The 111174-nt window shown below is 65.2% G+C and carries 110 protein-coding genes (2 of these 110 cut by a window edge); 63 read left to right on the plus strand and 47 right to left on the minus strand.

The features are described 5' to 3' along the window. On the plus strand, positions 1-2986 hold the 3' portion of the coding sequence (locus tag I6N89_RS03880) for a vitamin B12-dependent ribonucleotide reductase (protein WP_207016907.1). It extends 662 nt beyond the left edge of the window; 2986 of the gene's 3648 nt are visible here — the last part of the coding sequence; its start codon lies beyond the left edge, outside the window; the stop codon is at positions 2984-2986. Between the two features lie 189 nt (positions 2987-3175). Here the strand turns inward: I6N89_RS03880 and I6N89_RS03885 are convergent, their stop codons facing one another. Next, positions 3176-4687: a class I adenylate-forming enzyme family protein gene (locus I6N89_RS03885; RefSeq protein WP_207016908.1), complete on the minus strand. Its 1512-nt coding sequence runs from the start codon at positions 4685-4687 to the stop codon at positions 3176-3178. A gap of 65 nt (positions 4688-4752) precedes the next feature. Between I6N89_RS03885 and I6N89_RS03890 the strand changes: the two genes are divergently transcribed. Then, positions 4753-5373: a helix-turn-helix domain-containing protein gene (locus tag I6N89_RS03890; protein WP_207016909.1), complete on the plus strand. Its 621-nt coding sequence runs from the start codon at positions 4753-4755 to the stop codon at positions 5371-5373. A gap of 11 nt (positions 5374-5384) precedes the next feature. Here the strand turns inward: I6N89_RS03890 and I6N89_RS03895 are convergent, their stop codons facing one another. From I6N89_RS03895 to I6N89_RS03935, 9 genes are all read right to left on the minus strand, one after another. Next, entirely contained in the window at positions 5385-5618 is a 234-nt protein-coding gene (locus I6N89_RS03895; protein WP_207016910.1) for a hypothetical protein, read from the minus strand. Positions 5619-5686: 68 nt separating this feature from the next. Then, the gene (locus tag I6N89_RS03900) at positions 5687-6976 is read right to left on the minus strand and encodes a branched-chain amino acid ABC transporter permease (protein ID WP_207016911.1); all 1290 of its coding nucleotides are present in this window, start codon (positions 6974-6976) and stop codon (positions 5687-5689) included. Then, positions 6973-7983, minus strand: a complete 1011-nt coding sequence (locus I6N89_RS03905; protein ID WP_207016912.1) for a branched-chain amino acid ABC transporter permease — start codon at positions 7981-7983, stop codon at positions 6973-6975. The genes I6N89_RS03900 and I6N89_RS03905 overlap by 4 nt, the downstream gene beginning before the upstream one ends. After that, positions 7983-8417, minus strand: a complete 435-nt coding sequence (locus I6N89_RS03910) for a hypothetical protein (protein ID WP_207016913.1) — start codon at positions 8415-8417, stop codon at positions 7983-7985. Before I6N89_RS03910 ends, I6N89_RS03905 begins: the two co-directional genes overlap by 1 nt. Further along, complete coding sequence (locus tag I6N89_RS03915) at positions 8417-8779, minus strand: hypothetical protein (RefSeq protein ID WP_207016914.1); 363 nt, start codon at positions 8777-8779, stop codon at positions 8417-8419. Before I6N89_RS03915 ends, I6N89_RS03910 begins: the two co-directional genes overlap by 1 nt. 19 nt (positions 8780-8798) lie before the next feature. Next, a complete protein-coding gene (locus I6N89_RS03920) occupies positions 8799-9620 on the minus strand; it encodes an ABC transporter ATP-binding protein (RefSeq protein ID WP_207016915.1) in 822 nt (273 codons plus the stop codon). Continuing rightward, a complete protein-coding gene (locus tag I6N89_RS03925; RefSeq protein ID WP_207016916.1) occupies positions 9617-10015 on the minus strand; it encodes a hypothetical protein in 399 nt (132 codons plus the stop codon). Before I6N89_RS03925 ends, I6N89_RS03920 begins: the two co-directional genes overlap by 4 nt. Then, positions 10012-10791, minus strand: coding sequence for an ABC transporter ATP-binding protein (locus I6N89_RS03930; protein WP_207016917.1), 780 nt, complete (start codon positions 10789-10791; stop codon positions 10012-10014). The genes I6N89_RS03925 and I6N89_RS03930 overlap by 4 nt, the downstream gene beginning before the upstream one ends. A 93-nt stretch (positions 10792-10884) precedes the next feature. After that, positions 10885-12072 (minus strand): ABC transporter substrate-binding protein, encoded by a 1188-nt coding sequence (locus I6N89_RS03935; RefSeq protein ID WP_207016918.1) that lies wholly within the window; start codon positions 12070-12072, stop codon positions 10885-10887. A 172-nt stretch (positions 12073-12244) separates the two neighbouring features. Here I6N89_RS03935 and I6N89_RS03940 point away from each other — a divergent pair, with 172 nt between their 5' ends. Then, complete coding sequence (locus I6N89_RS03940) at positions 12245-13333, plus strand: PQQ-dependent sugar dehydrogenase (RefSeq protein WP_207016919.1); 1089 nt, start codon at positions 12245-12247, stop codon at positions 13331-13333. Positions 13334-13438: 105 nt separating this feature from the next. Here I6N89_RS03940 and I6N89_RS03945 read toward each other — a convergent pair whose 3' ends face one another. Next, a complete protein-coding gene (locus I6N89_RS03945) occupies positions 13439-14449 on the minus strand; it encodes a GlxA family transcriptional regulator (RefSeq protein WP_207016920.1) in 1011 nt (336 codons plus the stop codon). Between the two features lie 196 nt (positions 14450-14645). Between I6N89_RS03945 and I6N89_RS03950 the strand changes: the two genes are divergently transcribed. After that, on the plus strand, positions 14646-16019 hold the full coding sequence (locus I6N89_RS03950) for a class II 3-deoxy-7-phosphoheptulonate synthase (protein WP_207016921.1): 1374 nt from the start codon (positions 14646-14648) through the stop codon (positions 16017-16019). Positions 16020-16079: 60 nt separating this feature from the next. Here I6N89_RS03950 and I6N89_RS03955 read toward each other — a convergent pair whose 3' ends face one another. From I6N89_RS03955 to I6N89_RS03970, 4 genes are all read right to left on the minus strand, one after another. Beyond that, complete coding sequence (locus I6N89_RS03955) at positions 16080-16559, minus strand: GNAT family N-acetyltransferase (RefSeq protein WP_207016922.1); 480 nt, start codon at positions 16557-16559, stop codon at positions 16080-16082. A 119-nt stretch (positions 16560-16678) separates the two neighbouring features. Next, entirely contained in the window at positions 16679-18196 is a 1518-nt protein-coding gene (gene ggpS, locus I6N89_RS03960; RefSeq protein WP_207016923.1) for a glucosylglycerol-phosphate synthase, read from the minus strand. Positions 18197-18199: 3 nt separating this feature from the next. Then, the gene (locus I6N89_RS03965; protein WP_207016924.1) at positions 18200-18976 is read right to left on the minus strand and encodes an HAD-IIB family hydrolase; all 777 of its coding nucleotides are present in this window, start codon (positions 18974-18976) and stop codon (positions 18200-18202) included. Beyond that, complete coding sequence (locus tag I6N89_RS03970; RefSeq protein WP_207016925.1) at positions 18973-20106, minus strand: NAD(P)H-dependent glycerol-3-phosphate dehydrogenase; 1134 nt, start codon at positions 20104-20106, stop codon at positions 18973-18975. The genes I6N89_RS03965 and I6N89_RS03970 overlap by 4 nt, the downstream gene beginning before the upstream one ends. A gap of 449 nt (positions 20107-20555) precedes the next feature. Here I6N89_RS03970 and I6N89_RS03975 point away from each other — a divergent pair, with 449 nt between their 5' ends. Continuing rightward, entirely contained in the window at positions 20556-21467 is a 912-nt protein-coding gene (locus I6N89_RS03975) for a UTP--glucose-1-phosphate uridylyltransferase (protein WP_328805839.1), read from the plus strand. Positions 21468-21586: 119 nt separating this feature from the next. Here I6N89_RS03975 and I6N89_RS03980 read toward each other — a convergent pair whose 3' ends face one another. Beyond that, the gene (locus I6N89_RS03980; RefSeq protein WP_236016440.1) at positions 21587-22243 is read right to left on the minus strand and encodes a PAS domain-containing protein; all 657 of its coding nucleotides are present in this window, start codon (positions 22241-22243) and stop codon (positions 21587-21589) included. A 296-nt stretch (positions 22244-22539) separates the two neighbouring features. Between I6N89_RS03980 and I6N89_RS03985 the strand changes: the two genes are divergently transcribed. From I6N89_RS03985 to I6N89_RS03995, 3 genes are read left to right on the plus strand one after another with little or no spacing between them, the layout of a single operon-like run. Then, entirely contained in the window at positions 22540-23418 is an 879-nt protein-coding gene (locus tag I6N89_RS03985) for a YicC/YloC family endoribonuclease (RefSeq protein WP_236016422.1), read from the plus strand. A 6-nt stretch (positions 23419-23424) separates the two neighbouring features. After that, positions 23425-24066, plus strand: coding sequence for a guanylate kinase (gene gmk, locus I6N89_RS03990; RefSeq protein ID WP_207016929.1), 642 nt, complete (start codon positions 23425-23427; stop codon positions 24064-24066). Next, positions 24063-24584 carry a gamma carbonic anhydrase family protein gene (locus I6N89_RS03995; RefSeq protein ID WP_207016930.1) on the plus strand — a complete coding sequence of 174 codons (522 nt, stop codon included), beginning with the start codon at positions 24063-24065 and terminating at the stop codon, positions 24582-24584. The genes gmk and I6N89_RS03995 overlap by 4 nt, the downstream gene beginning before the upstream one ends. Before the next feature lie 28 nt (positions 24585-24612). Here the strand turns inward: I6N89_RS03995 and I6N89_RS04000 are convergent, their stop codons facing one another. Continuing rightward, positions 24613-25122, minus strand: a complete 510-nt coding sequence (locus I6N89_RS04000) for a hypothetical protein (RefSeq protein WP_236016423.1) — start codon at positions 25120-25122, stop codon at positions 24613-24615. Between the two features lie 409 nt (positions 25123-25531). On the opposite strand from I6N89_RS04000, the gene I6N89_RS04005 reads away from it, so the two are divergent. After that, on the plus strand, positions 25532-26572 hold the full coding sequence (locus tag I6N89_RS04005) for a sensor histidine kinase (RefSeq protein WP_207016931.1): 1041 nt from the start codon (positions 25532-25534) through the stop codon (positions 26570-26572). A 9-nt stretch (positions 26573-26581) separates the two neighbouring features. On the opposite strand, the gene I6N89_RS04010 is transcribed toward I6N89_RS04005, so the two are convergent. Beyond that, on the minus strand, positions 26582-27304 hold the full coding sequence (locus I6N89_RS04010) for a hypothetical protein (protein ID WP_207016932.1): 723 nt from the start codon (positions 27302-27304) through the stop codon (positions 26582-26584). A gap of 214 nt (positions 27305-27518) precedes the next feature. Here I6N89_RS04010 and I6N89_RS04015 point away from each other — a divergent pair, with 214 nt between their 5' ends. The 6 genes from I6N89_RS04015 (at position 27519) to phoB (ending at position 33712) form a co-directional block, all read left to right on the plus strand. Next, positions 27519-28553 carry a substrate-binding domain-containing protein gene (locus I6N89_RS04015; protein ID WP_207016933.1) on the plus strand — a complete coding sequence of 345 codons (1035 nt, stop codon included), beginning with the start codon at positions 27519-27521 and terminating at the stop codon, positions 28551-28553. Positions 28554-28644: 91 nt separating this feature from the next. After that, positions 28645-30117 carry a phosphate ABC transporter permease subunit PstC gene (gene pstC, locus I6N89_RS04020; RefSeq protein ID WP_207016934.1) on the plus strand — a complete coding sequence of 491 codons (1473 nt, stop codon included), beginning with the start codon at positions 28645-28647 and terminating at the stop codon, positions 30115-30117. After that, positions 30114-31445: a phosphate ABC transporter permease PstA gene (gene pstA, locus I6N89_RS04025; RefSeq protein WP_207016935.1), complete on the plus strand. Its 1332-nt coding sequence runs from the start codon at positions 30114-30116 to the stop codon at positions 31443-31445. The genes pstC and pstA overlap by 4 nt, the downstream gene beginning before the upstream one ends. A 35-nt stretch (positions 31446-31480) precedes the next feature. Continuing rightward, positions 31481-32278 (plus strand): phosphate ABC transporter ATP-binding protein PstB, encoded by a 798-nt coding sequence (gene pstB / locus I6N89_RS04030; RefSeq protein ID WP_207016936.1) that lies wholly within the window; start codon positions 31481-31483, stop codon positions 32276-32278. 5 nt (positions 32279-32283) lie between these two features. After that, the gene (gene phoU / locus I6N89_RS04035; RefSeq protein ID WP_207016937.1) at positions 32284-33018 is read left to right on the plus strand and encodes a phosphate signaling complex protein PhoU; all 735 of its coding nucleotides are present in this window, start codon (positions 32284-32286) and stop codon (positions 33016-33018) included. Positions 33019-33022: 4 nt separating this feature from the next. After that, positions 33023-33712 (plus strand): phosphate regulon transcriptional regulator PhoB, encoded by a 690-nt coding sequence (gene phoB, locus I6N89_RS04040; protein ID WP_207016938.1) that lies wholly within the window; start codon positions 33023-33025, stop codon positions 33710-33712. A gap of 192 nt (positions 33713-33904) precedes the next feature. Here the strand turns inward: phoB and I6N89_RS04045 are convergent, their stop codons facing one another. Beyond that, positions 33905-34567, minus strand: coding sequence for a helix-hairpin-helix domain-containing protein (locus I6N89_RS04045; protein ID WP_236016441.1), 663 nt, complete (start codon positions 34565-34567; stop codon positions 33905-33907). 48 nt (positions 34568-34615) lie between these two features. On the opposite strand from I6N89_RS04045, the gene rpsB reads away from it, so the two are divergent. Both rpsB and tsf read left to right on the plus strand, forming a co-directional pair. After that, a complete protein-coding gene (gene rpsB / locus I6N89_RS04050; protein ID WP_207016940.1) occupies positions 34616-35383 on the plus strand; it encodes a 30S ribosomal protein S2 in 768 nt (255 codons plus the stop codon). A gap of 98 nt (positions 35384-35481) precedes the next feature. Continuing rightward, on the plus strand, positions 35482-36357 hold the full coding sequence (gene tsf / locus I6N89_RS04055) for a translation elongation factor Ts (protein ID WP_207016941.1): 876 nt from the start codon (positions 35482-35484) through the stop codon (positions 36355-36357). Positions 36358-36826: 469 nt separating this feature from the next. On the opposite strand, the gene I6N89_RS04060 is transcribed toward tsf, so the two are convergent. The 4 genes from I6N89_RS04060 to I6N89_RS04075 form a co-directional block, all read right to left on the minus strand. Then, on the minus strand, positions 36827-37555 hold the full coding sequence (locus I6N89_RS04060) for a LuxR family transcriptional regulator (protein ID WP_207017127.1): 729 nt from the start codon (positions 37553-37555) through the stop codon (positions 36827-36829). A 35-nt stretch (positions 37556-37590) separates the two neighbouring features. Further along, entirely contained in the window at positions 37591-38034 is a 444-nt protein-coding gene (gene aroQ / locus I6N89_RS04065) for a type II 3-dehydroquinate dehydratase (protein WP_207016942.1), read from the minus strand. Positions 38035-38106: 72 nt separating this feature from the next. Further along, positions 38107-38676, minus strand: coding sequence for a DedA family protein (locus I6N89_RS04070; RefSeq protein WP_207016943.1), 570 nt, complete (start codon positions 38674-38676; stop codon positions 38107-38109). Then, on the minus strand, positions 38673-38999 hold the full coding sequence (locus I6N89_RS04075; RefSeq protein ID WP_207016944.1) for a hypothetical protein: 327 nt from the start codon (positions 38997-38999) through the stop codon (positions 38673-38675). Before I6N89_RS04075 ends, I6N89_RS04070 begins: the two co-directional genes overlap by 4 nt. 581 nt (positions 39000-39580) lie before the next feature. On the opposite strand from I6N89_RS04075, the gene I6N89_RS04080 reads away from it, so the two are divergent. From I6N89_RS04080 to I6N89_RS04105, 6 genes are all read left to right on the plus strand, one after another. Next, on the plus strand, positions 39581-40474 hold the full coding sequence (locus tag I6N89_RS04080; protein ID WP_207016945.1) for a PfkB family carbohydrate kinase: 894 nt from the start codon (positions 39581-39583) through the stop codon (positions 40472-40474). Then, positions 40471-41388 (plus strand): pseudouridine-5'-phosphate glycosidase, encoded by a 918-nt coding sequence (locus tag I6N89_RS04085; protein WP_207016946.1) that lies wholly within the window; start codon positions 40471-40473, stop codon positions 41386-41388. The genes I6N89_RS04080 and I6N89_RS04085 overlap by 4 nt, the downstream gene beginning before the upstream one ends. A gap of 80 nt (positions 41389-41468) precedes the next feature. After that, complete coding sequence (locus I6N89_RS04090; RefSeq protein ID WP_207016947.1) at positions 41469-42164, plus strand: DUF502 domain-containing protein; 696 nt, start codon at positions 41469-41471, stop codon at positions 42162-42164. 207 nt (positions 42165-42371) lie between these two features. Beyond that, the gene (locus I6N89_RS04095; RefSeq protein WP_207016948.1) at positions 42372-43988 is read left to right on the plus strand and encodes a tetrathionate reductase family octaheme c-type cytochrome; all 1617 of its coding nucleotides are present in this window, start codon (positions 42372-42374) and stop codon (positions 43986-43988) included. Continuing rightward, positions 43988-44644: a cytochrome b/b6 domain-containing protein gene (locus I6N89_RS04100; RefSeq protein WP_207016949.1), complete on the plus strand. Its 657-nt coding sequence runs from the start codon at positions 43988-43990 to the stop codon at positions 44642-44644. Before I6N89_RS04095 ends, I6N89_RS04100 begins: the two co-directional genes overlap by 1 nt. 538 nt (positions 44645-45182) lie before the next feature. Beyond that, on the plus strand, positions 45183-46220 hold the full coding sequence (locus I6N89_RS04105; protein WP_207016950.1) for an alpha/beta hydrolase family esterase: 1038 nt from the start codon (positions 45183-45185) through the stop codon (positions 46218-46220). Positions 46221-46236: 16 nt separating this feature from the next. Here I6N89_RS04105 and I6N89_RS04110 read toward each other — a convergent pair whose 3' ends face one another. The 3 genes from I6N89_RS04110 to I6N89_RS04120 form a co-directional block, all read right to left on the minus strand. Continuing rightward, complete coding sequence (locus I6N89_RS04110; RefSeq protein WP_207016951.1) at positions 46237-46494, minus strand: YjhX family toxin; 258 nt, start codon at positions 46492-46494, stop codon at positions 46237-46239. Positions 46495-46729: 235 nt separating this feature from the next. Beyond that, positions 46730-47764, minus strand: coding sequence for a patatin-like phospholipase family protein (locus I6N89_RS04115; RefSeq protein WP_207016952.1), 1035 nt, complete (start codon positions 47762-47764; stop codon positions 46730-46732). A gap of 83 nt (positions 47765-47847) precedes the next feature. Beyond that, a complete protein-coding gene (locus I6N89_RS04120) occupies positions 47848-48621 on the minus strand; it encodes a 3-hydroxybutyrate dehydrogenase (RefSeq protein ID WP_207016953.1) in 774 nt (257 codons plus the stop codon). Between the two features lie 410 nt (positions 48622-49031). On the opposite strand from I6N89_RS04120, the gene I6N89_RS04125 reads away from it, so the two are divergent. From I6N89_RS04125 to I6N89_RS04145, 5 genes are all read left to right on the plus strand, one after another. Further along, positions 49032-50864, plus strand: coding sequence for an extracellular solute-binding protein (locus I6N89_RS04125; RefSeq protein WP_207016954.1), 1833 nt, complete (start codon positions 49032-49034; stop codon positions 50862-50864). A 31-nt stretch (positions 50865-50895) separates the two neighbouring features. Beyond that, positions 50896-51009, plus strand: coding sequence for an entericidin EcnA/B family protein (locus tag I6N89_RS04130; protein ID WP_076704660.1), 114 nt, complete (start codon positions 50896-50898; stop codon positions 51007-51009). An 84-nt stretch (positions 51010-51093) separates the two neighbouring features. Further along, positions 51094-51795, plus strand: a complete 702-nt coding sequence (locus I6N89_RS04135; protein WP_076706099.1) for a response regulator — start codon at positions 51094-51096, stop codon at positions 51793-51795. Positions 51796-51828: 33 nt separating this feature from the next. Then, a complete protein-coding gene (locus I6N89_RS04140) occupies positions 51829-53016 on the plus strand; it encodes an FIST N-terminal domain-containing protein (RefSeq protein ID WP_207016955.1) in 1188 nt (395 codons plus the stop codon). Then, positions 53007-55223, plus strand: a complete 2217-nt coding sequence (locus I6N89_RS04145; protein WP_207016956.1) for a PAS-domain containing protein — start codon at positions 53007-53009, stop codon at positions 55221-55223. The genes I6N89_RS04140 and I6N89_RS04145 overlap by 10 nt, the downstream gene beginning before the upstream one ends. Before the next feature lie 494 nt (positions 55224-55717). Here the strand turns inward: I6N89_RS04145 and I6N89_RS04150 are convergent, their stop codons facing one another. After that, positions 55718-57304 carry a helicase HerA-like domain-containing protein gene (locus I6N89_RS04150; RefSeq protein ID WP_207016957.1) on the minus strand — a complete coding sequence of 529 codons (1587 nt, stop codon included), beginning with the start codon at positions 57302-57304 and terminating at the stop codon, positions 55718-55720. Positions 57305-57708: 404 nt separating this feature from the next. On the opposite strand from I6N89_RS04150, the gene I6N89_RS04155 reads away from it, so the two are divergent. Beyond that, positions 57709-58350, plus strand: coding sequence for an invasion associated locus B family protein (locus I6N89_RS04155; protein WP_207016958.1), 642 nt, complete (start codon positions 57709-57711; stop codon positions 58348-58350). Positions 58351-58420: 70 nt separating this feature from the next. Here I6N89_RS04155 and I6N89_RS04160 read toward each other — a convergent pair whose 3' ends face one another. Genes I6N89_RS04160 through I6N89_RS04170 form a run of 3 tightly spaced genes read right to left on the minus strand, consistent with a single transcriptional unit; the run spans position 58421 to position 63371 of the window. After that, a complete protein-coding gene (locus I6N89_RS04160) occupies positions 58421-59314 on the minus strand; it encodes an endonuclease/exonuclease/phosphatase family protein (protein WP_207016959.1) in 894 nt (297 codons plus the stop codon). Between the two features lie 19 nt (positions 59315-59333). Beyond that, positions 59334-62810 (minus strand): transcription-repair coupling factor, encoded by a 3477-nt coding sequence (gene mfd, locus I6N89_RS04165; protein WP_207016960.1) that lies wholly within the window; start codon positions 62808-62810, stop codon positions 59334-59336. Between the two features lie 33 nt (positions 62811-62843). Further along, the gene (locus I6N89_RS04170) at positions 62844-63371 is read right to left on the minus strand and encodes a component of SufBCD complex (RefSeq protein WP_207016961.1); all 528 of its coding nucleotides are present in this window, start codon (positions 63369-63371) and stop codon (positions 62844-62846) included. 102 nt (positions 63372-63473) lie between these two features. Between I6N89_RS04170 and hemB the strand changes: the two genes are divergently transcribed. After that, entirely contained in the window at positions 63474-64472 is a 999-nt protein-coding gene (gene hemB / locus I6N89_RS04175) for a porphobilinogen synthase (RefSeq protein WP_207016962.1), read from the plus strand. A 134-nt stretch (positions 64473-64606) separates the two neighbouring features. Beyond that, on the plus strand, positions 64607-65161 hold the full coding sequence (locus I6N89_RS04180; protein WP_207016963.1) for a YSC84-related protein: 555 nt from the start codon (positions 64607-64609) through the stop codon (positions 65159-65161). Positions 65162-65328: 167 nt separating this feature from the next. On the opposite strand, the gene I6N89_RS04185 is transcribed toward I6N89_RS04180, so the two are convergent. Further along, complete coding sequence (locus tag I6N89_RS04185; protein WP_207016964.1) at positions 65329-65598, minus strand: usg protein; 270 nt, start codon at positions 65596-65598, stop codon at positions 65329-65331. A gap of 231 nt (positions 65599-65829) precedes the next feature. On the opposite strand from I6N89_RS04185, the gene gyrA reads away from it, so the two are divergent. The 3 genes from gyrA (at position 65830) to I6N89_RS04200 (ending at position 70546) form a co-directional block, all read left to right on the plus strand. Continuing rightward, positions 65830-68541, plus strand: coding sequence for a DNA gyrase subunit A (gene gyrA / locus I6N89_RS04190; protein ID WP_236016424.1), 2712 nt, complete (start codon positions 65830-65832; stop codon positions 68539-68541). A 203-nt stretch (positions 68542-68744) separates the two neighbouring features. Next, complete coding sequence (locus tag I6N89_RS04195; RefSeq protein ID WP_207016966.1) at positions 68745-69440, plus strand: M48 family metalloprotease; 696 nt, start codon at positions 68745-68747, stop codon at positions 69438-69440. A gap of 203 nt (positions 69441-69643) precedes the next feature. After that, positions 69644-70546, plus strand: coding sequence for a hypothetical protein (locus I6N89_RS04200; protein WP_207016967.1), 903 nt, complete (start codon positions 69644-69646; stop codon positions 70544-70546). A 114-nt stretch (positions 70547-70660) separates the two neighbouring features. Here the strand turns inward: I6N89_RS04200 and I6N89_RS04205 are convergent, their stop codons facing one another. After that, on the minus strand, positions 70661-70966 hold the full coding sequence (locus I6N89_RS04205; protein WP_207016968.1) for a hypothetical protein: 306 nt from the start codon (positions 70964-70966) through the stop codon (positions 70661-70663). Positions 70967-71165: 199 nt separating this feature from the next. Between I6N89_RS04205 and thrS the strand changes: the two genes are divergently transcribed. The 5 genes from thrS (at position 71166) to I6N89_RS04230 (ending at position 75928) form a co-directional block, all read left to right on the plus strand. Next, positions 71166-73115, plus strand: coding sequence for a threonine--tRNA ligase (gene thrS / locus I6N89_RS04210; protein ID WP_207016969.1), 1950 nt, complete (start codon positions 71166-71168; stop codon positions 73113-73115). A 303-nt stretch (positions 73116-73418) separates the two neighbouring features. Beyond that, positions 73419-73724, plus strand: coding sequence for a DUF2282 domain-containing protein (locus I6N89_RS04215; RefSeq protein ID WP_076704705.1), 306 nt, complete (start codon positions 73419-73421; stop codon positions 73722-73724). Between the two features lie 55 nt (positions 73725-73779). Further along, positions 73780-74628, plus strand: a complete 849-nt coding sequence (locus I6N89_RS04220; RefSeq protein ID WP_207016970.1) for a DUF692 domain-containing protein — start codon at positions 73780-73782, stop codon at positions 74626-74628. Beyond that, positions 74625-75371 (plus strand): DNA-binding domain-containing protein, encoded by a 747-nt coding sequence (locus tag I6N89_RS04225; RefSeq protein ID WP_207016971.1) that lies wholly within the window; start codon positions 74625-74627, stop codon positions 75369-75371. Before I6N89_RS04220 ends, I6N89_RS04225 begins: the two co-directional genes overlap by 4 nt. Then, positions 75368-75928, plus strand: coding sequence for a DoxX family membrane protein (locus tag I6N89_RS04230; protein WP_207016972.1), 561 nt, complete (start codon positions 75368-75370; stop codon positions 75926-75928). The genes I6N89_RS04225 and I6N89_RS04230 overlap by 4 nt, the downstream gene beginning before the upstream one ends. On the opposite strand, the gene I6N89_RS04235 is transcribed toward I6N89_RS04230, so the two are convergent. Further along, complete coding sequence (locus tag I6N89_RS04235) at positions 75925-76245, minus strand: ArsC/Spx/MgsR family protein (RefSeq protein ID WP_207016973.1); 321 nt, start codon at positions 76243-76245, stop codon at positions 75925-75927. The genes I6N89_RS04230 and I6N89_RS04235 overlap by 4 nt on opposite strands. A 224-nt stretch (positions 76246-76469) precedes the next feature. Here I6N89_RS04235 and I6N89_RS04240 point away from each other — a divergent pair, with 224 nt between their 5' ends. Beyond that, positions 76470-76676 (plus strand): cold-shock protein, encoded by a 207-nt coding sequence (locus I6N89_RS04240; protein WP_076704715.1) that lies wholly within the window; start codon positions 76470-76472, stop codon positions 76674-76676. Between the two features lie 113 nt (positions 76677-76789). Here I6N89_RS04240 and I6N89_RS04245 read toward each other — a convergent pair whose 3' ends face one another. Beyond that, positions 76790-77695 (minus strand): LysR family transcriptional regulator, encoded by a 906-nt coding sequence (locus tag I6N89_RS04245; protein ID WP_207016974.1) that lies wholly within the window; start codon positions 77693-77695, stop codon positions 76790-76792. Positions 77696-77825: 130 nt separating this feature from the next. Between I6N89_RS04245 and metF the strand changes: the two genes are divergently transcribed. The 4 genes from metF (at position 77826) to eda (ending at position 81818) form a co-directional block, all read left to right on the plus strand. Then, complete coding sequence (gene metF, locus I6N89_RS04250) at positions 77826-78692, plus strand: methylenetetrahydrofolate reductase [NAD(P)H] (RefSeq protein WP_207016975.1); 867 nt, start codon at positions 77826-77828, stop codon at positions 78690-78692. 384 nt (positions 78693-79076) lie between these two features. Then, positions 79077-79859: an HAD-IIB family hydrolase gene (locus I6N89_RS04255; RefSeq protein ID WP_207016976.1), complete on the plus strand. Its 783-nt coding sequence runs from the start codon at positions 79077-79079 to the stop codon at positions 79857-79859. Then, positions 79860-81080, plus strand: a complete 1221-nt coding sequence (locus I6N89_RS04260; RefSeq protein ID WP_207016977.1) for a glycosyl transferase — start codon at positions 79860-79862, stop codon at positions 81078-81080. A 90-nt stretch (positions 81081-81170) separates the two neighbouring features. Beyond that, positions 81171-81818, plus strand: coding sequence for a bifunctional 4-hydroxy-2-oxoglutarate aldolase/2-dehydro-3-deoxy-phosphogluconate aldolase (gene eda, locus I6N89_RS04265; RefSeq protein WP_207016978.1), 648 nt, complete (start codon positions 81171-81173; stop codon positions 81816-81818). A gap of 51 nt (positions 81819-81869) precedes the next feature. On the opposite strand, the gene I6N89_RS04270 is transcribed toward eda, so the two are convergent. The 3 genes from I6N89_RS04270 to I6N89_RS04280 all read right to left on the minus strand — a co-directional run bounded on the left by I6N89_RS04270 (position 81870) and on the right by I6N89_RS04280 (position 83774). Beyond that, positions 81870-82073: a helix-turn-helix transcriptional regulator gene (locus I6N89_RS04270; RefSeq protein ID WP_207016979.1), complete on the minus strand. Its 204-nt coding sequence runs from the start codon at positions 82071-82073 to the stop codon at positions 81870-81872. Beyond that, positions 82070-82438, minus strand: coding sequence for a hypothetical protein (locus I6N89_RS04275; protein ID WP_207016980.1), 369 nt, complete (start codon positions 82436-82438; stop codon positions 82070-82072). The genes I6N89_RS04270 and I6N89_RS04275 overlap by 4 nt, the downstream gene beginning before the upstream one ends. 220 nt (positions 82439-82658) lie before the next feature. Beyond that, entirely contained in the window at positions 82659-83774 is a 1116-nt protein-coding gene (locus tag I6N89_RS04280) for a DUF6456 domain-containing protein (protein WP_207016981.1), read from the minus strand. Positions 83775-84000: 226 nt separating this feature from the next. Here I6N89_RS04280 and I6N89_RS04285 point away from each other — a divergent pair, with 226 nt between their 5' ends. Next, positions 84001-84285, plus strand: a complete 285-nt coding sequence (locus I6N89_RS04285; RefSeq protein WP_207016982.1) for a DUF6477 family protein — start codon at positions 84001-84003, stop codon at positions 84283-84285. 42 nt (positions 84286-84327) lie between these two features. Here I6N89_RS04285 and I6N89_RS04290 read toward each other — a convergent pair whose 3' ends face one another. Further along, positions 84328-85872 carry a trimethylamine methyltransferase family protein gene (locus I6N89_RS04290; protein ID WP_207016983.1) on the minus strand — a complete coding sequence of 515 codons (1545 nt, stop codon included), beginning with the start codon at positions 85870-85872 and terminating at the stop codon, positions 84328-84330. Positions 85873-86183: 311 nt separating this feature from the next. Between I6N89_RS04290 and I6N89_RS04295 the strand changes: the two genes are divergently transcribed. The 8 genes from I6N89_RS04295 (at position 86184) to I6N89_RS04330 (ending at position 94296) form a co-directional block, all read left to right on the plus strand. Further along, a complete protein-coding gene (locus I6N89_RS04295) occupies positions 86184-87443 on the plus strand; it encodes an OmpP1/FadL family transporter (protein WP_207016984.1) in 1260 nt (419 codons plus the stop codon). A gap of 107 nt (positions 87444-87550) precedes the next feature. Next, positions 87551-88408, plus strand: coding sequence for a delta-class carbonic anhydrase (locus I6N89_RS04300; protein WP_236016425.1), 858 nt, complete (start codon positions 87551-87553; stop codon positions 88406-88408). 156 nt (positions 88409-88564) lie between these two features. Further along, on the plus strand, positions 88565-89200 hold the full coding sequence (locus I6N89_RS04305) for a DUF2270 domain-containing protein (RefSeq protein WP_207016986.1): 636 nt from the start codon (positions 88565-88567) through the stop codon (positions 89198-89200). A 55-nt stretch (positions 89201-89255) separates the two neighbouring features. After that, entirely contained in the window at positions 89256-90827 is a 1572-nt protein-coding gene (gene guaA, locus I6N89_RS04310) for a glutamine-hydrolyzing GMP synthase (protein ID WP_207016987.1), read from the plus strand. Between the two features lie 128 nt (positions 90828-90955). Beyond that, positions 90956-91228, plus strand: a complete 273-nt coding sequence (locus I6N89_RS04315; protein WP_076704761.1) for a putative quinol monooxygenase — start codon at positions 90956-90958, stop codon at positions 91226-91228. Then, a complete protein-coding gene (locus I6N89_RS04320) occupies positions 91225-92103 on the plus strand; it encodes a DMT family transporter (protein WP_207016988.1) in 879 nt (292 codons plus the stop codon). The genes I6N89_RS04315 and I6N89_RS04320 overlap by 4 nt, the downstream gene beginning before the upstream one ends. Positions 92104-92209: 106 nt before the next feature. Further along, complete coding sequence (locus I6N89_RS04325) at positions 92210-93358, plus strand: OmpP1/FadL family transporter (protein ID WP_207016989.1); 1149 nt, start codon at positions 92210-92212, stop codon at positions 93356-93358. Between the two features lie 80 nt (positions 93359-93438). Beyond that, positions 93439-94296: an ATPase gene (locus I6N89_RS04330; RefSeq protein WP_207016990.1), complete on the plus strand. Its 858-nt coding sequence runs from the start codon at positions 93439-93441 to the stop codon at positions 94294-94296. A gap of 7 nt (positions 94297-94303) precedes the next feature. On the opposite strand, the gene I6N89_RS04335 is transcribed toward I6N89_RS04330, so the two are convergent. Next, positions 94304-94864 carry a hypothetical protein gene (locus I6N89_RS04335; RefSeq protein ID WP_207016991.1) on the minus strand — a complete coding sequence of 187 codons (561 nt, stop codon included), beginning with the start codon at positions 94862-94864 and terminating at the stop codon, positions 94304-94306. 135 nt (positions 94865-94999) lie between these two features. Here I6N89_RS04335 and I6N89_RS04340 point away from each other — a divergent pair, with 135 nt between their 5' ends. The 5 genes from I6N89_RS04340 (at position 95000) to I6N89_RS04360 (ending at position 99419) form a co-directional block, all read left to right on the plus strand. Beyond that, complete coding sequence (locus tag I6N89_RS04340; protein WP_207016992.1) at positions 95000-95953, plus strand: homoserine O-succinyltransferase; 954 nt, start codon at positions 95000-95002, stop codon at positions 95951-95953. Positions 95954-95956: 3 nt separating this feature from the next. Beyond that, positions 95957-96907 (plus strand): alpha/beta hydrolase, encoded by a 951-nt coding sequence (locus I6N89_RS04345; protein ID WP_328805841.1) that lies wholly within the window; start codon positions 95957-95959, stop codon positions 96905-96907. Between the two features lie 51 nt (positions 96908-96958). Next, a complete protein-coding gene (gene ppk2, locus I6N89_RS04350) occupies positions 96959-97828 on the plus strand; it encodes a polyphosphate kinase 2 (RefSeq protein WP_207016993.1) in 870 nt (289 codons plus the stop codon). Next, positions 97828-98445, plus strand: coding sequence for a TetR/AcrR family transcriptional regulator (locus tag I6N89_RS04355; RefSeq protein ID WP_207016994.1), 618 nt, complete (start codon positions 97828-97830; stop codon positions 98443-98445). The genes ppk2 and I6N89_RS04355 overlap by 1 nt, the downstream gene beginning before the upstream one ends. A gap of 122 nt (positions 98446-98567) precedes the next feature. Beyond that, a complete protein-coding gene (locus I6N89_RS04360) occupies positions 98568-99419 on the plus strand; it encodes a sulfotransferase family protein (RefSeq protein ID WP_207016995.1) in 852 nt (283 codons plus the stop codon). A gap of 106 nt (positions 99420-99525) precedes the next feature. Here I6N89_RS04360 and rpsI read toward each other — a convergent pair whose 3' ends face one another. The 3 genes from rpsI to I6N89_RS04375 form a co-directional block, all read right to left on the minus strand. Continuing rightward, positions 99526-100014, minus strand: a complete 489-nt coding sequence (gene rpsI / locus I6N89_RS04365) for a 30S ribosomal protein S9 (protein WP_207016996.1) — start codon at positions 100012-100014, stop codon at positions 99526-99528. Between the two features lie 2 nt (positions 100015-100016). Continuing rightward, positions 100017-100475 carry a 50S ribosomal protein L13 gene (gene rplM / locus I6N89_RS04370; RefSeq protein WP_076704788.1) on the minus strand — a complete coding sequence of 153 codons (459 nt, stop codon included), beginning with the start codon at positions 100473-100475 and terminating at the stop codon, positions 100017-100019. A gap of 170 nt (positions 100476-100645) precedes the next feature. Next, on the minus strand, positions 100646-102070 hold the full coding sequence (locus I6N89_RS04375) for a PLP-dependent aminotransferase family protein (protein WP_207016997.1): 1425 nt from the start codon (positions 102068-102070) through the stop codon (positions 100646-100648). 68 nt (positions 102071-102138) lie between these two features. On the opposite strand from I6N89_RS04375, the gene I6N89_RS04380 reads away from it, so the two are divergent. Continuing rightward, on the plus strand, positions 102139-102366 hold the full coding sequence (locus tag I6N89_RS04380) for a DUF1127 domain-containing protein (protein WP_207016998.1): 228 nt from the start codon (positions 102139-102141) through the stop codon (positions 102364-102366). A gap of 67 nt (positions 102367-102433) precedes the next feature. Here I6N89_RS04380 and I6N89_RS04385 read toward each other — a convergent pair whose 3' ends face one another. Beyond that, a complete protein-coding gene (locus tag I6N89_RS04385) occupies positions 102434-102862 on the minus strand; it encodes a PaaI family thioesterase (protein ID WP_207016999.1) in 429 nt (142 codons plus the stop codon). A gap of 57 nt (positions 102863-102919) precedes the next feature. Between I6N89_RS04385 and I6N89_RS04390 the strand changes: the two genes are divergently transcribed. The 3 genes from I6N89_RS04390 (at position 102920) to I6N89_RS04400 (ending at position 104474) form a co-directional block, all read left to right on the plus strand. Next, positions 102920-103705 carry an enoyl-CoA hydratase gene (locus I6N89_RS04390; protein WP_207017000.1) on the plus strand — a complete coding sequence of 262 codons (786 nt, stop codon included), beginning with the start codon at positions 102920-102922 and terminating at the stop codon, positions 103703-103705. A 96-nt stretch (positions 103706-103801) separates the two neighbouring features. Beyond that, positions 103802-103999: a YgaP family membrane protein gene (locus tag I6N89_RS04395; RefSeq protein WP_207017001.1), complete on the plus strand. Its 198-nt coding sequence runs from the start codon at positions 103802-103804 to the stop codon at positions 103997-103999. A 118-nt stretch (positions 104000-104117) separates the two neighbouring features. Continuing rightward, complete coding sequence (locus I6N89_RS04400; protein WP_207017002.1) at positions 104118-104474, plus strand: excinuclease ABC subunit A; 357 nt, start codon at positions 104118-104120, stop codon at positions 104472-104474. A 64-nt stretch (positions 104475-104538) separates the two neighbouring features. Here the strand turns inward: I6N89_RS04400 and uvrA are convergent, their stop codons facing one another. Next, on the minus strand, positions 104539-107409 hold the full coding sequence (gene uvrA / locus I6N89_RS04405) for an excinuclease ABC subunit UvrA (RefSeq protein WP_207017003.1): 2871 nt from the start codon (positions 107407-107409) through the stop codon (positions 104539-104541). Between the two features lie 152 nt (positions 107410-107561). Here uvrA and I6N89_RS04410 point away from each other — a divergent pair, with 152 nt between their 5' ends. Beyond that, positions 107562-107921 carry a rhodanese-like domain-containing protein gene (locus I6N89_RS04410; RefSeq protein ID WP_207017004.1) on the plus strand — a complete coding sequence of 120 codons (360 nt, stop codon included), beginning with the start codon at positions 107562-107564 and terminating at the stop codon, positions 107919-107921. A gap of 61 nt (positions 107922-107982) precedes the next feature. Here the strand turns inward: I6N89_RS04410 and I6N89_RS04415 are convergent, their stop codons facing one another. The 3 genes in view from I6N89_RS04415 to I6N89_RS04425 are tightly spaced (at most 18 nt apart) and all read right to left on the minus strand, a layout consistent with a single transcriptional unit that may run on beyond the window. Next, positions 107983-109074 carry an ABC transporter ATP-binding protein gene (locus tag I6N89_RS04415; RefSeq protein ID WP_207017005.1) on the minus strand — a complete coding sequence of 364 codons (1092 nt, stop codon included), beginning with the start codon at positions 109072-109074 and terminating at the stop codon, positions 107983-107985. Between the two features lie 16 nt (positions 109075-109090). Continuing rightward, positions 109091-110749, minus strand: a complete 1659-nt coding sequence (locus I6N89_RS04420; protein WP_207017006.1) for an alpha-amylase family glycosyl hydrolase — start codon at positions 110747-110749, stop codon at positions 109091-109093. Positions 110750-110767: 18 nt separating this feature from the next. Further along, positions 110768-111174 carry the 3' portion of a carbohydrate ABC transporter permease gene (locus tag I6N89_RS04425; RefSeq protein ID WP_207017007.1) on the minus strand. Its footprint extends 847 nt past the window's final position, so 407 of the gene's 1254 nt are visible here — the last part of the coding sequence; its start codon lies off the right edge, out of view; its stop codon occupies positions 110768-110770.

The following is a 111174-nucleotide window of genomic DNA, read 5'->3' on the forward strand; positions in this document are numbered from 1 at the left end:
CTCTGGCACCGGCACCAACTTCTCTTCGCTGCGCGCCGAGGGCGAGCGCCTGTCCGGCGGCGGCAAATCCTCCGGCCTGATGGGCTTTCTCAAGATCGGCGACCGCGCCGCCGGCGCCATCAAGTCCGGCGGCACCACCCGCCGCGCCGCCAAGATGGTGATCGTCGATGCCGACCACCCGGATATCGAGGATTTCATCAACTGGAAGGTCAAGGAAGAGCAGAAGGTCGCCAGCATCGTCGCCGGCTCCAAGATGCACGAAAAGATGCTCAACGGCATCTTCGAAGCGATCCGCAACTGGGACGGTTTGGAGAGCGACGCCTATGAGGCCAATGCCAACGCGGGCCTGAAAAAGGCGATCCGCGAGGCGAAAAAGGTCGCGATCCCTGAAACTTACATCAAGCGCGTGCTGGATTACGCGAAGCAGGGCTATGCCAGCATCGAGTTCCCGACCTATGACACCGATTGGGACAGCGAGGCCTATGCCTCGGTCTCGGGCCAGAACTCCAACAACTCGATCCGCGTCACCGATGCCTTCCTTGAGGCCGTCCGCGAAGGCAAGCCCTGGGAGCTGATCCGCCGCACCGACGGCTCGGTCGCCAAGACCGTCGACGCCAAGGAGCTCTGGGAACAGATCGGCCACGCCGCCTGGGCCTGCGCCGATCCGGGCATCCAGTTCCACGACACCGTCAACGCCTGGCACACCTGCCCGGCGGATGGCGAGATCCGCGGCTCCAACCCGTGCTCGGAATACATGTTCCTGGACGACACCGCCTGCAACCTGGCCTCGATGAACCTGCTGACCTTCCTGCATGACGGCAAGTTCGACGCGGACAGCTATGTGCACGCCACCCGTCTGTGGACGCTGACGCTGGAAATCTCGGTGCTGATGGCGCAGTTCCCCTCCAAGGAGATCGCGCAGCTTTCTTATGATTTCCGCACCCTTGGCCTCGGCTACGCCAATATCGGCGGGCTGCTGATGAACATGGGGTACAGCTATGACAGCGACGAGGGCCGGGCGCTCTGCGGCGCGCTGACCGCGATCCTGACCGGCGTGTCCTACGCCACCTCCGCCGAGATCGCCGGCGAGCTCGGCGCCTTCCCGGGCCACGAGCGCAATGCCGAGCATATGCTGCGCGTCATCCGCAACCACCGCAGCGCAGCCTATGGCAAGACCGAGGGCTATGAGGGCCTCGCGGTCAAGCCGGTGGCGCTCGACCATGCCAACTGCCCCGACCGCACGCTGGTCGAGCTGGCGAAATCGAGCTGGGACGAGGCGCTGCGCCTCGGCGAACGGCACGGCTACCGCAATGCGCAGGTTTCGGTCATCGCGCCCACCGGGACCATCGGTCTGGTGATGGATTGCGACACCACCGGCATCGAGCCCGATTTCGCCCTGGTGAAATTCAAGAAGCTCGCCGGCGGTGGCTATTTCAAGATCATCAACCGCTCCGTGCCCGGCGCGCTGGTCAAGCTGGGCTACAGCTCCAGCCAGATCGAAGAGATCATCAGCTATGCTGTGGGTCACGGCAGCCTCGGCAACGCGCCGGGCATCAACCACACCGCGCTGATCGGCCATGGCTTCGGCCCGGCGCAGATCGAGAAGGTCGAGCGCGCGCTCGCCACCGCCTTCGACATCCGATTTGTCTTCAACCAGTGGACGCTGGGCGAGGAGTTCTGCCGCGAAACCCTTGGTATCCCTGCGGAAAAGCTCAACGATCCGAGCTTTGACCTGCTCCGCCACCTGGGCTTTACCCGCGCCGAGATCGAGGCCGCCAACGACCATGTCTGCGGCACCATGACCCTCGAAGGCGCACCGCATCTCAAGGACGAGCACCTGTCGATCTTCGACTGTGCCAACCCCTGCGGCAAGAAGGGCAAGCGCTTCCTCTCGGTGGAAAGCCACATCCACATGATGGCCGCCGCGCAGAGCTTTATCTCGGGCGCGATCTCCAAGACCATCAACATGCCCAATGCCGCGACGGTCGAGGATTGCCAGAAGGCCTATGAGCTGAGCTGGTCGCTGGGGGTGAAGGCCAACGCGCTTTACCGCGACGGCTCCAAGCTCAGCCAGCCGCTGGCCGCCGCGCTGGTCGAGGACGATGACGACGCGATGGAGGTGCTGGAAAGCGGCTCGTTGCAGGAAAAGGCTCAGGTCATCGCCGAGAAGATCGTCGAGAAGGTGGTGGTCAAGGAAGTGATCCGCGCCGGCCGCACCAAGATGCCCGAGCGCCGCAAGGGCTATACCCAGAAGGCCATCGTCGGCGGTCACAAGGTCTATCTGCGCACCGGCGAATACGAGGACGGCAATCTCGGCGAGATCTTCATCGACATGCACAAGGAAGGCGCCGGCTTCCGCGCGATGATGAACAACTTCGCCATCGCGGTCTCGGTCGGCCTGCAATACGGTGTGCCGCTGGAGGAGTTCGTCGATGCCTTCACCTTCACCAAGTTCGAGCCGGCGGGGATGGTGCAGGGCAATGACAGCATCAAAAACGCCACCTCGATCCTCGATTACATCTTCCGCGAACTGGCGGTGAGCTATCTCGACCGCACCGATCTGGCGCATGTGGCCCCGCAGGGCGCCACCTTCGACGATCTCGGCCGCGGCGAGGAAGAGGGCGTGTCGAACGTGCAGGAGCTGTCGGAAACCGCCGCGTCGCGCTCGCTGGAGGTGCTCAAGCAGATCTCCTCCACCGGCTATCTCCGCAAGCGTCTGCCGCAGGAGCTGGTGGTGCTGCAAGGCGGCCAGACCGGCGGCGCGCTGAGCGGGCTGATGCCCGAGACTGCCGGTGTGGCCACCGCCGAGACCACCGTCGCGACGCTGAGCACGTCGAGCTCCTCGCTGGCCATGGATGCCCGCGCCAAGGCGCGCATGCAGGGCTATGAGGGCGAGGCCTGCGGCGAATGCGGCAACTACACGCTGGTGCGCAACGGCACCTGCATGAAGTGCAACACCTGCGGCTCGACGAGCGGGTGTAGCTGAGGAAATACAGTGGGGCGCGTGGTGTCGCGCCCCGCTATGAACACGGGATGGGTGCGCTCATCCCGCGCAGACAAGGCCGCAGGCAGAGACAACGGGCGGTATCATAAGTGAGCCTTGTCGGCGAAACTAAGGGCCTCCAGTGCGGAGGCCCTTTTTTCTTGCGCAAAGCTATTTCGGGTTTTCCCGAAATTACGAAAGGACGTGATCTTTCAGCGCCTTGCGGATGAGCTTTCCGTTCGGATTGCGCGGCAGCGCATCGACGCGGACAAAGGCGCGGGGCTGCTTGTAGCGCGCCAGACGCTCGACGGCGCGGGTCTTGAGCAGGTCTTCGTCCAGCTCTGTCTCGGCCACGTAGAAGGCGGCGATGACAGAGACGCCTTCCTTCACCGCCACATCGGTCACGCCAATCTCCGTCACGCCGGGCAGATCGGCCAGCGCGGCCTCGACCTCCAGCGGCGAGACGCGGTAGCCGCCGGCATTCATCATGTCGTCGTCGCGGCCCAGATAGGCGATCTGCGCGTCCTCATCCATGATCCCCTGATCGCCGGTCAGGAACCACTCGCCGGCAAAGCGCGCCGCCGTCTCTTCGGGCGCGCCGACATAGCCCAGCATCAGCCCCGGATCGGTACGGTGCACGGCGATCATGCCCGGCATGCCGCGCGGCACCGGCTTGTGATCCTCGCCCAGCAGGGCAATGCGCCGCCCGGTCTGAGGCCGCCCCAGCGCGCCCGGCGCCGCCGGATGCGCGGGCGAGGCGGAGATGAAGGTGGAGCATTCCGACATGCCATAGGCCTCGTAAATCGCGGTGCCGGTGACCTCGGTCCAGGCCTCGCGGATCGGGGCAGAGAGCTTTTCGCCCGCTGCCAGCCCGTGGCGCAGCTTGGGCATCGGCGGTAACGGATATTTCAGGATCTGCCGGTAAACCCCGGGGGCGGCGGCGAACACCGTCGCATCGTTGCGCTTGAGCAGCAGCGCGAGCTGCGCCGGATCGGTGCCCGCCGCCGGGATCAGCGCCGTGGCGCCCATGGTCCAGGGATCCATGAGCCCGGTGCCCAGCGTATAGGTCCAGTTGAAGGCGCCCGCATGCAGCAGCCGGTCGGAGGGCGTGAGCCCGTACCAGCCGTCCATCATCATCTGCCGCGCCCAGATCGCGCGATGCGCGTGGCCCACGGCGCGCGGCACGCCGGATGTGCCCGAGGTATAGATGATATAGGCCAGCCGCTCCGGATCGCCCATGGCGTAATCGGCGGGCGGCAATCTGTGCCAGCCCTCATAGGTCGCGCGGTCGAAAACCGGCAGCGCGGTCTCGGGGCAGGCGATGCCGTCGCCGCGCAGGATCGCCGCCGGGCGCAGATGCTCGATCATCGGTGCCACCTCGCGCGCGGTGAGCTGAGAGGAGGTCGGCACCGGCACGATCCCGGCGGCGATGGCACCGAGATAGGCGATGGGGAAATCCACCGTGTTGCCCAGCCGCATGAGCAGGATGTCCCCCGGAGTCAGCCCCGCCTGCAAGAGCCCGCTCGCGGTGCCGCACACCGCCGCTGTCAGCCGCGCGTAAGACCAGCGTTCGGCGCCCGTCGGTTTGACGATGGCGAGCGCGATCTTGTCGGGCGTGGCCGCGCCCGCTGCCAGCACATGGGCCGCGAGGTTGAAGGGCGCGGGGCAGGGCGCAAAGGCGCCATCGTCGAATTCCGAAAGCATGCTCCGGGCTTAGGGCCGCACCGGCGCCATTGCAAGGGCCGGGCACCGGCCCTATAGCATTGCCCATGTCGCGCGACCCGAAAACCCTGATCCGCCTGGCGCGGGAAAACGGCGAAGAGGCCTTTGCCGAACCGCTCGATCTCGGCGCGCGGGTGCGCGAGCTGCGCAAGGAACGCGACTGGACGCTGGAAGAGGCTGCGCGCCATGCGGGGCTCGCCCGCTCGACGCTCTCGAAGATCGAGAACGGCCAGATGTCGCCCACCTATGACGCGCTGAAAAAGCTCGCCGTGGGGCTGGGGATCGGCGTGCCGCAGCTCTTCACCCCGCCGAAGCGCGAACAGATCTCGGGCCGGATGATCCACACCCGCGAGGGCGCCGGGCTGCACCAGGCCACGGTAACCTATGAGCATGAGCTGCTCGCCGAGAGCCTCACCAAGAAGAAGATGCTGCCTTATCGCGCCCGCGTGCGCGCCCGCAGCATGGAAGAGTTCGACGGCTGGGTGCGCCATGACGGCGAGGAATTCCTCTACGTCCTGACCGGCATCGTGCGGCTCTATACCGAGTTCTACGAACCCATCGAGATGAAGCGCGGCGATAGCGCCTATTACGACGCCACCATGGGTCATAACGTCGTCTCGGTGAGCCCCGAGGATGCGACGATCCTCTGGGTCACCTCGCTGGGCTAACCCGGGTCGGGCTAACCGGCAGCCATGCGGCCGAGCTGGTAGGACGGGATATCGGCGAACAGCAGCATCTCCACCTCGTCGCGCGCCTCGCACAGCGTCAACTCGTGGCGTTCCGCCACCTGGCGCGCCAGCAACTCGATCCGCGCCGGCGGGCGCCGCAGCGCCGCCGCCGACAGATGCGGAAACCGTTTCAACAGGCGATCCGAGGCCGCCTCCCAGTTGCGGGTGATTTTCGACCAATCCATCCGTTCCGTCCCTGACTCTTCGCCCCGATCACCCGCATCATGCGGCGTCAGACTTTAAGAAACGGTTATCAGCGTTCCGGCAGCAGCCCGCGCGGCGCAAAGCGCAGCACCAGCAGCAGGATCACCCCCATGGTCAGCAGCCGCATATGCTGCACGCTGTCCAGAAGATGCGCCTTGAGCCAGGAGCCCTCCGCCATGCCCGACGTTACCGCATTCATCAGCCATTGCCCGATGGGCTCCACCTGCACCCAGAGGAACCAGATCAGGAACCCGCCCAGCACCGCGCCGAGATTGTTGCCCGAGCCGCCGACGATCACCATCACCCAGATCAGGAAGGTGTAGCGCAGCGGCTGGTAGCTCGACGGTGTGAGCTGGCCGTCCAGAGTCGTCATCATCGCCCCCGCCATGCCGCAAAGCACCGAGCCGAGGATGAAGATCTGCAAATGCCGCGCGGTCACGTCCTTGCCCATGGCCTCGGCGGCCTCCTCATTGTCTCGGATCGCCCGCATCATCCGTCCCCAGGGCGAGTTCAGCGCGAGTTGCGCCAGCACCAGCACGAGCACCAGCACGGCGGTGAACATCAGCGAATAGCCCAGCTTGACGTAAAGCGTCGAGGCGGTGGTCGGGTCGAGCCCGAGCCCGGCGGCGCGGTCGACAAAGCCCGGATCGTTCTGGAGGTCGATCTCATAGGGCAGGGGCCGGGGCAGGCCGATGACGTTCTTGACGCCGCGCGCCATCCAGTCCTCGTTCTTCATCACCGCGATGATGATCTCGGCAATGCCCAGCGTGGCAATGGCGAGGTAATCCGAGCGCAGCCCCAGTGCGGTCTTGCCGATCACCCAGGCGACACCGGCGGCAAGCAGCCCGCCCACCGGCCAGGCCAGCACCACCGGGAGGCCGAGCCCGCCGAGAAAGCCGGTGGCGGCGGGATTCACCGCCTCCACCGCCTCGACGCCCGGGTCGAGCACCGCGCGGTAGAGGAAGAAGCCGCCGATGCTCAGCACCGCCACGGCCCAGCCGCGCCGCCCGCGCGGCAGGCGCTTCCAGGCCAGCACACAGGCCGCGATGGAGACAAAGCCCAGGACCAGCGCGCCGAGGATGCGGGTGCCGCCCGCCGCCCAGGCTTCGGGCACCGGCGCGACCGAGGTCAGCACCACCGCCAGCCCGCCAAGCGCGACAAAGCCCATGACGCCCACGTTGAAGAGCCCCGCGAGCCCCCATTGCAGGTTGACCCCCAGCGCCATGATCGCGCTCACCAGCCCCATATTGAGGATGATCAGCGCCGAGTTCCAGCTTTGCAGAAAACCGGTGCCGAGGATCAGCACCGCCACAAGTGCAAACAGCCCGAGCGTCCTCATACGGATTTCCCCCTGAACAGTCCGGTCGGCCGGAACAGCAGCACGATGATCAGGATCACGAAGCTGACGGCGAATTTGTAATCGGTGGAAAGAAGCTGCACGAGCCCCGACGGCTCGAGGCTCTCGGGCATCACATAGCCCAGCACCTTCTTCCAGGCATAGGTGATGCCGACCTCGGAAAAGGCGATGATAAAGCCGCCGGCAATGGCGCCCAGCGGCGAGCCCAGACCGCCGACGATGGCGGAGGCGAAGATCGGCAGCAGAAGCTGGAAATAGGTGAAGGGCTTGAAGCTCTTGTCGAGCCCGTAAAGCGTGCCGGCCACCACCGCCAATGCGGCGACGATGATCCAGGTCACCATCACCACACGTTCGGGGTTGATGCCCGAAAGCAGCGCCAGATCCTCGTTGTCGGAATAGGCGCGCATGCTCTTGCCGGTGCGGGTGTGGTTGAGGAACCAGAAGAGCAGCGCCACCACGATCACCGCTGTGATCACCGTGAGGCCCTGCGTCGATTTTAGCGCCAGCCCCTCGTCGAGCCCGGTCATCTCTTTGAACTCGCGCGCGGTGATCAGGAACCGCTCGCCATCGGCGAAATTCTGGTCGTCGGGCCCGATGATGAAACGGGTGACACCGTTATAGACAAACATCACCCCCATGGAGACGATGACGAGGATCACCGGCTTGGCCTTCTGCTCGCGATAGAAGCGATAGACCAGCCGATCGGTGAGCAGCACCAGCACCGCCGCCCCGGCGATGCCCGCCGGGATCGCCAGCAGCGCGGTGGGCAGCGGCCCGAGGCTGACGCCCAATGCCTGCAAGCCCCAGGTGGCGAGGATGGTGACCATGGTGCCGATCGCCATGGTGTCGCCATGGGCGAAATTGGAAAACCGCAGGATGCCATAGATCAGCGTTACCCCCAGCGCGCCAAGCGCCAGTTGGCTGCCATAGGCGATGGCAGGGATCAGCACGAAGTTGGACAGCGCAACGAGCGCGTTGAGAATCTCCATCAGAACATCACCTGCTGGCATGTGTAGTCGGCGCGCACCCAGTCGCTGCGATGCAGCCCCGGAACCTCTCGGCCGGGTCGATAGACATGGGCAGTCCAGTGGCCCTGTTCGTCACTGCTAAGCATCTGTGCCCGCCCGATCTCCGCCGAAGGCGCCGGCAGGCCACCAAGGCTCCAACGCCAATCCTGTTCGAAAAACAATCCGCCACGCGCTTCAGGCACGAGCGGACCGATGCTGAAATACGGTCCGGCCGCCATACCGTCGAGCTGTGCGACGAACACACGGGTCCGGGCCGTCACGCAGCTTCCCGCCCCATCGCATGATTGCCTCTCGCGGCACTCGTGGATGGACAGGCTGGCCGGCGGGGCCGCGAAGGCGACCCCGGCAGAGCAGAACACCAGCGCAGCCATCGTGGAAAAGAGCGCGCGCGCCATCACAGCGCCCCCTCACAGGTTCCGGAAAACCGCTTGCCCCGGTTGCCGCGATAAAGAAATGCGCCGTCTGCCTGCACCTGCATGCCGTGGCCACCGCCAAACCCCTCGACCGCCAGCTCAAGCCCGTCCGCGCCGCGCGTCACAGAGGCCGGGTACGGCCCCTGACGGTCGATCCAGAGACGCGCGCCGCCGCCCGCACGCTCGGCCTCGATGCTGAGGGTGGAGGGCGCGCACATCGCCTCCGCGTCGCCCCGGCATTGCAGCTCCGCCACGCAGGTCAGCCCCTGCGCCACGACCGGCCCGGCAAGACCGCAGGCCGTCAGCGCGGCGCAAAGCCCTTTCATCTTTCCAGAAATACTCAAACCGGATCTCTCCATCCGCTCAGCCGCCCAGGAAACTGCGCCGGACCTCGTCATCGGCCAGCAGCTCGCGTCCGGTGCCGGTATGGGCGTTGCGCCCCTGCACCAGCACATAGCCCTTGTCGGCGATCTCCAGCGCCTGACGCGCGTTCTGTTCCACCATCAGCACCGGCAGACCGGTGCGCGCCACCTCGATGATGCGGTCGAAAAGCTCGTCCATCACGATGGGCGACACGCCCGCCGTCGGCTCGTCGAGCATCAGCACCTTGGGCCGCGTCATCAGCGCCCTGCCCACGGCAACCTGCTGGCGCTGCCCGCCCGAGAGCTCGCCCGCCGCCTGCCTGCGCTTTTCCTTGAGGATCGGGAACAGATCGTAGACCTGCGCCATCGTGTCCCGGAAATCGTCGCGCCGGATGAAGGCGCCCATCTCGAGGTTCTCCTCCACGCTCATCGAGGTGAAGATATTGTGGGTCTGCGGCACAAAGCCCATGCCCCGGCGCACCCGCGCCTGCGGGCTGAGCTCGGTGATGTCCTCGCCATCGAGCCGCACCGCGCCCTCGCGCAGATTGAGCATGCCGAAGACCGCCTTCATCGCCGTCGACTTGCCGGCGCCGTTCGGCCCGACGATCACCGCGATCTCGCCGCGCTCCACCGCGATGGTGCAGGCATGCAGGATATCCGCGCCGCGCCCGTAGCCGCCGGTCATCGCCTCGCCGATCAGAAACGGCCCGCCGGGCGCTGCATGCGCATGACCGCCCTCATGCACCGGCTGCGCCTCGCCCATGCCCTGCGGGTTGGCGATGCTCGCATCCCGGTTGCCCCGGTCGTCATAACCGCCGCTCATCGGTCGCTACTCTGTATGTCGGAGAGTCTCTCCAGCTCCACGTGGGTCAGCATTTCGGCACAGGTCTCCCAGATGGTGTGGGAAAAGCTCTCGGCAGGTTTCCAGGCACCATAGTATTCAGTATGGAAAACAACACGTTCCCCCGTGACACCGCAGCTTGTCGGAAACTCGCATAACAGGCTGACCGTCTCGCCTGCATCAATAACCCTTCCAGGCACAACGTGGGGAGGGAAGTGAACGGTATCCCAAATGCTGCAATCGGTTTCTTCGAAGAGCGCCCTTCGATCCGGGGGAACGATATCCCTAGCCATGGACTGGATCAGATGTTCAGCGGCATTTTCCTTCTGAAAGCCCAGCGGTTGCCAGAAGGAAAGGTGGAGAAGGAAGAGTATCATCCCGCCGCCTCCTTGTTCTTGAGGCCGGTGCCGAGATAGGCCTCGATCACCGCGTCATTCGCCTTGATCTCGTCCAGCGTGCCCTCGGCCAGCTTCTTGCCCTCGGCCATGACGATCACCGGGTCGCAGATTCGGCCGATGAAATCCATGTCGTGCTCGATCACGCAGAAGGTATAGCCGCGCTCCTTGTTCAGCCGGACGATGGTGTCGGCGATGGTGTTCAGCAGGGTGCGGTTCACGCCCGCGCCGACCTCGTCCAGAAACACGATCTTGGCATCCACCATCATCGTGCGCCCGAGTTCCAGCAGCTTTTTCTGTCCGCCGGAGAGGTTCCCGGCCTTCTCGTTCTTGAGATGCGAAATCGTCAGGAAATCAAGCACCTCGTCGGCCTTTTTCAGAATCGCCGCCTCTTCCTGCGCAATCCGTCCGCGCCCGAACCAGGCATTCCACAGCGTCTCGCCCGCCTGATCGCCGGGCACCATCATCAGGTTTTCGCGGCAGCTCATCGAGGAAAACTCATGCGCGATCTGAAAGGTGCGCAGCAAGCCCTTGTGAAACAAAGCATGCGGCGGCAGGCCGGTGATGTCCTCGCCATCCATTGTCACGGTGCCGCTGGTCGGCGGCAACGCGCCCGCGATCACGTTGAAGAGCGTCGTCTTGCCGGCGCCGTTCGGTCCCACCAGCCCGGTGATCGAGCCGGTAGCGATCTCAAGCGAGGCGCCGTCAACGGCACGAAACCCGCCGAAATGGCGGTGAAGGTTGTTCACCCGGATCAAGCTGTCTATCCCCTCGGCGTCTTTGGCGACGCCTTTTATCTCTTTGAAGCAGCCCGGGAAGATCCCGGGCTGCCTGTTCTCATGCTTCTTCGATTACTTGACCGAGACGGTCTCGAACTGGCCGTCGGTGATCTCGTAATAGCGGTAGGTGCCCGAGGCCTCGCCGGGGCCCACCAGTTCCACATTAGTGGCGCCGACATAGTCCACGTCACCGCCCTCGGCGAGGATTTCCAGCGCCTTGCCAAGCTCGCCCGGCATGATGGGCTCGCCCGGCGCATTGGCCACGTCGAGGATGTTCGCCGCAACGGAGGCCGAGGAGACCTCGCCGCCCTTCATCATCGCCAGCGCGATCAGCGCCGCCGCGTCATAGCTTTCGCGGGTATAGGCGCCCTCGCTGTTGATGCCGGCCTCTTCGGCCATCGTCATGAAGGTCTCGGCGCCTTCGCCCTCGGCCCAGGGCACCGAGCCGAAGCTACCGTTCAGTGCCGACCCCAGATCCTCCAGCAGCGCGTCGGCATACATGCCGTCACCCAGAGCGAAGATGTCGAAGGCACCGGTGTCGAGCGCCGACTGGATCATGCCTTTGCCGCCTTGATCGGAATAGCCCAGCACCACCAACGCATCGCCGCCGGCCGAGGCCAGTGCGCCGATCTCGGCCGAGTAGTCGCCCTTGCCGTCCTCATGTGGCGCGGTGAGGGTGATCTCGCCGCCCGCCGCCTCGAAGGCCGCGGCAAAGCTGTCGGCAAAGCCCTTGCCATAGTCGTTGTTGGTGTAAGTCACGGCGACGGAGCTGATCCCACGTTCGCCCAGGATGCCGGCCAGAACCTCGCCCTGACGCGCATCCGACGGCGAGGTGCGGAAGAACAGCCCGTTATCCTCGACGGTCGACAGCGCCGGGGAGGTGGCCGAGGGCGACACCATCGGCACGCCGTTCGGCACCGCGACATTCGACAAGATCGCGCCGGTCACGCCGGAACAGTCGGCGCCCATGATCGCGACAATGCCGTCGGTGGTGATCAGGCGCTCGGCGGCGGCGGTGGCGGCGGCGGCATCGACACAGGTGCTGTCAGCGCGCATTGGGGTCAGCGTGACGCCGTCGAGAAAGTTGCCGCTGTCATTGACCTCTTTCATCGCCAGTTCGGCGCTGTCGGCCATGGCCGGGGTCAGCGATTCGATGGGGCCGGTATAGCCGAGGATGACGCCGATCTTTGCCTCCTGTGCCTGCACGGCCCCGGTTGCAAGCAGCGTTGTGGCGGCGGATGCCAGAAGCCACTTTTTCATAACAGGTTCTCCCTTGCTGGAACGCGTTGTCCTGCGCGGAGCCTATGATCGGCATCGCAAAAAGAAAAGAGTGCAGACGCGTGGTTGCCGCTGCGGCGTGCGGGCCTCTTTGGCTTGTCCCACAGGGCTTAGGCCCCATATCTGCGGGACAAACGTGAGACAGGAGACGACGATGCGCCAGAGCCTTTTCGCCACCCTCATCGCGCTTGCGCCCGCGGCACCGGCGCTGGCCCAGGATATCGACAGCAGCCTCGGTGCGCTTCAGGTGGCCCCCGTGATGCAGGGGCTGAACGCGCCATGGAGCTTCGGTTTCCTGCCCGGCGGCGCCGTTTTGATCACCGAGCGCGGCGGACGGCTGCTTGCGGCGACACCCGAAGGGGTGAGCGCAGTGTCAGGCCTGCCTGAGGTCTATACGCGCGGTCAGGGCGGGTTGCTCGACGTCCTCGTCCCGCGCGATTTTGCGCAGAACCGGGAGATCTTTCTGAGCTATTCGAAACGCCAGCGCGGCGGCGCCGGTACGGCGGTGCTCAAGGCGCGGCTTTCCGAGGACGGAACGCGGCTGGAAGACACCGAGACGATCTTCGAGATGGCGCCGGGCTCCAGCGGCGGACGGCATTTCGGCTCGCGGCTGGTGGAGGCGCGCGACGGCACGCTCTTTGTCACCATCGGTGAGCGCGGCGACCGGCCGGCCGCGCAGGATCTGTCGCGGCACAACGGCTCGGTGATCCGCATCGCACGGGACGGCACGGTTCCCTCCGACAACCCCTTTGCAGGCCAGTCCGGGGCGCAGCCGGAAATCTGGTCCTACGGTCACCGCAACCCGCAGGGCGCGGCGCTCGACGCGCAGGGGCAGCTCTGGGTGGCCGAGCACGGCGCCAAGGGCGGCGACGAGGTGAACCGGATCGAGAAGGGCGCCAATTACGGCTGGCCGGTGATCTCTTACGGGCGGCACTACTCGGGCGCTAAGATCGGCGAGGGCACGGAAAAACCCGGGATGGAGCAGCCGGTCTTTTACTGGGATCCCTCGATCGCACCCTCGGACATCAGCTTCCTTGCGGGCGGCGCCTGGGACGGCGACCTGCTCGTGGGCTCGCTCAAGTTCGACTACATCTCGCGGCTCTCGGGCACGCCTCTGCGCGAGGTCGAGAGGCTGGAGTCCGAGGCAACGCTGCGGGTGCGCGACGTGGATCAGGGGCCGGACGGGCAGATCTGGTTTCTCAGCGAGGTCAACGGCACGCTGTATCGCGCAACGATTCCGTGATATTTTATTGCAATATTATCAGCCTATTGTATCAGAGAGCTCACATACGACACAAAGTGTAAAGCGAGGATCAAAGACGCTTCGATAAAACATTCAAATACCTTACTAAGTATCTGATTTAATATCTTTTCCCGCCTGGGAGCCGCGCTCCCGATAGGGCGTCGTCTGATAATGCGCGCGATAGCATTTCGAGAAATGCGAGGGGCTGGCGAAGCCACAGGCCAGCGCCACGTTGATCACGCTCATATCGGTCTGCATCAGCAGGTTGCGCGCCTTTTGCAGCCGCAGCTCCATGTAATAGCGCTTGGGCGAGCGGGTGAGATAGCGGCGGAACAGCCGCTCTAGCTGCCGGGTCGACATGCCGACCTCCTTGGCCAGCAGCGCCGGCGAGATCGGCTCCTCGATATTGGCCTCCATCATCTTGATGACCTGCGCCAGCTTGGGGTGGCGCACGCCGATGCGGGTGGGGGTCGAAAGCCGCTGCGTGTCCTGGTCGGTACGGATCGCTGAATAGATCAGCTGGTCCGCCACCGCATTGGCAACCTCTTCGCCGTGATCGTCGGCGATGAGTTTCAGCATCAGGTCGATGGAGGCGGTGCCGCCGGCGGTCGACAGCCGGTTGCCATCGACCACAAAGACCGACTTTGTCAGCGTGACCTCGGTGAACTCCTCCTCGAAACTGTCCTGGTTTTCCCAGTGGATGGTGGCGCGCTTGCCGTCGAGCAGCCCGGCCTGAGCCAGTGTCCAGCTTGCGGTACAGAGCCCGCCCATCATCAGCCCGCGCCGCGCCTCGCGCCGCAGCCAGTTCATCAGCCGCTTGGTGGTGGCGCCCGCCACGTTGATGCCGCCGCAGACCAATACCACGTCGTCACGAGTCAGCTCTGGCAGATCGCCGTCGAGTTTGAACTCAGTGCCGGCGGAACAGCGCATCATACCGCCGCCATCGCCGGTCAGCATCCAGTCATAGACCTGCGCCCCGGCCATGCGGTTGGCGATGCGCAGTGCCTCCAGCGCGGCGGCGAAACTCAACAGGGTAAAGTCCGGCAGCAGGACAAAGACAAAACGGCGGGGGCCGGCTTGCGGGCCCCCATCGACGGCATTGCGCGGCACCGGCATTCCAGACCTCATAAGACACGAGTTTCGTCAATTGTTCCAAGGCTCTCGCCCATGTTTCGCTATGGACGATCCTACCAGAAGGGCAGAGATGGCGGAAAGCGTCAAGAGAGGTCGTTTATTTCCTATGGCCATGCGCGCGCGTGTTCTGTATACGCGCAAGACGTTTTCGCTAACGGACAATGTCTGGGAGAGAGCCATGAGCGAGTGGAGCAAATCGAGCTGGAGAACCCTGCCGCGGATCCAGATGCCTGATTACGAGGATCAGGCCGAGCTGGCATCTGTCGAGGCGCAGCTTTCGAAATATCCGCCGCTGGTGTTTGCAGGCGAGGTGCGGCGCCTCCGCGACGAGCTTGGCAAGGCATCGCGCGGCGAAGCCTTTCTGTTGCAGGGCGGCGACTGTGCCGAAGCCTTCGAACAGTTTTCCGCCAACGGGATCCGCGACACCTTCAAGGTGATGCTGCAAATGGCAATGGTGCTGACATATGGCGCCAAGGTGCCGGTGGTGAAGGTGGGTCGCATGGCCGGCCAGTTCGCCAAGCCGCGCTCCGCCCCCACCGAGACGGTGGACGGCGTCGAGCTGCCGAGCTTTCGCGGCGACATCATCAACGAGCTGGCCTTCACCCCCGAAGGTCGCCAGCCGAACCCTCAGAAGATGTTGCAGGCCTACACTCAGGCGGCGGCAACCCTGAACCTGATCCGCGCCTTCTCGACCGGCGGCTATGCGGATGTACATCAGGTGCACCAGTGGACGCTGGGCTTTACCGAGGGCGAAAAGGCCGCGCGCTACCGCGACATGGCCAACCGGATCTCGGACACGCTGGACTTCATGAAAGCGGCGGGTGTCGATTCCAACCGCTCGGCGGCGCTGCATCAGGTGAATTTCTACACCTCGCACGAGGCGCTGCTGCTGGAATACGAAGAGGCGCTGACCCGCGTCGACTCGACCTCGGGCAAGTGGCTGGCAGGCTCCGGACACATGATCTGGATCGGCGACCGCACGCGGCAGCCGGACGGCGCCCATGTCGATTATGCGCGCGGCGTGATGAACCCGATCGGCCTGAAATGCGGCCCTTCGATGACTGCCGAAGACCTCAAGGTGCTGATGGCCAAGCTGAACCCGCTGAACGATCCGGGCCGGCTGACGCTGATCGCCCGCTTCGGCGCTGGCAAGGCCGGCGAGCATCTGCCGCGTCTCATCGAGACGGTGCGCAGCGAGGGTGCCAATGTGCTCTGGGTTTGCGATCCGATGCATGGCAATACGATCAAATCGGCCTCGGGTTACAAGACCCGGCCCTTTGACGCGGTGCTGCGCGAGGTGCGCGAGTTCTTTGCCGTTCACAAGGAATACGGCACGATCCCCGGCGGTGTGCATTTCGAGATGACCGGCGACGACGTCACCGAATGCACCGGCGGCATGCGCGCGGTGACCGACGAAAACCTGTCGGACCGCTATCACACCGCCTGCGACCCGCGCCTGAACGCGTCGCAATCGCTGGAGCTGGCCTTCCTCGTCGCCGAAGAGCTGACCGCGCTGCGCGAGCGGCACCCGGCGGCAGTGGCTGCGGTCTGATTTGCGAAGACACGAACAGAAAACGGCCGCCGGAGGTCGGGCGGCCGTTTTCTTTTGCGCTCAGGCGGTGTCGAGACGAAATTTCAGGAAGGTCTCGCCGTCATAGGCGATCTCGCCCAGACGCATCGCGCCCAACCGTGCCAGTCCGCCGAGATGGCGCCGCGACGGCGGCAGCAGGAAGGTGACATAGGGAATACGCGGATCGGCGCGGGCGAAATCGAGCGCCTGGCGGGTGACCCGCGCGCCGAGGCCAAAACGCTCCGGTGCCAGCACCAGACCGTAGTCCCATTCGGTGCCCTCTTTCTGGAATCCGCCCCAGCCGACATATTTGCCGCCGTGCAGGATGGCCCAGTGACCGAGACCGTCGCGCGCCCAATACGCCTCCTTGGCCCGCACAAATCCGGCGCAGCTGTCGTCGGTCCATGGCGTGCGTCCCAGAAGCGGCATGTGCTCGGCGAGCCGCGGGTCGGACATATGCGCGTTGATGCGCTCGGGCGCGATGTCGGTGAGCCGGGCAAAGGCGATTTCGGGGCAGGACATGGGCAACCTGTCGGAAAGGGTATCTGCCCCTGCTTATAGGCTGTCGCAAAGAAGGGTCAGCGGCGAAAATCGCCGACTGACAGAGGTTTGATCGCTCGGTGAGAGACGCCGTTGCGTTCTCAGGCCGTCTCGACCTGAGGTGCTTCCTCAGAGGCGGCCCCGAAATCCTTGGGCGAGAGCAGGGCGAGCTGATCCTCGGCCCAGTGCCGCGTGTCGCGCTTGGCCACCGAGGCGTTCAGAAGCTCCATGCGGGCGCGGCGCTCGTCCTCGGGCATGTCCAGCGCCATGTCGATAGCAAAATCCATCGCGCGGGAGGAGAACGGATTGGTCAGCACGGCGGCACCGAGCTCGACCGCGGCACCGGCGAATTCCGACAGCACCAGTACGCCATCGCCATCCTTGCGCGCGGCAACATATTCCTTGCAGACCAGGTTCATGCCGTCGGCCAGCGGCGTGATCCAGGCGACATCGGCCACCTGATACCAAGCGACCAACTCTTCGAAGGGGATGGCGCGGGAAATCAGCGCGACGGGCTGGAAGGTGAAGCTGCCGAAGCGGCCATTGATGCGACCCGCAATCTCTTCCAGCTCTTTCTGGATCGGCTCATAGACCGTCATATTCCGGTTGGCGGGCACCGAGACATGCAGCAGCCGGACCTGACCGCGCAGCTCGGGCCGGCGTTCCAGCAGCCGCTCGAAGGCCAGGAGCTGGTGGGCACCGCCTTTGGTGTAATCGGTGCGCCCCACAGAGAGCAGCACGCGGGTGTGGCCGATCTCCGAGCGGAAGCGCGCGGCCAGCTTGTCGGTCTCCTCCGAAGCGGCAAGGCTTTTGATATAGTCCACATCCACGCCCACCGGGGTTACCCCGAGCTGCACCACATGATCCTCTACATGGATCTCCGTCGGGGTGGTGCGGTCGGAAAGCGCCGAGCCTTCGGACATCATGTCGTCCTCGACCTTGATGCGGGGCACATTGCCCACATCCCGCAACGAGCGCACGCAGGAGATGAAATTCGACGCATAGCGCGGAATGTGGAAGCCCACCACATCTGCGGCCAGCAGCGATTCGATGATCTCGCCGCGCCAGGGCAGCACATTGAACATGTCGGCAGCCGGGAAGGGCGTATGATGATAGAAGGAGATGCGCAGATCCGGGCGCATCTGGCGCAGATAACCCGGCACCAGCCACAGATTGTAATCATGCACCCAGACGCTGGCGCCCTGCGCGGCCTCGGCGGCGGCGGCCTCGGCAAAGGCCCAGTTGACCTCCTTGAAGGTCGGCCAGTCGACCGGATCGTAGTTATATTTTTCCTTGAACCCGTGCAGGATCGGCCAGAACGCCTCTTTCGAGGTGACGTGGTAGAAGCTCTTTACCTGCGATGCGGTCAGCGGCAGACGCGAGACGGTGTATTTCCCAAAGGGATCCTCGATCTCGATCACCCGCTCGAAGCCGGGATCGGAGGGATCTTCGGCCTCTTTCCAGGCCACCCAGGCGGCATTCTCGACCTTGCCGAAAAAGCTCTTCAGCGTCGGAACGATGCCGTTCGGGCTCTTGTTGGCGACATATTCGATTTTACCGTCAACCTCGACCTCGTCGTAAGGCTGACGGTGGTAGACGATCACCAGATCGCTGGACATGGCTCACACTCCTTTCGGGAGGGGATGCAGGTTGAAGGCCTCGACCGCCTCCAGAATGCCCGCCGCGCCGATGGCCTCGGCAGTGTGGACATGAGGCAGGTTCGACACCTGATCGAGAAGCTCCTGCTCGGCGCCGCCGACGGCGACAGCCTGGAGCCCGCATTGCAGCATCGACAGATCGTTGAGCGTGTCGCCCGCCGCCAGCACGCGGCCTTCCTCGATGCCGAGATGTTTGACGAGCCGACGCAGCGACGGCCCTTTAGAGATCCCGCGCGGCAGCACGTCGAAATAGCGGTTGTCCGAGACCAGCGGGTCATGACCCATCTCGCGCACGATATCATGCGCGCTGTCGTCGAATGCCGCATGATCGAGATCGTAGCTCACCCGATAGCGGAAATCCGTCGGTTGCAGCGTCAGGCCGGGGTGACCGTGCAGCGTTTCGCGCACCTTGTCACCGGCATCGCCCCAGGTCTCGGCGATCTCTACCTCCAGAGGTTCGATGGGGTGGATCTTGCCGTCTTCGACACGGGCGATGGTGGTGCCCACATCGCCCACCACATATTCCGGCCAGGGCACACCCCCGTCACAGAGCTCGCCGATGAATTTCGGATCGCGGCCGGTGACGAAGATCAGCCCGATCGTATCGCGGTTGGCTTCGATCCAGTCATAGAGACGCGCGCGATCCTCTTCGGAACCGCCCAGAAAGGTGCCGTCGAGATCGGTGGCCAGCACGAAACGGCAGCCGGCGATGTCGCGGTTATGGGGATGATCGAAGCTCATGCGGGGTCTCCCTGATGCGGGTGAAGCGTGATGTCGAGCGCGCGCGGTTCGCCCTCGATGGGGCGCATCCACAGTTTCTGGAAGGTCTCGGTGAGCGGCGCACCTTCGTGCAGGATCGCGTGCACCGCCTCGCAGATCGGCATCTCGACGCCGACGCGGCGCGCCAGATCGACCACCGAGACCGCGTTGACCTCGCCCTCGACCACAGTGGGCTTGCCGTCGAAACAGGACTCGCGCGGGATGCCCTGGCCGAGCTGTGTGCCCAGCGACATGTTGCGCGAGGTGGTGGAGGAGCAGGTCAGCGTCAGATCGCCGGCACCGGCGAGGCCGGTAACGGTCTCGCGCTTGCCGCCGAGCGCCTCGGCCAATGCCTTCATCTCGTCCATGCCGCGGGTGATCAGCGCCGCGCGGGTGTTCTCGGCAAAGCCGGCGCCGGTCATCATGCCGCAGGCGATGGCGATCACGTTCTTAACCGCGCCGCCGACCTCGACCCCGATCAGATCGTCGGAGACATAGGGGCGGAAGGCCTGGGTCTGCATGGTCAGCGCCAACCGCGCCGCCGGTGCGCTTTCAGGCGCGATGCGGTCGTGATGGCGGAAGGGGAAGGCCACGGTGGCGGCGGTCGGGTGCCCCAGCGCGGTCTCGCGCGCAAAGGTCGGACCGGAGAGCGCGCCGACCGGATGGCCGGGCAATTCTTCCTCGACAACATGGCTGAGCAGGAACCCGGTGCCGCGCTCGATCCCCTTGCAACAAAGCGCAATCGGAATGCCCTCGGGCAGGTGCGGTTTCATCGCCCGTGTCATCTCGCGCAGTGTGTGCGACGGCGTCACCAAAAGCACGGCTTCGGCGCCGTTTAGCGCGGCTGCGAGATCGGAGGTCGGATGCAAACCAGCGGGAAGGTCGATGCCGGGCAGATGTTCAGGGTTCTGCCGGGTTTCGGCCATCGCGTCGGCAAGGCTCTGCCTTCGCCCCCAGAGCCAGGTTTCGCAACCGGCCGAGGCCGCGACTGCGGCCAGGGCGGTGCCCCAGCTCCCCATGCCGATCACGGCAATCCGAGTATAAGGTTCAGCGCGGCGGGGCGTTTGCCCGTCGTTGCGCGTGGGCGGGATGTCGACTCTCTGTCCGTCCATAACAATGTGCCAATCTGCCCTTCCTAAGGGCTGCCGGCCAATGTGGCTCACTCCGTGTTGTGTTAAGCTAGTAACACTTACACTAGGCGTTGAGTTCCATGGAACCAAGATCCTGCGGCAATTTTTCTGCGCCAGCGAGGGCTGGACAAGGTTCGCTTAAATTTTCAACTTAATTTTCGGCGATCTGCCCTCAATTCAACCGAAATGGATGCAATTTTTACACGAAGTCACGATTTTTTCCGATCATTACCTGCCTACGGAACAAGCTATTGAAATAACGCATTTTTGTGAATGGGGTAAAGAGAGCGTACTTGACGCCTATTTGGTCAGATTTTGCAGTCTGCGGCGGACCCTAATTTTGAAATTCGCGAGAAACGGCATAGTCTCTTACGCATATGCCGCACTGCGGCGCTAGCGATCACCGACGATCATGCAAAGGAGAGCCCACCGTGACGACCCCTCGAAAGAAGACTAGCCAGCCCGTGCGCACTGCGATCTTCCCCGTGGCCGGTCTCGGCACGCGCTTTCTTCCGGCGACCAAAGCCACGCCCAAGGAGCTGCTGCCGGTGCTCGACCGTCCGCTGCTGCAATTCGCCATCGACGAGGCGCGCGCGGCGGGCATCGAGCGTATGATCTTTGTCTCACACCCGTCGAAATCCGCCATTGAACGCTATGTGCATGCGGATGAAGAGCTTTCCGCCACCTTGCGCGAGAAGGGCAAGCATCAAATCGCCGATCACCTGGACGACGCGGCCATTGACCCGGAGGCCGAGCAGGCGCATTTCGTCATGCAGCCCGAACCGCTGGGGCTGGGCCATGCGGTGCTCTGTGCGGCGGACGAGGTTCTGCCCGGGCCGGTGGCGGTGATCCTGCCGGACGATCTGATCATGGGGGAACCGGGCTGTCTCAGCGAAATGCTCGAGGCCTATGCAGAGGGCGGTGCCGGCCACATGGTCGCGACGATGGAGGTCGCGCGGGACGAGGTTTCCGCCTATGGCGTGCTCGACCCGCTGGGCGATGCCGAGGGCCAGATGGTGCGTGCCTCGGGCATGGTCGAAAAGCCGGAAGCCGAGAAAGCGCCGTCTCTTCAGGCGGTTGTCGGGCGATATGTGCTCGATGCCTCGATCTTCGACGACCTGCGCAATCAGGAACCGGGGCTGGGTGGCGAGATCCAGCTTACCGATGCCATCGCCAAGGGTGTGGAACGGGTCGGGCTCTGCGGCTTCCGCTTCAGCGGGCAGCGCTTCGATTGCGGCTCGAAAGCGGGCATGCTGCGCGCAACACTGGCCTATGCCGGCATGCATGAAGAATTCCATCCGGTTTTGCAGACCGAAACGTCGCTTGCGATGGCGGCTGAATAACGGACTGCAAACGATTGATTTAATGTAAGAAGGCCCCGGCAGGAAATGTCGGGGCCTTCTTGCGTCAGGTTTAAAAATCTTTGCAACCACTTGGTTTTATTCTCAAAAGGGCGAACCTCTCAATCGTTCGAGACGATCAACCGAAGATACGGGTGCTTGCGCCCCTCCGGTTTCGGGGCCGGTGTGAACTCCGCGCGCGGCTCGGACAGCTCTGTCTCGCGCGGCGGCAGCGGTTCGGGCATGCTCGGCACCGGTGCCACGGCGCCGCGCAGCGCCGGTTTCAGATCGACCGTGTCGATGGTGAAACGGCGCGGTGTGCGACCGATGCGCCCGGAGGTGGTGAGAACCCCGATCATCCGGCTCATATCGCCCATATCCGAGCGCAGAGGCAGCAGCAGCAGATGCCCCGCCATGGCGCCCTTGCCAAAGCCTTCCTCGGCGCGCAGCTCGATCCGCGCCGCCGCGCCCTCGGAAAACACTTGGGCGACCGCATCGGCCAGCGTTTCGCGTGCGGAGGGGGCAAAGAGCGCCGAAAGCGGCATGCCGGCGGTCTCCATCCCCATGAGATCGTTGAGATGTGTGCCGGCGACGCGCAGCTTGGCGAGGGTCGGCGCGATGCGTTCGGCCAGAAAGGCGTATTCCAGAGCGCTTTCGATGCCGCGCGGGTCGATCTGGCTGCGTAGCGGCACCGCGCCGGTCTCGCCCACCAGCCCGTGCCAGTAGCTTTCCAGCAGCCGTACCGGCGCCAGCCGCTTCTGCTTTTCCCGATCGGTCATCGACACGATACCCCGTCCGTTTCCACCCGTTCCCAACATCTCGCGCGCTCCTTTACCCGTGCTGCGCGGCGCGGTCGGAGCCCCCGTTCCAACTTGCCTGCCATTCTCATCATGTTGAGTCTCAAGTTACCTCAAATGCGGTCGAATTTCGCCCTAATTGTGACCCAAAGGTTAACGCCCGGCGCGCTGCCGCCGATGCTTGCCATGCGGCAATCCAGCCTGTAGGCCCTTGAAAACCGTGGGCTTCGGGGCATCCCGCCCGGCCTTAAGACAAGGAGGCGGAAATGCGGCAATCCATGACCGGATTTGCATCGCGCAGCGGCGAAACCGAGGGGCTCCGCTGGGCGTGGGAGCTGCGCGGCGTCAATGGCAAGGGGCTGGAGCTGCGGCTGCGGCTGCCCGAATGGATCGAGGGGCTGGAGCCACTGGTGCGCAAGGCGGCGCAGGCGCGGCTGGCGCGCGGCAATGTGCAGATCTCGCTGCGCGTCACCGGCGACAGCGACGAGGCCGCGGCGGAGCTCGACGAGGCGGCGCTGGCCCGCGTGCTCGACGCCATGGCGCGGATCGAAGGCGCCGCCGGAGGCCGGGGGCTGGTGCTGTCGCCCTCCAGCGCGGCGGAGATCGTGGCGCTGCGCGGGGTGATGGCGACGGGGCAATCCACGCGCGATATCGCCGCGCTGCGCACGGCGCTGCTGGCGGAATTCGAGGTCGCGCTGAGCGAGTTCGCGGAGATGCGCGGGCGCGAGGGCGCGGCGCTGGCGCAGGTTCTCTCCGGGCAGCTCGACGAGATCGCGGCGCTGGTGGCGCAGGCTACCGAGATCGTCGAGGCGCGGCGCGACGAGCAGGCCGACAAGCTGCGCGCGGCGCTCGCCCGCGTGATGGAGAACACCGACGGCGCCGACGAGGCGCGAGTCGCACAGGAACTGGCGCTGATCGCGGTGAAATCCGACATCACTGAAGAGCTCGACCGGCTGACCGCTCATATCGCCGCCGCGCGGGCGCTGCTGGCCGACAAGGGCGCCGTGGGGCGCAAGCTCGACTTCCTGATGCAGGAATTCAACCGCGAGGCGAACACACTCTGTTCGAAATCCGGCTCTTCGGCATTGACGCAGGCCGGGCTGGCACTCAAGACGGTGATCGACCAGATGCGCGAACAGGTACAGAATGTGGAGTGAGCGAGCATGAACCGCCGGGGCCTGCTGATCATCCTGTCCTCGCCCTCGGGCGCGGGCAAATCGACGCTGGCGCGGCGCCTGCGGGATTGGGATCCGTCGATCATTTTTTCGGTCTCGGCCACGACCCGCGCGCCGCGTCCGGGCGAGGTCGATGGCGAGGATTACCATTTCATGACCGAGACCGCCTTCAAGAAGGCGGTGAACAATGGCGAGATGCTCGAGCACGCGCATGTCTTCGGCAATTTCTACGGCTCGCCCAAGGGGCCGGTGCGCGACGCCATCATCAGCGGCAAGGACGTGCTCTTCGATGTCGACTGGCAGGGCGCGCAGCAGATGACCAACTCGGAGCTGGCGCTGCACACGCTGTCGATCTTCCTGCTGCCGCCCTCCATCGCCGAGCTGAAACGCCGGTTGGAATCGCGCGGCCAGGACGGCGCGGATGTGATCGACCGGCGGATGCAGAAGAGCTGGGACGAGATTTCGCACTGGGGCTCCTACGATTTCGTGCTGGTCAACGAGGATCTGGACGCCACCGAGCGGCGGCTGAAGAGCATCGTGACCGCCTCGCGGCTGCGGCGCACGCAGCAGCCCAGCCTGCTCGACCATGTGCGCGGGCTGCAAACGGAATTCGAGGAGGGCGAGGAATGACGATCTATGCGCTGGACGGGGTGGCCCCCGAGATCGCGGCGGATGCCTGGGTGGCCCCGGATGCCAACCTGATCGGCAAGGTGGTGCTGGAGGAGGCGGCTTCGGTCTGGTTCGGCTGCACGCTGCGCGGCGACAACGAGGAAATCCGCGTCGGCGCTGGCAGCAACGTTCAGGAGAACGTGGTCTGCCATACCGACATGGGCTATCCGCTGGTGATCGGCGCGGGCTGCACCATCGGTCACAAGGTCATGCTGCATGGCTGCGTGATCGGAGAGAATACGCTGATCGGCATGGGCGCGACGATCCTCAACGGCGCAAAGATCGGCCGCAACTGCCTGATCGGGGCAGGGGCGCTGATCACCGAGGGCAAAGAGATCCCCGATGGCAGCCTTGTCATGGGCATGCCCGGCAAGGTGGTTCGTCAGCTTGACGAGGCCGCCATTGCCGGGCTGCGCAAGTCGGCGCGGCATTATCAGGACAATGCGCGCCGGTATGCGGCGGGCCTGACCGCGCTGTGACGCGCGGCCGGCCCGCTCGGGCCGGTCATCAGGCCTGTTCCAGAGCGCGTTCGACGCGGTTCTGCACCACCGGTGCTAGCTGTTTGGTCAGCATGGCGGTCGGGATGTGGCGCAGTGCCGGCTTGCGGTTCGGCGCGCGCTTGCGCTCGCGCAGATAGGCCAGGATCATCTGGGCGTGTTCGCGATTGCGCGCAACGAGTTCATAGCCGTCGATATTCCACTGCCAGTAGGCGTCTTCCGGCCAGGAAATCGTTGCCTTTTCAAGCGTGCCGCAGCTGTCGCACTCGGCCATGCCGCAGTGGTTCAGCCGATAGCCCGGCCCCGGTTCCTTGCCTTGATGGAAGGTCGGTTTCGGCGTGTCGGGCTGCTGCCAGCTAAAGTGTTCCGGGAACAGTTCTTCAACAACAACGCGTCCCCAGAGATGCGAATTCTGCGGCAACTCTGAGTGACGGATCACACAGGTAAAACGGAACGGCTCGTGAAAATGCGCAACGTGCCCACATTTCGGACAACGAATGTCGATAGGGTCGTTCTGCATCGGAGTGATGCTCCTGTGGTTGTAGGCGCCCCCACCTAACAACCCTATGAAGCGATAAATTTCCCTTAAAAGCAATGCGAGATGCGGCTGTCTAAGCCACTTGAGCCGAAAAGCGCAAATACAACCTCAGGTTCATCCCCATAAATGGTGAGGAGCGAAATTGCACATTTTTGACGCAGGAAACGGATTTTACGAAAAATCAATACGTTAGACTTTTGCCTCATTTCCGCACCATTTCGGCAAAAATCCGCCGATTGGGGCGCAATCCGGGCGCGGCCGAGCAGTTTCACTTGCAATCGATTCGGTTTTTGCTCTCTGCAGCGCCTGTCGCAGCAGCATGAGGGGCCGCCATGAACCCGTCTGAGTCGTTCCTTTTTGTGGTCCGAATTGAACCAGCCAGGACATTGTAATGCAGGCGGACTCGCGCCAGTTCGTTGCGGCGATACCGCTACCGGCCGTGTTGATCCGGTGGGATGAGCGCATCGCTGCCGCCAATGCCGAAGCGCAGTCTTTTCTGGGCGGCGGGCTGGAAGGGCGACATTTTATCACTGCACTGCGCCAGCCGGCGCTGCTCGACGCAATCGAAGGCACGTTTCGCGACGGCGCGCCGCGGCTCACCCGGTTTCTGACGACAGATGGGCGTCAGAATACAACCTATGAGGTATCGTGCCGCCGGCTGGATCTGGAAGGCGGGCGAGGTGTGATGCTCACGTTTCAGGATGTGACACATCTCGAACAGGCCGGGCAGATGCGCCGCGATTTCGTCGCAAATGTCAGCCACGAGCTGCGCACGCCGCTCACCGCGCTGCTGGGCTTCATAGAAACCCTGAAGGGCCCGGCGCGTGACGATCCCGGGGCACGCGAGCGCTTTTTGAACATCATGGAGGCCGAGGCCGGTCGCATGGAGCGGTTGGTGGGCGATCTGCTTTCTCTGAGCCGGGTCGAGGCCGAGGAGCGCGTGCGCCCGACCGAACCGGTGGACCTGCCGGGGCTGCTGCGCTCGGTACTGAGCGGGCTGGCACCGCTGGGCGAGGAGGCCGGCGTGCGGCTAGAGGCGGATCTGCCCGAGGGCGCGCTCGAGGTGCCGGGCGATGCCGATCAGCTCCGGCAGGTGATGGTGAACCTGATCGAGAACGGGGTGAAATATTCCGGGCGCGGCGCCGAAGTGCGGGTGAGCCTGTCGGCGCCCGCCTATCAGCCAAGGCTGCGCGGCGAGGGCGTGGTGATCTCGGTCAGCGACAGCGGCCCGGGCTTTGATCCGCTGCACATCCCGCGCCTGACCGAACGCTTCTACCGCGTCGACAGCCACCGCTCGCGCGAGAAGGGCGGCACCGGGCTGGGGCTCGCCATCGTCAAGCATATCGTGAACCGTCATCGCGGCCGGCTGCGGATCGAGAGCAAGCCGGGCGAGGGCGCAAGTTTCCAGGTGGTGCTGCCGACCACCGCCTGAGCGACGGAATTAGACCCCAGCGACGACCGGCTCAGGCGCCCGGTGGCGCGCCTCGATCTCTGGAAGCGCAGCCAGCACCGCGCCGGGGGTCGGTCGCGCACCGATGCGGTCGCGCACCCAGTGCTCATGCGCGCCGACAATGCGCAGCGGAAAGCGCGGCAGGCCCAGCAGGCTGGCGATGCAGAAGCGGTGATTGCCCGAACCGGTCTTGCACAGCGTGCCCTCGGCAGTAATGACAGCCGTGGACTCGAAGCCAGTGGCGCCAGCGTCGAACCCGTTGCGGCGCAGGCTGTCGATCAGCCCCAGCACGTAGTCGCGCAGAAAGCCCGCGATCTCGGTCTCGCTGCGCAGCGGGCGCGTCTTGTAAAACGCCGCGCCGCGCTCCGAAAGCTCGCGCGTCAGGTCTTCGTACCAGCGGCTGGCGCGCACGTCGTCTTCATGCGCCATGAGATCCGCGAGGCGCTGGTAGCGCTCGGTCTCGCTGATCCGTGCGGTCTTTGCGAAATGCTCCGCCGGGATGGTAAATGGCTCGGCGCGCTTTATCGGCGCGCGCAGCAATCCCACAACCGGATTCGGCAGTAGCCGACGCAGTCGCCGCAGCCGGGCACGTCCGACCGGCCATTTCGAGCCGAGCTGACGGTCGATCCGCGCCGGGCTCACCCAGATCACCGCGCGATCCCCCGCCGAATCTATGAAGTCCCGTTGTCGCAAGCGTTTATCCCATACAATCATGCCGGGAATATCCTTGCCGCATCGCAGCGCGGACGGTGCCGCGCGGCGCGCTGACCCGGGCTGATTCCGGCGTTCGCCGGCAGATTTGCACATCTCCGGCACGCTGTCATGAAACTGTTACACAGCTGTCACAAAAGCATCGCGGGCGGGGCCTAGGGCTGCCCGCGAGGTCCCCGAGGGGAAGGGGATCGTAACCAATGACAGGAGCATTCATATGCAATCCGTGAAACTCGCCGCTTCGGCTCTGGCCATCGCCGCCGTCTCGGCCTCCGCTGCCGCCGCCCGCGACAACGTGCAGGTCGCCGGTTCGTCGACCGTGCTGCCCTATGCCTCGATCGTTGCCGAAGCCTTCGGCGAAAACACCGACTTCCCGACCCCGGTCGTGGAATCGGGCGGCTCCTCGGCCGGCCTCAAGCGCTTCTGCGAAGGTGTGGGCGAAAACACCATCGACGTCGCCAACGCATCGCGCGCCATCCGTCAGAAAGAGATCGACGCCTGTGCCGCCAACGGCGTGACCGACATCATCCAGGTCCGCATCGGCTATGACGGCATCGTCTTCGCCTCGCAGCAGGACGGCCCGGCCTTCACCGCCTTCGAGCCCACCGACATCTTCAACGCCATCGGCGCCAAGGTGCTGGTCGACGGCGAAGTGGTCGACAACCCCTACAACACCTGGTCCGAGTTCAACTCCGAGCTGCCGGATGCCGAGATCGCGATGTTCATCCCGGGCACCAAGCACGGCACCCGCGAAGTCTTCGAGGAAAAAGTCCTGCTGATCGGCTGCGAAGAAACCGGCGCCTATGAGGCCATGGTGTCCGGCGGCATGTCGGAAGACGACGCCGAAGACGCCTGCCTCGACGTGCGTCAGGACGGCGGCAAGTCGGTCGATATCGACGGCGACTACACCGAGACCCTGGCCCGCATCGACGCCAACCCGAACGGCGTGGGCGTGTTCGGCCTGGCGTTCTACGAGAACAACCAGGACAAGCTGAAGGTCGCCACCATGTCCGGCATCGCGCCGTCGACCGAGACCATCGCGTCGGGCGAATACCCGGTGTCGCGCCCGCTGTTCTTCTACGTGAAGAAAGCCCATATCGGCGTGATCCCCGGCCTGAAGGAATACGCTCAGTTCTTCGTCGCCGACGAGATCGCAGGCCCGACCGGCCCGCTCGCCAACTATGGCCTCGTCGCCGACCCCGAGCTGGCCGCGACCCAGTCCATGGTCGCCAACGAAGAGACCATGCAGTAATCGGCGCCTGCCGCGACTGCATTAGGGGGCGGCAGCAAGCGCTGCCCCCTTTTCCTTTTAGGTTCTTTTCCTGAAGACGAACGGGGGGCACATGCCTTTACTCTGGCTCTTTCTGATCGTGCTGGCGATTGCCGCGGTCGGCTTTGTGCTGGGGCGCGCCCGCGCGCTGGCCAGCGCCGGCGGCGACGTCCGCAATCTGCATTCGCTGCCGAGCTATTACGGCAACAATGTCGCCATCAAGACCGTCGTGCCCGCCATTCTGGTCATGCTGATCTGGCTGATCGTGCAGCCGATGATCGTGAATTCCACGATCTCCGGCATGATCCCGGAAAGCTCGGTCGCCGAGAATTCCTCGCTGGGTCTGGTGATGTCCGAGGTGCGCCGCACCGCCGAGGGGCTCGACAACGCCGTCGCCAACGGGGACATGACCGAGGAATTCGCCCGCGACGCGCGCGCCGATTTCACCGATGTCACCCAGCGTCTGAAGGATGCCGGCCAGATCGTCACCTCCGACGTCACCCAGCCGATCCTGCGCGCCGCGCAAAGCTACCGCATCATGAATGCCACGGGCAATCTCATCATGTCGGGCATCGTGCTGGCGCTGGCGCTGTCCGGGCTGTTCTGGGGGCTGCGCGACTCGCATGCCGCCTTCCGCGCCCGCAACACCGTCGAGGCCGCCGTCCGCGCGCTGCTCATCGGTGCCGCCTCCATCGCCATCCTGACCACCATCGGCATCATCCTGTCGCTGGTCTTCAACACCGTCGAGTTCTTCCGGCTTTATCCGGCGACCGACTTCTTCTTCGGCACGAGCTGGGCACCGAGCTTCTCGGGCCGGGGCGGCTCCTCGGATCTGGGCGTTCTGCCGCTGCTCTGGGGCACGTTCTACATCTCCATCGTGGCGCTGGTCGTGGCCGTGCCCATCGGGCTCTTCGCCGCCGTCTACCTGTCGGAATACGCAACCCCGCGCGTCCGCGCCGTCGCCAAGCCGATGCTGGAAGTGCTCGCCGGGATCCCGACCATCGTTTACGGCCTTTTCGCGCTGCTGACCGTCGGACCGCTGCTGCTGGGCATCTTCGGCGATGACGGGCTGGGCTGGATGCAGGCGGGCACCGCGGTGATGACCGCCGGTCTGGTCATGGGCATCATGCTCATTCCCTTCGTCTCCTCGCTCAGCGACGACATCATCAACGCCGTGCCGCAGGCGATGCGCGACGGCTCTTACGGGCTGGGCGCCACCCAGTCCGAGACCATCAAGCAGGTGATCCTGCCGGCGGCACTGCCGGGCATCGTCGGCGCCATCCTTCTGGCCGCCTCGCGCGCCATCGGCGAGACGATGATCGTCGTGCTGGGGGCAGGGGCCGCGGCCAAGCTCAGCCTCAACCCGTTCGAGGCGATGACCACGGTGACCGCCAAGATCGTCAGCCAGCTGACCGGCGACGCCGATTTCTCCTCGCCCGAGGCGCTGGTCGCCTTTGCCCTGGGCATGACCCTCTTCGTCCTGACGCTGGGGCTGAACGTTCTCGCCCTCTACATCGTGCGCAAATACCGGGAGCAGTACGAATGACCGACGCGAGCATCGGAGGCGCGGCCGCACCGCGCAAGAAATCTTCGATCCACGAGCTCGACGCCCGCACCCGGAAGCGCAACGCCTCCGAGGCGCGCTTCAAAGCCTTCGGGCTGGGCGCCATCCTGATCGGGCTGTTCTTTCTGGTGACGCTAGCGGTCTCGATCGTCCGCTCGGGCCTGCCGGCCTTCACCGAGACGGTGGTGGATGTGGAATTCACCCTGAGCCAGGCGCAGTTCGACGAGGCGGAATCGACGCTCTTCAAGACGGCGGCCTATTCCGATCTCTTCATCGCCGACCTGCGCGGCACGCTCGAAGAGCGCGGCATGCAGGTGGCCTTCGACGAGGCGGCCATCGAGCGGCTTCTCGGCAAGGTCGGCGGCACATTGCGCGAATTCTACCGCGCCAACCCCGAGCAGCTCGGCCAGCCGGTGGCATTCCAGCTTCCCGCATCGTCGCGCGTCGACGGCTATTTCAACGGTCGGGTGACCCGCGAGACACTGGAAGACACGCGCTTCCTCCAGGGCTCCGACCTCGATCTGGTCGATGCGCTGCACGAGGCCGGCGTGATCCGCCAGGATTTCAACTGGACCTTCCTCACCGGCGCCGATTCCGGCGTGGACAACCCAGGCGGGGCAGGGATCGGCGCCTCGGTCGTCGGCTCGTTCTTCATGATGCTGGTGGTTCTGGTGCTGGCGCTGCCCATCGGTGTGGCCGCGTCGATCTATCTCGAAGAATTCGCGCCGCAGAACAAGTTCACCGATCTGATCGAGGTGAATATCTCCAACCTCGCGGCGGTGCCCTCCATCGTGTTCGGTATCCTCGGCCTCGCGGTGTTCATCCAGTTCATGCACCTGCCGCAATCGGCGCCGCTGGTGGGCGGTCTGGTGCTGACGCTGATGACGCTGCCGACGATCATCATCTCGACCCGCGCCGCGCTCAAGGCGGTGCCGCCCTCGATCCGCGACGCCGCACTCGGCGTCGGCGCCTCCAAGATGCAGGCGGTGTTCCACCACGTCCTGCCGCTGGCCATGCCCGGCATCCTGACCGGCACGATCATCGGTCTGGCGCAGGCGTTGGGCGAGACCGCGCCGCTGCTGCTGATCGGCATGGTGGGCTTTGTCGCCCGCGGCTATCCCGAGGGCTTCCTCGGGGGCTTTACCGAGCCCAACTCGGCGATGCCGGCACAGATCTACACCTGGGCGGCACGCGCCGATGCGAGCTTCTATGAAAAGGCCTGGGGCGGGATCATCGTTCTGCTGGTGTTCCTGCTGCTGATGAACGTGATCGCAATCATCCTGCGCCGCAAGTTTGAACGGAGATGGTGACGATGGATGCCAATTTCGCTAAGGAAAACGAACCCATGTATGACGCACCGCTAGGGAAAAACGACGTGGACGCGAAAGACACCAAGATCGCCGCCAAGGACGTTCAGGTCTATTACGGCGACACCCACGCCATCAAGGACGTCTCGGTCGATCTGCTCGACAAGACGGTGACCGCCTTCATCGGCCCCTCGGGCTGCGGCAAGTCGACCTTCCTGCGCTGCCTCAACCGGATGAACGACACGATCGACATCTGCCGGGTCGAGGGGCTGATCGAGCTCGACGGCGAGGATATCTACGACAAGCGCGTCGACCCGGTGCAGCTGCGCGCCAAGGTGGGCATGGTGTTCCAGAAACCGAACCCGTTCCCCAAGTCGATCTACGACAATGTCGCCTACGGCCCCAAGATCCACGGGTTGGCCAAGAACAAGGCCGAGCTCGACGAGATCGTCGAGAAGGCGCTGCGCCGCGGCGCCATCTGGGACGAGGTCAAAGACCGGCTCGACGCGCCGGGCACCGGGCTCTCGGGCGGCCAGCAGCAGCGTCTTTGCATCGCCCGCGCCGTGGCCACCGAGCCTGAGGTGCTGCTGATGGACGAGCCCTGCTCGGCACTCGACCCCATCGCCACCGCTCAGGTCGAAGAGCTGATCGACGAGCTGCGCGCCAGCTATTCGGTGGTCATCGTGACCCACTCGATGCAGCAGGCCGCGCGCGTCAGCCAGAAGACCGCCTTCTTCCATCTCGGCAATCTCGTCGAATACGGCGAGACCAGCCAGATCTTCACCAACCCCGTGGACCCGCGCACAGAGTCCTACATCACCGGACGGATCGGATAAGTCTCATGAGTGATCTGAAGCAGCATATCGCCTCCGCTTTCGACCGCGATCTGGAAGGCATCCAGGCGCAGATTCTCAAGATGGGCGGGCTGGTCGAGGTGGCCATCCACGACGCCGCCAAATCGCTGGAAACCCGCGACGAGGAGCTCGCTGGCCAGGTCGTCAAGGGCGACGAGGCCATCGACGCAATGGACGAGGCGCTGAACGAAGAGGCGGCGCGGGTGATCGCGCTGCGCGCGCCCACCGCCACCGACCTGCGCGTGGTGCTCTCGGTGATGCGGATGTCGGCCAACCTGGAGCGCATCGGCGATCTGTCAAAGAACCTCGCCAAGCGCACCACGGTGCTGGCGCAGATGACGCAGATCAACGGCTCGACCACGGCACTGCGCCGCATGGCCCGCGACGTCGAGCTGATGCTCAAGGATGCGCTGGATGCCTATATCAAGCGCGACGACGCGCTGGCGCTCGACGTGATCGACCGCGACCGCGATGTCGACCAGATGTACAACACGCTGTTCCGCGAGTTCCTGACCTTCATGCTGGAAGATCCGCGCAACATCACCTCGTGCATGCATCTGCATTTCATCGCCAAGAACATCGAGCGCATGGGCGACCATGTGACCTCGATCGCCGAGCAGGTGGTGTTCCTGACGACCGGCTCGACGCCGGATGAGGCACGCGTCAAGGAGGACCGGACGTCCTCCGACCCTTCGCTGAGCGCGGATATCGAACTGGAGTAAGCCCATGCCGGCGGATCAGCCCACCGTTCTGGTCGTCGAGGACGAAGCCGCGCAGCGTGAAGTGCTGCGCTACAATCTGGAAGCCGAGGGCTTTCGCGTCGCCGCCGCTGGCAATGGCGAGGAAGCCCTCGTGATGATGGATGAGGAGGCGCCCGATGTCGTCGTCCTCGACTGGATGCTGCCCAATCTCTCGGGCATCGAGGTCTGCCGCCAGATCAAGACGCGGCCCGGCACCCGCGGCGTGCCGGTCATCATGCTCTCGGCCCGGTCCGAGGAAGTGGACCGGGTGCGCGGGCTGGAGACCGGCGCCGACGATTATGTCGTGAAACCCTATTCCCTGCGTGAGCTGATGGCGCGGGTCCGCGCGCAGCTGCGCCGGGCGCGTCCGGCGGCGGCGGGGCTGCGGTTGGAATACGAGGATATCATCCTCGATGCCGAGACCCACCGCGTGACCCGCGACGGGCAGGAGCTGAAGCTTGGCCCGACCGAGTTCCGGCTGCTCTCGACTTTTATGGAGAAACCGGGCCGGGTCTGGTCGCGCGAGCAGTTGCTCGACCGGGTCTGGGGCCGCGACATCTATGTCGACACCCGCACGGTCGATGTGCATATCGGGCGGCTGCGCAAGGCGCTCGGCGTGCATGGCGGCGGCGACCCGCTGCGCACCGTGCGCGGGGCAGGGTACGCGCTGGGGTGAAATCCCGCACCGGAGCTCTGGCCCGGCAAACGCTCCGGGGGAGCGTTTGGGGATTTCACGGGCGGAGCCCCGGGGGCGTCGGTTTCTTGCCCGGCGCGGTGGGCAAATTGCCCACCCTACGACCCGCCCCGGACTTGCTCCGGGGCCTCGGCGGGGATGACCAGGAGGCCCCGGCTCAAGTCCGGAGCGGGGTCATTTCCCGGATTTTTTCTTCTTTTTCCCGCCCTTGGACGTCTTGCCCTTCACGGATTTTTTCTCCGCCTTTGCCGCTTTCTTCGCAGCCTTGGCGGAGGTCTTCTTGTCCTTGCCCTTCTTCTTCGGCTTGTCGCTCTTGGCCTTTTTCTTTTTGGCCGTCTTGCCCTTGGACTTGGCTTTTTTCCTTTGGGGCGCCGCTGCCTCCGGCGCCGCGGGCTCGGGCGCATCCGCCAGCGTCTGCGCGACCGTCTCCTCCGCTGGCTGCGCCTCGGTCTCCGACGCCTCTTCCATCCCGCGCAGGATTTCCGCCGCCGCCGAGATCAGCATGCGCGCGCGCAACAGCTGCACGCGGGGCAGGGAGGTCAGGCTCTCCGGTGCCGCATTCGCCAAATCTGCGGGGCTTTCGATGCCCATCTCGCGCATCTTCATCGCCAGAACGGGGCCAACGCCCCGGATGGAGGTCAGGTCGGTCAATACGCTCTCCCTACTTGTGTTATGCGTGGCGCGCAGAATGCGGTGAAACGCGCGGCCCTGTCCAGCAAAACCGCAGCAGGGGTTGCGCCCGGCCCGCTTTGCCCTTATAGGCGCGCCACACGAACCCCGCAGGCGGGGTCGGGCCGTTGGGGGAGACATCCCCTTCGTGTCCACCGGTTGCCCCATCAGGGTCAAGCCCCCGCCGAGGATATGAAACCGGAAAGGATATAGGACATGGCTCTTCCCGAGTTCACCATGCGCCAGCTGCTCGAGGCAGGCGTGCACTTCGGCCACCAGACGCAGCGCTGGAACCCCCGTATGGGCGAGTTCATCTACGGCGCGCGCAACGGCATCCACATCATGGATCTGACGCAAACCGTCCCGATGCTGGACGCGGCGCTGAACGCGATCCGCGAGACCGTCGCAAAGGGTGGCCGCGTGCTCTTTGTCGGCACCAAGCGCCAGGCCGCGCAGCCGATCGCCGAAGCCGCCGAGAAATGCGCGCAGTATTACATGAACCACCGCTGGCTGGGCGGCACGCTGACCAACTGGCAGACCGTTTCCCAGTCGATCAACCGTCTGAAATCCATCGACGAGCAGATGGAAGCCGGCGCCGAGGGCCTCACCAAGAAAGAGCGCCTGCACATGGAACGCGACCAGGCGAAGCTTCAGGCGTCGCTGGGCGGCATCCGTGACATGGGCGGCGTGCCGGATCTTCTTTTCGTCATCGACGTCAAGAAAGAGCAGCTCGCCATCGCCGAAGCCAAGAAGCTGGGCATCCCGGTCGTGGCCGTGGTCGACACCAATTGCTCGCCCGACGGCATCGATTACATCATCCCCGGCAACGACGATGCCGCCCGCGCCATCGCGCTCTACTGCGATCTGGTGAGCCGCGCCGCTCTGGACGGCATGACCGGTCAGATGGAAGCCGCCGGCGTCGACCTTGGCGCGCTGGAAGAGGCCCCCGCCGAGGAACTGCTGGCGGGCGCCAAAGACGCCTGAGGCGCGCTGTCGCGAAAGCGCGTCACGCAGACATGACATGAGCGGTCTGGCCCGGGGCAGGGCCGGCCGCAAACACCATTCGAGAGGAGAGCCGAGAGATGGCGATCACTGCTGCACAGGTGAAAGAACTGCGCGAGATGACCGGCGCGGGCATGATGGATGCCAAGAAGGCGCTGACCGAGACCGACGGCGACATGGAAGCCGCCATCGACTGGCTGCGCACCAAGGGCCTGGCCAAGGCCGCCAAAAAATCCGGCCGTACCGCCGCCGAGGGCCTGGTGGCCGTCGAGGTGAACGGCGGCACCGGTGTCGCCGTCGAGGTGAACGCCGAGACCGACTTCGTCGCCAAGAACGCCGAGTTCCAGGACATGGTTGCCGGCATCGCCAAGACCGCGACCGGTGTCGACAGCGTCGAGGCGCTGGCAGAGGCCGACATGGACGGCAAGAAAGTCTCCGAAGTCCTGACCGACAAGATCGCCAAGATCGGCGAGAACATGACCCTGCGCCGCATGGCGAAGGTCGAAGGCGACGTCGTGGCAAGCTATGTCCACAACGCTGCCGCGCCGGGCATGGGCCAGATCGGCGTTCTGGTCGCGCTGAAAGGCGGCGACGAGGCGTTCGGCAAGCAGGTCGCGATGCACATCGCCGCCGCAAACCCGGCCTCGCTGTCCGAAGCCGATCTCGACCCGGCCGTGGTCGAGAAAGAGCGTCAGGTGCAGATCGACATCGCCAAGGAATCCGGCAAGCCGGACGCCGTCATCGAAAAGATGATCGTCGGTCGCATGAAGAAATTTCTCGCCGAGGTGACGCTGCTGGGTCAGCAATTCGTCATCAACCCCGACCTGACCGTCGAGAAGGCCGCGGAAGAGGCCGGCGCGACCATCGTGGGCTTTGTCCGCATGCAGGTCGGCGAAGGCATCGAGAAGAAGGAAGAGGATTTCGCCGCCGAAGTGGCCAAGGCCGCTCAGGGCTGATCCTTTTTCAAAGGTTCGAACGCGACGGAGCCGCCCCGAAGGGCGGCTCCGTTTCCTTTCCTGGCCCCGAACCGATGTTGGGGATGAGGCTGGGATCCAGGGCAGGGGCACCGAACCGGACCGCGCGAAAATTGCACGGGCCCGGCCCGGTTCCGGTTTGCACCGGGAGGTTCCCAGAGCCCCCGAAATCGCGGAGGATGAGCCCCTCGTGTTCCAATGGCCAAAGCCACCACTCACGGAACGTCAACACACTGACAATTTACGCATGGTCATGAAAGTGGGGTATACCAGACCCGCTATTTTTTCATGATCAACCGCGCTCGCGAGGGCACAGTTTTGCGGTTTTGAAATCCGCACAGAAGTATTTTGGAAATTCAGGCGCGAAATGGCGGAATAAAACGTCATCCTTGCGGGGTCGCAGACGACTCGACCGTCCGGTTCAGATTGCCGTGCGGAACCGCTGGCCGGGTCAGATGTCGATGACGAACATCTGGTTCTGGAACGCCGCCTTGGCCACCGCCTGCGCGGTGGTCTCGACGTTCAGCGCCTCGCGCGCCAGCCGCAGGTGTTTTTCGATGGTGGCCTGGGTCAGCCCCATAATTGCGGCGATATCCTGCATGGTCTTGCCGTCGCCGACCCATTCCAGCGCCTCGCGCTGGCGCTTGGTCAGCGTCTGGTTCGGCGGCACATAGGGCAGGGTGAGGATCTTGAGGTGCAGGAGGTTGTTCATCAGCACGATATCGCCGCCATGCTCTTCCCACATCACATCGACCGCCTCCTGGCTCATACCGGGCTTTGCGGTCAGCGCGATGGCACCCTTGGCGCGGCTCGACACCGAGCGAAAGCTGATAGAATAGCCCGCGCAGACGCCCTTGCCGAGATTGAACTCGATAACCCGGCGCTCTGCCTCGGTGAGGTTGCCCTGCGCCATCATCTCGCCCAGCACGCGCCAGGAGCAGGCGCCTTCATGCTCCAGCGCCCAGCGGACCATGGGCGCGTGGTGATAGAGACCTTCACCGACGAACACGTCGGTATAGTCGGCGCTGTGATTGGTCAGGAGCACGAAATCGTTGGGATCGCCCAGCGAATTCGGCGTGCGGTAACGGGTAAAGCCATAGAGCAGCCGGTCGAACCCGTAGCCCGTCATGCGCTCCGCATGCATCGCCCAGAGATCCTCGACGATCGCGGCATTGGTCATCTCTGTGAGATAGGCGCGGATATCCTGCGACAGCGTCACGACCGCCCCTCCAGATGGCTCTGGAGCGCATCCATGGCCAGCGTGTAGCCGCGCGCGCCGAAACCGCAGATCACACCCACCGCGACCCGGGCGATATAGCTCACATGACGGAACTCCTCGCGGGCATGCACATTCGACAGGTGCAGCTCGATGGCGGGGATCTCGGCGGAGCTGATCGCATCCATCAACGCGACAGACGTATGGGTATAGGCGCCTGCGTTGAGGACAAGCCCGTCGAGCCGCCCGCGTGCACCATGGATGGCGTCGATCAGCGCGCCTTCATGGTTGCTCTGTTCGAACTCGACGCTGACACCGATGCGCTCGCCATGGGCGCGGCACATGGCCTCGATATCGGCGAGCGTGGTGCGGCCGTAGACCTCGGGCTGACGCGTTCCCAGCAGGTTGAGGTTCGGACCGTTCAGGATCAGGAACCCGGGCATGTGAAATCCTCCGAAACAATGGCATCACTTACCGCCGGAACGCGCCGTTTGTCCAGAAACGAACGCGGGTTTTCACCGCTGGCGCCGCCGCAGCATCCGCCAGGAGAGCCACGCAACCGCCAGACAGGCGAAGAGCCAGGTGAGCGTGCCCGCCATGTCGGAGATCTGCGGAACGAAGGGGGCAAAGCCCGCGCCGAGCGTCATATAGGACGACACCCAGACGATTTCGCCGGCGAAGTCCCAGAGTAGAAAGCGCCGCCAGCGCATCCCGGCGGCGCCGGCGATGAGGTTCATCGGCGGGCCCAGCGGCGCAAACAGCCAGCGGCTGAGAAACACCGCCACGGCGCCGCGCCGGTGCAGCAGTGTCTGCGCCTGCACCAGCGCCGCGCTGCGTCGGTCGAGCACACTGCCACGGGCGCCGCGCCCGAGCGCGTAGCCGAGGTTGTCGCTCAGAAACGCCGCGCTGAGCGCCGTTGCAGCGGTGGGCAGCAACGGCAGATCTCCGGCGGCCACAAGCGTGCCCGCGACCAGCAGCATCAGCGAGGCCGGCATCATCGGCACGCCGAGCGCGCCGAGCCCGATCACCAGCGCCAGCACCGGAAGGCCCAGCGACGGCAAGGCAGCGAGCAGCGTCTCGCTCATTGGGCGCGCTCCAGAGCGGCGTCGATCGCGGCGAGGAAGCTATCCAGGCTCTGGCCGCGCATCTCGGCGATCTCCGCGAGGCTGCGATGTCCGGCACCGGAACCGGGCGCGATGCCCAGCAACGGCCCGAGGCTGCGCGGCGCCATCCGGTGCGAGCGTTCCACATAGCCCAGCGTCATCCAGCCTTCGGGCGCTTGCTCGTGATGCTGCGGATCGGCCCAGTAGAGCGCGCGCCGCACAGCCTTCATCATAAAGAAGCCGGCGCCGAGCAGCGCTAGCACGAGAACAGTCAGAAGCAGCTTGCGTGAGATGTGGCGGGGCATGGTCTAAGGTTGCCTGTAGAATTTCGGCTGGTCAAAGGCTTGGTGGAGGGTTTGCGGCGGGTCTACCATGCTATTTATTTACATAATACTGATTATAAGACATATCTGCGCCGGTTGGCATATTCTCAATTGGGTTGCGATCCAGCCCTCTTGCGGCGAGCCAGCAGACCGGAGCATGGCAGACACACGAGATATACCGCTTGTCGTTGTGATCTGGGCACGAATCCGCATCGTACCCGCTGCGACATTGAGGCGTAGCCCTGTCCCTGCACAAATGCTGATGTCGCGCATCGTTTGTGGAGCGCGGATGAGCCGTGAACGAATCTGAGGCGGATAACCCCATAATGACAGCGGCTTGTGAGACATAGCTCGCTCATCGCATTTGCGGCGGCGATAGCTCTCGACCCACTCTCGTCTCTTGCCTTACGATTCCCCCGAGAGCTTTTGAAATCACGAGAAAATATGTCTGGATCATCGCCCGACAGGCGTCAATGCGCGGCATTCCAGACGATTGTCTGCCGGGCGCAACGGAATGCGCGCCGGGCCTTGCCCGTTCCGCGCCGCTCGGTCAAAAATCCGGCATGAACGAGACACCGGATATTCTCTGCATCGGCTCCGTGCTCTGGGACGTCATCGGCCGCTCGAACGGTCATATGCGCCAGGGGTCCGACATGCCCGGGCGGATCACGCGGCTACCCGGCGGCGTGGCGCTGAACATCGCGATGACCTTTGCGCGCTTCGGTCTGCGTCCGGCGCTGCTTAGCGCCGTGGGTCAGGATCCCGAGGGCGACGAGCTGACTGCCGCCTGCGCGCAGCTCGGTTGCGACACGCGCCATCTCTACCGCTCCGAGGATCTGCCGACCGACCGCTACATGGCCGTCGAGGGCGCCAACGGGCTGATCGCCGCCATTGCCGATGCGCATTCGCTGGAACGCGCCGGGTCGCGCATTCTGCACCCGCTCTCCGACGGCACGCTGGGCAGCGCCGAGACACCCTACCCCGGTCCGGTCGCGCTCGACGGCAACCTGACCGAAACGCTGCTCGACGAGATTGCCCGTGACCCGTGTTTCGCCGCCGCCGATCTGCGCATCGCGCCGGCAAGCCCGGGCAAGGCCGAGCGGCTGCTGCCGTTCCTGCGGGCACAACGCGGCGTGCTTTACGTCAATCTTGAAGAGGCCAGCATCCTCTGTCAGGCGCCGTTCGACAGCGCGCCGCAGGCGGCGGCCAAGCTGGTCGAACGTGGTGCGGCGCGCGCGGTGGTGACCAATGGCGGCGAAGCGGCCTGCGATGCCAGTGCGGACGGGCTGATCGCCGAACGTCCGCCCGAGGTGCTGGTGACCCGCGTGACCGGTGCCGGAGACACTTTCATGGCCGCACATATCGTGGCAGAGCTGCGCGGCGCGGGCCGCGCCGAGGCGCTGAGCCTCGCGCTCGATGCCGCCGCCGCTTACGTATCCGGAGATATCGCCTCATGAGCCTCTTCACCCTCTCCGCCCCGGTCGCCGATGCGCTGGCCAACGGCACGCCCGTCGTGGCGCTGGAATCGACCATCATCACCCATGGCATGCCCTGGCCGCAGAATCTCGAAATGGCGCGCCGGGTCGAGGACGCGGTACGCGCCGAGGGCGCCGTGCCGGCAACCATCGCGGTGCTCGACGGCAGGCTCTGCGTCGGGCTCGACGATGCGCAGCTCGAAGCGCTGGCGCAGGCGCGCAACGTCGCCAAGCTCAGCCGCGCCGATCTGGCGGTCTGCGTGGCCGAAGGCGGCACCGGTGCCACCACCGTGGCCGCGACGATGATCGCCGCCGCCCGCGCCGGCATCGCCACCTTTGCCACCGGCGGTATCGGCGGCGTGCATCGCGGCGCCGAGAGCAATTTCGACATCTCCGCCGACCTTCAGGAACTGGCACAGACACCGGTCACCGTGGTCTGCGCCGGCGCCAAGGCGATCCTCGATCTGCCGAAGACGCTGGAGGTGCTGGAAACGCTCGGCGTGCCGGTCATCGCCTATGGGCAGGACCAGTTGCCGGCCTTCTGGTCGCGCGACGCGGGTCTGCGCGCGCCGCTGCGCATGGACACGCCCGGCCAGATCGCCCGCGCCCAGGCCATGCGCGTGGCGCTTGAGCTGCCCGGCGGCCAGCTCGTCGCCAATCCGATCCCGGCCGAGGCCGAGATCCCGCGCGAGGTTCTGGCGCCGGTGGTGGCGCGCGCGACGGCGGATGCAGAGAGCCACGGCATCCGCGGCAAGCAGCTCACCCCCTATCTGTTGCAGCGGATCTTCGAGCTGACCGAGGGCCGTTCGCTCGACGCCAATATCGCGCTGGTGCTGAACAATGCGCGGCTCGGGGCCCGGATCGCGACGGAAATGAGCGCCCTGCCCGGCAATTGAGCTTGCGGCGGCGCAGCGCCATTGTAGACATGTCGGCGAATGCCTAGGTTTACAGGCAGTCAACGCGCTCCGGGATCCAGATGAACACGCCCTTCGACGACAAACCGCGCAGGCCCGGCCTGCTGGCCTCCCTGCGCGCGAGCTTTCTCACCGGGCTTGTGGTGATCATGCCCGTGGGCCTGACCATCTGGCTGATCTGGACGCTGTTCGGCTGGGTCGACGGGTTCGTGCTGCCGCTGATCCCGGCGCGGTTCAACCCCGAGGAATATATCGGCATCAACCTGCGCGGCGTCGGCGTGATCTTTTTCCTGGTCTTTACCATCATGGTGGGCTGGGTCGCCAAGGGGCTGATAGGGCGTTCGCTGATCCGCTTCGGCGAAAGCCTGGTGGAGCGCACGCCGGTGGTGCGTTCGATCTATTCCGGCATCAAGCAGATCGCCGAGACGGTCTTTGCCCAGACCGAGCGCAGCTTCGACAAGGCCTGTCTGGTGCAGTATCCGCGCAAGGATATCTGGGCCATCGGCTTTATCTCGACCCAGGCCAAGGGCGAGGTGGCGCGGCGCGCGGAAACCATGGGCGATCTGGTTTCTGTCTTTGTGCCGACCACGCCGAACCCGACCTCGGGCTTCCTGCTGTTCTTTCCGAAAGAGGACGTGATCGAGCTCGACATGACGATCGAGGAAGCCGCCAAACTGGTGATCTCGGCGGGGCTGGTCTATCCGCCCGAGCGCGCGGGCGGCAAACCCCGGGTCGAAGAGGTGCGGCAAGCCTCCTGACATACGGGGAGCGGTGGGCAGGATTGCCCACCCTACGCAGCGCCGCTCGCCCGATATTCCACCGCAAGATGTGCCCGCAAAAGATGTACAAAAAACAATTTTTCTCCCTGGGCACGCATACATTCAAAATTTGATATAAATCAAGGCCACCCTGCCCGGTCGCGCATTCCATGAGAGGAGTGCAGCTTACCGCGACGGGAGGAGACCATGCGGCGCGTCCTGACAGCCCTTGCCCTGATCGCCACCGCCGCCCCGGCGCTGGCGCAGCAATCCACCGCGCCGGAGATCCCCGGCTCGGACAGCACGGCGGATCACTCGAAATTCGAGATCCTCCAGAAAGAGTTCACCTCCGGCCCCGAGGTCACCGAAGCCTGCCTCTCCTGCCATACCGAGGCGGACGATCAGGTGATGCACTCGATCCATTTCAACTGGGAATTCGAGAACCCCAGGACCGGCGAGCTTCTTGGCAAGCGCAATGTCATCAACGCCTTCTGCGGCAATGTGGTGGGCAACGAGCCGCGCTGCACCTCGTGCCACGCGGGCTATGGCTGGGACGATATGCACCAGCCGCCACCGCAGCAGAGCACAGCGGTGGATTGCCTCGTCTGCCATGACCGCTCCGGCCAGTATACCAAGCTAGCCACCGGTGCCGGCCATCCTCCGATGGAGGCAAAGGGTAAGACCATCACCGGCGCCGATGCCTGGGCGGTGGATCTGTCGAAAGCCGCCATGTCGGTGGGCCTGCCCGGGCGCGAGAATTGCGGCCAGTGCCATTTCTACGGCGGCGGCGGCGACAATGTGAAACACGGCGATCTCAGCTCGGCGCTGGTGATGCCGGATGTCCATACGGATGTGCATATGTCGCCCGACGGTGCCAACATGGTCTGCACCGATTGCCACGTCACCGAGAAACACCAATGGGCGGGCTCGCGCTATGATGTGCATGCCACCGATCCCGAGGGCACCGGCCGGCCCGGCGAGCGCCGCCGCGTCGCCACCTGCGAAAGCTGCCACGGCACCGAGCCGCATCCGGTCGATATCAAGGGCATGAAGCTGAACGACCACACCGATGTGGTCGCCTGCCAGACCTGCCACATCCCCACCATGGCCAAGGGCGGCGTCGCCACCAAGACCTGGTGGGACTGGTCGACCGCCGGCAAGCGCGATGCCGAGGGCAATGCCTATTCGGAAGAGGAGTTCGTCCAGTCCGATGGCAAGCACCTGCACACCTACCTGTCGATCAAGGGCGATTTCCGCTGGGAGGAAGAGGCGCAGCCGATCTACGAATGGTTCGACGGTCAGGTCAGCTATGCCTCTGCCGCACAGGGCGGCAAGATCGACCCGACGCAACCGGTGGGCATCAACGAGATCGCGGGCGACGCACATGACGGCAAGTCGCGGATCTGGCCCTTCAAGAAGATGGAAGGCCGTCAGGCTTACGACTCGGTCAACGATACGCTGGTCTATTCCCATGTCTGGGGGCCGGACACCGACACCGCGCTCTGGACCAATCTCGACTGGGGCAAGGCCATCGCCGCGGGCATGAAGGCCGCCGGCAAGGAGTATTCCGGCGAATACGGCTTTATCGACACCTATATGTACTGGCCCACCACCCACATGGTCGCCCCCGCCTCCGAGGCGCTCGACTGCCAGTCCTGCCATGCCGAAGACGGGCGTCTGGCCAATATCGCCGGTGCCTTCATGCCCGGCACAGGCGGCAGCGCCATGGCCGGGCTGCTGGGCAAGATCCTCTTTGCGCTGGCGCTGCTGGGGGTTCTGGGCCATGCGCTGCTGCGCCTCTTCAGCCGGAAAGGAGAGCCCTGATGTCGAGCCGTATGGTCAAGGTCTACCCGCGCTTCGAGCGGCTCTGGCACTGGACGCAGATGACGCTGATCTTCGTGCTGCTCTTCACCGGCTTGGGGCTGAACGGGGTGCATGGGCTGCTGCCCTTCGGGCCGGCGGTGATGCTGCACACGATCGCGGCGCTGGTGCTGCTCTGCGTGTGGATCTTTGCCACCTTCTGGCTCTTCACCACCGGCACCTGGCGGCAGTTCATCCCGAAGATGCGCGGCATGACCAAGGTGGCGCGGTTCTATGCCTGGGGGATCTTCAGGGGCGAGAAACACCCCTATCACAAGCTGCTCTGGCGCAAGCACAACCCGCTTCAGGCGATCACCTATTTTGGGCTGAAGATCCTGGTGTTCCCGGCGATCTGGATCACCGGCATCCTCTACCTGACCTACAATCTCTGGGAAGAGGTGCCGAACGCCACGCTGTGGCTGACGGTGATCGCCAACCTGCATGTGCTGGCGGCCTGGGTCATCGCCTCCTTCGTGGTGGTGCATGTCTATCTGCTGACCGTGGGGCACGGGTTTCGCCAGCATGTGGCGCCGATGGTCACCGGCTATGACTGCATCGACCTGACGCACGAGCAGGAAGCCTATCTCGAAACAAACGAACCCTGGCGGCTCCAGTCCTGACGGGCTGATTTTCCCTCCTGAGCCGCCAGCCCTCGCCGCGCCGGACCCCAAACCGGCGCGGCGCTTTTGTCTGGAAGAGCAATGCGTTGCCGTCGGCCCCGACGGCTCGCGCAACGCAAGCCGGGCCCGGCGGCTGCCCGTGGGCTGCCGCACCGAGTTTGGAATCCCTCGATTTATCCCAGCCAAATCCGAAAGACCTCTCAGCGCAACACTTGCGTCACCAAAGCGGCAGCCCGCCCGAACGGGCAGCCGCTGGCCCGGCGCCTTCGGCTTGGTTCCGGGCCAAAGGGCGCGGGGATTGAACAAAGACAGAAGTCGCCGCCGGACCAAGCGACGAGGCCCCGGATCAAGTCCGGGGCGGGGCATCCTGAGCGGCGAGCCAGGGGTGCCGGTGACGCAAGCGTCGCGGCTTGTCCGGCCCGTTTGGTCCGCAAACCGCCCGGGATCGCCGGTGGCGACGCAGCCGCCCCTACCCAACACACGCAACCTATGAGAGCATGAACCCATAGTTCCAGTTCCATGTCACGAGGCACAAGCCATGCCCCTTCCGTTCCTGCCCCGCCTCGCCCTGCTGCTGACCCTCGCGCTGCCCACCGCCGCCCCGGCGCTCGAACGCATCTCGGCCTTTGGCGACAATCCCGGCGATCTCGCCATGTGGATCCACCGCCCCAAGGGCCATGACGGCGCCCTGCCCCTTGTCGTCGCGCTGCATGGCTGCACCATGAGCGCCGAGAGTTTCGACGACGAGACCGGCCTCACCGCGCTTGCCGATGCGCAGGGGCTGATGCTGCTCTTTCCCGAGCAGAGCGAGGAGAACCAGCCGCGCAAATGCTTTCGCTGGTATGACGAGGCCGACAACCGCCCCGGCGACGGAGAAAGCGCCTCGATCCGCAACATGATCGACCATCTGCTCGACAGCGAGGATATCGACCGGTCGCAGATCTTCGTCATGGGGCTATCCGCCGGCGGTGCGATGTCGGCGGCGTTGATGGCGGATTACCCCGATCTCTTCGCCGGGGGCGCCATCGTCGCCGGGCTGCCCTATGACTGCAATCGCCCGCGCTCTTTCTTCACCTATGCGGTCTGGCAATACTGGCGGATGATGCGCCACGTTCAGGGCGGCACCTATGACGGCTGGGACGCCTCCTATGCCTGCGGGATCATTCCGCCCAACACGGCGGTCGACCGCGCGCCCGAAGACTGGGCGCGCTATGTCGCGGAGCTCCACGGCAGCGCACCGGCAGGCTGGCCGCGCGTGTCGATCTGGCAGGGGGAGGAGGACGAAACTGTCGATCCCGACAATCTCGAAGAGCTCGCCGATCAGTGGACGGCGCTTCACGGTCTCGACCCGGAAGCCCCGGATGCGGAGGAGATGATCGCGGGCGCCACCCGCAAGCGCTATCTCGACACCCGGGGCGTGATCCGGGTCGAAACCTGGGATCTGCCCGCCCTGCCCCATGCGGTGCCGGTCGACGAGGATGGCGCGCCCGCATGCGGGATCGCGGACGGCGCCTATATGGAAGAGGGCGAGATCTGCGCGGTGCGCGAGATCGCGCAGTTCTGGGGGCTGCTGTAGGCGCAGCCCCCGCCGCTCATCGGTTGTCGAGCTGCGCGCGCACGCTTGCCAGCCCGGCGCGGGTGATGCGGTAGGGCCGCCCGCCCTGCGAGCGGATCAGCCGGCGTTTGCGCAGACGGTCGAAGACCGGCAGCGTGCAATCGCTCAGAACGTGACCTTCGCGGGTAAAGCAGGTCACCTCAAGGACCTTGCCGTTTTCGGCGCGTTCGAACTGAATCGCACCGCCCTGCGCCAGCGCGTGCAGCACGCGCTGTTCGTGTTTCGAGATATTCATGGAGATGTTCCGGAGAGAAAACGCAAAGCGTCGCTCCGTCCGGCCATCGCGCGGACGGGGCTTTGGGTTTACTGTCCCGCGGCGCGGAACATGCGGCTTGCCGCAATCTCCAACATCAAGGCTCCATCGTTCGGGCCGTTGGCCCGTTGGTCTGAAAATGAAATAGACACGCAGCGGCGCCGGATCAACCGCGCCGCGTCAGTCCCTGCGCCGATTGTGTCGCCGGGGCCGCAGCCTACGCGAACATCTGACGCAGATCGGCGGTCTGTTTCTCGCCCAGATGCTCGTGGTGATCGGTGAGGAAGGCCCCCGCCGCGCGCCGCCCCGCCTGTTTGAGCTGCGCGATGACCGATGGCAGCGGCACCGTCTTGGTGGCCACCGACAGCTCGTTCATCAGCGTGTCGTCGGCGATCATATGCACCCGCAGCTTCTTCATCGAGCCCTCCTTGACCATGCCGGCCTCAAGCAGGCGCTGCACGAATTCGATGGCGCGCAGCTCGCGCAGGAGCGAGGCGTTGAAGCTGATCTCGTTGATGCGGTTCTGGATCTCCGGCGGGGTGATCGGGATCGCCTCGCGCACCAGCGGGTTGAGGTTCACGATCACCAGATCCTGCGGCAGCCCGGGCTTGAACAGCGGGAAGAGCGCCGGGTTGCCGGTATAGCCGCCATCCCAGAACGCCTCGCTCACGCCGGTCTGCGGATCTTCCAGCTCCACCGCCTGGAACAGCGTCGGAAGGCAGGCGGAGGCGAGAATGGCGCCGGGACAGAGCTTGTCGCCCTCGAAGATCCGCACCTTGCCGTCGCGCACCGAAGTGGCGCAGACAAAGAATTCCGGCCCCTCATGGGCGCAGATCGTGCCGAAATCGAGCTTGTCGACGATCCGTTGCAGCGGGTTCTGATAGAGCGGCCCCCAGGCATAGGGCGACAGCATGCGGGTGACGCTCTCGCCCGCCGCATAGGGCAGCGAATACTGCACCGCGCGGCTGACGATGCCGGGATCGGGCAACCAGGCATGCATCCACTCGGGCACCGACATATCGCGCAGCCCGGCGATCTCGTGCCAGACCCAGTCAAGCATTTCGCGCGCACCCTCGCGCCCGCCACGCACCAGCCCGGCCTTGAGCGCGGCGCCGTTGAGCGCCCCCGCCGAGGTGCCCGAGATCGCGGCGATCTCGATATCTTCCTCTTCCAGAATCCGGTCGAGCACACCCCAGGTAAAGGCGCCATGCGCGCCGCCGCCCTGAAGCGCGAGATTGATGCGCTTGGTCATTGATCCGTCCTTAAAACACGCGGCCCATGCCTGTGCGGGCACCGCGGGCACCCGCGATGCCGGACCGGTCCTGTTGTCACCGGTTACAGCGCGGTCCAGCCGCCATCGACCGAGATCGTCGTGCCGGTGATCTGCTCGGCCGCGTCCGAGCACAGGAACACCGCCGTGCCGCCGATCTGCTCGGTGGTGGCGAATTCCTTGGAGGGCTGGCGGGCCAGTATGACCTGCTCGATCGCCTCTTCCTCGGTCATGTTGTATTCCTTGGCCGTGTCGGGGATCTGCGCCTCGACCAGCGGGGTCTTTACATAGCCCGGGCAGATCGCGTTGGCGGTGATCGGCTCCTTGGCGGTCTCCAGCGCCACCACCTTGGTCATGCCCACGACACCGTGCTTGGCCGCGACATAGGCGGATTTATAGGGCGAGGCGGTGAGCCCGTGGGCGGAGGCGATATTGACCACCCGGCCCCAGCCGGCCTTGCGCATCATCGGCAGCGCGGCGGCGGTGCAGTGGAAGGTAGAGTTCATGTTGATCGCGATGATCGCATCCCATTTCTCGACCGGAAACTCGTCGATCGGCGCCACATGCTGGATGCCGGCATTGTTCACCAGGATATCGCAGGCACCGGCCTGCTCGATCAGCGCGCGGCATTCTTCGCCCTTGGACATGTCGGCCTTGATATAGCGCACGTCGACGCCGAATTCGCGCGCCATGTCCTCGGCCAGCTTGTGATCCTCGTCGCGGTCCGTGAAGGAGTTCAGGACGACCGAGGCCCCTGCCCGCGCCAGCTCCCGCGCGACGCCCAGCCCGATGCCGGAATTCGACCCGGTGACGATGGCGGTCTTGCCTTTCAGTGACATGATGGAGATCTCCTCAGTGATTTGCGGTCAGCATATCATGCTGCACCTGCAAGATAAGGGGGCATTTGACACGCGGGTTCCCGCCTGCGCATCACGGTTTCGGGATTGGACGCCGACATCCGAAGCGCTTACACGCGGCTGGCATCGCGGCGGGGCCGGCCACCTGGGTCGGGGCAGCTCCGCCGGCTTCCGGAACCGCATCCTCCATGGCGCAGAGCCAAAAAAAACGCCGGCACAAGGCCGGCGTTCAGTCATTGAGGCAGGTTTCATACAGGCAAGAAACCTATCGAGCAGTGCCCTCTTTATACGCGTTTCTCCGCCGGAGTCCAAGCTAAAAGTTTGAAAAGACGTAAAAGCCCCGATACGCTCCGTAGCCAAGAAAACAAGGGCAGTTCAGGATTGTTTCGCAAATGATGGCCGATTTTTTCCGTCGCCGCACGTTCCGCAGCGCCATTTTCGCGGCGGCAATCGTCCAGGCGGGATTCGCCTGGGCCGCACCGCAGCACGGCATAGCTATGTATGGCGAGCCCGCCCTGCCCCCAGATTTTGATCACCTGCCCTATACCAATCCCGACGCGCCCAAGGGCGGGCGGCTCGTCACCGGCGAGACCGGCGGCTTCGACAGCCTCAATCCGCATATCCTCAAAGGCACCGTTCCCTGGCAACTGCGCTTTCTCGCCTATGAGAGCCTCATGGGCCGGAGCTGGGACGAACCCTTCACGCTTTACGGGCTTCTGGCCGAAAGCGTCGAGACCGGACCGAATCGCGGCTGGGTCGAATTCACCCTGCGCCCGGAGGCAAAATTCTCCGACGGCAGCCCGGTCACCGTCGAGGACGTGATGTGGAGCTACGAGGTGCTCGGCACCGAGGGCCACCCGCGCTATCGCGGCACCTGGCAAAAGATCGAAAAGATGGAGCAGACCGGCCCGCGCTCCGTCCGTTTCACATTCACCGAAGACGACCGCGAGCTGGCGCTGATCATCGGCATGCGCCCGATCCTCAAGAAAGCGCAATGGGAGGGCAAGGATTTCGCCTCCAGCGGGCTCGACGTGATCCCCATCGCCACCGCGCCCTATGTGATCGACGATTTCGAGCCGGGCCGTTTCGTCTCGCTGAAACGCAACCCCGATTACTGGGGCAAGGATCTGCCCTTCATGAAAGGCCAGGCCAATCTCGACGAGATCCGCATGGAGTTCTTCGGCGACGGCACCGTGCAGTTCGAGGCCTTCAAGGCCGGCGCCCTGACCGCGATCCGCGAGAACAATGCCGAGAAATGGCAGACGCAATACGATTTCCCCGCCGTCGAACGCGGCGATGTGGTGAAATCCGAGATCGCCCATGGCCGGCCCACCGGCATGACCGGCTTTGTCATGAACACAAGGCGGGGCGCGTTTTCCGACTGGCGGGTGCGCGCGGCGATGCTGCACGCCTTCAACTTTGAATATATCAACGAGACGATGACCGGCTCGAAACAGCCGCGCATCACCTCCTATTTCTCGAATTCCGAGCTCGGCATGCAGGCCGGCCCCGCGACGGGCCGCGTGCGCGCGCTGCTGGAGCCCTTTGCCGACACGCTGCTGCCCGGCGCGCTCGACGGCTATGCCCTGCCCGAAGGCGACGGCAGCGCCCGCAACCGCCGGAACCTGCGCGCGGCCATGGCGCTGATGAACGAGGCCGGCTGGAGCGTGCAGGACGGCGCGATGAAGAACGCCGAGGGCCGGCCCTTCCGTTTCGAGATCGTGCTGGCGCAGGGATCGAGCGAGGAACAGTCGATCATCGACATCTTTGTGCAGGCGCTCACCCGCATGGGCATCGCGCCGCAGGTCACGGTGATCGATTCCGCGCAATATAACGAGCGGGTCAACGCCTTCGATTTCGACATGACGTTCTTCCGCCGCGGGCTGTCGCTCAGCCCCGGCAACGAGCAGCGGCTCTACTGGGGCAGCGAGGCGGCGGATCAGCCGGGCTCGCGCAACGTCATGGGGATGAAATCCCCCGCCGCCGACGCGATGATCGACGTGCTGCTGAACGCCACCAGCCAGGAGGAGTTCATCGCCGCGAGCCGCGCGCTCGACCGCGTGCTGACAACCGGGCGCTACGTGATCCCGATCTATCAGTGGAACATTTCGCGCATCGCCCATGTTAAGGAGCTGCGTTACCCCCCGCATGTGCCGGTTTACGGCGACTGGATCGACTGGATGCCGAATGCGTGGTGGTGGCAGGACGAAGACCAAGAGCAATAAGCAAAATCAAAAGCAAGAAAGAGCAGGCAACATGAAACAGGCACTTCTTCTCGGCGTTCTGGCGCTTCTGGCGGGCTGCGGCACCGTCGATGGCGTCGGGCAGGACATCTCCTCGGCCTCGCGCACCGTGCAAAGCTGGTTCTGACGCGTCTCCGACTTTTTGGCACGTTACGCGGGCGCTCTGCCGTACTATCCTGACATCCGGGAGAGGAGGAGCAGAGCCGCCATGATGAGAGACCGTGTCCAATTGCTTTCGGAAGGCGGCCAGAACCGCGCGCTGGTCGTTGACGACCATCCGCTGTTCTGCGACGCGCTGACGCTGACCCTGCAGTCCATCGCGGATTTCGAAGAGATCCGCGCCGCCGGAACGCTGGAAAAGGCTCTGGAGATCGTCGGTCAGGGCGAGCCGCCCGACCTGATCATCCTCGATCTGAACCTGCCCGATGTGAACGGGCTGGACGGTCTGGTGCGCCTGCGCAACGCGGCGCCCCGGGCCGCGATCCTCATCGCCTCGTCGATGGCCGATAACCGGATGATCAGCCACGCGCTCAAGGCCGGTGCCGACGGGTTCGTGCCCAAGCATTCGCAGCGCTCGGTGTTCCGCCGCGCCTTCGAGGCGCTTTCCGGCGGCCAGCCCTTCGTGCCCGACGGCTATATCGACCCGCACGGCCCCGGCATCGAAGGCCCCGGCGACGCGCTGGCGCGGCTGGCGACGCTCACCAACCAGCAGGCACGCATCCTGTCGCTGATCTGCGAGGGCAAGCTGAACAAGCAGATCGCCTATGACCTGTCGATCGCCGAAACCACGGTAAAGGCGCATGTCACCGCGATCATGCGCAAGCTTGGGGTGCACAGCCGGACGCAGGCGGTGCTGATCGCGCAGGAGGCGAGCTTTACGCGGGTCTTGCCAAGCGAGGGCACGGCGACGTAACCTGCCGGGCACCTCGGCGAAAAGGACGAGCGATTGGACGGAGCACAGACCGGCTCCGCAGGGGAGGAAACATATCGGGCCGGTGCCCTGCGCGTCGCGCAGGTTGTCTGCGGCGCCCCGGACCCGATCACCGCGATCTCGGAGCAGCTTGGCCCCGGGCCTTTCGAACTCGTTTGCCTCTTTGCCTCTCCCCAGGCGGATTTCAGGGCGCTGAACAGCGAGGCCATCGGCGCCTTTGGCGGCTCCGATGTCTTTGCCTGCACCACCGCCGGCGAGATCGGCCGCGCCGGCTATGAGGAAGGCCAGATCATCGCGGTGGGCTTTCCCTCCGAGCTGTTCTCGGTCGACGCCTTCGCCATCGACGGGCTGGACGCGCTCGACGACCGCAAGATGACCGAACAGATCATCCAGCGCCGCATGGCGCTCAACATCGCGGCACCGGACAAGGGCTCGGAATTCGCCTTTCTCATGGTCGACGGGCTGTCGCTCCAGGAGGAGAATGTCGCCTCGATCCTCGCCTCGGGCATGGGGCCGATGCCGCTTTTCGGCGGCTCCACCGGCGACGGGGTGGATTTCGCCACCACCTGGCTCTCGCATAACGGCGTCGTCCGGCGCAATGCGGCGCTGCTGGCGCTGGTGCGCTCGCGCTGCCCGGTCAAGGTGTTCAGCCTCGACCACCTGATGCCCACCCGCACCCGCATGGTGGTGACCCGCGCCGATCCCGACCGCCGTCTCGTGCAGGAGATCAATGCCGAACCCGCCGCCGCCGAATATGCGCGTCTGCTCGGCAAGGATCCCAACCAGCTCGACACCTTTACCTTTGCCGCGCACCCGGTGGTGGTGCGGCTCGGCGACAGCCACCATGTCCGCTCGATCCAGCGCGTCGACGAGCATGGCAATCTGGTGTTCTTCTCGGCGATCAATGCCGGCATGGTGCTGACCCTTGCCGAACATCAGGACATGGCGCGTCATCTCGACGAGGAGCTGGCGGCGCTCGGTGCCGACCGCGCACCCAGCCAGATCCTCGGCTGCGACTGCCTGCTGCGCCGCGTCGAGGCCGGGCAGTTCCAGCAGACCCGCGCGATCTCGGACATCCTGAGCAAGCACAATGTCGTCGGCTTCAACACCTATGGCGAGCAGTTCGGCGCGCTGCATGTGAACCAGACCCTGACCGGCGTGGCCTTCTACCCGCCCGAGGAGGAGGCGCCCGAATGTCGCTGATAAACCCGGCGGATTCGCTCGAACGGCAGAACGAAAAGCTGCTGCGCATCGCCGAAGCGCTGATGGAGCATGTGGAGCACGGCCCGGCCCAGTCGGGCGAGGCCTATGCCCAGTTCGAGCGCGCGGCGCTGCTGGAAAAGCGGGTGCGCGAGCGCACGCTGGAGCTCGAACGCACGCTCGATCTTTTGCATGAGTCGAACGCCCAGCTCGCCCGCGCCAATGACGAGACCGAGGCCGCGCGCCGCAACCTCGCCGACGCCATCGAGACCGTATCGGAGGGCTTTGCGCTTTTCGACGGCGACGACGTGCTGGTGATGTGCAACTCGCGCTTCTGCCGCGATTTCCGCGACACGGTGCGCGATCTGCGCCCCGGTCTCGCCTTTGCCGGATATGTGGAGCGGGTCAGCCGCTCGCGCTATCTCGCCCTGCCCGAGGGCATCAGCTCCGAGGCCTGGGCCGCCGACCGCATGCGCAAGCACACCGACCGCAGGGTTCTGTTCAACGTGCGCCACGGGCAGGACCGCTGGTTGCAGGTCTCCGAGCATCGCACCGCGAATGGCGGCACCGTGGTGCTCCAGACCGATGTGACCGACATCATCCGGCTGGAGCGGCAGGAGCGGCTGAAGCTCAAGGACAAGCAGACGCGGATGATCCGCGCCACGCTCGACCATCTCGATCAGGGCGTCTGCATCTTCGACGAGAACGCCCGGCTGGTGGCGTGGAACGAAAAGATCGGCACCCTGCTCAACCTCACCGCGCGGCGGCTGCATCTGGGCGCCTCCTTTGCCCGGCTGCTGGAGCGGCTGGAGCAAGAGCTGACCTTCACCTATTCCAGCGACCGCGACTGTTTCCGGCGCTGGGCGGCGGCGGAGGGGCTGCGCGGGCCGATCAGCTTCGAGCTGACGCGCGACACGAATGTGGTCCTACAGGTCTTCGGGCGCGGCATGCCCGATGGCGGGTTCCTTTTCTCCTGCACCGATGTCACCGCCGAGCGCGAGGCGGCGCGGCGGCTGACCGAGGTCAACGAGATGCTGGAACAGCGGGTGATGGAGCGCACGCTGGAGCTGGAGGATGCGCTCTCTGCCGCCGAACGCGCCAATGCCTCGAAATCGCGCTTTGTCGCGGCGGCGAGCCACGATCTGCTGCAACCGCTCTCGGCCGCCAAGCTCTTCGTCTCCTCGCTGGCCGACCGCTGCGGCAATGCCGCCGACCGCGCAGTGCTCGACAAGACGGAATCCGCGCTGACCTCCGCCGAGCAGTTGATCGACGCGCTGCTGGATATCTCCAAGCTGGAATCCGACGGGCTGAATTTCGACATCCGCCCGGTGGCGCTGCGCGAGATCTTCGCGCCGCTGCGCGACGAGATGGAGGTGCTGGCGGCGCGCAAGGGGCTGAGCCTGCGGATGATCGACAGCGGCCTGACGGTAGAGACCGACCCGGCCTATATGCGCCGCGTGGTGCAGAACCTCGTGGCCAATGCGATCCGCTACACCGAGGCCGGGCGCGTGGTGGTGGGCGTGCGGCGCCAGGCCGGCACCGCGCGCATCGAGGTCTGGGATACCGGGCCGGGCATCGCCGAGGAGGATCAGTCGGCGATCTTCGAGGAGTTCCGCCGGCTCGACACCCGCGCCTCCAGCAATGACGGGCTGGGGCTGGGCCTTGCCATCGTGGAGCGCGCCTGTGCCCGGCTCGGCCATCCGCTGGGGCTCTGGTCGGAGCCCGGGCGCGGCTCGTGCTTCATGGTCAGCCTGCCGGTGGTGGGCGCCGCAGCGCCGGCGCGGCCCGTAAGCCTCGGCCCCGCGCGCCCGGTGGGGCTGGCGCAGGCCGGGCTGATCGCGCTCCTGGTCGAGAACGAGCCGCAGCTGCGCCGGGCGATCACCGTGCTGATGGAAAGCTGGGGCGTAAGTGTGATCGAGGCGGAGGACGCGGAGAGCGCGCTCGACCTGCTGGCGGATCTGGAGCTGACGCCGGACGCGCTGCTGCTGGATTACCAGCTCGGGCCGGGGATGACGGGCACGGAGCTTTTCCGCGAGATCACAACGCGCCTGGGCCGCCTGCCCTGCGCCATCGTCTCCGCCGACCGCTCCGAGGCGCTGCGCGAGGCCTGCGCGGCGCTGGAGATCGAGCTGCTGAGCAAACCGGTGGACCGCCACCGGCTGGGCCGGTTCTTCGACGCGGTGGCGCGCGGCGTGCTGGCAGCGGAGTGACGGCGCCCCCGCCAGTGATGCGGCCCCCGCCCCGGACCTGATCCGGGGCCTCTCCCTTCCCGCCGGGCATTCCCGGAAAACGCGACGTAAGATCCCGAAACCAGAGGCCCCGGATCAAGTCCGGGGCGGGATTTCTGGAGCCGCGATATCGCATAAGCGAAAGCCGCGCCATCGCCGGCCCGTGGGATGGCGATCTTCCCTCTGAACCTCTTACTTTATCCCTGCCAAGTCCGAATGACCTCGAAACGCGACACTGGCGTCACCAAATCGCCAGCCCGTCACGCCAAAGGCGTGCCGATTATAAACGGCGCACCTTTGGTGCGACGGGGCGGGTCATGCCCGAGGCATGCCTTCGGCATGACGATGGCGCGCCTCTCGGCGTTTGCTTGCAAACGCCTGCCGGCAACACATCGCTTTGCGATGTGTGAGAGGCGGCCTGCGGCCTTGTTCCGCGCCTGAGCGCGAGGGATGACAAGGTAAGAAATAGGCTCCCCTCACCGCGCCTTGAAAAACGACCCCAGAATGCCCCGCACCAGCCGTTTGCCCGTGGTGCCCGAGAGCTCCTTGAGCACCGCCTGTTCCAGCGCTTCACCAATGGAGTTGGGCGCCGAATAGCGCGTGGAGCTGCGTTTCGGTGTGCTCTTGCGCGTCGTGCTGGCGCGCGGGGTCGGATCGTAACGCCGGGCGCGGTTGTATTCGCGGATGAGATCGCCCGCGTCCCCGGTTTCCGGCGCGCCCACCTCCGCCTTGCGCTCGGCCTCTTCGGCGGCCCGCGCTGCCGCCTCGGCCCGGGCCGCCAGCATCTCATAGGCCGACTGCCGGTCGACCGTCACATCGTATTTCGCCCCAAGCGGCGAGGCGGCGATCACATCCGCACGCTCGGCCTCAGAGATCGGCCCGAGCTGCGACGAGGGCGGACGGATCAGCGTGCGCATCACGATCCCCGGCACGCCCTTCTTTTGCAGCATCGAGGTCACCGCCTCGCCGGTGCCGACCTCACGGATCGCTTCTTCGGTGTCGAATTCCGGGTTCGGGCGATAGGTCTCGGCGGCCATGCGCAGCGCTTTCTTGTCGCGCGCGGTGAAGGCGCGCAGCGCGTGCTGCACCCGATTGCCGAGCTGGCCGAGAATGTCCTCGGGGATGTCGTCAGGGTTCTGGGTGATGAAGTAGACCCCCACCCCCTTGGAGCGGATCAGCCGCGCCACCTGCTCCACCTTGTCGACCAGCGCCTTCGGCGCATCGTCGAAGAGCAGATGCGCCTCGTCGAAGAAGAAGACCAGCTTCGGTTTTTCCGGATCGCCCACCTCCGGCAACTCTTCGAAGAGCTCCGAGAGCAGCCAGAGCAGGAAGGTCGCGTAAAGCCGTGGTGCACCCATCAGCGCATCGGCGGCAAGGATATTCACCTGCCCGCGCCCCTCGGCATCGACCCGCATCAGATCGGCCAGATCCAGCGCCGGCTCGCCGAAAAGCTTTGTGCCGCCCTGGTTCTCCAGCACCAGCAGCCGGCGCTGGATCGCGCCCACCGAGGCGGTGGAGATATTGCCGTAGCGCAGGCTTAGCTCCTTGGCGTTTTCGCCCACCCAGACCAGCAGCGCCTGAAGATCCTTGAGATCGAGCAGCGGCAGCCCCTGCTCATCCGACAGCCGGAAGGCGATGTTCAGAATACCCTCCTGCGCCTCGCTCAGCTCCAGCAGCCGGGCCAGCAGCAAAGGCCCCATCTCGGCCACCGTGGTGCGCACCGGATGGCCCTTTTCGCCGAAGAGATCCCAGAACACCGCCGGAAAGCCCTGATAGGTGAAATCGTCGAAACCGATCTTGCCGTTGCGCTCGGTAAACGCATCGTGAAGCTTGCCGGTCTGCGAGCCCGCGCGCGCCAGACCGGAGAGATCGCCCTTCACATCCGCCAGAAACACCGGCACGCCGGCGTTGGAAAAGCCTTCCGCCAGGATTTGCAGCGTCACCGTCTTGCCGGTGCCCGTCGCGCCGGCCACCAGACCGTGGCGATTGGCGTATTTCAGCGCCAGATACTGCTTTTCGCCGTAGCCAGCCCCGCCACCGCCTATAAAAACGCCGTTTTCCATCCCCGCCCTCCAACAACGCGCGCAGCGGAGCATACATTCTTAACCATTTGATGCCAGTATCAATTTTGTCCGGGGCAACATGTCCTCTCCTGCTCCGGGCTGACTTCCTCCCTGTCAGACTGGCCGCGCCCTTCGGGTGCGGCCTTTTTCCTTGGAAAGTGATCGCGGAACTGTGAGAAACCCTGTTGACCGTTGCAAAAGAGTTTCGTAGCGTTCGCCCAATGACAAAGCCGGCCGGTCCGGCAGGGAGCAAGGGGGAAGGGACCATTTGGTCCCTTTTCTCTTTTTGCACTCTGTCTTGCGGCTTTCCGCCGCCCCGTCGAGGCATGGTTTTTCCGGCCTGACACTGCCGCGGCGCCGTGCTACTCGGGCGGTGAGAACGATCAGAGTTTAGGGGACTTTCCATGACCAGACCGCTTTCCGTCCTGTGGGCCCTGCCGCTTCTGGCGAGCCTTGCCGCCGCTCCGGCGCTGGCCCAGGAGGACGCAGGCCAAGAGACCGGCGAAGAAAGCACAACGTCCGGAGCGAGCGCCACCATCGGCGGCGACCTGACGATGGGCGAGACCGAGGGCGAGGCCGCTCAGCAGGCCGAGACCTATGTCAAGGCGACCCATGGCGACTGGGCGCTGCAATGCCTGCGCGCGCCCGAGGGCTCGGAGGCCGAGGATCCGTGCCAGATGTACCAGCTGTTGAAAGACGGCAATGGCGGCAATGTCGCCGAGGTCAGCATCTTCCGCCTCGCCAATGGCGGCCAGGTCGCCGCCGGCGGCACCTTTGTCGTGCCGCTCGAAACGCTGCTGACGCAGAAGCTGACCATCGCCGTCGATGGCGGCCAGGCCAAGCGCTTCGATTTCTCGTTCTGCACGCAGGTCGGCTGCTATGCCCGCGTTGGCTTTACCGCCGATGACGTGGCGCGCTTCAAGGCCGGCAGCGTGGCGAAGGTGAGCATCGTTCCGGCGCTGGCCCCCGATCAGCGGGTCGAGCTGGACATGTCGCTGTCGGGCTTCACCGCCGCGTTCGACGAAAGCTCGGCGCTGCGCCAGTAATCCGACGACTTCGCAATCTTGAAAACGGCCGCAGGGATGACCTCTGCGGCCGTTCTCGTTTCCGGGCACATCAGAGCCCCGGCAGATCGACCACCAGCGCCGCGTGATCGCTGGCATGGGGCCGGTGATGGCCGACACCCTCCAGCCGCGCGCCCTGCCCCGGCCCGGCCTCGTGACCGAGCCCGCGATGCAGCACACGCGGCACCGCATCGGGGCAGCGCGCCGCCAGCGCCGTCGAGGCAATCAGCGCATCGGGGCGATGATGCGCGCGGATATGCGGCTCGTAATAGGTCCAGCGCGCGTGCTCCGGCAGGCGCAGCCCCAGATCGACCCCGGCGGTTTCCAGCGGCGCAATGGCGCGCGCGCCACCCTCGCGCGGCTCGTTGAGATCGCCGATGACCAGCCAGAGCGCATCGCCCCCCTTGGGCAGCAGGCGCAGCACCGCCTCCGCCTCCAGCCGCCGCAGCGCCCAGGCGCGCGCCGGGTCCGGCGCCGGCGCCTTGAAATGCACGACAAACAGCGTCAGCGCACCGAACCGCGCCTCAAGACAGTCGCGCCGAAACACCGGCTGATCCGGCGGCATGCCCCCGGGCGCGCTCAGCCCGAGATCGGTGGCGGTGAGCGCCGCATGGCTGCGCGCCACGTCCCAGCGCCGCCGCGCCATCAGCGCCACGTCGAGCCCGCGCCCGTCATTGCCCGGCAGGCAGAGCCGGTGGCGATAAGGCCCCGCGCGCGGCGCGAGATAGCGGTCGTGGAAGAAATCGAGGCTCTCGGCATCGAACACCTCCTGCAAGGCCACCACATCGGCCCGCGTCGCCGCCAAGAGCTCTGCCGTCAGGCGCCGGTCGGCTTCGTCATGCTGCGGCGCCGGCGGCTCGTCACGGTCGCGCGCGCCATGCAGATGCCCGCCCGCCTCGTCGGGCAGCAGCCGCAGGTTCTGCATATTGAGCGAGGCGATGCGCATCCGCCGCCTTCCCGGCCCCTCAGGCCTCCTTCTTCAGCCGGATCGCACCGGCCTTTTCCGCCAGATCGCGGGCGATGGCATAGGCGCCCTTGATCTTGTCGCTGTCCTTCTTCCAGTCGCGCCGCACCACGATCTTGTTGTCCTTGATCTTGGCGAGCCCGTTCTGATCCTGGATGAAAGAGACCAGCCCCTCGGGCTTGGCGAACTTGTCGTTGTGGAACTGGATCGTCGCGCCCTTGGGCCCGCCGTCGAGCTTGGCGATGCCGGCGCGCTTGCACATGTCCTTGATGCGCACCACCAGCAGCAGCGTGTTGACCTCCTTCGGCAGCTTGCCGAACCGGTCGATGAGCTCGGCGGCGAAACCTTCGAGCTCGACCTTGGTGGAAAGCTCGCTGAGGCGCCGGTAGAGCCCCAGCCGCACGTCGAGATCGGGCACGTAATCCTCGGGGATCAGCACCGGCACGCCGAGATTGATCTGCGGCGCCCATTGCCCGTCGTCTTCCAGCAGCCCCTCGGTCTCGCCCGACTTGATCTTGGCAATCGCCTCTTCCAGCATCGACTGGTAAAGCTCATAGCCCACATCGCGCATCTGGCCCGACTGCTCCTCGCCGAGCAGGTTGCCGGCGCCGCGAATGTCCAGATCCTGGCTCGCCAGCGTAAAGCCCGCCCCCAGCGTGTCGAGCGAGCCCAGCACGCGCAGCCGCTTCTCGGCGGTATCGGTGAGGCGCGCGCGCGGTTTCGTCGTCATATAGGCATAGGCGCGGGTCTTGGAGCGCCCGACCCGGCCACGGATCTGGTAGAGCTGCGCGAGGCCGAACATGTCGGCGCGGTGCACCACCATGGTGTTGGCGGTGGGAATGTCGAGCCCGCTCTCGACGATGGTGGTGGCCAGCAGCACGTCGAACTTGCCGTCGTAAAACGCGTTCATCTTGTCGTCGAGCTCGCCCGCCGGCATCTGACCGTGGGCGACGACATAGCTCACCTCGGGCACCTGTTCGCGCAGGAATTCCTCTATTTCGGGAAGATCCGAAATACGCGGCACCACATAGAAACTCTGCCCGCCCCGGTAATGTTCACGCAGCAGCGCCTCGCGGATGGTGACCGCATCGAATTCGCTCACATAGGTGCGGATCGCCAGCCGGTCGACCGGCGGCGTGCCGATGATCGACAGATCCCGCACGCCCGAGAGCGACAGTTGCAGCGTGCGCGGGATCGGCGTGGCGGTGAGCGTCAGCACATGGATGTCGGAGCGGAGCTGTTTCAGACGCTCCTTGTGGCCGACGCCGAAATGCTGCTCCTCGTCGATGATCAACAGGCCGAGATTCTGGAAGCGGATGTTCTTGGCGAGCAGCGCATGGGTGCCGACCGCGATATCGACCGTGCCCTTGGCGATGCCGTCACGGGTCTTGGCCGCCTGCCCCGATGAGACGAAGCGCGACAGCGGCGCCACATTGATCGGGAAGCCGCGAAAGCGCTCGGCAAAGCTCTTGTAATGCTGCCGCGCCAGCAGCGTGGTGGGCGCGATCACCGCCACCTGAACGCCGGACATGGCGGCGACGAAGGCCGCGCGCATGGCGACCTCTGTCTTGCCGAAGCCGACATCGCCGCAGATCAGCCGATCCATCGGCTGGCCGCTGTCCATATCCGCCAGCACATCCTCGATGGCGCGGATCTGGTCGTCGGTCTCGGTATAGGGAAAGCGCGCGCAAAAGCTCTCCCAGGCGCCCGGCGGCGGGTCGATGACGGGCGCCTTGCGCAACGCGCGCTCGGCGGCAACGCGGATGAGCTTGTCCGCCATCTCGCGGATGCGCTCCTTGAGCCGCGCCTTCTTGGCCTGCCAGGCGCCGCCGCCGAGACGGTCGAGCAGCCCGTCCTCATGACCGTAACGGCTCAGCAGTTCGATATTCTCCACCGGCAGGTAAAGCCGCGCGCCCTCGGCATATTCCAGCAGCAGGCATTCATGCGCGGCACCGGCGGCGGTGATCACCTCCATGCCCTGATAGCGCCCGATTCCGTGATCCACATGCACCACCAGATCGCCCGGAGACAGAGATTGCGTCTCGGTCAGGAAATTCTCGGCCTTGCGGCGCTTTTTCGGCGCGCGGATCAGCCGGTCGCCCAGCACGTCCTGTTCGGAAATCACCGTGATCCGCTGCCGGTCCTTCGGATCGCCCCAGGGCGCCTCGAAGCCGCTTTCCAGCGCCCAGACCGCCAGATGCAGCCCGCGCTTGCCGATGCGGGTGCCGTTGCCGACCGGGATCGCCTCGGCCAGCCCCTCATCCTCGATAAGCCCGGTCAGGCGCTCGCGCGCGCCCTCGGACCACGAGGCGATGAGCACCGGTCCGTCCTGAAGCTTCTTGCGAACATGGTCCGCCAAGGCGCTGAAGAGGCTGATATTTTCCTGCTGCCGCTCGGGCGCGAAATTGCGCCCGATACGCCCGCCCGCATCCACCACGCCCGGCCCGCTGGCCTGTTGCAGCGGGTGGAACTGCACCGCGCGGCGGCCCTCCAGCGCCGCCTCCCAGGCGGCATCGTCGAGATAGAGCTGCCCCGGCGGCACGGGCTTGTAGACCGAGTCCATCCGGCCCTTCTGCGCCATGGCGTGGCGGCGGGTCTGGTACTGATCCTCGATGCTCTCCCAGCGCGCCAGCCGGGCCGGCGTAAGCTGGTCGTCCATCAGCACCGGCGCGCCGGGCAGGTAGTCGAACAGCGTCTCCAGCCGCTCGTGGAAGAACGGCAGCCAGTGCTCCATGCCCTGCTGCTTGCGCCCGGCACTGACCGACTCGTAAAGCGGATCGTCGGTGCCGCCGGCGCCGAACTCGATCCGGTAATTCTGCCGGAACCGGGTGATCGCCGCCTCGTCGAGAATGACCTCCGAGACCGGCGCCAGCTCGATCATGTCGAGCTTTTCGGTGGTGCGCTGCGAGATCGCGTCAAAGCGCCGCGCCCCGTCCAGCACATCGCCGAAGAGGTCGAGCCGCACCGGCCCGCCCTCGCCCGGCGGGTAGATGTCGATGATGCCGCCGCGAATGGCATAATCGCCCGGCTCGGTCACCGTGGGCGCCTGGGAAAAACCCATGCGCACGAGGAAGGCGCGCAGCCCGGCCTCGTCGATCCGGTCGCCGACGCGGGCGGCAAAGGCCGCCTCGCGCAGCACCTCGCGCGCGGGCAGATACTGCGTCGCCGCCGAGAGCGTGGTCAGCAGGATGAAGCGCTGCGGCATCCCGTGCACCAGCCCCGCCAGCGTCGACATGCGCGCCGCCGAGATATCGGGATTGGGCGACACCCGGTCGTATGGCAGGCAATCCCAGGCGGGAAAGCTCATCACCGGCATATCCGGCGCGAAAAAGGCCAGCGCCTCGCGCAGCGCGGCCATGCGCTTGTCGTCGCGCGCGATATGAATGACGGGGCCGTGCGATTTCTCGGCCTCAGCCAGAACCAGCCTGGCGTCGAAGCCTTCGGGCGCGCCGCCCATGATGATGCGGGTGTGTGACATGGAAAAGGGATGTGGCGCGGGCGCGCGCTGCCGTCAACCGCCCAGAATGCTGTGGGACATATTCTGGAACATTCCCCAGAGCGCGGTGACGAAGATCGACAGCATGCCGATCACCTGCGTCCAGAAGCGATGACTGGTCAGCCGCTTCCACAGATCCGGTCCGCTCAGCGCGTCGCGGCGGATGCGGGCGGCGGTCGCAACGCTCATCAGCCCGACCATCGACATCGGAAAGCCCAGCAGGAACAGCGCCTGCATCAGCTCGACGCCATAGACAAAGCCCGAGACCGCCAGAACGCTCAGCACCGCCGAGCCGAGTGCCACGATCCAAAGCCCCGCCCCCTCGGCGATGAGCAGCAGCCGGTTCACGTTGATCCGAGTCATGTCCTCGAGATCCTCCGCCGCCTGCTCGCCATGTCGGCGGGCGCGGATGACCATGTCGAAGGGCACGCCCAGCACCCAGTGGCTGGCGGTGGACCAGACCACCGCCAGCGCGATCCAGAACCACAGGTTCGAGAACGAGCGCATGTCGATGGTTTCGAAAACGATGAGATACCAGTCCAAGGCGGCCCGATGTCCTTATGCAGAGGGCCCGCGTGTCCGGGGCCTTGTGAGAGCCGTCTTTCCATGCCACCCAAGGAACGCGTTTACAAGAGAGGCCCTCCGATGAAACCCACGATTGCCGCCTTCCCGGCCACACGGCTGCGCCGTCTTCGCAAATCCCCCGCGATCCGTGCGCTGGTCGGTCAGTCGGTTCTGACCCCGGGCGATTTCATCTGGCCGATCTTCGTGCGCGACGGCGAGGGCGTGGTCGAACCGGTGGCCTCGATGCCCGGCGTGAACCGGCTGTCGGTCGACAAGGTGGTCGAGGCGGCGCGCGAGGCGCATGCGCTGGGCATCCCGGCGATCTGCCTGTTTCCCTATACCGACCCGGCGAAAAAGACCGAGGATTGCGCCGAGGCCTGGAACCCCGAGAACCTGTCGAACCGCGCCACCCGCGCGATCAAGGACGCGGTGCCCGATCTCGCGGTGATGACCGACGTGGCGCTCGACCCCTATAGCAGCACCGGCCATGACGGCTTTGTCGTCGATGGCGAGATCGTCAATGACGAGACCGTCGAGGCGCTGGTGAAACAGGCGATGAGCCAGGCCCGCGCCGGCGCCGACATCATCGGCCCATCCGACATGATGGACGGCCGCATCGGCGCGATCCGCAACGAGCTGGAGCGCGAGGGCTTCCGCAACACGTTGCTGCTCTCCTATGCCGCGAAATATGCCAGCGCCTTTTACGGGCCGTTCCGCGACGCGGTCGGCGCCTCGGGCGCACTCAAGGGCGACAAGACCACCTATCAGATGCAGCCGGGCAATTCCGACGAGGCCATGCGGCTGGTGGAGCGCGATCTCTGCGAAGGCGCCGACATGATCATGGTCAAACCCGGCATGCCCTATCTCGACATCTGCCGCCGCGCCAAGGAGATGTTCGGCGCGCCGACCTTCGCCTACCAGGTCTCGGGCGAATACGCGATGCTGGCGGGCGCCGCCGAGCGCGGCTGGCTTGACCACGACCGGGTCATGCTCGAAAGCCTGACCGCGTTCAAACGCGCCGGCTGCGACGGCGTGCTGACCTATTTCGCGCCCGCCGCGGCAAAGCTGCTCAACGGCTGAGGCGGATTGCCGCGCGCACCGCTCGTTGCGGCGTGACAGCCGCGCCGGGCGCGGTTATACTGCGCCACAACCGGCGAAACAGCCGGGTTTCAGAGGCACCGGCAAATCATCAATACAGGACATTGAGCAGACCAATGGATATGACCCGACGCACGCTCACCCTCGGCCTGGGGGCAATGGGCGTTTTGAGCGCATGTGGTAACGGTATCGGCAGTTCGGGCAGCGCCAAGATCGACGCCCGCGTGAACGCCACGCTGAGCCAGATGTACAGCCAGTTTCCCGGCACGGTGAACCTGTCGGAAAAGGCGGCGGGGCTGCTCGTCATGCCGCTGGTCACCGAAGCGGGGCTCGGCCTCGGCGGCGCCTATGGGCGCGGCGCGCTGCGCGTCGGTGGCGCCACGGTGGACTATTACTCGATGGTGCGCGGCTCCGGTGGGCTTCAGATCGGCGCGCAGCAATATGCGCATGTGCTGTTCTTCATGACCGACGAGGCGCTGATGAATTTCCGCCGCTCGCCGGGCTGGGCCGCCGCCGCCAATATCGAATACGCCACCCCCGAGAAAGGCGACACGCTGGCCGCCGAAACCACGACCTCGCTGTCGCCGGTCATCGCGGTGATTTTCGGCCAGTCCGGCCTGCGGGTCGGCGCGACCCTGGAAGGCACGAAATACACCCGCATCATTCCCTGACAGGACCGCAGGAGGGGCCAGCCCCTCTTGTCCCGGATCGTTGATCCGGGACAATTCACCCCGGGTTATTTATCTGCCAATGGAAACCCTCTGCGTTTCCATTGGCCTTCAAATATCCCGGGGGATGCGCGCCCCGGCGCGCGAGGGGCAGCGCCCCCAAGACGACCTCAGTGATAGCGGAACTCCCCCACCACCTGCCGCCACTCTCCGGCAGAGACCATTTTGCGGTGGGTGTAGCGGATCGAATGCAGCGGGCCCTCGATCTTTTCCTGCCAGAACTCGATGAATTCGAAGAGCTTCGGGTGATCCGGCGCCAGATCGTAATCCTGCCAGACGAAGGTGTTGAGAACGTTCCGGTAATCCGGCATCCGGTAGAAGATCTCGGCAGTGGTCAGACCGTAGCCCCTGAGCATGAGTTCCGTCGGCGTTTCCTGCATCGCTTTACCTCATCATGGTTCCATGTTTATAAGCCTGCGCGCCGAGTCGTTATTTTTCAACAAAAACAGATTGTTAGCAGGCAATCCCGGTGGCTGCCAGATTTGTGGTGCCGCTGCCATTGCGCCCCATATCCTGTCTCTGATATAAGCTTTCTCAACAACATATAGCATAACGACGGACAGGCGAGCATCGTGACCGACACGCCGGAACCCCCTGAAAACGATGACGAAATGAGCGGACCGCAGCGCCCCGCGCCGAGCGGACCGGCGATCTCGATCATCGACGAGATGAAGTCGAGCTATCTCGACTACGCCATGAGCGTGATCGTCAGCCGCGCGATCCCGGATCTGCGCGACGGGCTGAAACCCGTGCACCGGCGCATCCTTTATACGCTCTGGGAGAACGGGCAGACCAAGTCCAAGGGCTATCGCAAATGCGCCACCGCCGTGGGCGACGTGATGGGCCGCTATCACCCGCATGGCGACTCGGCGGTCTATGACGCGCTGGTGCGCATGGCGCAGGATTTCTCCATGTCGCTGCCGCTGATCGACGGTCAGGGCAATTTCGGCTCCATGGATGGCGACCCGCCCGCCGCCTACCGGTATACGGAATCGCGGCTGGAACGTTCCGCCGAGGCGCTGCTGGAGGATATCGACAAGGATACCGTCGATTTCGTCCCCAACTACGCCAACGAGCGCAACGAGCCCGTGGTGCTGCCGGCGCGTTATCCCAACGTGCTGGTCAACGGTGCCGAGGGCATCGCCGTCGGCATGGCCACACGCATCCCGCCGCACAATCTGGGCGAGGTGATCGACGCCACGCTGGCGCTGATCGAGAACCCCGATCTCAGCTCGGAGCAGCTTATCGAGTACATCCCCGCCCCGGATTTCCCCACGGGCGGCGTGATCCTCGGGCGCTCGGGCGCGCGCAAGGCCTATCTCGAAGGCCGCGGCTCGGTGATCATCCGCGCCAAGACCCGCGTCGAGGAGATCAAGCGCGACCGCTATGCCATCGTCATCGACGAGATCCCCTATCAGGTGAACAAGGCGACGATGATCGAGCGCATCGCCGAGGCCGTGCGCGACAAGAAGATCGAGGGCATTTCCCATGTGCAGGACGAATCCGACCGCTCCGGCGTGCGGGTCGTCGTCGAGCTCAAGCGCGACGCCACCGCCGAGGTGGTGCTGAACCAGCTCTTCCGCTTCACGCCGATGCAGACCAGCTTTGCCTGCAACATGCTGGCGCTGAATGGCGGCCGGCCCGAGCAGCTCACCCTGCGCGGCTTCCTCACCGCCTTCGTGGATTTCCGCGAGGATGTGGTGGCGCGCCGCACCGCCTATCTGCTGCGCAAGGCGCGTGAGCGGAGCCATATCCTCTGCGGTCTCGCCGTGGCGGTCAGCAATGTCGACGAGGTGGTCGCCACGATTCGCGCCTCGCAGGATGCGTCAGAAGCGCGCGAAAAGCTGATGACCCGGCGCTGGCCGGCGCATGACATCGCCGCCTATATCCAGCTCATCGACGATCCGACCCACAAGATGAACGAGGACGGCACCTATAACCTGAGCGAAAGCCAGGCCCGCGCCATCCTCGAGCTGCGCCTGCAACGGCTGACCCAGCTCGGCGTCAAGGAGGTGACGGACGAGCTCGAAGAGCTGGCGAAGAAGATCAAGGAATATCTTGAAATCCTCGGCTCGCGCGAGCGCATCATGGAGATCATCACCAACGAGATGGTCGCCGTGAAGGAGCAGTTCGCCGTGCCCCGCCGCACCGAGATCGCCGACTGGGCCGGCGACATGGACGACGAGGACCTGATCGAGCGCGAGGACATGGTCGTCACGGTCACCGCCGGCGGCTATATCAAGCGCACGCCGCTGGCCGAATTCCGCGCCCAGAAGCGCGGCGGCAAGGGCGTGTCTGGCGGCTCGCTGAAGGAAGACGACGTCGTCACGCAGCTCTTTGTGGCCAATACCCACACGCAGCTCTTGTTCTTCACCACCGCCGGCATGGTCTACAAGCTCAAATGCTGGCGCCTGCCGCAGGGTGGCCGTACCTCCAAGGGCAAGGCCATCGTCAATATCCTGCCGATCCCGCAGGGCGTCTCGGTGGCGGCGATCATGCCCGTCGACCGCGACGAGGAGGATTGGGACGATCTGCAAATCGTTTTCGCCACCTCCAAGGGCTCGGTGCGCCGCAACCGGCTGTCGGATTTCACCAACGTCATGCGCAACGGCAAGATCGCGATGAAATTCGAGGGTGACGACGAGGCCACCCGGCTGATCAATGCCCGCATCTGCTCCGAAGACGACGACGTCATGCTGGTCACCGATTCCGGTCGCGCGATCCGCTTCCCGGTGCCCGATGTGCGTGTGTTCAACTCGCGCAACTCCACCGGCGTGCGCGGCGTCAAGCTGAACAATGGCGACGAGGTCGTGTCGATGTCGGTGATCCGCCACTTCGAAGCCGAGTCCGACGAACGCGCCTCCTATCTCAAGATGCGCCGCCTGATGGCCGGGGTGACCGAGGACGAGGGTGCCGACGAGGAAGACGGCAATGCCGACAGCCTGCTGCCGTCCGAGCGCTATGCCGAGATGTCGGCGGCGGAAAACCTGATCCTCACGATCACCGCCAAGGGTCTGGGCAAGCTGTCCTCGTCGCATGACTACCCGATCCGGGGCCGTGGCGGCATGGGCGTGACCGCCTGGGAAAAATCCATGCGCGGCGGGCCGATCGTGGCCTCCTTCCCGGTGGAGATGGACGACCAGATCATGCTCGCCACCTCCACCGGCCAGTCGATCCGCGTGCCGGTCGAGGGCATCTCCTTCCGCTCGCGCAGCGCCGGCGGCGTGAAGGTGTTCAACACCCGCGCCGGCGAGACGGTGGTTTCCGTCGCCTGGATCGCCGATCAGGGCGACGACGAGGAAGAGGGTGAGGCCGAGAGCTGATCTCTGCCACGGAACGACGCACGGACATCCCGGCCGGGTCCCTTGGCCGGGATGTTTTTTTGAGTATTTTCAGAAAGATGAAAGACCATCTGCATTCATCTTTCCGATAAATACTCACATTGCGACATTGCGGGCCGGGCGCGATGGTCTGGCGGAGGCACGGCGCTCTTGGCCGGTGGGGGCTGAGACCCCATATTGCGAATATGCTGAAGTTCACGCCGATTCTGCTCGCCCTGCTCTATGCGATTGCAATGTATCGCTTTTCCGTCTGGCGCACCGCGCGCGAGCTGGACGCGAAATCGACCGAGCTGGCCGATGCGCAGCTCAAGGCGCTGACCGACCGCATGGCGCGCGCGCTCGACCTGCCGCGCATCCGGGTGAATATCTACGAGATCGAACCGGTGAACGGGCTGGCGGCGCCGGACGGGCGGATCTTCATCACGCGGGGGTTTTACAACCGTTACCGCGCCGGCGAGGTCAGCGCCGAGGAGATGGCCAGCGTCATCGCCCATGAGCTGGGCCATGTGGCGCTGGGGCATTCACGGCGGCGGATGATCGATTTTTCCGGCCAGAACGCGCTGCGCACGGCGCTCGCAATGGTGCTGTCGCGCTTTCTGCCGGGCATCGGGCCGTGGCTTGCCAATATGCTGATGTCGCTGCTCGCGGCCCGGCTGTCGCGCGGCGACGAATACGAGGCCGACGCCTATGCCGCCGCCCTGCTGCACAAGGCCGGCATCGGTGTCGGGCCGCAGAAGTCCTTGTTTTCCAAGCTCGAAGCGCTCACCGCAAATCGCGGCGGCGCGATGCCCGCCTGGCTGCTCTCGCATCCCAAGACGCATGAGCGCATCGCCGCTCTGGAAAAGCTCGAAGCCCGCTGGTCGACCACGCAACGCGGCTGAGCCCGGCGCGCCCTGCCCCTTTCTTATCCCCTTCTACTCCCGGTCATTGGAAACGATGTGTTTCCTCTGCACCGGGATTTTCATGTCTAAAATACGGCCCTTGCATGCTATTCCCGCCACATTGTGGCGTTGACGCGACGGTATCCACGGCCTGTTCGGGCCCAGACAAATCGGAAGAATTCCGTTCACGGGAAGGGAAAGTAATGCCTGATTATTCGAAAATCTTTACCTACGAGGTGGAAGGCCTGTCCTACACGGTCTCGCTTTACGAGCAGGACGGCGCCTTTCTGGCGGATATTTCCGTCCTCGAAGGCGGCATGGATGTAAACGCGATCTATTTCGGCGATGACGAGTTTTCCGGCGAAAGCGTCTCGCTCGATGGCCCTCTCAACATGAACGGCACCCGGCTCGACGGCGAGCGCATCCAGTGGGACGATGCCGAGGCGCTCAGCGATCCGGGCCTCGGGCCGGAGGGCGAGGACAAGGAAACCTATGTTTCCGAGGGTGACACGCTGACCGTCGAGCTCGATGTCGAAAGCCTCGACGAGATCGACATATTTGGCATCCGAGCCACCTCCACCAGCACCGATTCCGGTTCGATCAAGGCGGTCTCCGACGATCCGGAGGAACCCGAAGAGCCCGAGGATCCCGAAGAGCCGACCTTCGAGAAGGTGCTGTTCGGCACCGATGTCTCGGAAAGCGGCGAGGTGTTCGACGGTGTGTTCATCGTCGACGAACCGCGCGAGGGTTACGAGTATTCGCTCCCCGAGGGCGAAGAGCCGAGTTTCGAGAACTACCTCAGCTATTACGAGGAAGAAGTGGACGGCTACGACATCCCCTCGCTCGACTCGATCGTCTTCTATTCCTTCCACGAGGACGGCTACCCGGTCGAGCAGTTCCGCATCGACGCGCCGGAAGGCGGCTTCCAGAGCGCCGACGAGGTGCTCGAGGCCTATGACGCCGCCATCGAGGCGGGCGCACTCGATCCCGAGGAGGTCGGCAGTGGCGACCTGATCGCAGCGCTCAGCCTCGGGGAAGAGGACGATACGCCGGAAGACGCCATCGAGGATGACGGCGAGGCCGAAGACGACCTCGAAATGGTATGATCCACCGGACGGGCGCTGCGGCGCCCGTCTTGCCTTGCGGGCTGGAGGACACGCATGCAGGGCGTATGTTCAGCACGCCCCTCCGCACGCGCTGCGAAGGGTCACCAGCCCCCCTCAGAGATCGAGCAGCCATTTGATGCGCCGGCGCTTTTCGGAATCGGTGCGGTCGCTGTAAATCACATCGCGCAGCCGCGCGCTCTGCCCCGCCGGGATCATCGCGGGGTCGAGCCCCGGCACGAGGAATATGAGCTGCTGCTGTTCCGCATAGGTCAGCGGAATCGACCGCCCGTAAGTGAGCGGCAGATCGCGCGTATTGGGCCGCGACCCGCTATCGGCAGAGGCCGCGACCGGCGCCAGGAGCGCGGTCGCAAGCCCGAGACAGAGCGCGCCGCAGAGCTTTGCCGAGACAGTTGTCGTCATTGCACAGACCTTTCTCTTTTCCTTAAAGATATTCAGCTATTGCGCCGCCGCAAGCCCCCGGGACACAGGCCGGGCACAGGTTTTCGCCCTCCGCAGCGGGGTTCTTGACACCCCTGCCCCCGCGCGCCACAAGGCGGCACCGACATAACCCGCAACCGGGCGTTCCGTGGGCGCCAAACTGACGAGGAGAGCCAGACACATGGCCCAAATCTCTCTTACCTTTCCCGATGGCAATGCGCGTGAATTCGACAAGGGCGTGACCCCTGCCGAGGTCGCCGCGTCGATCTCGAAATCGCTCGGCAAGAAGGCCATCTCGGCCATGGTCGACGGGCAGCACTGGGATCTGCAATGGCCGATCGAGGCCGATGCGTCCATCGCCATCAACACCATGCAGGACGAAGCCCCGGCGCTCGAACTCATCCGGCACGACATGGCCCACGTCATGGCCCGCGCCGTGCAGGAGATCTGGCCTGCCACCAAGGTTACCATCGGCCCGGTGACGGAACACGGCTGGTTCTACGATTTCGACCGCGAAGAGCCCTTCACCCCCGAAGATCTCGGCCAGATCGAGGCGAAGATGAAGGAGATCATCAACGCCCGCGAGCCGGTGACCACCGAGATCTGGGAGCGCGAGCGCGCGCGCAAGTTCTACGAGGAGAACGGCGAGCCCTATAAGGTCGAGCTGGTGGACCGCATCCCCGAGGATGCGGCGATCCGCATGTACTGGCATGGCGGCTGGCAGGATCTGTGCCGCGGCCCGCATCTTCAGCATACCGGCCAGCTTCCGGCGGATGCGTTCAAGCTCATGGGCGTCTCCGGCGCCTACTGGTTCGGCGATGTGAACCGGCCGATGCTTCAGCGCGTCTCGGGCGTGGCCTTCCGCAACCGCGACGATCTCAAGAAATACCTCAATTTCCTTGAGGAAGCCGCCAAGCGCGACCACCGCAAGCTGGGCCGCGAGATGGATCTCTTCCACATGCAGGAAGAGGCGCCGGGCCAGGTCTTCTGGCACCCGAACGGCTGGTCCATCTACACCACGCTGCAAGACTATATGCGCCGCCAGCAGCAGCGCGGCGGCTATGTCGAGGTGAACACGCCGCAGGTCGTCGACCGCAAGCTGTGGGAAGCCTCGGGTCACTGGGAGAAATACCAGGACAATATGTTCATCGTCGAGGTGGACGAGGAGCATGCGCGCGAGAAATCGGTGAACGCGCTGAAGCCGATGAACTGCCCCTGTCACGTTCAGATCTTCAACCAGGGGCTCAAGAGCTATCGCGACCTGCCGCTGCGCATGGCCGAATTCGGCTCTTGCAACCGCTACGAGCCCTCGGGCGCGCTGCACGGCATCATGCGGGTGCGCGGGTTCACGCAGGACGATGCGCATATCTTCTGCACTGAAGAGCAGATCGCCGAGGAGACCGAGAAATTCATCGGCTTTCTCGCCGGCATCTACCGCGATCTCGGCTTCCCGACCTACAAGATCAAGTTCTCCGACCGGCCCGACACCCGCGCCGGCTCGGACGAGGTCTGGGACCGCGCCGAAAAAGCGCTGATGGATGCCACGCGCGCGGTCACCAACGATGTGGAGCTGAACCCGGGCGAAGGCGCGTTCTACGGGCCCAAGCTGGAATTCGTGCTGACCGACGCCATCGGGCGCGACTGGCAATGCGGCACGCTCCAGGTGGATTTCGTGCTGCCCGAGCGGCTGGACGCGACCTATATCGGCAAGGACGGCGACAAGCACCGCCCGGTGATGCTGCACCGTGCGACGCTGGGCTCCTTCGAACGCTTCATCGGCATTCTGATCGAAGAACACGCGGGCAAGCTGCCCTTCTGGCTGGCGCCGCGTCAGGTGGTGGTCGCCTCGATCACCTCGGAGGCGGACGAGTATGTTTATGAGGTCGTGAACGCGCTGAAGGCCGCCGGGGTGCGGGCCGAGGCGGACACACGCAACGAAAAGATCAACTACAAGGTGCGCGAGCATTCCGTGGGCAAGGTGCCGGTGATCCTCGCCGTAGGCCATCGCGAAGTCGAGGAGCGCACCGTGACCGTGCGCCGGCTTGGCGAAAAGCAGACCCAGGTGCGTCCGCTCGATGAGCTCGCCGCCGAGTTGGCTCTGGATGCGACACCGCCGGACCTGCGCGACTGATCGCTGAGCATTGTAACAATTCTCACGCCTGGCCCCCGCAGCCTCCGCGGGGGCCGGTTGCGTTGTAACATCCGTGATCGCAGGCCACGCCTGACGTAGCGGAATGTTTCAGCGCCGCAAAAATCTCCCATTCTTTCAATCCCCTGCGTTCTGCCGCCCGGGCGGAGCTGCTGACGCAGCCTGACACACGCGTGAAGAACGGCGCCGTGAATGGCCCGTGGCGACGTGTCGCGGCACCCTGTGAGAGCCCGAGGGAGGACCCGCCGGGCTCAACGGGACAAACCAGATTAGGGAAGTCAAATCATGTCGAACAAAGTGAAATCCGCCGCGCTGATGGGCGCCGTCGCCGCCGCTCTGACCATGACCGCGCATGTCGCTCAGGCGCAGGAGAAGGAGAAATGCTTCGGTGTGGCGCTGGCCGGCCAGAACGACTGCGCCGCCGGCCCCGGCACCACCTGCGCCGGCACATCCAAGGTCGATTATCAGGGCAATGCCTGGACGCTGGTCGATGCCGGCACCTGCATGGAAGTCGAGCTGCCGGCGATGATGGACGGCACCGAGCGCATGGGCTCGCTCGAAGCGCTCGACCGCGATCTGCCGCAATCGTGACGGCTGCGCGGGGCGGTGCAGGCCGCCCCGCGCCATTCCTTGGGGGGACAGGCCCATGACACGCACCATTCTGCCCGCCGCGCCGGGCGTCGGCTACAAGCCGCAGCATTTCGACGACATCCTTGCCGGCGCCGCGCCGGTGCAATGGCTGGAGATCCATGCCGAGAACTACATGGGCGACGGTGGCCGCCCGCTGGCGCAGCTCCGCGCGCTGGCAGAGCGCTTTGCCATCTCGGTACATGGGGTCGGCCTCTCCATCGGCGGCGAAGGCGCGCTCGACCCTGACCATCTCGCGCGGCTGAAGCATCTCATCGGCTGGCTGAACCCGGCGAGTTTTTCCGAACATCTCGCCTGGTCCACCCATGACAGCGCGTTCCTGAACGATTTGCTGCCGCTGCCTTATACAGATGCAACGCTGAGCCGGGTGGTCGATCATATCGACCAGGTGCAGCAGGCTCTGGGCCGGCCCATGCTGCTGGAAAACCCCTCCTCCTATCTCGCTTTCGCCGAGAGCAGCTGGGAAGAGCCCGCATTCCTGCGCGAGATCGCCCGGCGCAGCGGCTGCGGGTTGCTGCTCGACGTCAACAATGTCTTTGTCTCCGCCACCAATCTCGGCTTCACGCCGCAGAGCTATATCGACGCCTTCCCGCTGGAGCTGGTGGGCGAGATCCATGTCGGCGGCCATGACACGGATGAGGACGACCACGGCGCGCCGCTGCTGATCGACAGCCACGGGCGCGAGGTGGCCGATCCGGTCTGGGCGCTGCTCGATTACACGCTGGCGCGTTCCGGGCCGAAACCGGTGCTGATCGAATGGGACACTGACGTGCCCGACTGGTCAGTCCTGGCCGAAGAGGCCCGCAGGGCGGATGAGGCGCTCTCCCGTCTGAGGATCGCCGCATGAGCCAGACCGCATTCCACCACGCGCTGCTCGACGCCACGCGCCCGGTGCCGCAGAACCTCACCGACGGCATGGGCCGCCCCGCCGGGCGTCGCTATGCGGTCTATCGCAACAATGTCGCGGTCTCGCTGAGCGAGGCGCTCGCCACCGGCTTTCCCGCAACCGCCGCGCTGCTGGGCGAGACGAATTTCGCCCGGCTATCCGCCCGCTTCCTGCGCCAGCACCCGCCCGCCTCGCCGCTGCTCCTGCAATACGGCGCCGGCTTCCCGGCCTTTCTCGACGGCATCGACGGGCTGGGCCGCCTGCCCTTCCTCTCCGATATCGCCCGGCTCGACCTCGCTTTGCGCCGCGCCTATCACGCCGCCGATGCGCGCCCCATCGCGCCCGAGGCGCTCGCCGCGCTCGATGCCGAGACCTTGCCCGCCGCCCGCCTGCACCTCGCACCTGCCGTGCAGCTCCTCGCCTCGCGCTGGCCCATCGTGGAGATCCGCGCCTATGCGCTGGGTGAGCGCACCGCGCCGCCTGCAAGCGCCGCGCAGGATGTCATCGTCACCCGGCCCGGCTTCGACCCGCTACCCTTGCCCCTGCCCGCACAAGGCTTTGCCTTCGCCGCCGCGTTGCGCTCCGGCATGCGGCTCGGCGATGCGGTCACGCAATGCGGCCCCGGTTTCGACCCCGCCGCCACGCTGGCGCTGCTGCTGGCCAATGGCGCCATCGCCGCCATCGACACCGGAGGCGCAGAATGACCCTGCTTCTCACCCTCTACGACCGCGCCACCCAGAGGCTTGCGCTTTATGGCGACGGCGCGCTGCCGCTGCTCGCGCGCTTCACCTTCGCCGCCACGCTGCTGGTCTATTTCTGGGCCTCGGCACGCACCAAGATCGGCGACGGGGTCTTGGGCCTGCTCCGCCCCTCCACCGGCGCCTATGCGCAGATCTTTCCCAGACAGTTCGAGGCGGCGGGCTACGATGCCAGCCAGCTCGGCGCGCTGCACTGGCTGGTGACCGTCGCCGGCACCTGGGCCGAGATCCTGCTGCCGCTGCTCATCGCCGCCGGGCTCTTCACCCGGCTCGCGGCACTCGGCATGGCGGGCTTTGTCGCGGTGCAGAGCCTCACCGATCTCTACGGTCATGGCGGCATCGCCCATGCCGAAACCCTCGGCGCATGGTTCGACCGCATGCCCGATGCGCTGATCCTCGATCAGCGGCTGCTGTGGCTGCTCTGCCTCGCGGTGCTGGTGATGAAAGGCGGCGGCTGGCTCTCTGCCGACCGGCTGCTGCTCCGCCGCCGTGCCACCGCCTAGACCTGCGCCGAAAGCGCCGCCTGCACCGTCTTGTCCCAGCCCAGATAGAGCTGCCCGCCATCCTCGATGAGCGGGCGCTTCATCAGCGCCGGATGCTGCTGCAAGAGCTCCAGCGGCGGCGTCGCGCGCTCCGCCTCGGAAAGCCCGCGCCAGGTAGTCGAGCGGGTGTTCACCAGCTTTTCACCGAAGGTTTCATAGGCCCGCGCCAGCAGATCCGGCGAAATCCCGTCTGCCCGCACATCCACCAGCTCCGCCTGCGGCAGTGCTTTCAGCGCCTTGCGGCAGGTATCGCAGTTCTTCAGCCCGTATAGTCGCATCTCGCCCTCTCCATCGGCTCCAAAGCTCAATTTAACGCCGATTGCTGCGACAGCGAAGTGTTTCGCTTGATTTTTACATCACCTGTGCAACCCTTTTTTCCGTGACCTTCGACGATCAGCAACGGAAATCCCTTGTCGGGCTGACCTCCCCTGAAAGGCGAATGTGACGGGGCGCCCGGCCTTGCCGGGGTAAACATTAGGAAGACTGGAAGGAGCACGGGAACATGCCGAACGGCACCGTGAAATGGTTCAACACGACCAAAGGCTATGGCTTTATTGCGCCGGACGAAGGCGGCAAGGACGTATTTGTACATATCTCGGCGGTCGAACGCTCGGGACTGACCGGCCTCGCCGACAATCAGAAGGTGAGCTACGAGCTCAAGGAAGGCCGCGACGGTCGCATGATGGCCTCCGATCTCAAGACCCTCTGAAACAACCCGAATTCCGTGCCCCGGCCCTTGTCCTGGGGCCGGGGACAGATGCTGCCCGCGCATCCTCTATCGACGGGTTTTCGCGCGCCGCCGGTGCCGCGACACGCTCCTGTTCACTGCGATTGCAGCCGACGCGCTTCTTCGCCCGCGAGGCGGACGAGATCCCGCATATAGGGCTTTTCCAGATCCTCGCTGCGTGCCGCCGCATAGAGCCTGCGGGTCAGCCCGTGTTCGGTCAGCGGCCGCGTGACGTAATCGGAATTGTACTTCACCTCGCGCACCACCCAGTCGGGCAGCACCGATACACCGCGATTCGACGCAACCAGCAGCAGAATCACCGCCGTCAGTTCCACCTGCCGGATCGCGGCGGGCTCGACCCGCGCCGGGGTGAGCAGTTGCGAGAACACATCGAGCCGCGAGCGTTCCACCGGATAGGTGATCAGCGTCTCGCCGCGAAAATCCTCCGCCTCGATCCAGGGTTTCGCCGCCAGCGGATGCGCCGCCGCCGCCACGAAAACCGGGCTGTAATCGAAGAGCGGGGTAAAGGTGACGCCGGGCAGATCCTCCGGATCGGAGGAGATCACCACATCCACATCCTCCTTCTGAAGCGCCGGCAGCGCGTCGAAGGCCAGCCCCGGGCGAATGTCCACATCCACATCCGGCCAGCTCTTGCGGAACGCCTCCAGCACCGGGAACAACCATTCGAAACAGGCGTGGCATTCGATCGCGATATGCAGCCGCCCCGAGCGCCCGGCGCGCAGCCCGGCAAACTCCGCCTGCGCCGCCTCGACCTGCGGCAGCACCTGCTCGGCCAGCCGCAAAAGCCGCAGCCCCGCCGCCGAAAGCCGCATCGGTTTCGACCGGCGCACAAAGAGCTCGACCCCGGCCTGATCCTCCAGCCCCTTGATCTGATGGGACAAAGCCGATTGCGTGATATTGAGCTGATCCGCCGCGCGCGCCAGACCGCCCGCTTCGTGGATCGCCTTGATGGTGCGCAGATGGCGGAATTCCAGGTGCATCCCTAAGTTTCACTCATGTTGTTCTTGAGATTTATGAGTTTGTCTCACAATGCGGTTTCTGCGACAAGGGCGTGAATGAGAGGACGTCCCTGGCACCGCCAGGCGGTCTTGGAACATAAGGACGCTGGCCATGAAACGCCCCGAAATTTCTTTCGAATTCTTCCCGCCCCGCAATATCGAGGCGACTTTCCGTCTGTGGGACACCGTGCAGGCGCTGGCACCGCTGGACCCGCGCTTTGTCTCGGTGACCTATGGCGCCGGCGGCACCACCCGCGAGCTGACCCGTGACGTGGTGGCGACCCTGCACAAGCATTCCGGGCTGAACGTCGCCGCGCATCTGACCTGCGTCGATGCCACCAAGGAAGAGACGCTGGCCATTGTCGAGCAGTTCCGCGCCTCCGGCGTGACCGATATCGTGGCGCTGCGCGGCGATCCGCCCAAGGGCGCCACCGGCTTCACCCCGCATCCCGAGGGCTTTGGCAGCTCGGTCGAGCTGATCGAGGCGCTGCGCGAGACCGGCGATTTCAACATTCGCGTCGGCGCCTATCCCGACGTGCATCCCGATGCGGTCTCGGGTCAGGCGGATATCGAGTTCCTCAAGCGCAAGTTCGACGCCGGCGCCACCGAGGCGCTGACGCAGTTCTTCTTCGAAGCCGAGACCTTCTTCCGCTTCCGCGACGCCTGCGAGAGGGCGGGCATCGACAAGCCGATCGTGCCGGGCATCCTACCGATCGAGAACTGGAAGGGCGCGCGCCGCTTTGCCGAGAATTGCGGCACCAAGATCCCCGCCTGGGTGATCGAAGCCTTCGACCGCGCCGAGCGTGACGGGCGGCAGGATCTGCTGGCCACGGCGATCTGCACCGAGCTCTGCTCGGAGCTGATCGAGGGCGGTGTGGACAAGCTGCATTTCTACACGCTGAACCGGCCCGAGCTGACCCGCGACGTGTGTTTCGCACTCGGCGTGGCACCGGATGTGAAGCTCGAACACGTCGCGTGAGCTGCGGTGGGCAGATTGCCCACCCTACACTTGAGCGGTGCCCTGGCGCGGGACAAGGCGAAGCCGCCGCGCCATCGCCGGCCCGCCCCCCGGGCTGGCGATTTGCTGACGTCAGGGCCGCGTGTCGAGGTCATTCGGATTTGGCCGGGATAAATCAAGAGCCTCGTAGCTTGGCTCGCCAACCCGCGGGCCGGCGATGGCGCGGCTCTCCCGGCGTGGCGCTGTAGGCTGAGCAATCTGCCAACCATCCCGCCCAATTTCGCGCCTCTCGCCACCCGATGCGCCAATGTGACCCCGCGCCACCTGTAAAGAATCTCGCGCCCGCGCTTCCCTCTGCCTGCGATACGGTTACTGTGATCGAAAACGGCGAGGGAAGAGCAACGCGTGCGGCTCATCGTATTCACGGATCTGGACGGCACCCTGCTGAATCATTCCGATTACAGCCATGACGCGGCGCAGCCCGCGCTCGACGCGCTGCAAAGGCACAAGATCCCGCTGATCCTCGCCAGCTCCAAGACCGCCGCCGAAATCCTGCCGCTTCATCAGGAGCTTGGCCTCGGCGACTGGCCCATCATCGCGGAGAACGGCGCCGCGCGCATCAGCCCCGGCGCGGCGGAAACCGACCGCGCGGCCTATGCCCGGCTCCGCGAGATCCTCTGCGCCCTGCCCGACGATCTGCGCGCGCCGTTTCGCGGCTTCGGCGATATGAGCGATGCCGAGGTCGCCGAAATCACCGGCCTGCCGCCCGCCGCCGCCACGCTTGCCCGGCAGCGCAATTTCTCCGAGCCCGGGCTCTGGCAAGGCCCGCCCGAGCGGCTCGACGCCTTCCTCGCCGCGCTCAAGACCCATGGCGTGACAGCACGACGCGGCGGGCGCTTCCTGACGCTCTCCTTCGGCGGCACCAAGGCGCAGCAGATGGCAGGTATCATGACCGATCTCGGCGCCGACACTGCCATTGCGCTCGGCGACGCGCCCAATGACGTGGAAATGCTGGAACAAGCCGATCACGGCGTGATCGTCCGCAACGATCACGGCAAGGGCATCCCCACCCTGCCCGGCGAAGCCGCCGGGCGCATCACGCGCAGCGCGCAGCCCGGTCCCGAGGGCTGGAACGCCGCGATCCTCGCGCTTCTCGACAGGCTCGGAATGAACGGGAGAGCTAAATAAATGGCCGATTTTCACCAGAACGGCAACATCGCCCAGTTCCACAACCTGCGCTCGCGCCCGCAGGAAGAGCTGATCTACGAGCTCGACACCTTTGCGCAGAGCCGCAAGATCTCGCTGATCCTGCCCTCGCTCTATTCCGAGCTCGAGGGCGACGCGCTGCCCAATATCCTCGCCGAGCTCTCCAAGGTCAGCTATCTGCACCGCATCATCATCGGGCTCGACCGCGCCGACGAGGCACAGTATCGCCACGCGCGCGAGTTCTTCTCGGTGCTGCCGCAGCTCACCACGGTGATCTGGAACGACAGCCCGCGCATGCTCGACATCATGGCCCGGCTCGAGGCGCTGGGGCTGGCACCGCAGGAGGCCGGCAAGGGCAAGAATGTCTGGGGCTGCATGGGCTATCTGATCTCCTGCGCCGACAGCGCGGTGATGGCGATCCACGATTGCGACATCGTCACCTACACGCGCGAGATGCTCGACCGTCTGGTCTATCCGGTGGCCAACCCGACCTTTTCCTACCAGCTTTCCAAGGGGTTCTATCCCCGCGTCGGACAGGGCAAGCTGAACGGGCGGGTAACGCGGCTGCTGGTCTCGCCGCTACTGATCGCGCTCAAGCGCACCATCGGCGACCGCGACTACATCGACTATCTGCGCGCCTTCCGCTACCCGCTCTCGGGCGAGATGGCGCTGCGCACCGGGCTGTTGCCCGACCTGCGCATCCCCTCCGACTGGGGGCTGGAGATCGGCGTGCTCTCGGAGGCGTGGCGCAATCTCGGACCGCGGCAGGTCTGTCAGGTCGAGATCGCCGACCAGTACGACCACAAGCATCAAGACCTTTCGGCGGAGGACGCCAATCAGGGCCTCTCGCGCATGTCGACCGATATCTGCAAGGCGATCTACCGCAAGCTCGCCGCCGACGGCACGGTCTTTACCCCGCATGTGTTCCGCACGCTGAAGGCGACCTATTACCGTTCGGCGCTGGATCTGCTGGAGGCCTATCACGCCGATGCCAAGATGAACGGGCTGACCATCGACCGCCACGCCGAGGAGCGCAGCATCGAGATGTTCGGCGACAACATCGCCCGCGCCGGACAGCTCTTTATCGAGAACCCGCAGGAGACGCCCTTTATTCCCACCTGGAACCGTGTGCATTCCGCCGACCCCACGCTGCTGGTCGATTTCCGGGCAGCGGTGGCAGCGGACGAGGCGGAATTCGGCTAGGTCGCGGCACAATGTTAGCGTCTTACATTCTGATGATCCACTGTGGTAGCAAGACGCCAGACTCACCACATTGATCGCGAAGGGCCCGACATGATCACTCCCGAGACCACCAGCCAGAAAGCCGAAACCCTCTGCCGCCTGGCACCGATCATTCCGGTTCTGGTGGTCGACGATGCGGCCCATGCGCGCCCCCTGGCCGAGGCGCTTGTGCGCGGCGGATTGCCGGCGCTGGAGGTCACCCTGCGCACCCCGGCGGCGCTCGAGGTCATCGCCGAGATGGCGGCGGTCGAGGGCGGCATGGTTGGCGCCGGCACGCTGCTGACCCCGGCCGATGTGGCGGCGGCGGTCGATGCGGGCGCGACATTCGGCGTCTCCCCGGGCGCCACCGACCGCCTGCTCGATGCCTGCGAAGAGGCCGGCCTGCCGCTGCTGCCCGGTGCCGCCACCGCCACCGAGGCGATGGCGCTGCTGGAGCGCGGCTATACGGTGCAGAAATTCTTCCCCGCCGAGGCCTCCGGCGGCGCACCGGCGCTCAAGGCCATCGGCGCGCCGCTGCCGCAGATCCGCTTTTGCCCGACGGGCGGGGTCAGCATGAAGAACGCCGGCGATTACCTGTGCCTCGGCAATGTGCTCTGCTGCGGCGGCAGCTGGGTCGCGCCGAAGGACAAGGTGACAGCGGGCGACTGGGAGGCGATCACGGCGCTTGCGGCAGAAGCGGCAGCGCTGCCGCGCGGCTGAGGAAAAGCGATCACAGCGCCTGTAAACGGTCGCGATGAACCGCGACCGGCCTCACGGCTCTTCCGGATCGGGTTGAAAGATCTCTTCGATTGTCAGGCCAAAGAGCTTTGCGATGCTGAAAGCGAGCGGCAGGCTGGGATCATACCGCCCCCGCTCCAGCGCGTTGACGGTCTGCCGTGACACCTTCAGGCAGGCGGCGAGATGCGCCTGCGACCACTCTCGCTGCCGGCGCAGCTCCTGAATACGGTTGTTCATCTGAAACGTAGCCGACCGACCATCACGCCGATGAACCATATCGCCGCCATGAGCGGCCAGACGGCGAACATCGAGATCTTGGGGAAGCCCATCCCCTCAAGAAAGCCGTAGGCGAAGGTAATCAACGCGGTTCCCATGAAAGACAGCGCGAGCGCCTCGAATTGCAGCTTGCGCTGCATCTCGTCCAGATCGCGGATCGCACGGATCACCACGGCGCAGATGAAAAGCGCCGGAATCATCGGCGTCAGGGCAACCAGCACCCGGACCGGCTGAATCCCGGTCCCCCCGGCGAGCAGCCGCTGTGACACAAGCAGCGTTGCCGCATATGCGACCAGTCCGATCATCAGCAAGAGCAGTTTGCGCATGGGAGCCTCCCCGAGAATGTAAAGAACACTTTACACATGCCGGGCAGCTCCCGGAGTGTCAAGTAGGCTTTACACGCCACAGGAATACCCCGCAGGTTTTATTCCCTGCGCGACGCTGAAGTGTGACGATGTTCTGAAATGGAAATCGTATGTGACGGGCCCTTGCGACCCGTCAGCGATCATACACGGGCCCTTTCCGGCAGATCTCCGGACGCCGCCCTTATCCGATCAGCCCACCGCCCGGCGCGACCGTCTCGTCGTAATGGCGGCGCAGCCGTTGCAGGGCGATGCGCAGCACCACCTTGCCCGAGCGCGCGGCCCAGCCCATGCGGCGCTCGGTTGTCTCAAGCCCCTCCAGATAGCAGCAGCATTGCAGCGCCACGTCGCCCAGCCCTGGCCCCAGCTCGCGCAGCGCCGCGACGACGCGGGCGCGCGCCGCCTCGGGGCCGCGCGCAATCTCGGTCCCCCGCCCACCGTCGATGGCGCCGGTCAGGAACTGATCCCAGTTCTGCGCCACGCGCGGGCCGATCTGGGCCAGCTCGAAATCCTCGCGCAAGCGCTCTCCGGCGCGCACAAGATCCCCGGAGAGGAACGGCGTACCGTCGCGATCGCGCCGCCGCGACAGCAGCACCAGCGGGCTCTCGGTCACCAGGCTGCGCCGCCGCGCCTGCGGATCGGCATCCGCCGCCTGCATCGCCGCTTCTGCCTCCGCCGTGCTGCCAAAGCCCTGCTGCGCCTCGGAAAAACCACGCAGCTTGCTTTCCTGCTCGGCCAGAAGCTTGCTCAGCGCACCGCGCCCCGCGGCGGTGATACGGTAACGCGAGATGCGGCCGGGCGCCTCGCAGGCGATCCAGCCCTTCAGCGCCATCGCCTGGGCAATCGGCGCATCGACCACGGCGGTGCGGGTCGAACCGCCCTCGCCGGTGTCGCGCACCACCACCGCCTTGTCCATTTCCGCCGCCACCGCCAGCACCGCGCCGCTTTCGCACAGGCGCCGCAGCACCCGCCGCGCCTCGCGCGCCAGCATCGCCGCATCGGGTGTCAGCTCTTCCCGCAGAGGCTCTTTCATCCGCTTGAACTCCTTCTTGGGGTCTGTCCCCGCCGCGCCGGCGCGCAGCCGGCCCAGTTGCCGCAGCGCGCCGTCGATCAGCGGGTCGTCGCGCAGGGTTTCGATCCGGCGCACCTGGCGCAGCACCGTCGACGCGTGGCAGCCCGCCAGACGCGCCAGTTTCCGAATGGCTTCGCCGCCCTCGGTATGCGCCAGATAGTGTTTTGCGTCTTCCGGCACCCATGCGGGCAAACGCGTCGTAACATCTCTATTTGATTGGCAAATCATCTTTCCATGTCCCCTAGGTCAGTCGTGTTTTGCAGAGTTATCCCCAAGACCGCACAACCTTCGCGAGTGCCAGTTACCTGTTCGTTAACGTTTCTGTCCGATCACCCAAATTAGCGACAATTTATAAACAATCATAAACGAACCGTTCTCATCGCCCCGGCGCCCCGCAACACCTAGAAAACCCGTGCAAGCATGGGCTCAGTTTCACCACTGGGGACCGGAAAACATGCAAGACATTCTCAGCCTGATGCAGACGCTGCGCCGCCCGCGCCTGCTTGTGCGCGCCGCCCGGATCGGGGCGGACGAGTATCGCCGCGAACCGCATCTGGGGCGCATTCTCGGGGTCGCGCCGCCCGCGCGCCACGCGCCGGCGATTCTGAAACTGATGGAAATCGAGGCCGTGCTGGACGAGCGCCGCCGCGCCTCGGATGGCGGTTATTCTGCGGCGCGCCATGTGGAGGTGCTGGCCGCGATGATGGGCGAGGCGCGCCAGCTGCGCGCGCATGCCTGATCTGGCGCCCCGCACGCGGAAACGCGCGGGGCAGCCAATATGTTACATGAAGCTGTCGGGCACCGCGGCCTTCTTCTCCGCGACGAAAGCGGCCAGCGCCTCGGCGGTGGCCGGGTCCATTTCCGGCTGCTGGTAGCTGTCGAGCAGCTTGCGCACCCGTTCGGAGGCAAGCTGCATCGTGTCGCGCCCGCCCTCCTCGCTCCAGGTCTCGAAGGGCTTGTAATCGAGCAGCTCCGAGCGCCAGAACGCGGTCTTGAAATGCGCCTGAGTGTGGGCACAGCCAAGGTAATGCCCGCCCGGTCCCACCTCGCGCAGCGCATCCATCGCCTGGGCGCTCTCGTCCACAGACACCCCCGCCGCCATCTTGTGCAGCACGCCGAGCTGATCCGCATCCATGACGAATTTCTCGTAAGAGGCCACCAGCCCGCCTTCGAGCCAGCCGCAGGCATGCAGCATGAAGTTCACCCCCGCCAGCAGCCCGTTGTTGAGCGTGTTCGCGGTCTCGTAGGCGGCCTGCGCGTCGGGCAGTTTCGAGCCGTTGAACGAGCCCGCCGAACGGTACGGCAGCCCAAGCCGCCGCGCCAGTTGCCCCGCGCCATAGGTGATCTGCGCCGCTTCCGGCGTGCCGAAAGTGGGCGCGCCCGAGTTCATGTCGATCGAGGTCACGAAGGCGCCGAAGATCACCGGCGCGCCCGGGCGCACAAGCTGGGAATAGGCCACGCCCGCCAGCACCTCGGCCAGCACCTGGGTCAGCGTGCCCGCCACCGAGACCGGCGCCATGGCCCCGCCGACGATGAAGGGCGAGATGATACAGGCCTGGTTATTCGCGGCATAGACCTCCAGCGCGCCCATCATCACATCGTCGAAGGTCAGCGGCGAGTTGATATTGATGAGCGAGGTCATCACCGTGTTCTGCTGGACGAACGCCTCACCAAAGAGCACGCCGCACATGTCCACACTGTCCTGCGCCCGGCTCGGCTCGGTCACCGAGCCCATAAAGGGCTTGTCCGACAGCGTCATATGGGAATGCAGCATATCGAGATGACGCTTGTTCACCGGGATGTCGGTGGGCTCGCAGACCGTGCCGCCGGAATGGTGCAGCCAGCGCGACATCTGCCCGAGCTTCACGAAATTGCGGAAATCCTCCAGCGTGGCGTAGCGGCGCCCGCCCATGGCGTCATGCACGAAGGGCGGGCCGTAAACCGGCGCCAGCACCAGATTGCGCCCGCCGATCTCGACGCTCTTGGCGGGGTTGCGCGCCACCTGGGTAAAGCGCGAAGGCGCCGTGGCGCAAAGCTGTCGCGCCAGGCCGCGCGGGATGCGCACGCGCTCGCCCTCGATCTCGGCGCCGGCCTCCTTCCAGCGGGCCAGCGCGCCGGGGTTGTTGACGAAATTGACGCCGATCTCCTCCAGCACGATCTCGGCATTCTCTTCGATGACCTGCAAGGCCTCTTCGGTGAGCAGCTCGAAATCGGGGATATTGCGCTCGATATATTTCGCAGTCTCCACGACCGTCGAGCCACGCTCCGCGCGCCGTGCCGCGCCTCCGCCGCTTCTGCTCCGTCTGCGCGCCGATGCTTCCGCCATATGCCAACCTCGTCAGAATCCGGGCGCCCTCTGCCCCCGGCTTTCGGTGAGTTTAACCCGGCATGCGCCGCCGGATAGGCGCGATTGCGGCGCATGACGTGAAAAAGCGACATCCCCGGCGCCAGGACGGCTTTGGGCGCTAACGAAAAACAGGTGACAAGAGATATTCCAAACATTTAATATAATGATTCTAGAATATCACTATTTCGCATCACTATTTCGCACAGGACGGCGGGCCTCCGTTACGGGCCAGGAGGAGAACAAGAGACCGCCCGCCGGGGGAGACGGCGGAACAGGGAGGGACATCCGATATGAGTTTCGATTTCACGCGCGGGCCGCTGGCCGGTGCGCTGGTTCTCTGCGCGCTCGGCGCAGGTCCGGCGCTGGCCACCAACGGCTATATCGCCAATGGCTATGGCGGCGCTTCCAAGGGCATGGCGGGGGCTGGCGTGGCGGTGCCCTCGGGCGTGCTGGGGCTGGCGCAGAACCCGGCGATGGGCCACAAGGTCGGCAATCAGGCGGGGCTCTGCCTCACCAATTTCTGGCCCGACCGCGAGGTCGAGGTGGCGCCCGGCGGGCCGCTCACCCCCGGCACGCATAAAAGCCGCAACGACTATTTCCTGATCCCCTGCGGCGGCGCCAACTGGGTGCTGAACGACCGTATCGCCTTTGCCGCCTTCATGTTCGGCAATGGCGGCATGAACACCGAATACGACAGCAATTTCTTTGCCGGACTCGGCGCCGGCTCCTCGCCGGTCGGGGTCAATCTGGAACAGGCCTTCATCAGCCTCAACCTGTCCTACCGGGCGAGCGAGACGGTCTCGGTGGGCCTCTCTCCGATCCTCGCGGTGCAGCGGTTCAGCGCCACCGGGCTCGAAGCCTTTGCCGGCATGTCCATCGACCCGGGCAATGTCACCGACCGAGAGGACGACTGGTCGACCGGGATCGGCTACAATATCGGCGTGCTGTGGGAGCCCACGCCGCAGCTTGCCTTCGGCGCCGCCTACCGCTCGAAGATCGACATGGAAGCCTTTGACAAATATGCTGGACTCTTCGCAGGAGACGGCGATTTCGACGTGCCGGCCGTGGCCACCATCGGCATGGCGTGGACCCCGCAGGCGACGCCGAAATGGACCTTTACAGGGGAATTCCAGCGCATCTTTTACAGCGACATTCCCGCCATCGCCAATCCCAACGCCCCGCCCGGAGGGCCGCTCGGCGCGGGCAATGGCGTGGGCTTTGGCTGGAAGGACATGGATGTCTGGCGCCTCGCGGCGATCTATCGGCATGACGAGAGATGGACCTTTCGCGGCGGCATCAGCCATTCCAGCAAGTTCATCGACGACAGCTCTGCGGTGATCAATGCGCTAACCCCGGCGACGCCACAATGGCACGCCTCGCTCGGCACCTCTTACCGGGTCACCGAGCGCTGGGGCATCACCGCCTCCTGGACGCATGCCTTCGAGAACGAGATCGAGGGCAGCAACCCGGCGCTCACCGGCATGCCGCAGCCAGTGAAAATCCGCATGTCGCAGAACGAATTCGCCATCGGCGCCACCTATCGCTGGTGAGCGGCAAAGCCCCCGGCAGGACAGGCCGGGGGCGGCCTTAAGACGGTCTTCACGCCTGCCGGGGCATGATCTGTCCGGATTGCAGCCATATGCGCACAGGAGAGATCATGCACCGATACCGCAAGGCCCTGGCGGCGCTCGCCCTCGCGCTCTGCGCCACCGGCGCGCTGGCGGAATCGGGCCATGCCCCGGCCTCCCATGGCGCAGCACCCGCAGCAGCGCCGCAGGCCGCGAGCGGTGGCGAAATCTGCCAGGGCTTTGGCCCGCAGACCCCGCGCGACATCTCCAACCCGCACGGGCGCAACCCCGCGCGGTTCGAGCTGGCGCCGCCGCCGGAGGATCTCAACCTCTGCAACATCCACACCCATACGAATGCCGAGCATATGGGGCCGGGCTTTTCGATCTATGCCGGCGCGGGCGAACATGGCGGGTTCAGATGCGCGGGCTCGGCGCGGCTCACCCCGGCAGAGCTCAGCCGCCCGCGCGGCGGCGCCCGGGTGTTCGAGGGCGTCGCCCCCGGCGATACGATCGAGGTGCACTGGGTCTATTCGTCCTGCGACGTGGCGCCGGGGCCCGGCCTCGGCGCCTGCCTGTCGGAGCGTTGCCAGAACCCGCAGCTGCGCGTCGAATCGCAGGTGTTTCTGGTGGTCAACGACCCCAACGCGCTGGATTTCCGCGATTTTATCTATTTCGGCACCATGCGGCAGGGGCTCTACCAGCCGCGCGCCCTGCCCACCGGCACCGGCCGCCCGGTGGAGTTTCGCGGCTCGACCACCGGCACGAGCTACAGCCAGCAGGTCTGTTCGCCGCTTCAGGTCACCTGGTCGGTGCGCCCGCGCTGCGCCCGGCTCGACATCGCCACGCTCGACGCCTGGGCGGCGATGGGCAACGTGTTCGAGGAAAGCCACAGCCACGGCGTGCGCGCGCTGGTCACCGCCCCCGCGCTGCTGAGCCCGATGGACTGAGCGCCGCGCCGGGGTTTGACCGGTGCTGCGACACGTTGCACAATACCGCCGGAGGAGGCGCGCCGCAGCATAAGCGGCGCCCGGCGGGGAGGATAGACCATCGCACAGCAGAGCACCGGCGCGCCCGCGCCGCGCAAGGATCTCGACAGTTCCGAAATGGGCGCCATCGCGCATCTCTACCGGGGCGAGGTCTATCGCAGCACCATCTGGCGCACCCGGCTCGACACCACGACCAACTGGGCGGTGGTGACGCTGGGTGTGGCGCTGTCGATCTCCTTCGCCTCGCCCGAGGCCTCGCCGCTGCCGCTGGTGCTGGTCGGCGTGCTGATCGTGTTCTTTCTCGTCCTCGAAGCCCGGCGCTACCGCTATTTCAACGTCTGGCGCGCCCGCGCCCGCTGGATGGAGACGCATTTCTACGCGCCGATGCTCTCCGAGGGCGATCTGCACATGGAAGACGACTGGCAGCGCGTGCTCGCAAACGACTACCTGCGCCCGCGCTACCATGTGCCCTTCATGGTCGCGGTCGGCCGCCGCATCCGGCGCAATTACTTCTGGATCCTGCTGATCCAGACCCTCGCCTTCGCCGGCAAGATCGCCGTGCATCCGACCGAGGTGCAGAGCTTTGACGAGGCCATGCGCCGCGCCGATGTCGGCCCGCTGCCGGGCGAGATCATGATGCTCATGGGGGTGATCTATGTCTCGGTCTGCGGCGCCATCGCGCTCTGGAGCAAGCGCGACGATCTGCGGCGCGGGCGGGCACGCGGGCGGGAAAAATCCGACTCCATGGGCTGAGCCCGCCGCGCCATGCGCCACGCCTCTTGCGCCGGCGCAAAACCGCCCCTAAAGCGTGCGCATGACCCAGCATGATCGCCTTCTCATCATCGATTTCGGTTCGCAGGTAACCCAGCTCATCGCGCGCCGCCTGCGCGAGCTGAATGTCTATTGCGAAATCCACCCCTATCAGAACGTCACCGACGCCTTCCTGAAAGAGTTCGCGCCCCGCGCGATCATCTTCTCCGGCGGGCCGGACAGCGTCACCCGCGAGGGCTCGCCACGCCCGCCGCAGGCCGCCTATGAGCTGGGCGTGCCGATCCTCGGCATCTGCTATGGCCAGCAGGTGATGATGCAGGATCTCGGCGGCAAGGTGGAGGCCGGCCAGAGCCACACCGCCGAGTTCGGTCGCGCCTATGTGACCCCCAAGGAAGAGCGCATCGACCTGCTCACCGGCTGGTTCCTCGACGGCACCGGACGCGAGCAGGTCTGGATGAGCCATGGCGACCATGTCTCGGAACTCGCCCCGGGCTTTGCGGTCTACGCCACCTCGCCCGGCGCGCCCTTTGCGATCACCGCCGATCTGGAACACCGCTTTTACGCGGTGCAGTTCCATCCGGAGGTGCATCACACGCCCAACGGCAAGACGCTTTACGAGAATTTCGTCCGCGATGCGGGGTTCAAGGGCGACTGGACGATGGACGCCTATCGCGACGAGGCGGTGGCCAAGATCCGCGAGCAGATCGGCGACAAGAAGGTGATCTGCGCGCTTTCCGGCGGTGTCGACAGCTCGGTCGCGGCGGCGCTGATCCACGAGGCGGTGGGCGAGCAGCTCACCTGCGTCTTCGTCGATCACGGGCTGCTGCGGCTCAACGAGGCCGAAGAGGTCGTTGGCATGTTCCGCGATCACATGAACCTCTCGGTGATCCACGCGCAGGAGCAGGATCTGTTCCTTGGTGAGCTTGAAGGCGTCTCCGACCCCGAGACCAAACGCAAGATCATCGGGCGGCTCTTTATCGACGTGTTCCAGAAATACGCCGACCAGATCGAGGGCGCAGAGTTCCTCGCCCAGGGCACGCTTTATCCCGATGTCATTGAATCGGTGAGCTTTTCCGGCGGCCCCTCGGTCACCATCAAATCGCACCACAATGTCGGCGGCCTGCCCGAGAAGATGGGGCTCAAGCTGGTCGAGCCGCTGCGCGAGCTCTTCAAGGATGAGGTGCGCGCGCTGGGGCACGAGCTGGGCCTGCCGGCGAGCTTCATCGGTCGTCACCCCTTCCCCGGCCCGGGCCTCGCCATCCGCTGCCCCGGCGAGATCACCCGCGACAAGCTGGAGATCCTGCGCAAGGCGGATGCGGTCTATATCGACCAGATCCGCAAGCACGGGCTTTACGACGAGATCTGGCAGGCCTTCGCCGCCATCCTGCCGATGCGCACGGTCGGCGTGATGGGCGACGGGCGCACCTACGATTACGCGCTGGCGCTGCGCGCGGTGACGAGCGTGGACGGCATGACCGCCGATTACTACCCGTTCAGCCACGAGTTCCTGGGCGAGACCTCGACCCGGATCATCAACGAGGTGAAGGGCATCAACCGGGTGTTCTACGACTGCACCTCGAAACCGCCGGGCACCATCGAGCTGGAGTGACCCCGGCGCCGCTTCGGGATCATTTGCACACAGACAATCCCAAAGCGCCCCGCACCCCCGGTGCGGGGCTTGTGATTCCCGCCTCCCCGACGCAAGGTCGCCCCGGCCCGAAAGGGCGAGGAGGAGCCATGGCCGAAATCCGACTGACAGGTACGATGACCTGCCCGCCCGAGCGGGCCGAAGCGGTGCGCGCCGCCCTGCCCGAGCATATCCGCCTGACACGCGCCGAACCCGGCTGCCTGCATTTCGACGTGACCGAGACCGCGCCGGGCCGCTTTGAGGTCTTTGAACGCTTTGCCGACCGCGCCGCCTTCGACGCGCATCAGGCCCGCGCCGGCGCCAGCGACTGGGCCCGCGTCACCGCCGGTTGCCCGCGCGATTACGAGATCACCGAAGCATGAGCCCGACCCTGAAAGCCGTGCTCTGGATGTCCGGAGCGATCGTCTCGTTTACCAGCATGGCGGTGGCCGGGCGTGAGGTGAGCCTCGACCTCGATACGTTCGAGATCCTGCTCTATCGCTCGCTGATCGGCGTGCTGATCGTGACTTCGGTGCTCTTTGCCACCGGGCGGCAGCACGAGATCTCCACCCGGCATTTCGGGCTGCATGTGATCCGCAACCTCAGCCATTTCGCCGGCCAGAACTTCTGGCTCTACGCGGTTACGGTGATTCCGCTGGCGCAGGTCTTTGCACTGGAATTCACCTCGCCGCTCTGGGTGATCCTGCTATCGCCGCTGGTGCTGGGCGAGCGGCTGACACCCAGCCGCGCGCTGGCGGCGGCGATGGGATTTGTCGGCGTGCTCGTGGTGGCGCGGCCCACGCCCGAGACCATCAATGCCGGGCTGATCTGTGCGGCGCTGGCGGCCGTGGGGTTCGCGGGCTCGGCGGTCTATACGCGCAAGCTCACCCGTAGCGTCAGCATCGGCTGCATCCTGTTCTGGCTGGCGGTGACGCAATCGGTCTTCGGGCTGATCTGCGCCGGCATCGACGGCGATATCGCGCTGCCCGCCGCCACGAGCTGGCCCTGGGTGCTGCTGATCGCCGTCGCCGGCCTGGTGGCGCATTTCTGCCTGACCACCGCGCTCAGCCTCGCGCCCGCGCCCGTGGTCATGCCCATCGACTTTACCCGCCTTCCGGTTGTTGCGCTGGTTGGGATGGCGCTCTATGGTGAAGCCTTGGATCCGTATGTTTTTATAGGTGCCGCCATTATTTTCGGCGCAAACTACTACAATATCCTCCGCGAAACGCGCCCGCATCTCGCCGCAACCGGTCAGTGACGTACCAGCGGCGTTTGTATTTTTTTGCGAGCGTGCCGAACGGCCAGATCAGATCTGAGCCGGGGCTGCGCCTGTCGGGGGCCGAGCCGTACAGGGAGTGGGCAGGATGAAATCGTCACTGATCGGGGCCTTTGGTCTGGCCCTGACCGCAAGCGTTGCGCAAGCTGGCGGAATCGAGCGGTCGCCGCAATCGGCGATGATCCTCTACGAGACCGGCAACCTGCTGCAATTCAGCCTGGCCTATATCGAGCCTGAGCTGACCGGCGAGAATGTCTCGCCCCCCTTCCCGCCGCAGACTCTCGGCACTCTGACGGACAGCTTCGTCCTGCCGACCTTCGAGCTGAAATTCGACCTGTCCGACCGCCTTGCCCTGGCCTTCCGCTATGAGCGGCCCTTCGGCGCGGATGTGACCTATGAGGACGGCAACGTGCCGTTCGGCGGCACGGTCGCGCAGGCGCATACCCAATCGCTCACCGCGCTGATGCGCTATCGGTTTAACGACAATTTCAGCGTTTTCGGCGGGTTGCGCATGCAGCAGGCGGGCGGGAATATCGACCTGCGCGGCGCCGCCTATGGCCCGCTCAGCGGCTATTCCGTGGATCTCGACGACGCGGTGGGCCATGGCTATGTGCTTGGCGTCGCGTATGAAATCCCAGATATCGCGCTGCGCGTGGCGCTGACCTACAATTCCGCGATATCGCATGACATGAAATCGCATGAAACAGGCCCGCTGATCGACCCGGACGGGCCCGGCCCGCTGCCGCCTCTGCCGCTGCTCGACGGGGTCAGCACCACCGAGGTCAAGACGCCGGAAAGCTGGAACCTCGAATTCCAGACCGGTATCGCTCCCGATACGCTGCTTTTCGGCTCGGTGCTCTATGTCAAGCACACGCAGTTCCGCGTCGATGCCGAGAGATTCGTCGCCGTAGCGCAGGAGGGGCTGATCGACCTCGAAGACAGCACGACCTACACGCTGGGCGTCGGGCGCCGCTTCAATGACCGCGTCTCTGGCGCAGTGAGCGTGATCTACGAGGCGCCGGGCGACAAGCTGCTCTCGCCGCTCTCGCCCACCATCGGCTTTACCCAGCTGCGGCTGTCAGGCTCCTACGCGGTGAACGACAAGGTAACGCTCTCCGGCGGGCTCGGTCATATCTGGCTCGGCGACGGTCAGCCGCAGACCGGAAACACCGCCCGCGCCGATTTCACCGACAACACCGCCTGGGCGCTGGGACTCCAACTCTCCTATCGTTTCTGACAGGGCGGGCACGGCCTGTTTGACGCCGCCTCTCGGCATGTTTACCTGTGACGCCCGGACGAGTCAGAGGAGCCCCGCCGATGCGTTATGAAACCGCGAAGGATTGGCGTGCGGCCCCGCGCAAGCGCGTCGTGCTGTTTGCCATGTCAGGCCTGGGGAAAACCCATGTCTCCTCGATCCTGCGCGAGGGCGGAGACTGGTTCCACTATTCCATCGATTACCGCATCGGCACCCGCTACATGGGCGAATACATCGCCGACAACGCCAAGCGCGAGGCGATGAAGGTGCCCTTCCTGCGCGAGCTGCTGCTGACGGATTCGATCTATATCGGCGCCAATATGAGCTTTCACAATCTCAAGCCGGTTTCGGCCTATCTCGGTAAGCCCGGCGACCGGGACAAGGGCGGCCTGCCGATGGAGACCTATCTCCAGCGTCAGGAACAGTTCCGCCGCGCCGAAGAGCAGGCGCTGCTCGACACCAGCTTTTTCATCAACCGCGCCGAGGAGCTTTACGGCTACCCGCATTTCATCTGCGACACCGGCGGCTCGATCTGCGAATGGGTCGATCCCGAAGACCCCGAGGATCCGATCCTGACCGATCTCAGCAGCGAGGCGCTGATGGTCTGGATCCGCGGCAGCGAGGCCCATACCGAAGAGCTGGTGGCGCGGTTCGACAAGGCTCCCAAGCCGATGGCCTATCAGCCGGAATTCCTCGCCGATGCCTGGGCGCGCTATCTGCACGAAACCGGCGTGGCCGAATCTCGGGTGGACCCCGACGCCTTCATCCGCTGGGCCTATGCCCAGGCGCTGGCCCACCGCCAGCCGCGTTACGAGGCGATGGCGAAGAGCTGGGGCGTTACGGTCGATGCCGCCGACATGGCCAGCGTGCGCGACGAGGCCGATTTCGTCGAGGCAATTGCCGCAGCCATGCCCGCCTGAGGCGCCCTCAGCAGGAGGAGATCACCTGCGCCAGCGCCCGCGACGAGCCGCGCAGCGTCGCATCCACCACCGCGATGCCGTCATAGGTCATCACACGCACCCGCGACCCGCTTTGCAGCGCCTGAATCACCGGGGCGGAAAACGGCTGTGCCGATTCCGGCTGGTTGCGACTGTTGGGCGCGAAGCTCAGCGGAAAATTCTGCCCGTCCACCTCGACGATCATGCCGCGTTCGCCGCCGTCTATGCCGATCACCCGCAGAAAGCTCTGCCCGCCGCCGCAAAAATAATAGAGCCCGGTCTGTGCCCGGACACCGTCGACCCCGGCATAGCCGACCCCCGCACCACTGCGCCCGGTCACCCAGGCCTGGCTCGCATCCTGCGCCGGCTGTTGTCCGCCGCCATCCGCGCAAGTGTCTCTGACACAAGCATTATACGCGGCACTGGCCGGATCGCCCTGCCCCGGCCCGTAAAGACAGGACCAAACACAGCGCTGTTCGTCCGAAATCTCAATCTGCGCGGCGGCGACCACCGGACAGATCAGGCACATAAACAGAATGAACGGCTTCAACACCGGAGAACCTCCTACATTTCGTGCAATGCGCCGTGAGAGCCTAGCAGAGTTCGAACACCGCGTCCTGCCCCCTTGAGCCCTCACCGGCACGGGTCTACACCATGCATTCCGCAACCAGTGACAGAGACCTCCATGCCTATCATGCTGCCCTCCGACCTGCCCGCCTATGACATCCTCGACCGCGAGGGCGTCATGGTGATGTCAGAGGACAGCGCCTCGCGGCAGGATATCCGACCTCTGCGCATCGGGTTGCTCAACCTGATGCCCAAAAAAATCCAGACCGAGACGCAGTTTGCCCGGCTGATCGGCGCGACGCCGTTGCAGATCGACTTCTCGCTGATCCGCATGACCGAACATCAGACGCGCAACACCGCGCCCGAGCATATGGATGCGTTTTATCGCCCCTTCTCCGAGGTCGAGGCGACAGGCGAGACATTCGACGGGCTGATCATCACCGGCGCGCCGATCGAGCTGCTCGAGTTCGACGAGGTGAATTACTGGGACGAGCTTGTCCGCATCTTCGAATGGACCCAGACCCATGTGCATTCGACCTTTGGCGTCTGCTGGGGCGGCATGGCGATGATCAACTATTTCCACCAAGTGCCCAAGCATGCGCTCGACCACAAGGCGTTCGGCTGCATCAAGCACCGCAATCTCGATCCCTCCTCGCCCTTCCTGCGCGGCTTCTCCGACGAGTTCGTGATGCCCGTATCGCGCTGGACCGAGATCCGCCGCGCCGAAGTCGAGGCTGTCGGGCTCTCGGTGCTGCTCGAGTCCGACGAGACCGGCCCGGCGCTGGTCGAGGATTCCTGCCATCGCGCCCTCTATATCTTCAACCATCTGGAATACGATTCCGGCACGCTGAAGGAAGAGTATGACCGTGACGTGCTGGCGGGCAAACCGATCAACGTGCCGGCGAATTACTACCCCGACGACGATCCCAGCCGGACACCGCGCAACCGCTGGCGCAGCCACGCACATCTGCTCTACGGCAACTGGATCAACGAGATCTACCAGACCACACCTTTCGATCCCGCCCGCATCGGTTTGGAAAAGACCGACTGGCGCCGCATCCTGGAGCCGTGAGCGGTGGCGCTCAAGCTGCTGGTCGGGCTTGTCGCGCTGGCGGCGCTGCTGGCAGCCGCCACGCTCTGGACCGCCGCGCGCCGTGAGGCGCAGGCCGAGCGCAGCCACCCGCCCGAGGGCCGCTTTGTCGAGGTGGACGGCCACAAGGTGCATTACGTCATGCGCGGCGAAGGCCCCGATCTGGTACTGATCCACGGCGCCAGCGGCAGCCTTCGCGATTGGAGCTTCGAGGCCATCGACAGGCTCAGCCGCGACTACCGCGTCATCGCCTTCGACCGCCCCGGCCTTGGCTACACGCCGCGGCTGGACGCGGACGGTGCGTCGCTGCGCGAACAGGCGGCGCTGCTCTCGGCGGCGGCGGACAGGCTCGGCGCCGAGCGGCCCATCGTGCTAGGCCAGTCCTATGGCGGCGCGGTGGCGCTGGCCTGGGCGGTGCAGCGGCCGAAACGGGTCGCGGCGCTGGTGCTGCTGGCGGCGGCCTCGCATCCCTGGGACACGCCGCTGCCGCGCTTCTACAAACTGACCTCCGGCCCGCTGGCGCCGGTGCTCGTGCCGCTGCTCACCGCCTGGGTGCCCGACCGCGTGGTCGAGGAGGCCATCGCCGAGGTCTTTGCCCCGCAGGCACCGCCGCCGGGCTATGCCGAACATATCGGCGCGGGCCTCACCCTGCGCCGCGACAGCCTGCGCGAAAACGCCCTGCAACGGGCCAGCCTGCTGGGCGAGATCGAGGCGCTGCACAAGCAGTACCCGCGCCTCACCCTGCCCATCGAGGCGGTGCATGGCAGCGCCGACACCACGGTGGGCCTGCCGATCCATTCCGCACCGCTTGCCCGCCGCGTGCATGCCGCCCGGCTGACCATCCTGCCCGGCATCGGCCACGCCCCGCAGCATGTGGCCAGTGCCGAAATGGATGCCGCCATCGCCCGTGCTGCCACACGCGCGGGTTTGCGTTAATCGCTTTCACATCCCATATTGCAGTGCAAAACAACGAGTAGGACCTTCACCTTGACCCTGCCCTTCGACGGCGCCATCAGCGCCTTTTTCGAGAATGACGCGCCCGAAGAGATCCGCAACGCGCTGAAACGCGCCGACAAGGACGAGATCCTCTCCAGTTCCTACCCCTATTCCGAGGAGATGAAGAAAAAGGCGTATCAGAAGGAGATGGACGCGCTCCAGATCGAGCTGGTCAAGATGCAGAGCTGGGCCAAGGCCACCGGCCAGCGCGTCGCCATGGTCTTCGAGGGCCGCGACGCCGCCGGCAAGGGCGGCACGATCAAGCGCTTCCGCGAAAACCTCAATCCGCGCGGCGCCCGCGTGGTGGCGCTGTCGAAACCCTCCGACACCGAGGCGACGCAATGGTATTTCCAGCGCTATATCGACCATCTGCCGGCGGGCGGCGAGATCGTGTTTTATGACCGCAGCTGGTACAATCGCGGCGTGGTGGAAAAGGTCTTCGATTTCTGCACCGAGGCGCAGCGCGAGCATTTCTTCGCTCAGGTGGTGGAGTTCGAGAAGATGCTGGTGGAAGAAGGCATCCGCGTCTTCAAGTTCTGGCTCAATGTCGGCCGCGCCGAACAGCTCCGCCGCTTCATGGAGCGCGAACGCGATCCGCTGAAACAGTGGAAACTGAGCTGGATCGACGTCGAGGGGCTGAAGAAATGGGACGCCTACAGCGCCGCGATCTCCGAGACGCTCTCGCGCTCGCATTGCCCCGAGGCGCCCTGGACGGTGATCCGCTCCGATGACAAGAAACGCGCCCGGCTGGCGGCGATCCGCCATGTGCTGAGCCATCTCGATTACGAGAACAAGGACGAGAAGGCGGTGGGCGCGACGGATACGAAAATCGCCGGGGGCCCCGAGCTCTGGGAAAGCTGATGGGCAAGCGCGGCTATCATCACGGCAATCTGCGCCAGGCGCTCGTCGATGCGGCGCTGGCGCTGATCGAGCAGAAGGGGCCGACCGGCTTCACTCTGTCGGAGGCGGCGAAACAGGCCGGCGTCACCCCGGCGGCGGTCTATCGCCATTTCGCCGGGCGCGAGGATCTGATCGCCGAGGCCGCCCGCCAAGGCTATGCGATCTTCGCCGATGTGATGCAATACGCCTATGACAAGGGCCAGCCCTCGGCGCTGGCCGCCTTCGAGGCCACGGGCCGCGCCTATCTCGCCTTCGCGCGCAAATATCCCGGCCATTACATCGCCATGTTCGAAAGCGGCATCTCGGTGAACCATTCGCCCGAACTGGCGGCCGTCTCGGCCCGCGCCCGCGGCGTGCAGGAACGCGCCGCCGCCGAGCTGTCGCAACATATCCCGCCCGGCAAGCGCCCGCCGCCCTCCATGGTCTCGGCGCATATCTGGGCGCTCTCCCACGGCGTGGTCGAGCTTTTCGCCCGAAACTCGCCCGGCACCCAGTCGCCCTTCCCGCCCGAGGCGCTGCTCGAATCCGGCATCGGGATCTATCTGCGCGGCCTCGGCCTGCTGCCGCCCGACACCTGAGGGCTTGGCGCCGCGCCCCGGTGCCTGTAGGTCTTCCATTGGCCCTGAAATATCCCGGGGAGTCACGGCCCCGCCGTGACGGGGCAGCGCCCCAACCCGGCCCGACCGTCAAAGCCCGCGATATGCCCCAGAAGACTTTCCTGCTCTGCCCCGGCGCCTCGAAATCCGGCACCACCTGGATCCGCACCTATCTCGGCGATGCCGAAGGCGCCGATATGGGCCCGCTTGGCGAGATGCAGGTCTGGGATGCGGCCACGGTGCCGGAAAAGGCTCATTTCCTCATGCCCGAGCCGCCCACGTTCCGCCGTGTGCAATTCGCTTTGGCCCGACGCCTCGGTCTGCCCTTGCGCGGCAAGGAGCTGCGCTGGTTCCTGCAACAGGATCTTACACGCTACATCCCCTATTTCACCGGGCTGCTCGACCGCACAGGCATCCGCCTCACCGGCGACGTGACCCCTGGCTATGCCGCGCTCACGGCGGACACGCTGCGCCGCATCGACGAGGAGTTTGCCGGCGAAGGCGTGACGGTAAAGACCGTCTTCACCCTGCGCGACCCGATCGAGCGGGCATGGTCGCTGCTCAAGATGTATCGCCGCAAGAGCAAGCTCTCGGACGATCTCGCCGACCGCGAGGCATTTCTGGCGATTTTCGCCCCCGGCGGCCGTGGCACCACCGATCCAGACTATCACGTCACGCTGTCATGTCTCGACAAGGTTTTCCCGAAAAACCGTCAGTTCGTCACGCTTTACGAGACGCTCTTCACGCCGGAGACGATCACAGCGCTCTCCGCCTATATCGGCATCGCCGCCCGTCCCGAGGCCGGTGGCGCGGCGGTCAACGCCGCCGGCGACCGCAGCGCGCTGCCCGAAGGGCTCGCCGAACAGGTCTTCCCGAGCTTTGCGAAGGACTATGAAGCCGTGCTGAAACGGCTGCCCCGGGCGGAAACGCTCTGGCCGCACGCGCATCTGCTCTGACCCCGCACCGGCAGAGATTTTTCGTACGAAAAATCTCAAGGCCCCCGGCAAATGCAAAAGGGCCGCCCCAGCGGGCGGCCCTTCGCAATTCCGTGCCGAAGAAATATCAGCGCTTCGAGAACTGGAAGCTGCGGCGCGCCTTGCGCTTACCGAATTTCTTCCGCTCGACCACACGGCTGTCGCGGGTCAGGAAGCCTGCCGCTTTCAGCGCGCCGCGCAGCGACGGATCGTAAAGCTGGAGCGCTTTCGAGATGCCGTGTTTGACCGCGCCGGCCTGACCGGACAGGCCACCGCCCTTGACGGTCGCCATCACGTCGAACTGGTCCTCGACACCGGCTACGCTGAACGGCTGGCGCAGGATCATCTGCAACACCGGACGGGCGAAATAGGTGTTCAGCTCCTTGCCGTTCACCGTCACCTTGCCCGAGCCCGGCTTGATCCAGACGCGGGCGACCGCGTCCTTCCGCTTGCCGGTGGCATAGGAGCGGCCCAGCTCGTCGCGGACGGGCTCGCGCGGTTCGTCAAAGACTTCCGGGGCGGCTTCGATGCCTGCGGCGGCGCCCAGTTCTTCCAGAGAGTTGATCTGTTCGGCCATGATTACACCCGGGTGTTCTTTTTGTTCATCGACTTGACGTCCAGCACATCCGGCGTCTGCGCCTCGTGCGGATGCTCGGCGCCGGCATAGATGCGCAGGTTGGTCAGCTGCTGGCGCGCCAGACGGTTGCCCGGCAGCATGCGCTTGACGGCCTGGAAGACGACCCGCTCGGGATGCGCGCCTTCGAGGATCTGGGCCTTGGTGCGGGACTTGATGCCGCCCGGGTGACCGGTGTGCCAGTAGAAGTTTTCCTCACGCTTCTTGCCGGTCATCTGCACCTTGTCGGCGTTGATGACGATGACATTGTCGCCCATATCCATATGGGGCGTGAAGGTGGCCTTGTGCTTGCCACGCAGACGCATGGCGACGATCGAAGCGAGACGGCCGAGAACGACGCCTTCCGCGTCGATCACGATCCATTTCTTCTCGATGTCTGCCGGAGTCGCAGAGAAGGTTTTCATCGTGGGTGCCCTTGAGCTTGTAGTGACGGGGCCCGTGCGGGGCCCGAATTCCGATTGCGCGGTTATACGCGCCGGGAAACACCAGTCAAGGGACACGCATCCGAATTAAAAAAGCAAAAACAATAACTTAAAATTATGGTATCAATATACCCCAAATTTCAGGGCAGTTTTCAGACCAGAATCTGCTCCGGCGGGTTGTCGAGCAGCCGGCGCAGCCGCGCCAGTGCCGCCTCGAAATCCGCCAGCGCCACCTGGGCGTTCATGCCGATCCGCACCGCATGCGGGGAAAAGCCGTTGCGCGGGGCGAAATCCTCGCCCGGGCGCACCTGCACCCCCTGCGCCTCGGCGGCGCGGCAGAAGGCGGCGGCGCGCCAGCCCGGCGGCAGCCGAAGCCAGACAAAGGGCGCGTGCTCATGCCAGCTCAGATCGTGCCCGCCCAGCACATTCAACGTCGCGCGCACGTAGACGGCATTGCGCCGGCGCACCGAGCGCACGATCTCGCGGGTCTCGTCACGCGACAGCAGATACTCCGTCAGATCCGCCAGCGGCCGCGCCAGGCCGAAAAAGCCGTTCTCCGCCACCCGGCGCAGCTCGGCGCGGCGCGATTGCGGCGCGATGGCAAAGCCGATGCGCAGCGCCGGCGTCAGGGTCTTGGAGATCGAGGAGACAAACCAGCCATGCTCGGGCAGCAGCGCGCGATAGGTGGCGTCGCGGCTCTCGCCCAGAAAGGTGCAATCGTCCTCGAGAATGTCAAAGCCGCCGCGCCGCGCCACATCGGCGATCTCGCGGCGACGCTCCGGCGGCGTCACCAGCGTGGTGGGATTGTGCAGCTCCGGCGAGGTACAGAGCAGCTGTGCCTCATGGCGCCGGGCGATCTCGGCCAGTGCGGAGGGTACAATACCGCATTCATCCATCGGGACCGATACAATCTCGGCCCGCATCAGCTCGGCGGCGCGGCGAAAGCCGGGATAGGCCAGCTCCTCGACAAGAATCACCGGGCGGCGACCGCGCAGCACCGCCTGCATGACCAGCGAGATCCCGCTCTGCGCCCCGTGCGACAGCACCACATCCTCATGCTGAAGCGCCCCCAGCGGCACCCCACCGAGCCAGCCGACCACCGCCTTGCGGGCCGGCGCGAAGGCGCGCGCCGACGGGTATTCGAGCAGCGCGCCCGCCGGGCGCTCCGCCAGTTGCGCGAGCCCCTCGTGGATCATTGCCACCTGCCCCAGATCCGGCAGCCTTGCGGTGAAAAGATTGACCATTTCGCCGCTATCCTCGGCATGGCCATAGGGCGAGGATTGGTAAATCGGCGGACGCGGCTCCTCGGTCCCGCCGACAAAGGTGCCGCGCCCGACCTCGGCGATCAGCACCTCCTCATCCGTCAGGATCGTATAGGCCCGCGCCACGGTGCCCGGCGTCATGCCCAGCCGCCAGGCCAGATCGCGCACCGGCGGCAGGCGCGTGCCCACGCTCAGCACGCCTTCGGCAATGCCCTGACGCAGCGCCGCGGCCAGCGCCCGGTATTTCGGCCCACCGTCCTGCGTGTCATACAACGCAGATATTGTATCGGTCACAATGTTTTTCTCGACGCTCATTTAGACAGAATGTATCAAGACGCCACGTAAAGCAAGGACATTGTATCAACACAATACTGGAGACGACCATGACCTCGACCACCCAAGCCCCGCTCATCGCCTATCTCGACGCGCAGCGCCCGCTGCCGCCGCAGTCGGCATTTGCGCTGCGCATCGCGGTGGCCCTGGCCAAGTGGTCGGAGCGCCGCCGCACCCGCCGCGCGCTGGCGCAGCTCGACCCGCATTTGCTGCGCGATATCGGATTGGAACGGCACGTCGCCTACAAGGAGGCGCGCCGCATGTTCTGGCAGAGCTGATCCCCGGATCTGCCGGAACCTCTTCCCCTGGGCGCGAGGCATTCCCTCGCGCCTTTTTTGCATATCGCTATCCCGCCGGCACCGGCGGAATCGCATAGGTCAGCGAGCCATGCGCCACCGGCTTCTCGGAGCCTTCGGAGAATAGCAGCACATCGGTGACGCTCAGGCTGCGGCCGATCTTCAGCACCCGCGCCTCGGCCAGAAGATCCCTGCCCGCCTCGGGCTTGCGCATGAAGTCGATCGAGCAATGGGTGGTCACGGTCAGCGGCTGCCGCCCGATGCGTGCCAGCGTCGCCACATAGGCCGCCACATCCGCCAGCGCGAACATCGACGGGCCCGAGACCGTGCCGCCGGGGCGCAGGTGATCGTCCGAGACCAGCAGCCGCATCACCAGCAGATCCTCGCCCATGCGGTCGATGCCGAACATGCCCTCGACCTGCGGAAAGACCTCCATCAGATAGGCCTCCATCTCCGGAACCGTGAATGCGAGCGCCATGCTTTCCTCCCTGTTGCCCTGCCGCTAAGCTGCCCTCAAACCCAAGGGGAGGACAAGATGGGCCTGCTGGAACGTCACGACACCGGCGCGGTCGCGCGCCTGCACATGAACGCGCCGGAGCGGCTGAACGCGCTCTCCGACGAGATGCTGGCGGCGCTTCAGGCGCAGATCGACGCGCTGGCCGAAGACCGGGCGATCCGCGCGGTGATCCTCTCGGGCGAGGGCAAGGCGTTCTGCGCCGGCCACGATCTCAAGCAGATGCAGGCGGGCCGGCAAGCGGAGGATTCGGGCCGCGCCTATTTCGCCGATCTCTTCACCCGCTGCGCCCGGGTGATGACCGGCCTGCAAAAACTGCCGCAGCCGGTGGTCGCGCAGGTGCAGGGCATCGCCACCGCCGCCGGCTGCCAGCTCGTGGCCTCCTGCGATCTGGCGGTGGCGGCCAAGGGTACGCGCTTTGGCGTCAACGGCGTGAATATCGGGCTGTTCTGCTCGACACCGATGGTGGCGCTCACCCGCAATATCGCGCCGAAACATGCCTTCGAGATGCTGACGACCGGCCGTTTCGCCGACGCCGAAGAGGCGCGACAGATGGGCCTGGTGAACCGCGTCGTGCCCGGCGATCAGCTGGTGGAGGCCGCGGAAGAGCTGGCGGCGAGCGTGGCCGGCAAGCTCGGCGCGGCGGTGAAGATTGGCAAGGAGGCGTTTTACACTCAGGCCGGGCTGCCGCTGGAGGAGGCCTATGCCTATGCCGGGCAGGTCATGGTGGAAAACATGCTCTGGCGCGATACGGATGAGGGTATTTCGGCCTTTCTCGAAAAAAGAAAACCCGATTGGGAGCAATAAGTTGCGGCTTGTGTGACCAGATCACAGACGCGGCGGCCCGGATGCGGTTAAATGCCGGCACAAGAACGGTAGACCTTTCGAAAAAGGAGAAAGACCATGTTTGCCAAGAATGTCGGCGGGATCGACAAGATCCTGCGCATTGTCGTGGGCGCCCTGCTCATCCTCGCTTATTTCCTGACGGATGGCCCCTATAGCTGGCTCTATCTGCTGGGCATCATCCCGCTGGTGACCGGGCTGCTGGGCACCTGCCCGATTTACTCGCTGCTGGGCATCAACACCTGCCCCCGGAAATAATCCGCCGGCGCGGCATCCGCGCCCGGCAAAGCTCCGCCCATGCGCACCGGTTGAGGAAACCGGGCATGGGCGGTCGGCGTTTTCCCTGCAAAGACTTTGCGAAATAAGGAGAAATGCCATGGGTCGCACCCTCGCCATCGCCCTGCTCTCGACCGTCACCGCGCTGGGCCTGCCGCTCGCCGCCAGCGCTTCCCCCAAGGGCTGCCCGCCGGGACTTGCGAAAAAGCACAATGGCTGCAACCCGCCGGGGCTGGCCAAGAAAACCGTGCGCGACCGTGACGACCGCGATCATGTCTATCGCTATCGCATCGGCGAGCGGATTTCCGACGGCTATGTTGTCCTGCGCGACCCGCGCGATTACGGGTTGGTTCCGGATTACACCTATTACCGCAGCAACGACACGGTGTACCGGGTCGATCCCGAGACCCGCAAAGTGCTCGACGTGATCGGCGCAGTCTCGGCCCTGCTGAACTGAGCCGCCGCTCATTGCTGCGCGAAAGGGGCCTGTCGCGTGACAGGCCCTTTTCACGTCATGCGCCCTATTCGGCAGCCACCCGGCCCGCCGCGAGCATCGGCTTGAGATAGTGGCCGGTATGCGAGCGCTCGACCGCCGCGACCTCTTCGGGGGTGCCGGTCGCGACGATCTCGCCGCCGCCATCGCCGCCCTCGGGGCCGATGTCGATGAGGTGGTCGGCGGTCTTGATCACGTCGAGATTGTGCTCGATCACCACCACCGTGTTGCCCTGCTCCACCAGCTCGTGCAGCACTTCGAGCAGCTTGCGCACATCCTCGAAATGCAGCCCCGTGGTGGGCTCGTCGAGAATATAGAGCGTGCGGCCCGTCGAGCGTTTCGCCAGCTCCTTCGACAGCTTCACCCGCTGCGCCTCGCCGCCCGAAAGCGTCGTCGCCTGCTGGCCCACCTTGATATAGCCGAGCCCGACGCGCATCAGCGCATCCATCTTTTCGCGGATGCTGGGCACCGCCTGGAAAAAGCCCTGCGCCTCTTCAACCGTCATATCAAGAACGTCGGCGATGCTCTTGCCCTTGAACTTGATTTCCAGCGTCTCGCGATTGTAGCGCGCGCCCTTGCAGGTCTCGCATTCGACATAGACGTCGGGCAGGAAATGCATCTCGATCTTGATGACGCCATCGCCCTGGCAGGCCTCGCAGCGCCCGCCCTTGACGTTGAACGAAAACCGCCCCGGCTTGTAGCCGCGCGCCTTGGCCTCGGGCAGCCCGGCGAACCAGTCGCGGATGGGCGTGAAGGCGCCGGTATAGGTGGCGGGGTTGGAGCGCGGCGTGCGCCCGATGGGCCGCTGGTCGATGTCGATGACCTTGTCGAGATGCTCGAACCCCTTGATCGTCTCGCAGGGCGCCGGCGTCTCGCGCGCGCCGTTGAGCTTCATCGCGGCATTCTTGTAGAGCGTCTCGATGGTCAGCGTCGACTTGCCGCCGCCCGACACACCGGTGACGCAGACGAACTTGCCCAGAGGGAAGTCGGCGGTCACCTTCTTGAGGTTGTTGCCGGTCGCCTTGACCACGGTGAGTTTCTTCTTGTTGCCCTTGCGCCGCTCCGCCGGCACGGCGATCTCGCGCGCGCCGCAGAGATACTGACCGGTGAGGCTGGCGGGATCGGCGGCAATGGCATCCGGCGTGCCGTGGCTGACCACCTGCCCGCCATGCACCCCGGCGCCGGGACCGATATCGAAGACGTAATCCGCCTGCCGGATCATGTCCTCGTCATGCTCTACCACAATCACCGTATTGCCCTGATCGCGCAGGGATTTCAGCGTGCCGATAAGGCGGTCGTTGTCACGCTGGTGCAACCCGATGGAGGGCTCGTCGAGCACATAGAGCACGCCGGTGAGGCCGGAACCGATCTGCGAGGCGAGCCGGATGCGCTGGCTCTCGCCCCCCGAGAGCGTGCCCGCCGCGCGGCTCATGGTGAGGTATTCGAGGCCCACATTGTTGAGGAAGCCCAGCCGCTCGCGGATCTCCTTGAGGATGGCGCGGGCGATCTCGTTCTTCTGGCCGGTCAGCGCGTCGGGCACGGTGCCGATCCAGGCATAGGCCTCCTTGATCGACATCTGGACCACCTGACCGATATGCAGCAGGTTGCCGGGCTTGCCGATCTTCACCGCCAGCGCCTCCTCACGCAGCCGGTAGCCGCCGCAGCTGCCGCAGGGGCGGTTGTTCTGGTAGCGCTCGAATTCCTCGCGGATCCAGTTGCTGTCGGTCTCGCGATAGCGGCGTTCCATATTGGGGATCACCCCCTCGAACACCCGCTCGACCTGATAGACCCGCCCGCCCTCATCGTAGCGGAAGGGAATCTCTTCCTTGCCGGAGCCGTAGAGAAAGACCTGCTGCACATGCGCGGGCAGATCCTTCCAGCGCTCGTTCTTGTTGAACTCGTAATGCTTGGCGATGCTCTCGATGGTTTGCAGGAAATAGGGCGATTTGCCCTTGCGCCAGGGCGCGATGGCGCCGTCGGAGATCTTCAGCGTGGCATCGGGCACCACCAGCCGTTCGTCAAAGAACAGCTCGACGCCCAGCCCGTCGCATTCCGGGCAGGCGCCGAAGGGCGCGTTGAAGGAGAACAGCCGCGGCTCGATCTCGGGGATGGTGAAGCCGCTGACCGGACAGGCGAAATTCTCCGAGAAGGTGATCCGCTCAGGGTCTCCTTCCTTCGGCGCCGTTTCCAGAATCGCGATGCCGTCGGCGAGGTCGAGCGCGGTGCGGAAACTGTCGGCGAGCCGCGTCTCCAGCCCCTCGCGCACGACGATGCGGTCGACCACCACGTCGATATCGTGGCGGAATTTCTTGTCGAGCGTGGGCGGCGTGTCGAGCTCGTAGAACTCGCCATCCACCTTGACCCGCTGGAAGCCCTGCTTGCGCAGCTCCAGGAACTCTTTCCTGTACTCGCCCTTGCGGTCGCGGATGATCGGCGCCAGCAGATAGCCGCGGGTGCCCTCCTCCATGCCCATGACCCGGTCGACCATGTCCTGCACCTGCTGCGCCTCGATGGGCTGGCCGGTGGCGGGCGAATAGGGCGTGCCGACGCGGGCGAATAGCAGACGCAGGTAGTCGTAGATCTCGGTCACCGTGCCGACGGTGGAGCGCGGGTTCTTCGACGTGGTCTTCTGCTCGATGGAAATCGCCGGCGACAGGCCCGCGATGTGATCGACATCGGGCTTTTCCATCATGTCGAGGAACTGCCGCGCATAGGCCGAGAGACTCTCGACATAGCGGCGCTGCCCCTCCGCATAGATGGTATCGAATGCCAGCGACGACTTGCCCGAGCCCGACAGGCCGGTGATCACCACCAGCTCGTCGCGGGGAATGTCGACATCGATCGATTTCAGATTGTGCTCGCGCGCGCCGCGCACTTCGATCTGCTTCAGCTCAGCCATGAGACCTCCGGATCCGGATGCACGTTACATAGGCGAAAGCGCCGGGATCGCCAATCGCAAAATGAGAACATAGCGCGAACTTGAACGCGGCGCCTTTACATTCTTGAATTTGAATGCATATCGCTTGTGCAACCGAGCCGATGGAGATGCCGATGTTCGCCTTTCTGACCGGAAACCGCGCCGCGCGGATGAGCGCCGAGGAGGCGGTGCAGAAATCGCGCAGAGGCGATGTGGTGGTGATCGACATTCGCGACGGATCGGAGCTGGCGGCCACCGGCAAGGCGAAAGGCGCGCTGCATGTGCCGATGGCGGCGCTGGCGATGCGCTGCGATCCGCATAGCCCGGACTGCCTGCCCGAACTCAGATCCGGCAAGCCCATCGCGGTCTATTGCGCCAGCGGCGCGCGCTCGGGCATGGCCTGCGGGACGCTGCGGCGCCTGGGCCATGCGGCGGTGCACAATATCGGCGGGCTGGCGAAGTGGCAGCGCGCCGGGGGCGAGATCACCCGCTGAGCGCTGACGCAAGATCCTTCGAAGGATCTTGCAAATCTCTTCGAAGAGATTTGTCGCGGCCTCACCGGTAGAGCAGCGATGTCCCCTCGGCGAAGAGATGCACCTTGGAGGGATCGGCGGCCAGCCCGACCTCATCGCCGCGCAGTCCCTTGTGGATACCCGGCAGCTTGGCGATGACCGGCTCCTTCGCGCCTTCGTCCGCCGCAAAATGCAGCAGCGTCACCTCGCCGAGCGCCTCGGTCATCTCGACCTTGCCGCGATAGAGCGCCGCCTGCTGCGCAATGGTGAAATCCTCCGGCCGGATGCCGACATTGACCTTCAGCCCCAGATCGGCCTCGGTGCTCGGCACATCCGATACAGCCGTGCCGCCGCCGGCGAGCTTTACCTTGGTGCGGGTGCCGGTGCCGGTGATCTCGCCCGGCAGCAGGTTCATCGCCGGGGAGCCGATGAACTGCGCCACGAATTCGGACTTCGGCGTCTCGTAAAGCTCCAGCGGCGCGCCGACCTGCGCGATGCCCTTGTTGGCCAGCACCACGATACGGTCGGCCAGCGTCATCGCCTCGACCTGATCGTGGGTCACATAGATCATCGTGCGGTCCGGCATCGCCTCCTTGAGCTGGGCGATCTCGATCCGCGTCGCCACCCGCAGCGCCGCGTCGAGATTGGAGAGCGGCTCGTCGAAGAGATAGACCTTGGGGTCGCGCACGATGGCCCGCCCGATGGCGACGCGCTGGCGCTGCCCGCCCGAAAGCGCCTTGGGCAGCCGGTCGAGATAGGGCTCCAGTTGCAGCATCTTCGCCGCCCGCTCCACCGAGGCCGTGATCTCCTCCTTGGATTTCTTGGCGATCTGGAGCGCAAAGGCCATATTGTCGCGCACGGTCATATGGGGGTAGAGCGCGTAGCTCTGGAACACCATGGCAATGCCGCGCTGCGCCGGCGGCACGTCGTTGACCTTCTGCCCGTCGATCTCCAGCGTGCCGGCGGTGATCTTCTCCAGCCCCGCGATCATCCGCAGCAGCGTGGACTTGCCGCAGCCCGATGGCCCGACAAAGACGATCAGCTCGCCCGCCTCGATATCGAGGTCGATATGCTTGAGCACCTCGACCGTGCCGCCATAGGTCTTGCCCACATCGCTCAGTTTCAGATCGGCCATCGGCGCCTCCTCCCCGTTATTGCTTCAGTGCCAGCACGGGCTGCCAGCGCCCGAAATGCAGCTTGCCATCCGGTGCCGGCCCCGCCGAGCCCAGCTCGCCGCCGACCTGATGCCAGCGGCCCGCCGGCGCCTCGACGGTCACCGGCGCGTCGCCGATATTGAAGGCGCAGAACAGCTCTTCGCGGTCGAGACAGCGGCGGAAGGTCAGCACCGTGCCCTCGCAGCAGACCTCGGAAATCGCGCCGGTCTTCAGCGCTTCATGGCTGTGGCGGAAAGCGATGGCGCGGCGATAATGGTGCAGCATCGCCAGCGGATCCTTTTCCTGATCCGCCACGGTGCGGCTGAGATGATCGTGGCTCACCGGCAGCCAGGGTTTCATATTGCTGCTGAACCCGCCATTAAGCGCATTCCCGTCCCAGACCATCGGCGTGCGGCTGCCGTCGCGCCCCTTGAAGGCCGGCCAGAAGCGCTTGCCATACGGATCCTGGATGTCCTCGAAGCTCAGCACCGCCTCGGGCAGCCCCAGCTCCTCGCCCTGGTAGAGACAGGCCGAGCCGCGCAGGCACATCATCAGCGTCATGTAGAGCCGCGCCGCCTCCTCCGGAATGTTCCAGCGGGTGATGTGGCGCACCACATCGTGGTTGGAGAACGCCCAGCAGGCCCAGCCGCCCGGCGCCTTCTCCTCCACATCGTCCATGACCTGCTTGATATAGGCCGCCGTCGGCGCATGATCCGAGAGCAGCTCGAAAGCATAGGACATGTGCAGATGTTTGTCGCCGCGGGTGTAATCGCCCAGCACCTCGAGCCCGCGCTGATCCTCGCCGATCTCGCCCACCGCCGCGGCGTCGTAGCCGTTCATCAGCTCGCGCAGACGCGCGAGGAAATTGAGATTCTCCGGCTGGGTCTTGTCGTAGAGATGGTTCTGCCAGGTATAGGGGTTCACCGCCGGCGCGGTGATCGGGTTGCGCTCTTCGGGCGCGAGCGCAGGATTGTCGCGCAACTGCTTGTCATGCGTATAGAAATTCACCGTATCGAGGCGGAACCCGTCGACCCCCCGGTCGAGCCAGAACTTCGCCACGTCGAGCAGCGCGTCCTGCAACGCCGGCTCGTGGAAATTCATGTCCGGCTGCTCGGTGAGGAAATTGTGCAGGTAATACTGGCAGCGCGTCGGATCCCATTGCCAGGATGAGCCGCCGAAGATCGACAGCCAGTTGTTGGGCGGCGTGCCGTCGGGCTTGGCATCGGCCCAGACATACCAGTTGGCGCGCGGGTTGTCCCTGGAGGAGCGGCTTTCCTTGAACCACGGGTGTTCGATGGAGCTGTGCGACATCACCAGATCCATCAGCACCTTGAGCCCCAGCATATGGGCGCTGCGGATCACCTCGTCGAAATCCGACAGCGTGCCGAACATCGGATCGACATCGCAGTAATCGCTCACATCGTAGCCGAAATCATGCATCGGCGAGCGGAAGAAGGGCGAGATCCACACCGCATCGACCCCCAGCGAGGCCACATAAGGCAGCCGCTGCGCGATGCCGAGCAGATCGCCCACCCCGTCGCCATTGCTGTCCTGAAAGCTGCGCGGGTAGATCTGGTAGATCACCGCGCCGCGCCACCAGTCGGGGTCTTTCTTGAGGTAGCGGTTGGCCGCGCTCATGTCCGGCATCTCGGTCATTTCGTCGTGTCGTCCTTGTTATTTCACCGAGCCGGCCAGCAGGCCGCGCACCAGGTATTTCTGCATTGCGAAGAAGACCAGCAGCGGCACCGCGATGGAGACAAAGGCGGCGGCCGCCAGAATGCCCCAGTCGCCCCCGCGCGAGCCCAGAAGATCGTCGGCGATCTTGACCGTCATCACCCAGCTTTCGCTGTTCGACGGCAGGAACACCTTGGCGACCAGCAGGTCGTTCCAGGTCCAGAGGAACTGGAAGATGGCAAAGCTGGCGAGCGCCGGGAAGCTGAGCGGCAGCACGATCCGGGTGAAGACCTGGAAATCGGTGGCGCCGTCGACCTTGGCGCTTTCGATGATGTCGCGCGGCAGCCCCACCATGTAATTGCGCAGGATATAGACCGCCAGCGGCAGGCCGAACCCGGTATGGGCCA

It is taken from the genome of Salipiger abyssi (assembly GCF_017311415.1).
Classification (GTDB): Bacteria; Pseudomonadota; Alphaproteobacteria; order Rhodobacterales; family Rhodobacteraceae; genus Salipiger; species Salipiger abyssi_A.

What these genes read in the sequence shown, in the direction of transcription:
- I6N89_RS04180 (WP_207016963.1), top strand. Translation starts at nt 64,607, where the DNA reads ATGGATATGACCCGACGCACGCTCACCCTCGGCCTGGGGGCAATGGGC.
- rpsI (WP_207016996.1), bottom strand. Translation starts at nt 100,014, where the DNA reads ATGGCCGAACAGATCAACTCTCTGGAAGAACTGGGCGCCGCCGCAGGC.
- gyrA (WP_236016424.1), top strand. Translation starts at nt 65,830, where the DNA reads ATGAGCGGACCGCAGCGCCCCGCGCCGAGCGGACCGGCGATCTCGATC.
- metF (WP_207016975.1), top strand. Translation starts at nt 77,826, where the DNA reads ATGAAACGCCCCGAAATTTCTTTCGAATTCTTCCCGCCCCGCAATATC.
- I6N89_RS04115 (WP_207016952.1), bottom strand. Translation starts at nt 47,764, where the DNA reads ATGACCAAGCGCATCAATCTCGCGCTTCAGGGCGGCGGCGCGCATGGC.
- I6N89_RS04230 (WP_207016972.1), top strand. Translation starts at nt 75,368, where the DNA reads ATGACCCTGCTTCTCACCCTCTACGACCGCGCCACCCAGAGGCTTGCG.
- I6N89_RS04110 (WP_207016951.1), bottom strand. Translation starts at nt 46,494, where the DNA reads ATGAATATCTCGAAACACGAACAGCGCGTGCTGCACGCGCTGGCGCAG.
- I6N89_RS03950 (WP_207016921.1), top strand. Translation starts at nt 14,646, where the DNA reads ATGAGCGAGTGGAGCAAATCGAGCTGGAGAACCCTGCCGCGGATCCAG.
- I6N89_RS04395 (WP_207017001.1), top strand. Translation starts at nt 103,802, where the DNA reads ATGTTTGCCAAGAATGTCGGCGGGATCGACAAGATCCTGCGCATTGTC.
- phoB (WP_207016938.1), top strand. Translation starts at nt 33,023, where the DNA reads ATGCCGGCGGATCAGCCCACCGTTCTGGTCGTCGAGGACGAAGCCGCG.
- rpsB (WP_207016940.1), top strand. Translation starts at nt 34,616, where the DNA reads ATGGCTCTTCCCGAGTTCACCATGCGCCAGCTGCTCGAGGCAGGCGTG.
- I6N89_RS03945 (WP_207016920.1), bottom strand. Translation starts at nt 14,449, where the DNA reads ATGCCGGTGCCGCGCAATGCCGTCGATGGGGGCCCGCAAGCCGGCCCC.
- I6N89_RS03965 (WP_207016924.1), bottom strand. Translation starts at nt 18,976, where the DNA reads ATGAGCTTCGATCATCCCCATAACCGCGACATCGCCGGCTGCCGTTTC.
- rplM (WP_076704788.1), bottom strand. Translation starts at nt 100,475, where the DNA reads ATGAAAACCTTCTCTGCGACTCCGGCAGACATCGAGAAGAAATGGATC.
- I6N89_RS04275 (WP_207016980.1), bottom strand. Translation starts at nt 82,438, where the DNA reads ATGCGCAAACTGCTCTTGCTGATGATCGGACTGGTCGCATATGCGGCA.
- I6N89_RS04070 (WP_207016943.1), bottom strand. Translation starts at nt 38,676, where the DNA reads ATGAGCGAGACGCTGCTCGCTGCCTTGCCGTCGCTGGGCCTTCCGGTG.
- I6N89_RS04340 (WP_207016992.1), top strand. Translation starts at nt 95,000, where the DNA reads ATGCCTATCATGCTGCCCTCCGACCTGCCCGCCTATGACATCCTCGAC.
- I6N89_RS03940 (WP_207016919.1), top strand. Translation starts at nt 12,245, where the DNA reads ATGCGCCAGAGCCTTTTCGCCACCCTCATCGCGCTTGCGCCCGCGGCA.
- I6N89_RS04155 (WP_207016958.1), top strand. Translation starts at nt 57,709, where the DNA reads ATGACCAGACCGCTTTCCGTCCTGTGGGCCCTGCCGCTTCTGGCGAGC.
- I6N89_RS04135 (WP_076706099.1), top strand. Translation starts at nt 51,094, where the DNA reads ATGAGAGACCGTGTCCAATTGCTTTCGGAAGGCGGCCAGAACCGCGCG.
- I6N89_RS03925 (WP_207016916.1), bottom strand. Translation starts at nt 10,015, where the DNA reads ATGATACTCTTCCTTCTCCACCTTTCCTTCTGGCAACCGCTGGGCTTT.
- I6N89_RS04010 (WP_207016932.1), bottom strand. Translation starts at nt 27,304, where the DNA reads ATGATTGTATGGGATAAACGCTTGCGACAACGGGACTTCATAGATTCG.
- I6N89_RS03920 (WP_207016915.1), bottom strand. Translation starts at nt 9,620, where the DNA reads ATGAGCGGCGGTTATGACGACCGGGGCAACCGGGATGCGAGCATCGCC.
- I6N89_RS03905 (WP_207016912.1), bottom strand. Translation starts at nt 7,983, where the DNA reads ATGGAGATTCTCAACGCGCTCGTTGCGCTGTCCAACTTCGTGCTGATC.
- I6N89_RS04245 (WP_207016974.1), bottom strand. Translation starts at nt 77,695, where the DNA reads ATGCACCTGGAATTCCGCCATCTGCGCACCATCAAGGCGATCCACGAA.
- I6N89_RS04075 (WP_207016944.1), bottom strand. Translation starts at nt 38,999, where the DNA reads ATGCCCCGCCACATCTCACGCAAGCTGCTTCTGACTGTTCTCGTGCTA.
- I6N89_RS04260 (WP_207016977.1), top strand. Translation starts at nt 79,860, where the DNA reads ATGGCCGATTTTCACCAGAACGGCAACATCGCCCAGTTCCACAACCTG.
- aroQ (WP_207016942.1), bottom strand. Translation starts at nt 38,034, where the DNA reads ATGCCCGGGTTCCTGATCCTGAACGGTCCGAACCTCAACCTGCTGGGA.
- I6N89_RS04240 (WP_076704715.1), top strand. Translation starts at nt 76,470, where the DNA reads ATGCCGAACGGCACCGTGAAATGGTTCAACACGACCAAAGGCTATGGC.
- I6N89_RS04225 (WP_207016971.1), top strand. Translation starts at nt 74,625, where the DNA reads ATGAGCCAGACCGCATTCCACCACGCGCTGCTCGACGCCACGCGCCCG.
- I6N89_RS04145 (WP_207016956.1), top strand. Translation starts at nt 53,007, where the DNA reads ATGTCGCTGATAAACCCGGCGGATTCGCTCGAACGGCAGAACGAAAAG.
- I6N89_RS04125 (WP_207016954.1), top strand. Translation starts at nt 49,032, where the DNA reads ATGATGGCCGATTTTTTCCGTCGCCGCACGTTCCGCAGCGCCATTTTC.
- I6N89_RS03910 (WP_207016913.1), bottom strand. Translation starts at nt 8,417, where the DNA reads ATGGCGCGCGCGCTCTTTTCCACGATGGCTGCGCTGGTGTTCTGCTCT.
- I6N89_RS04160 (WP_207016959.1), bottom strand. Translation starts at nt 59,314, where the DNA reads ATGCGCATCGCCTCGCTCAATATGCAGAACCTGCGGCTGCTGCCCGAC.
- I6N89_RS03935 (WP_207016918.1), bottom strand. Translation starts at nt 12,072, where the DNA reads ATGAAAAAGTGGCTTCTGGCATCCGCCGCCACAACGCTGCTTGCAACC.
- I6N89_RS04270 (WP_207016979.1), bottom strand. Translation starts at nt 82,073, where the DNA reads ATGAACAACCGTATTCAGGAGCTGCGCCGGCAGCGAGAGTGGTCGCAG.
- I6N89_RS04380 (WP_207016998.1), top strand. Translation starts at nt 102,139, where the DNA reads ATGACCTCGACCACCCAAGCCCCGCTCATCGCCTATCTCGACGCGCAG.
- ggpS (WP_207016923.1), bottom strand. Translation starts at nt 18,196, where the DNA reads ATGTCCAGCGATCTGGTGATCGTCTACCACCGTCAGCCTTACGACGAG.
- I6N89_RS04355 (WP_207016994.1), top strand. Translation starts at nt 97,828, where the DNA reads ATGGGCAAGCGCGGCTATCATCACGGCAATCTGCGCCAGGCGCTCGTC.
- I6N89_RS04185 (WP_207016964.1), bottom strand. Translation starts at nt 65,598, where the DNA reads ATGCAGGAAACGCCGACGGAACTCATGCTCAGGGGCTACGGTCTGACC.
- I6N89_RS04215 (WP_076704705.1), top strand. Translation starts at nt 73,419, where the DNA reads ATGTCGAACAAAGTGAAATCCGCCGCGCTGATGGGCGCCGTCGCCGCC.
- pstC (WP_207016934.1), top strand. Translation starts at nt 28,645, where the DNA reads ATGCCTTTACTCTGGCTCTTTCTGATCGTGCTGGCGATTGCCGCGGTC.
- I6N89_RS04295 (WP_207016984.1), top strand. Translation starts at nt 86,184, where the DNA reads ATGAGTTTCGATTTCACGCGCGGGCCGCTGGCCGGTGCGCTGGTTCTC.
- I6N89_RS04420 (WP_207017006.1), bottom strand. Translation starts at nt 110,749, where the DNA reads ATGACCGAGATGCCGGACATGAGCGCGGCCAACCGCTACCTCAAGAAA.
- I6N89_RS04100 (WP_207016949.1), top strand. Translation starts at nt 43,988, where the DNA reads ATGTCGAGCCGTATGGTCAAGGTCTACCCGCGCTTCGAGCGGCTCTGG.
- pstA (WP_207016935.1), top strand. Translation starts at nt 30,114, where the DNA reads ATGACCGACGCGAGCATCGGAGGCGCGGCCGCACCGCGCAAGAAATCT.
- I6N89_RS04205 (WP_207016968.1), bottom strand. Translation starts at nt 70,966, where the DNA reads ATGACGACAACTGTCTCGGCAAAGCTCTGCGGCGCGCTCTGTCTCGGG.
- I6N89_RS03955 (WP_207016922.1), bottom strand. Translation starts at nt 16,559, where the DNA reads ATGTCCTGCCCCGAAATCGCCTTTGCCCGGCTCACCGACATCGCGCCC.
- I6N89_RS04325 (WP_207016989.1), top strand. Translation starts at nt 92,210, where the DNA reads ATGAAATCGTCACTGATCGGGGCCTTTGGTCTGGCCCTGACCGCAAGC.
- I6N89_RS04320 (WP_207016988.1), top strand. Translation starts at nt 91,225, where the DNA reads ATGAGCCCGACCCTGAAAGCCGTGCTCTGGATGTCCGGAGCGATCGTC.
- I6N89_RS04120 (WP_207016953.1), bottom strand. Translation starts at nt 48,621, where the DNA reads ATGTCACTGAAAGGCAAGACCGCCATCGTCACCGGGTCGAATTCCGGC.
- I6N89_RS04375 (WP_207016997.1), bottom strand. Translation starts at nt 102,070, where the DNA reads ATGAGCGTCGAGAAAAACATTGTGACCGATACAATATCTGCGTTGTAT.
- I6N89_RS03980 (WP_236016440.1), bottom strand. Translation starts at nt 22,243, where the DNA reads ATGACCGATCGGGAAAAGCAGAAGCGGCTGGCGCCGGTACGGCTGCTG.
- I6N89_RS03895 (WP_207016910.1), bottom strand. Translation starts at nt 5,618, where the DNA reads ATGGATTGGTCGAAAATCACCCGCAACTGGGAGGCGGCCTCGGATCGC.
- uvrA (WP_207017003.1), bottom strand. Translation starts at nt 107,409, where the DNA reads ATGGCTGAGCTGAAGCAGATCGAAGTGCGCGGCGCGCGCGAGCACAAT.
- I6N89_RS04060 (WP_207017127.1), bottom strand. Translation starts at nt 37,555, where the DNA reads ATGACCAATGCCGCGATCGTCGAGGATCTCTGGGCGATGCATGCGGAG.
- I6N89_RS03985 (WP_236016422.1), top strand. Translation starts at nt 22,540, where the DNA reads ATGACCGGATTTGCATCGCGCAGCGGCGAAACCGAGGGGCTCCGCTGG.
- I6N89_RS04315 (WP_076704761.1), top strand. Translation starts at nt 90,956, where the DNA reads ATGGCCGAAATCCGACTGACAGGTACGATGACCTGCCCGCCCGAGCGG.
- I6N89_RS04130 (WP_076704660.1), top strand. Translation starts at nt 50,896, where the DNA reads ATGAAACAGGCACTTCTTCTCGGCGTTCTGGCGCTTCTGGCGGGCTGC.
- I6N89_RS04220 (WP_207016970.1), top strand. Translation starts at nt 73,780, where the DNA reads ATGACACGCACCATTCTGCCCGCCGCGCCGGGCGTCGGCTACAAGCCG.
- phoU (WP_207016937.1), top strand. Translation starts at nt 32,284, where the DNA reads ATGAGTGATCTGAAGCAGCATATCGCCTCCGCTTTCGACCGCGATCTG.
- I6N89_RS04195 (WP_207016966.1), top strand. Translation starts at nt 68,745, where the DNA reads ATGCTGAAGTTCACGCCGATTCTGCTCGCCCTGCTCTATGCGATTGCA.
- I6N89_RS04095 (WP_207016948.1), top strand. Translation starts at nt 42,372, where the DNA reads ATGCGGCGCGTCCTGACAGCCCTTGCCCTGATCGCCACCGCCGCCCCG.
- mfd (WP_207016960.1), bottom strand. Translation starts at nt 62,810, where the DNA reads ATGTCACACACCCGCATCATCATGGGCGGCGCGCCCGAAGGCTTCGAC.
- I6N89_RS04280 (WP_207016981.1), bottom strand. Translation starts at nt 83,774, where the DNA reads ATGATTTGCCAATCAAATAGAGATGTTACGACGCGTTTGCCCGCATGG.
- tsf (WP_207016941.1), top strand. Translation starts at nt 35,482, where the DNA reads ATGGCGATCACTGCTGCACAGGTGAAAGAACTGCGCGAGATGACCGGC.
- I6N89_RS04235 (WP_207016973.1), bottom strand. Translation starts at nt 76,245, where the DNA reads ATGCGACTATACGGGCTGAAGAACTGCGATACCTGCCGCAAGGCGCTG.
- I6N89_RS04105 (WP_207016950.1), top strand. Translation starts at nt 45,183, where the DNA reads ATGCCCCTTCCGTTCCTGCCCCGCCTCGCCCTGCTGCTGACCCTCGCG.
- I6N89_RS04045 (WP_236016441.1), bottom strand. Translation starts at nt 34,567, where the DNA reads ATGGGGCAACCGGTGGACACGAAGGGGATGTCTCCCCCAACGGCCCGA.
- I6N89_RS03995 (WP_207016930.1), top strand. Translation starts at nt 24,063, where the DNA reads ATGACGATCTATGCGCTGGACGGGGTGGCCCCCGAGATCGCGGCGGAT.
- I6N89_RS04000 (WP_236016423.1), bottom strand. Translation starts at nt 25,122, where the DNA reads ATGCAGAACGACCCTATCGACATTCGTTGTCCGAAATGTGGGCACGTT.
- I6N89_RS03900 (WP_207016911.1), bottom strand. Translation starts at nt 6,976, where the DNA reads ATGAGGACGCTCGGGCTGTTTGCACTTGTGGCGGTGCTGATCCTCGGC.
- pstB (WP_207016936.1), top strand. Translation starts at nt 31,481, where the DNA reads ATGTATGACGCACCGCTAGGGAAAAACGACGTGGACGCGAAAGACACC.
- I6N89_RS04085 (WP_207016946.1), top strand. Translation starts at nt 40,471, where the DNA reads ATGAGCCTCTTCACCCTCTCCGCCCCGGTCGCCGATGCGCTGGCCAAC.
- hemB (WP_207016962.1), top strand. Translation starts at nt 63,474, where the DNA reads ATGAAACCCACGATTGCCGCCTTCCCGGCCACACGGCTGCGCCGTCTT.
- I6N89_RS04360 (WP_207016995.1), top strand. Translation starts at nt 98,568, where the DNA reads ATGCCCCAGAAGACTTTCCTGCTCTGCCCCGGCGCCTCGAAATCCGGC.
- gmk (WP_207016929.1), top strand. Translation starts at nt 23,425, where the DNA reads ATGAACCGCCGGGGCCTGCTGATCATCCTGTCCTCGCCCTCGGGCGCG.
- I6N89_RS03890 (WP_207016909.1), top strand. Translation starts at nt 4,753, where the DNA reads ATGTCGCGCGACCCGAAAACCCTGATCCGCCTGGCGCGGGAAAACGGC.
- I6N89_RS04385 (WP_207016999.1), bottom strand. Translation starts at nt 102,862, where the DNA reads ATGGCGCTCGCATTCACGGTTCCGGAGATGGAGGCCTATCTGATGGAG.
- I6N89_RS04150 (WP_207016957.1), bottom strand. Translation starts at nt 57,304, where the DNA reads ATGGAAAACGGCGTTTTTATAGGCGGTGGCGGGGCTGGCTACGGCGAA.
- I6N89_RS04410 (WP_207017004.1), top strand. Translation starts at nt 107,562, where the DNA reads ATGTTCGCCTTTCTGACCGGAAACCGCGCCGCGCGGATGAGCGCCGAG.
- I6N89_RS04080 (WP_207016945.1), top strand. Translation starts at nt 39,581, where the DNA reads ATGAACGAGACACCGGATATTCTCTGCATCGGCTCCGTGCTCTGGGAC.
- I6N89_RS04005 (WP_207016931.1), top strand. Translation starts at nt 25,532, where the DNA reads ATGCAGGCGGACTCGCGCCAGTTCGTTGCGGCGATACCGCTACCGGCC.
- I6N89_RS04400 (WP_207017002.1), top strand. Translation starts at nt 104,118, where the DNA reads ATGGGTCGCACCCTCGCCATCGCCCTGCTCTCGACCGTCACCGCGCTG.
- I6N89_RS04330 (WP_207016990.1), top strand. Translation starts at nt 93,439, where the DNA reads ATGCGTTATGAAACCGCGAAGGATTGGCGTGCGGCCCCGCGCAAGCGC.
- I6N89_RS04290 (WP_207016983.1), bottom strand. Translation starts at nt 85,872, where the DNA reads ATGGCGGAAGCATCGGCGCGCAGACGGAGCAGAAGCGGCGGAGGCGCG.
- I6N89_RS04015 (WP_207016933.1), top strand. Translation starts at nt 27,519, where the DNA reads ATGCAATCCGTGAAACTCGCCGCTTCGGCTCTGGCCATCGCCGCCGTC.
- thrS (WP_207016969.1), top strand. Translation starts at nt 71,166, where the DNA reads ATGGCCCAAATCTCTCTTACCTTTCCCGATGGCAATGCGCGTGAATTC.
- I6N89_RS04090 (WP_207016947.1), top strand. Translation starts at nt 41,469, where the DNA reads ATGAACACGCCCTTCGACGACAAACCGCGCAGGCCCGGCCTGCTGGCC.
- I6N89_RS04305 (WP_207016986.1), top strand. Translation starts at nt 88,565, where the DNA reads ATGGGCGCCATCGCGCATCTCTACCGGGGCGAGGTCTATCGCAGCACC.
- I6N89_RS04390 (WP_207017000.1), top strand. Translation starts at nt 102,920, where the DNA reads ATGGGCCTGCTGGAACGTCACGACACCGGCGCGGTCGCGCGCCTGCAC.
- I6N89_RS04200 (WP_207016967.1), top strand. Translation starts at nt 69,644, where the DNA reads ATGCCTGATTATTCGAAAATCTTTACCTACGAGGTGGAAGGCCTGTCC.
- I6N89_RS03885 (WP_207016908.1), bottom strand. Translation starts at nt 4,687, where the DNA reads ATGCTTTCGGAATTCGACGATGGCGCCTTTGCGCCCTGCCCCGCGCCC.
- I6N89_RS04415 (WP_207017005.1), bottom strand. Translation starts at nt 109,074, where the DNA reads ATGGCCGATCTGAAACTGAGCGATGTGGGCAAGACCTATGGCGGCACG.
- I6N89_RS04300 (WP_236016425.1), top strand. Translation starts at nt 87,551, where the DNA reads ATGCACCGATACCGCAAGGCCCTGGCGGCGCTCGCCCTCGCGCTCTGC.
- eda (WP_207016978.1), top strand. Translation starts at nt 81,171, where the DNA reads ATGATCACTCCCGAGACCACCAGCCAGAAAGCCGAAACCCTCTGCCGC.
- I6N89_RS04285 (WP_207016982.1), top strand. Translation starts at nt 84,001, where the DNA reads ATGCAAGACATTCTCAGCCTGATGCAGACGCTGCGCCGCCCGCGCCTG.
- I6N89_RS03970 (WP_207016925.1), bottom strand. Translation starts at nt 20,106, where the DNA reads ATGGACGGACAGAGAGTCGACATCCCGCCCACGCGCAACGACGGGCAA.